Raw genomic sequence first — 115,343 nt, forward strand, 5'->3', positions numbered from 1 at the left:
TGATATTAATACCCGTAAACTTTTTGCGGTTATTACTATTCCTAGAAATTTTGAAAAAAAATTGTTAAATGGCGAAGAAATTACTATCCCTGCTTATGGGGATGCATCAAGTCGTTTGGCCAATGGTTTAATACAGCTTGATCTAAGAGGAATTTATCAGCAGATTTTAACTGATATCAATACTAAGATAATGAGTAATAGTGGTTTTTCTGACAAACAAATTAATATTATTTTATCGCCAATCAACGGTCAGACCGAGCCTCTTTATAATGCCGGAATAAGTTTTGCTGCGATTACTTTTCCTGGCTTATTAGTGATGCTATTGCAACACTCGTTTTTAATTGCTGCTACTCGAACTAATATTACCTTAAGCTCATTACCTCAGGGTAAACCTCCTAAAATTGTCGTCTTTGGTAGTTTATGTGGTTTAATTCCAATCTGGTTATTTTTATCAATTGTATTATTTGGTTTATGGCCTTGGGTGCTCGGTTATCGCCAATTAGCCAGTATTCCGGAAATATTAGTAATGACATTTCCATTATTAATAGGTGTTATGGGCTTGAGTAAATTAGTTACAGAGTGTTTGCGCCGTACAGAGATGATTTATTTGACGCTGGCATTTTTAACTACACCAGTTTTCTACCTTTCAGGTACTATTTGGCCTCTTGATGCGATGCCGCTTTGGGTACAATTTGTATCACATTTATTACCATCAACATGGGCAACCAATATGATTGCTGGGGTAAACCAAATGGGGTTAAGTTTATCAGATAATTTATTAAATATCTTTATGATCCTGTTGCTAGGATTGATTTATAGTTGCATGGGTATTTTTATTTGTGCTTTGAGGGAAGGTCGGGTAAGAAGATTTTTCCGAAAAATTAAGAAATTCAATCAAATGAAAATAAAACAGATCAATACTAAACATTAGTAATAATAAACACGGGTAACAACTTAACGGTTGAGTAAAAAAATGATTTTTATTACAGAACGTGAATCATTTTTTTATTCCTGTTATGATGATTAGTAATTTTTATCAACAGAAATAACATGTTAGATTTAGATGAAATTTTACCCATGGATGCTCAGTTTACGATTAAAAACCTTACCTCTGTCCTTATCTGCTATTTTTGTAGGTAACGCTCTCGCTTTTTGGGAACAACAATTCCATTGGTTAGTCATGGTTTTAGCGCTGATTACAGCATCTTTATTACAAATACTTTCTAATTTAGCCAATGACTATGGCGATGCCATCAAAGGAAGTGATAAAACAAATCTCACCGGACACACTCGAGGAATTCAATTAGGTTTAATAACTCTCAAACAATTAAAATTTGCATTATGGCTTAATACTATTTTATGCATTTTAGCCGGACTGGGGTTATTAATATTAGCGTGTCAAAATATCTATGAATTATTTAGTTTTTTATTATTAGGATTATTATCAATTATTGCCGCTATAACTTATACAGTGGGAAAAAAACCATATGGTTATATTGGATTAGGTGATTTATCAGTACTGATTTTTTTTGGCTTAGTTGGTGTAATGGGTAGTTATTATTTGCAAACCAAATCATTACCAACCTTTATTTTATTGCCTGCCATAGGTAGTGGATTATTATCGGTGGCGGTACTTAATATCAATAATTTACGTGATATCGATAGTGACCGTCGCAACCATAAACGCACATTAGTGGTATTAATGGGTAATACTGTTGGCCGTTATTATCAGCTATTTTTATTATTACTAGCATGGTTGTTACTTGGCTTATTTGCATACTTTTATTTACATACCCTTTGCAGTGGCTTGTTTATATTAACATTGCCACTATTGGTTAAACATATTTATGCTGTTTTCACATTTAATTCATTTAAAGACGCTCCACAGCTATTATTACAGATGGTCAAGCTTGCTTTATTGACTAATTTACTTTATTGTTTGGGTATTATTTTGAGCTAGCTCACGTTTATTTAAATTTTATATCGAGTTACTCATGGTTAGCGGTATACTAGATTAAATTAAATATGACGGCAAAAGGAGACTTGATGATGGAGTTTGATACTTCAATTCTTTGCGATTATTACCCAGAAGATGTTAACGTAGTTGAACCGATATTTAGTAATTTTGGTGGAGTAGCATCATTTTCAGGCCAAGTTGTAACTGTTAAGTGCTTTGAAGATAACGGTTTACTATACGAAGTATTACAATCGGACGGGTCTGGAAAAGTCTTAGTTATTGATGGTGGTGGTTCAGTCCGCCGCGCATTAATTGATGCTGAACTGATTGATATTGCTGTTCAAAACCAATGGGAAGGTATTATTGTTTATGGTGCCGTCCGTCAAGTTGATTACCTTGCTGAAGCTGAACTAGGTGTGCAAGCATTAGCCGCAATTCCGGTTGGCGCTGATGACCAAGGAGTAGGCGAAGTTGATATTCGAGTGAATTTTGGTGGTGTAACCTTCTTTTCTGGTGATTTTGTGTATGCGGACAATACTGGTATTATTTTGTCCGAAATAGCACTTGAAATTGAAGAAAAATAAAAATATTACTCACCGCCGATGGTAATTATCGGCGGGTTTTATACTAAAACATATGCTTCTCCTGAAACATCTTAACAAAAATATTTATAGAGTACGGTTACGAATATAACCTCCGGTTGAAGTTTTGATTAATCCTTCCAATTCCATATCTAATAATTTACTTGTTACCTCCGGAATCGTTAAATTTAGCTGTTCAGCAATAAGATCAATTGCAATTGGCTGATGATGAATAACTGCAAAGATTTCTGGATATAAAATGCTATTTGTCTGCTTGCTACTTTCATGTTGTTGCATATTTACGGTGGATAAATAACCGCAGTAGTGTTCTAAAATGTCGGTTGGTTTAGTTACTAAATAAGCGCCTTGTTTAATTAACGAGTGAGTCCCATTACAATTTTCATTATCAATATTACCAGGCAAGGCAAACACATCGCGGTTTTGTTCAAGTGCATAACGAGCGGTGATCAGTGAACCACTTTTTTCCGATGCCTCAACAACAAATGTACCTAAGCTCAAACCACTAATAATTCGATTACGCCGCGGAAAATATTCTGGTCTGGCCGCTTCAAATGGTGAAAACTCTGACACAATAACGCCATTTTGAGCAAGAATATCATTAGCTAATCTTAGATTTGCTTTTGGGGTAATATTAGCATTACCACTACCTAGAACTGCGATTGTGTTTCCTGAAACTTCAAGAGCTCCTCTATGGCAAATTGCATCGAGCCCTAGCGCTAGCCCACTAGTTATTGTTAAACCATTTATTGCCAATTCGCCAGCAAAATAGCGCCCCCATTGGGCGCCATATTCGCTAAATTCACGGCTCCCCACCATAGCAATTTGTGGTGAATGTAATAATTGTTGATTACCTGTAACAAATAACAATGAAGGTGGAGAACTAATTTGCTTTAGTAAAAGTGGATAATCCACATCACAATAAGCAATTATGCTATTTTGCTGGTCAGCAGCATTTAACCAATCAAGCATGGGTTCGAAGTGTAAATAAGAAACTTCAAAGAAGCGTGATTGTTGACTATTAGATAATCCTATACTGGTTAATATAAACGGCACATCAGATAATTGTTCTGGTAATCCTTTTTTAAAAAGTTGACTAATTCTTTTAAAGAACGTAATTTTTCCAATTCCTAGCATTGAAATTCGTAGAAAAAATTCATATTTACTCATCATAGTCTTTGTACATTTATTTTAAACAACTGCTAACCCTTAAATTGGTAAGATATATTTGACCAATAGCTAACAAAAGCTATTCATTAACAAGATAAATGTTTACAATGTTTACAGAATTTAATTAACCTTATTTTTGAGGAGTAGATCGAAGAATTTATGGCTATTTTACCGATATTACGTTTTCCTGATAAACGACTTCGCAAAATTGCAAAGCCAGTTACCCATTTTACCCCTGAACTACAAACAATCATTGATAATATGATTGAGACTATGTACGCTGAAAATGGTATTGGGCTGGCAGCTACGCAAGTGGATGTGCATGAGCAAATTATTGTGATTGATGTATCAGAAGATAAAAATCAACTCTATGTGATTATTAATCCCGAAGTCATTAGTCAAGAAGGTGAAACCGGTATTGAAGAAGGTTGTTTATCAATACCAGATTGCCGTGGATTTGTTCCGAGATCTGAAAAAATTAAAATCAAAGCCCTTGATCGCCATGGTGAAGCTTATGAAATAGATGCCGATGAGTTACTGGCTATTTGTATTCAACATGAAATGGATCATTTAAAAGGTAAGTTATTTGTTGACTACCTCTCACCGCTAAAACGTCAACGCATCGAACAAAAAATGAAAAAAATGACTCGGGAAGAGCAGAAAAATAAATAAAATTAACCGCCACAGTTGTGGCGGTAGACTTATAAAAGTAGTTATTTGGCAACAATTACCATTGCTGGGCGAATCAATCGACCATTTAAGGTATAACCTTTTTGAATGGTATTAACTATTTGCCCTGATTGATGATCAGGTGACTCAACCATACTAATTGCTTGGTGTACATCCGGATTTAATTGTGAGTCATCTGTACTAACCACTTCAATGCCAAACTTTTTCACTGTATCTAAAAATGATTTTAACGTAAGCTCTAAGCCTTCAACCGTAGCTTGATGCTCTGGATTATTTTTATCGGTTGATTCTAATGCACGTTCTAAATTATCAATCACTGGTAATAATTCATTGGAAAATTTTTCTAATGCATATTTACGTGCTTTATCAACATCTTGCTCCACACGTTTGCGGACATTATCAATTTCTGCGCGCGCACGGATCATGGCTTCACTTTCATTTTTCTTAGCTAGTTGTAATTCTTGTTCAAGCTCAGCAATGCGAGCGTCTTTAGCTTTTAATTGCTCATCAATACTAGGTTCTGCTGGTGCCTCTTTTTCGGTAGGCTCTTCCGTCACAGTTTGATTGTTATTTTCATTTTCTGACAAATTCTTATCTTGCTCTGTCATAAGGTACTCCAAATGTAGTCGAAAACTTAATGAATTAGAGTTATTATGGGGACAATTTTTATTATTACAAGTTTATCGGTATATTGATAAGTGTTTTTTTAATCTTTGGTGAAAAAATACATAAGTTAATCGGCAATATTACAGGGATATTTTATGGATAAACCATTTAAATGTATTGGCTTAATTGGAGTTCCACGTAAATTAGAAGCAATTGAAACCCATCAAGTGCTTTATGATTGGCTTGTTAAACAAAAAATTCGCGTGTTAGTCGAAGACAGATTGGCTGAATTTATTTCATTTCCGGTTAGTGAGTATGCTTCATTAGATACTATCGGCAAACAAGCTGATCTGGCCATCGTGGTTGGCGGTGATGGAAATATGTTGCGGTCAGCTCGTTATTTGTCACATTATAAGATCAAGATAATTGGCGTAAATCGCGGTAATTTAGGTTTTTTAACTGATATTTTACACGAACAGGCCATTGAACAGTTAAGCCCAGTTATTGCTGGTGATTATGATGATGATCCCCGGTTTTTACTTGAAGTATCCATTTATGATAATGGTGCATTAATCAACTCTGGTTTTGCCGTTAATGAGATTGTGGTCACACCAAATACTGTTGCTCATATGATTGATTATGATGTATATATTAATGAACGCAATGCTTTTTCACAGCGCGCTGACGGTTTAATTATTGCTACACCTACAGGTTCTACCGCCTATTCATTGTCAGCCGGAGGACCAATTTTGGCTCCACATTTAGATGCTTTAATTATTACACCAATGTTCCCGCATTCATTATCGGTTAGACCTCTGGTTATTAAGAGTGATAATCCAATCCATCTTAAATTCCCAACCACAGCATTAGATTTAAATATCGCTTGTGACAGCCAAATTATTTTGCCGGTTAAACCAAACCAAGATGTGATTATTCGCCGCTCAGCGTATGAATTTAACTTAATTCATTCCAAAGATTATGATTACTTTAATAATCTTTCAAGTAAATTAGGATGGTCACAAAAGATGTTTTAAGCATGCTACTGACTAAAACTAAATAGTAACAGTAGTCAATTAAAGCATTACAGCTAAAACTAGAAAGTAATTATTTTGGCTAAAATCCAAACCGTAGCCGATGAAAAAATGGCTGCGATAACATCATCGATCATAATGCCAAAACCGCCGGGTACTCTTTTATCTAACCAACGAATTGGCCACGGTTTGGTCATATCAAAAATTCTAAAAGCAATAAAAGCAATAGCAATCCAAATAGCAGAAATTTGTGGGATAAAAAATAATGTGATCCACATACCTACAAACTCGTCCCAAACAATATGTCCGGAATCATGAGTATGGGTATCATCAGAAGTTTTTTGGCATAAAAAGCAACCAAATACAAAAGCGACAGTAATAAGTACCCAATACAAAGCTAGTTGCAAACCATTAAATAGTAACCAAAGTGGAACGGCCATTAATGATCCCATCGTGCCAGGCATTATTGGTGACATACCGCTACCCAAACCAACTGCTAAAAAATGAATGGGATTGCTTAGTTTAAGGTATTGTTTAAAATCTTTATTGCGATCTTGTTTTGTCATTATGGCCTATTTTAGTCACTAAAATGATATTGTTATGCCGATATTAGATCGGCATAAGTATGAAGAAAATACTTATTAACTGTATTTCCTAATTGGCAGGTATATTATGCGTCTTTACTTAAGGTTGCAACCATTACTGCTTTGATAGTATGCAGTCTATTTTCCGCTTCATCAAATACAATACTGTGCTGAGATTCGAAAACGTCGTCGGTCACTTCCAGCCCATTAGCTAAACCATATTGTGTGGCCATTTGTTTACCAACGGTGGTATTCATATCATGAAAAGCCGGTAAACAATGCATAAATTTAACATTTGGATTATTAGTTAGTTTAATAACATTCTGATTAACTTGATAAGGCGTTAATAACTTAACACGTTCATCCCATACTTGTTTAGGTTCACCCATTGACACCCAAACATCGGTATATAAAAAATCCACATCTTTAACGCCAGTCGTTACATTCTCGGTTAGGGTAATTTTTGCTCCGGTGGTTTTGGCTATTGCTTGACACTTTTGTACAAGATCGGCTTCGGGTTGGCACGCTTTTGGAGCGACTAACCGAATATCCATGCCCATTAAGGCGGCACCTTCCATCAATGAATTGCCCATGTTATTACGTGCATCACCTAAATAAGCAAACTTAACAGATTTAAGTTCCCGATCGTCAATATGTTCTTTCATAGTCATAAAATCAGCTAAAATTTGTGTTGGGTGAGCTTCAGTAGTTAAGCCATTCCAAACTGGCACACCAGCATATTTTGCCAATGTTTCCACAATATTTTGCCCATAACCGCGGTACTCAATACCGTCATACATTCGTCCCAATACCCGTGCGGTATCGGCAATCGATTCTTTATGGCCAATTTGACTACCACTTGGTCCTAAATAAGTAACACAAGCACCTTGATCAAAAGCACCAACTTCAAAAGCACAACGCGTGCGCGTAGAATCCTTTTCAAAAATTAAGGCGATGTTTTTGCCCGTAAGATATTTCTGTTCCGTACCTTGTTGTTTGGCTTGTTTTAGTTTGATTGCCAGATCGATTAATTGATTAATTTCGGCAGGGGTAAAATCGAGTAAGCGTAAAAAGTGACGCTGATAAAAACCGTACATAACTTGCTCCTAGGAACTATAAATATTTTTATAATTTTATTTGAATAATTATGCAAATTCAAGTTAAACGTAATTAAATGGACAATCTTTAGTGTTCACCTTTAAAAAATCTCAAAATTTAGACTTATTTATTCAATTAATTTTTATAATAGTGCTTTTTTTGTTTAAAAAAGTGTAATAAAATGCCTAGATATTACATCTTCAACTACAAGTCTAAATGAATTTTTATTCATATTTAATGATTTGTTATTCAAAGGTATTGTAGATTATGCACACTTATGCCCTCCTTATGTTACAAGATGGTTCACAATTTATTGGCAAATCAATTGGTGCTGATGGTCAAACTGTTGGCGAAGTAGTATTTAATACCTCGATGACTGGCTATCAAGAAATTGTGACAGATCCGTCTTATGCCGAGCAAATGGTTACATTAACCTATCCGCATATTGGTAATGTAGGTACTAATGATGCTGATGCCGAATCGACTCAAGTTTATGTTAAGGGACTTATTATTCGAGATTTGCCACTATTAGCGAGTAATTACCGCAATGAGTTAGATCTATCTAGTTATTTAAAACAACATAAAGTGGTAGCTATTGCTGATATTGATACCCGCCGCTTAACGCGTATTTTGCGTGAAAAAGGGGCACAACATGGTGTCATTATTACCGCGAGCGATAAAGAAGCTTTATTGGCACAAGCCGAGTCTGGCAAACAGCAAGCTAACAATTTTAAAGGTCTAAAAGGGCTGGATTTAGCTAAACAAGTAACGTGTAAGCAAAGTTATAGTTGGACTCAAGGTTTATGGACAAGGCAACATGAACTACCAAAACCTAAAGCAGAGAGTGAATTACCTTACCATGTGGTGGCTTATGATTTTGGGGTAAAACGTAATATTTTGCGGATGTTAGTTGCCCGTGGTTGTAGATTAACCGTAGTGCCTGCAAAAACCAGTGCTGAAGAAGTACTAGCATTAAATCCAGATGGCATTTTTTTATCAAATGGTCCGGGCGATCCGGCACCTTGTACTTATGCCATTGATGCTATTAAACAGTTTTTAACCACAAATGTTCCGGTATTTGGAATCTGTTTGGGCCATCAGTTATTGGCGCTCGCGTGCGGTGCCAAAACGGTAAAAATGAAATTCGGTCATCATGGTGGTAATCATCCGGTTAAAGATCTTGAGAACAATCGCGTGATGATCACTGCCCAAAATCATGGTTTTGCCGTGGATGAAAGTAGTTTACCTACTCATTTGCGAGCCACACATAAATCCCTGTTTGACGGTTCACTACAAGGTATTCATCATAATGAAAAGCCTGCTTTTAGCTTTCAAGGTCACCCAGAAGCCAGTCCTGGTCCACACGATGCTGCCCCACTTTTTGATCACTTTATTGAATTAATTAAAATTTACAAGCAGGAGCAATAACCATGGCTAAGCGAACAGATATCAACAGCATTTTAATTATTGGTGCCGGCCCGATTGTTATTGGTCAAGCATGTGAATTTGATTATTCAGGTGCTCAGGCATGTAAAGCATTACGCGAAGAAGGCTATCGCGTGATTTTAGTTAATTCAAATCCGGCTACTATCATGACCGATCCGGAAATGGCTGATGCAACTTATATTGAACCCATTCATTGGTCAACAGTACGTAGAATTATTGAAAAAGAACGCCCTGATGCTATCTTACCCACTATGGGCGGGCAAACTGCATTAAATTGTGCCTTAGAACTAGAAAACAAAGGAATTTTAAAAGAGTTTAATGTTGAAATGATTGGCGCTACCGCAGATGCCATAGATAAAGCCGAAGATCGTAAACGTTTTGACCAGGCTATGAAAAAAATCGGTCTTGAAACCGCGCGTTCTGGTATTGCTCATTCACTAAAAGAAGCCTATTCCGTACTTGAATTAGTCGGCTTCCCTTGTATTATTCGACCATCATTCACAATGGGGGGAACTGGTGGCGGCATTGCTTATAATACCGAAGAATTTGATGAAATTTGTACCCGAGGACTCGATCTTTCACCAACTAATGAATTATTAATTGATGAATCATTGATTGGTTGGAAAGAGTACGAAATGGAAGTAGTGAGGGATAAAAACGATAACTGTATTATTGTGTGCTCAATTGAAAACTTCGATCCAATGGGAATTCATACTGGTGACTCAATTACTGTTGCTCCAGCCCAAACCCTAACCGATAAAGAATACCAAATCATGCGTAATGCATCTATTGCAGTATTACGTGAAATTGGCGTAGAAACCGGAGGATCCAACGTACAATTCTCGGTTGATCCTAAAACAGGACGATTAATTGTTATTGAGATGAATCCTCGGGTATCACGTTCGTCGGCTTTGGCCTCTAAAGCAACAGGATTCCCTATTGCCAAAATAGCGGCTAAGTTAGCAGTGGGGTATACGCTTGATGAGCTTAGCAATGATATTACTGGGGGCAAAACTCCGGCCTCATTTGAACCATCTATTGATTATGTAGTCACTAAAATTCCGCGCTTTAATTTTGAAAAATTTGCTGGTTGTAATGATCGCTTAACCACACAAATGAAATCAGTTGGTGAAGTCATGGCGATTGGTCGAACTTTTCAAGAATCGCTACAAAAAGCACTACGTGGACTTGAAGTCGGTGCCTGTGGATTGGATCCCAAAATTGATAATTATACTAATGAAAAGAATATCACCAAGATCCGTTATGAATTACAGGACGCCGGCGCAGAGCGTATTTGGTATATTGCCGATGCTTTTAGAGCAGGTTTAGCTTTAGATGAGATATTTTTATTAACCAATATTGATCGTTGGTTTTTAGTCCAAATTGAAGAGTTAGTTAATATCGAAAATGAACTCAAACAGCAATCAATTACTAGTTTGAATAAAGAAACATTATGGCAGATTAAACGCAAAGGTTTTTCCGATCAACGCATTGCTAAATTACTTAATACCGATGAACAATCAGTACGTAATTTACGCTCTCAATATAATATTCATCCGGTTTATAAACGGGTTGATACTTGTGCCGCAGAATTTGCAACCGATACAGCTTACTTATATTCGACTTACGAAGAAGAGTGCGAAGCACAGCCACAGTTTAAACAACCAAAAATCATGATTCTAGGTGGTGGGCCAAACCGAATAGGACAAGGCATTGAATTTGACTATTGTTGCGTACATGCTGCATTAGCACTCCGTGAAGATGGTTTTGAAACCATTATGGTTAACTGTAATCCAGAGACCGTTTCCACTGATTATGATACCTCTGACCGACTATATTTTGAACCGGTGACGCTTGAAGATGTACTAGAGATTGCCCATGTCGAAAAACCTGATGGTGTGATTGTGCAATATGGTGGACAAACTCCGCTTAAATTAGCTCGATCCTTAGAAAGTGCAGGTTTACCAATTATTGGCACATCTCCAGATGCCATTGATAAAGCCGAAGATCGTAAACGTTTTCAAGCGATTGTCGATAAACTACAATTAAAACAGCCAGTCAATGCTACAGTAACCGATATTGATGAAGCTGTTATTAAGGCCGAAAAAATAGGCTATCCATTAGTCGTTAGACCTTCTTATGTTTTAGGTGGACGAGCAATGGAAATTGTCTATAACGAGCAAGACTTAAAGCGCTATTTTAAAACGGCGGTGAGTGAATCGAATAATGCACCAGTATTACTCGATCACTTTTTAGATGATGCTATTGAAATCGATATTGACGTGATCGCTGATGGTGAACATATTGTGATTGGCGGAATTATGGAACATATAGAACAAGCGGGGATCCATTCTGGCGATTCAGCTTGCTCACTCCCCACACACACGTTAAGTCCTGATATTTTAACTAGGCTACGTGAACAAGCAAAACAATTGGCACTTGAACTAAATGTTAAAGGGTTAATGAATGGTCAATTTGCGGTTAAAGGCAATGATATTTACTTGATTGAAATTAATCCTCGTGCCGCTCGTACCGTTCCTTTTGTTTCCAAAGCTACCGGTTTACCATTAGCTAAGATTGCTGCACGGGTAATGACAGGGCAATCACTCGCTAAACAACAGGTAACTAAAGAGGTTATTCCACCTTATTATTCAGTAAAAGAAGTTGTACTGCCATTTAATAAATTTAGCGGTGTCGATCCAATTTTAGGGCCTGAAATGCGTTCAACTGGTGAAGTTATGGGAATTGGCAAGACTTTTGCTGAAGCTTTTGCTAAAGCGCAATTAGCTAGCTTATCCAACATGAAGAAATCAGGGAAAGCATTATTATCAGTTCGTGATCAGGACAAAACACGCTTATTAGAAGTAGCTAAAAGATTAGTTGCCCATGGTTTTACCCTTGACGCCACAGCTGGTACCGCGAAAGTCTTACAACAAACTGGAATAAATTGCCAAATTGTGAAAAAAGAAAACGAAGGTAGGCCGAATATTCATGATCATATTAAAAATGGTGAATATAGCTATATTCTTAATACTACGTCAGGTCGTACAGCCATTGAAGCGTCCAAAATTTTACGTCGAAGTGCCATTCAATACAAAGTGCACTATGATACAACCATGAATGCTGCTTATGCGACTACTGCGGCTTTAGATTATGATCCTGCACAAACCGTTATACCATTACAGGAACTTTATCACTAAATTATTGCTAACTTGATTAGATGATTTGATGGGGAGAATTATGCGATTACTGCGTTATGGTTTGAAAGGTGATGAAAAACCAGCCATTTTAGATGATAAAGATCAACTGCGCGATCTAAGCGCGGTAATTGTCGACATTGATGCGCAAACATTAGCCGATAATGTGTTAACAAAAATTAGCCAACTGGATATTGATACTCTGCCAATAATTAAACATCCTCAGCGTATTGCTCCTTGTGTGGGTAAAGTGGGTAAATTTATTTGTATTGGTTTGAACTATATCGATCATGCTAAAGAAACCGGTGCGTCAATTCCTAAAGAACCGGTTATTTTCAATAAATGGACCAGTGCTATTAGTGGCCCTAATGATAATATTGTATTACCTCGAGGTTCGACTCATACCGATTGGGAAGTAGAACTAGGTATCGTTATAGGAAAAGAAGGTAAATATATTCAAGAGCAAAATGTGTTATCTTATGTTGCAGGCTATTGCGTGGTTAATGATGTTTCTGAACGTGATTATCAAAAAAATCGTGGCGGAACTTGGGATAAAGGTAAAGGTTGTGATAGTTTTGGGCCCATTGGTCCTTGGCTAGTGACTACAGATGAAATTTGTGATCCACAACAGCTCGAATTATGGTTAGAAGTTGACGGTAAACGTTATCAACATAGTAATACCAATAATATGATTTTCAGTGTTAAACATATCATCAGCTACGTCAGTCAATTTATGAGCTTACAACCTGGTGACATTATTTCAACCGGGACACCATCTGGTGTTGGCCTTGGCATTAAGCCCGAACCGGTATTTTTAAAAGCAGGACAAAAGGTGCGTTTAGGCATTGAAAAGCTAGGGATTCAAGAGCAGTTAGTAGTTAGTGAATAACTCTATAATATGGTCATCAACTAATCGAATGACCATGTTATTTAAACTATCAGCATCAATACTAACTTTTAGGTGAATTGCCATTAGCCATTGCCAGAATATCGGCTTCTGTCAGTTTATGAGTATGATTAGCAAAATCATAACAGCTTGGCTTGTTATCAATAAACACTTCTGTCGTAAATTCTAAATCTTTAATATCATCAAAGATCCACGTAGCAAAATAATAATTATTAGTACCTTTTAAATGATAATAAAGATGAGAACCACACTCTTTACAAAAGGCTCTTTCTGCCCACTCAGAAGAATTATAATGGCTGATATATTCTTGTCCTTGAGTAACAATCTCACCACTATACGTCAAGGTCATTAATGGGCCAGCACTCCATTTACGACAGGTATGGCAATGGCAAGCACTTAAATTGGTATTTGCAAATGGCACAATGAACTTAACTTTGCCACACAAGCATGAACCATGATATTGAGTAGACATCATATTTTCCTCATTTTAGTAATAAAATAACTAAAACAGCTAGACTATATTTTATAAAGAATCCATATTGATGGAAATATTATTTTGAAATCTGTTGCTGATAAGTTAAAACTGAAAAAATGAACAAAGCCAACATAATTAATGACAGGCAACCTAGCATTAACTGATATCCGCCTAAATCAAGCATGATTCCAGCAATAATAATTGGGTTTTCCAAGCTTTACAATATCACGCAATCGTAAATGTTATTAGCTATTCGTATGCATAAGGCTTATCTATTATTAGAATCAGGTATGCAAGTCATTAAAACGGCATGGTTAGTTGGTTATCCTTATGCCAATAATTTTAGTGTGGCTTTTTCTCGTTATTTTGGTTATTCACCTAATTCAGTATTTAAGTAAAGATGATAATGGTAATTACTTTAAGATGTATTTTTTATATTTTTTAAAAAATATTTCAATTTTATTCAAAACAGGTATTGCTTTATTATTTAATTACTATATTATAGCGACCTCTCTGACGCGGGGTGGAGCAGCTTGGTAGCTCGTCGGGCTCATAACCCGAAGGTCGTTGGTTCAAATCCAGCCCCCGCAACCAATTCAAACCATCCTATCCTAAGTTATCAAACATCATTTATTATGCTTTGGGTATTTCCAATAATGTTGATACTGCCTCATTAATGCGTCTAGCAATATAGCTGTTATTCATTGTGTATAAATGAATACCATCCACATTTTGAGATATTAAATCAACAATCTGATCAATAGCATAGGCGATGCCAGCATCACGAAAAGCATCCGGATGATGTTCGTATTTTTCCATTATTTGTTTGAATTTTTTTGGTAAATTCACACCACACATTGAAACCATGCGTTCTATTTGATTTTTATTAGTAACCGGCATAATCCCCGCTTCAATCGGCACATTAATACCCATGTCATGGGCTTTGTCTAAAAAAGCAAAAAAGTAGTCATTATCGAAAAATAGTTGCGAAATTAATTGATCGGTTCCGGCATTGACTTTTTCTTTTAGATGGATCAGATCTTGTTTCAGTGTTAGCGCTTCAAGGTGACCTTCCGGATAACAGGCGCCGATAATGTTAAAACCACCATTTTCTTTAATAAAAGTGACCAGTTCACTAGCAAATCTAAAATCATTTTTAGGTTCAACATTAGGACTAATATCACCACGTAATGCCAAAACATTATCAATACCAGCACTTTTTAAATCGGCGAGGATTTTTTGCATTTCAACCTTACTAAAATTAATGCCAGGTAAATGAGCCACACTTTCAATACCGTAGGTATATTTAACTGCATGGGCAATATCAATTGTTGTTTGCCCATTTAAGCTTCCTCCAGCACCATAAGTTACGCTAATAAAATCGGGTTTAAAGTAACCAAGCTCACGTAAGGTGCTATAAATGGTTTCTAAAGGTGATGTCTTTTTTGGGGGAAAAACCTCAAAGGAAAACACCGTTTTTTTATTAAATAATTGATTAGTTTTCATCTGTATCATCCATTAGTTTTGTCATGATTTTCCTTATTGACGTTTCCGCCGCCTAAATAGGCGGCGGAAATAAGGTAAAACAAAATTAATTTACTTTATAAAAAACAGCATTAATTAAGTGTTTTTCTCACTTCTAAGGTTGCTTGTACCAGGTGTTGTAAACTTTCGACCACTTCTTTCTCACCACGGGTTTTTAAACCACAATCTGGATTGATCCATAATTTTTGTTTTTCAATTTTGGCAAGTAATTTCTCAATTGTTGCTTTAATTTCAGCAACTGGCGGTACGCGTGGTGAGTGAATATCATATACACCAGGACCAACTTCAGTTTTAAAATTATTAGCTTTAAGTACATCGATTAATTGCAAGTTAGAACGTGATGCTTCGAACGAAATAACATCAGCATCCATTGCATCAATATCCTTGATAATGTCAGCAAATTCGCTATAACACATATGGGTGTGGATTTGGGTATCAGCTTGCACTTTACTGTGCACTAATCTAAATGCCGGAATTGCCCAATCAAGGTATTCACTATTCCAATCTGCTTTACGTAGTGGTAGTTTTTCTTTGAGTGCCGCTTCATCAATTTGGATGATCTTGATACCTGCAGCTTCCAGATCTAATACTTCGTCACTAATAGCTAAAGCAATTTGGAATACTGATTCTTTTTGTGAAATATCTTCACGTGGGAACGACCAGTTAAGAATAGTTACCGGTCCGGTTAGCATGCCTTTAACTGGTTTATCAGTTAGGCTTTGCGCATATTGTGAATATGCAACAGTAATTGGTTTTGAGCGTGAAATATCACCCCAAACAACAGGTGGTTTAACGCAACGAGTACCATAAGATTGTACCCAAGCTTTTTCCGTAAACACAAAACCATTTAGGCTTTCACCAAAATATTCCACCATATCATTACGTTCAAATTCGCCATGAACTAATACATCAATACCGATTTGTTCTTGCAATTTAATACACTGGGCAATTTTCTGTTTGTTAAATTCAGTGTATTCATTCAGGCAAATTTCCCCTTTTTTGAATTTAGCTCGATTTAAACGAACGTCCGGTGTTTGTGGGAATGAACCGATAGTAGTGGTTGGCAATAATGGTAAATTAAATGCTTGTTTCTGTGCGGCTTCACGCACAGAAAACTCAGGTAAGCGAGTAAAATCAGACGTTTTTAAAGCTGCGACTTTTTGACGAACGCTTTGATTGGCGCCTTCACGCTCACGGGTAAATAGCGTTTGATTTGCTTTATAAGTAGCATTGTTATCAGGATTTGTTTCATTAAACAATTGACCAAGTTCAGCAAGTTCTTGCAGTTTTTCTTGCGCAAAGGCAAAGTATGCACGTTGCTGAATAGTTAGTTTGGTCTCATTTTGTAAAGTGTATGGTACATGTAATAATGAACAAGACGTATTAATAACAATTTTTTCAGCGTTTTGCTTAATTTGATTTAATAACGCTAAGGTTTTTTGGTAATTGTTTTTCCAAATATTTTTGCCATTTACTACGCCAGCAAATAATACTTTATTCGCAGGAAAACCATTATTTTTAAGTAAATTTAATGACTGTTTACCTTCAACAAAGTCAAGTCCAATAGCATCAAACGGCAATGCTACTAACTCTTTGTAGCAGTCGCGGACATCACCAAAATAGGTTTGTAACACTACTTTAGTATTACCTTTAACAGCTAAAATAGCTTGATACAGTTCAGTAAATAGCGCGAGATCATCTTTATTGAGATCAGTGACTAAAATTGGTTCATCAATCTGAATCCACTCTGCCCCAAGTGCAGTAAATTTTTGGATAATATCTTGATAAGCTTTAATAATATCTGCTTTAAAATCAGTAAACTGTTTATTACCTAAATACTGGGCTAATTTGAAAAAGGTTAAAGCACCGATAACTACCGGTTTGGTTTGTATACCCAGTGCTTTTGCTTCTTGATATTCATCAAAGGGTTTAGTGCCAGCAAGTTTAATTTGTACAGAATCTTCAATTTCAGGCACTAAATAGTGATAATTGGTATTGAACCATTTTTTCATCGCCAATGCACGCACATCTCCTTTATCACCTTGATAACCACGCGCCATAGCAAAATAACGATCAAGCTCTGGTAAACCTAAATCTTGATAACGTTTAGGAATAACATTAAGTAAACAAGCGGTATCTAATACTGCATCATAAAATGAAAAGTCATTAGATGAAATAAATGCGATTTTTTGTGCAGCTTGTTGTTGTAAATGTTCGGCACGTAAAGCCTTAGCTTCGGCTAATAATTCAGCTTGAGTTTTATTGCCTTTAAAATAAGCTTCGGTAGCAAATTTAAGCTCACGCAGTTTACCAACTCGCGGATATCCAATAACAGCAGTATTCATTTTTCATTTCCTTTTATCACTTTTCTTTAGTGATAAAGAAGATAACAAAAAAAAATGCTATTGAATAATTCTAGTTTTTTATGGATTGTTATAGTTTGTATCTATATCAAATAAATAATAAGTCTCTCTCTTGAAGAACTCATTATATAAAAATATATCTTAACCAATTAATTTTATTTATTTTTTATTTATTAATGCGTAAATAATAAAAATAGTTTAATTATCTTATTGATAATAATTCTCATTATCATTAAAATGACAATAATTACATTTTACAAAGAGATTTTAGTTATGTTAAAGACATCGACAATTAGCCTTGAAGAGATAAATAATACGGTACATATACCTGATCATCAGTCTGGTTTTTTTCGAAAACTTTGGGCTTATTCTGGTCCAGGGGCATTAGTTGCTGTAGGTTATATGGATCCAGGTAATTGGATCACTTCTATACAAGGCGGAGCACTTTATAGTTATTTACTGCTATCTGTTATATTAATATCGAGTTTAATCGCCATGCTGCTTCAAGCTATGTGTGTAAAAATAGGTGTCGTCACTGGTATGGATTTAGCCCAAGCAACTAAGTCTATGGTGGGGCGAAAGGTATCTTTTTGTTTGTGGATATCAACCGAACTTGCAATTATTGCTACCGAAATAGCGGAAGTTATTGGTAGTGCGGTAGCGCTAAACTTGTTATTTGATATTCCATTACTTATTGGTGTGCTATTAACGGTATTTGATGTAATTATTCTTTTATTACTCATGCAATTTGGATTTAGAAAAATAGAAGCGATCGTATTTTGTTTAATTGCAACTATATTTATTATATTCACCTATGAGGTTTTAAGAGCATCACCTGAAATGAGTGAAGTCATTAATGGCTTTATTCCAAGAATAGATATTTTCACTGCATCAATTAAAGGTCATGATTCGGCTCTGGTTATAGCACTTGGTATTGTTGGTGCAACAGTGATGCCACATAATTTATACCTGCACTCATCTATTGTGCAAACCAGGAAATATGACAGAAAGAAGACCGCAAGTCTAAAAGATGCAATTAAATATGCAACGATTGACTCTAATATACAATTATCATTTTCATTTATTATCAATTGTTTATTACTCATTCTTGGTGCAGCATTATTTTTTGGTAATGATCCTGATGATCTTGGTCGCTTTACACAGCTTTATGATGCATTAAAAGATCCACAAATGGTTGGTCCGGTAGCAAGCTCAATTATGGCTACCTTATTTGCAGTGGCTTTGTTAGCATCAGGCCAGAACGCCACTATCACAGGTACTTTGACCGGGCAAATAGTAATGGAAGGTTTTATAAACTTCTCCATTCCGCTTTGGGCAAGAAGGCTTGTCAGTCGAGGATTAGCAGTAACTCCCGTTATTTTATGTATCTGGATATGGGGAGATAGAGAAAGTATCGTAGAAAATTTATTGATATATACTCAAGTATTTTTAAGTGTAGCCTTACCTATATCAATGGTTCCTTTAATATTAGTAACTTCTAACAAGAAAGTGATGGGTGAATTTGTTAACTGCAAGCTAACTATTATTTTAGGCTGGTTAGCCACAGTTTCATTGGTAATTTTAAATCTGCAGTTAATTTATGAAGTGATTAGTTCATTATTTTAGCTGGGAGGTAAAATTTAAATCATAACTCAGTTTAAATAAGAAATGATAATTAGAAGTGACTATAGATTTTTTATCAAAAATAACGTGGGATTAAATGACTAATCCACGCTATTTTTTCAGCTAAGCTGATTAATAACGTGGATTATAGAGTTAAGTTTAATTGAATAATTTTTAATTTAATTAAACTAATTTTTTCATTTGATCAGCAATCTTTTCTGCTTGTTGACCAACCACAATTTGTACACCAGTCTTACCTAATTTAATCACTGCCATTGCCCCAAGCGCTTTAGCAGCTTGTTCATCAATAAGATCGGAATCATTAACATTTAGGCGTAAACGCGTGATACAAGAATCGATATTAGTTAAATTTTGCTTACCTCCAATAACAGCTATATATTGTTCAGCAAGTTTAGCTATATCAGTCACAGTTGATGTGGCTTTAGATTCTTGAGTTTCAGTCGCCGATGTATCATCATCTTCACGTCCAGGTGTTTTAAGATTGAATTTGACAATCACAAAGCGGAAGACTACATAGTAAACTACAAAGAACACTAACCCTTGCAGGATTAACATGTACCAATGTACCGCTAATGGATTGCGTGATTGTAGCAACATATCAATTAACCCAGCACTGAATGCAAAGCCTGATATCCATTGTAAAGTAGCGGCAATAAATAGCGAAATACCGGTTAAAACAGCATGAATAACGTAAAGTATTGGCGCTACAAACATAAAGGCAAATTCTAATGGCTCGGTTATACCAGTGAAGAAAGCCGCAAAAGAAGCTGCTAACATAATTGAAGCCGTTTTATCTTTATTGCCTTTTTTTGCAGTATGGTAAATAGCTAATGCCGCACCAGGTAAACCAAACATCATAATCGGAAAGAAACCTGCCTGATAACGGCCAGTGATACCTATTATTGCTTTACCTGTATCAATCGATTTTTGTCCATCTAAGAAGTTACCAATATCATTAATACCGGCAACATCAAACCAGAACACAGAGTTAAGTGCATGGTGTAAACCAACAGGAATTAATAAACGATTGAAGAAGCCATAAATACCTGCACCAACAGAACCTAAGTTTTTAATCCATTCACCAAATGATATTAATGAATTAAAGACAAATGGCCAGATAAAATAAAAAGCTACCGAAACAAATAGCATTACAATAGAAACAATAATAGGAACTAGACGTTTACCACTAAAAAAAGCTAACGCTTTATGTAATTCAATGGCACTAAAGCGATTGTATAATTCGGCCGCGATGATACCAACTAAAATACCAATAAATTGATTGTCGATTTTTGCATAGGCTGGCGATATTTGACTTTCCCAACCAGTAACCTTGGTATCTATGCCTTGAAAAAGTGCAACTGTAGTTGGTGATAACAGAGTGGTAATAATTAAAAAACCAACTAAACCTGCAAGTGCTGCTGCACCATCTTTATCTTTCGACATCCCATAAGCTACGCCAATTGCAAAAAGGATTGGCATATGCCCAATAATTGCACCACCTGATTGGAGTAAAAACGTAGCAACAACACTATTAGCTCCCCATCCAACGCTATTGATCCAATAACCAATACCCATCAGTATTGCTGCTGCAGGTAGTACAGCCACGGGCACCATTAATGAGCGTCCGATACGTTGTAAATAAGCCAAAACTCCCATAAGTGTTACCTCATATTTTTGTTTGAAATTTTCAAAAACAATTTTTGAAATTTATTATCTTTAAGTGTAAGTAAATTAGTTAATATATTTCATATTATATTATTTTACTTCGCAAATTAATTATTCGTTTTTTGTGATTTTAATCACGATTTTTTTTGAATTTCTACTTTAATATAGTAAAATATCTTCAACATATTTTACTTTAAAAAAAAAGAATTTATTTAATTATATCAGAAGAGGTGATATCTAATGAGACTTATTCCTTTACAAAATGCTCAAGAAGTAGGCGCTTGGGTAGCGAAACGTATTGTTAATAAAATCAACCAATTTAAACCAACAGCAGAGCGCCCATTTTTATTAGGTTTACCTACAGGTAGTTCGCCATTAGTAATGTATCAACAATTAATTAAACAGTACCAAGTAGGTAATGTCAGTTTTAAGCATGTGGTTACTTTTAATATGGATGAATATGTAGGGATTCCGGAAGATCATCCACAGAGTTATCACACTTTTATGTACGAAAATTTCTTCAATCACATTGATATTGATAAAAATAACATCCATATACTTAATGGTAACGCTGCTGATATTGATGAAGAATGTCGCCAATATGAAGCCAAAATCAAAGCTTATGGTAAAATCAATATTTTTGTTGGTGGTGTTGGTCAAGATGGTCATATTGCTTTTAATGAACCGGGCTCTTCACTTTGCTCAAGAACGCGAATTAAAACTTTAACTGAAGATACACGTATTGCAAATTCACGTTTTTTTAATAATGATAAAAATCAAGTGCCAAAACATGCACTTACCATTGGTGTAGCGACTTTAATGGATGCCGAAGAAGTCATTTTATTAGTTTGTGGCCATAATAAGAGCTTGGCATTACAAGCAGGTGTTGAAGGTTCTGTTAATCATCTTTGGACCGTAACTGCTTTACAAATGCATCCAGCTTCGATTATTGTTTGTGATGAACCAAGCACTGATGATCTTAAAGTGAAAACGCTAAAATATTTTACACAAATGGAAGCTGATAATCTCAAAGTGACCGTTTTATAAAGGATAAATCAATGTACGCATTAACAAATTGTCGTTTTTATACAGGCTTTGAAATTCTTGAAAATCATGCAGTTATTATTGATAAAGATAAAATTGTCACAGTCTGTAAACAAGACGAAATACCAACAGGTATTACCATTGAAAATTTACAAAGCGCTATGGTTGCGCCTGGCTTTATTGATATTCAAGTCAATGGTTGTGGTGGAGTGCAATTTAATGAAACACTTGATGCATTAAGTGTAGAAACGTTAGAAAAAATGCAAGCGACCAACCTTATTTCTGGTTGTACTAGCTATTTACCTACATTAATTACCTCAAGTGATGAGTTTATGATCAAGGGTGTGAATGTTATGCGTGAATATTTAGCTACGCATCCTAATCAAGCGCTTGGTTTACACCTTGAAGGTCCTTATATCAATCCAGAGAAAAAAGGTATTCATGATGTAAACTTCATTCGCCAGCCATCGCAAAAAATGATTGATTTTCTTTGTGATAATGCCGATGTCATAAAAATTATTACTTTAGCACCAGAAAAAGTAGAAAGTCATTTTATTAAACAACTGGTTAATGCTGGCATTCATGTCTCTGTTGGTCATTCTAATGGCCATTATGATGATTGTCGTCGTGGATTTAATGATGGTATTAGTTTAGGTACTCATCTTTTCAACGCCATGCCATATATATCGGGGCGTGAACCTGGTGTTGTTGGTGCAATTTATGATGAACCAGAAGTTTATGTTGGGATTATTGCTGATGGTCAACATGTGAATTGGGCTAATATCCGCAATAGTCATAAAATCAAACAAGATCATTTAGTGCTAATTACCGATGCGATGTTACTTGCTGGATCCAACTTATCCTCAGGTGTTTTTGCTGGTAAAACCATTTATTATAAAGATGGTCGCTGTGTAGATGAGAATGGTACTTTAGGTGGATCAGCATTAACCATGATCGAAGCTGTTAAAAATGCTGTCGAATATGTTGGTATTGCATTAGATGAGGCTTTACGCATGGCTACGCTTTATCCTGCAAAAGCAATCGGTGTAGACAAAACGCTTGGAACTATCAGTGAAGGTAAAATTGCTAACTTAGTGGTGTTTGATCGTGATTTTACTGTATCTAAAACTATTGTTAATGGAGTGATGACTCGTTAAAATGTTATTTAATCGGTGACAAGATTGAGTAACATATGACTTTTAATTATTTAAATTTAGTCGGCAATGCTGAACTAATCAAACAACTTAATTATGCAATGATTTACCGTTTGATTGTTCAGCAAGCGCCCATTTCGCGAATCCAATTGGCGGAAATTAGCCAATTAGCCCCGGCAAGTATTACTAAAATTACCCGCCAATTTCTTAAAAATAAATTAATTAAAGAGATTGATACGCAACAATCAACGGGGGGCCGTCCCGCTGTTTCGATTGAGGCTAAATTTACCCATTATCAAACCATTGCTGTGCAATTAAGCCGTTCACATGTGATTGTGGAACTTTATGATCTTGGTGCTAATTGCTTAGTTTCAAAAACATATCCGCTAACTGATTTTACCGAAAAACTGGCCCAAAAATATTTAATTACTTTAATAGAACAATTTATCCAAGAACACAGCAAAAAAATTAAAAATCTAATTGCTATTTCGGTGGTAATGCCCGGGTTGATTGATTCGGTACACGGGATTGTTCGGTATACGCCACATATTCAAGTTAAAGAATGGCCTTTGGCAGACGTATTACAAAAGCAATTTAATGTGTCTATTTTTGTCGGTAATGATATTCAAAGCCTGGCATTAGCAGAAAGTTACTTTGGTACCACGCAAAATGTTGACGATTCTATTCTCATCCGTGTACATCATGGTGTAGGGTCAGGGGTTATTGTTAATCAACAATTGCTTACTAATCATAATCAAAGTGCTTGTGAAGTTGGACATATTCAAGTCGATGCTTTAGGTGATCGTTGTCACTGTGGTAATTTTGGTTGTTTAGAAAATAGAGTGGTAAATCGAGCAATTGAAAATCGAGCCAAACAGATGATTGAACAAGGTTATCTAACTAAATTAACTATTGCTGAGTGCAATATCGCTAATATTTGTGCCTGTGCTAATCAAGGTGATGAGTTAGCGATTAAATTGGTCAAAGATGCCGGTGAAAATTTAGGTAGAGCGGTCGCCATTATGGTTAATATATTTAATCCGCAGCGCATTGTATTAGCTGGTGAATTAATAAAATCTCAAGAAATATTGTTAACGGCAGTCAATAGTGCGTTAAAAACTCAGAGTTTAGAAGGCTTAAGAAAGAACCTGACTATTACTTGTTCTGTTCTTGATGATCGCTCAGCAATTGGTGCTTTTGCCTTAGTGCAACAAGCGTTATTTAACGGATCACTACTAATAACTTTGTTTGATAGTAATGAAGTGTAGTGATTGAGGTAAAAATAAAGCCCGATAAAATCGGGCTTTTTATTAGGCTAAAATGCGTAACATTCTACGTAAAGGTTCCGCGGCTCCCCACAATAATTGGTCGCCGACAGTAAAGGCTGATAAGAAGTCTTTACCCATATTTAGTTTTCGTAAGCGCCCAACTGGCGTAGTTAATGTGCCGGTAACGGCAGCAGGAGTAAGTTCGCGCATGGATATTTCACGATCGTTTGGTACCACTTTTACCCAATCATTATGTGCAGCAAGTAGTTTTTCTATTTCTGGTATACTGACGTCTTTTTTCAACTTGATAGTAAAAGATTGGCTATGACAACGCAATGCACCAACGCGAATACAAAGACCATCCACAGGAATAATTTGGTTGGTACCTAAAATTTTATTGGTTTCTGCTTGCCCTTTCCATTCTTCTTTGCTTTGACCGTTATCAAGGGCTTTATCGATCCAAGGAATGAGGCTACCCGCTAATGGCACGCCAAAATTATCGGTTGGCAAACTACCATCACGCATTTTTTGTGTCACTTTACGTTCAATATCCAAAATAGATGAGTGTGGATTTTGTAATTCTTTAGCCACTTCTGCATGTAACATACCCATTTGGGTTAATAATTCACGCATATGACGAGCGCCACCACCAGAAGCTGCTTGATAAGTCGAAACCGCAATCCAGTCAACCAGATTTTCAGCAAACAAACCACCTAATGACATCAACATTAAACTAACGGTACAATTACCACCAACAAAGGTTTTAATACCTTGGTCTAATGCAGTATGAATGTTGGCTTTATTCACTGGATCTAACACGATAATAGCATCTTTCTCCATACGTAGTGTTGATGCGGCATCGATCCAATAACCTTGCCAGCCTGTGGCACGTAATTTTGAATAAATTTCAGAGGTATAATCACCACCTTGGCAAGTTACAATAATATCTAATGCTTTTAAGGCATCTAAATTATCAGCACTTTGCAAAGTACCGGTTTTACCACCAAATACTGGTGCTGCTTGCCCCGCTTGCGAAGTAGAAAAGAACACCGGATTAATATAATCAAAATCATGTTCTTCAACCATACGTTGCATAAGAACAGAACCTACCATCCCACGCCAACCGACAAAACCAACATTTTTCATAATTTTTCCCATTCCAAAAGTAATAGTTATATACAGAAACGCTCCACTATTAAAACAAAATATCACTATAAAACAAAGTAAGATAAGAATTATTTTTGTCAGCACAGATATAATAACGTGGTGTTATGGCTAACAGTATTTGTTAAAAAGGGGAAATTTAATTAATAGGTAAGGAAAATTTTGTTCTTTATCTTACTTGAAAACGCATTTTCCTTACTTTTCTTTGTATGGGTAGAACTTCTACAAAGTTAGGAAAAATAAGAGACTATATCTATATTAATATTTTTTATAAAATTAATATTACTACCACTAGTTACTCTTTAATTATTGTCAGTTTTTTCCTCAGATCCGAATAAATTTTTCATCATGGATAAGATAATACTAACCTCTTGATAATCAACGTTTGTTATAAATGTGCATATGGTTTATCCCATTGTTCATGAAGTATAGTATTTTCAGAAAGATAAAATCGTTAATTAGATAGAATTATTTGAATATTAGCTAAATTGTATAAAATCAAAAGGTTATTCTGAGCAAGGATAATTATATTTTAAAACTTTAAGATATAAAAGAGAGAAAGGTTGTTCATATAAATGATCTACCGCATTATGTTGTTTGAGCACATCATCAATCATTTTAATTGTTTCAGATAATATGGTTAGTTTCATTAAATAATCATAGTTAGAGGGGCAGGCAAATCTATTTTTGTGTTCTAATGTTAACATTGAATCATAAGCAATTATTCCATTTACCAGCAATTTAAAATAATTGTTTGCAAAATAAACATGTTCAGGTTTTGGTGAATTATATAACGTTTTTAAATCTTTATAAGTTAATGATGGCTTATACATTATTTCATCATAAGGGTCGGCAAATGTACAAAAAGAAGTAAGTAGAAAAATAAAAAAAATTAAAGTTTTTTTCATTGTTAATTTATTAATTGGAATTATGTTGATTTAAAGGTATTACCTTATCATAAGGTGGTCAAAAATCACACATGATTTTATTCTCAGCTTGAATTTGGCTAAAACAGAGATAATAAAAAAGCCCACTCAAATGAGCAGGCTTTTTTATTTGAAATTGGTCGGCGAGAGAGGATTCGAACCTCCGACCCACTGGTCCCAAACCAGTTGCGCTACCAAGCTGCGCTACTCGCCGTTTGTAGTCATTTTATGTTCTATATAAAATGGGGTGGCTAATGGGATTCGAACCCACGACAACTGGAATCACAATCCAGGGCTCTACCAACTGAGCTATAGCCACCATAGAAGTAGGACGAAATATTACGCATAAAAAATAACATTGTCCAGTATATTTTTTAAAATATTCGCTGACTGATTATATAAAAACCGTTAACAGCTTAATCTTATAGCATGGCTAGCCAAAATTAGGCTTTATGTGACATTAATACCGCTTTAAATCAGGAAGCAACCGAAGTTGAAACTTTCATAGCGCAACTAAGTGTTAAACGGTGAAATAAATAACAGATTTAAAATGATATCTTATTATAAATTAAAGATAAATTGAATTATTTGATAATCCAGTTGATTAGTTATAATATTTGCTTGGTGATATGGTTCTGTTTGTAAGCTGAAATGGCTTATTTAACTAATAACTTAGTTTTATATCTAAACGTATAGCAGACCTGAAACATCTTTGCAAAAATTGCTGTAAAAGTAATCAAAAACAATCTAAAAATTATGTAATATTTTAGTAAAACAGCCTGACTTTTTTTATATTATTGTAATAATGTAACTACCTAAAATTAAATAAAAATGACGACTATGATAAATATTTTATTAATTGATGATGATGTTGAATTATCGCAGATGCTTAGTGAATATTTGACCAACGAAGGTTTTAATATCAAAAGTGTTTATCTGGGTAAAAATGGTATCGAGGAAGCGCTATCAGGTAAATATCGTGTGGCAATTTTAGATGTAATGCTACCCGACATCAATGGCATTGACGTGCTAAAAAGTATTCGTCAGCAATGTAATATGCCAGTGATTATGTTAACCGCGAAAGGCGATAATATCGATCGAGTTTTAGGTTTGGAATTAGGTGCTGATGATTATATCCCTAAACCATGTTATCCACGTGAGCTATTAGCCAGATTACGTGCAGTATTACGCCGTTTTGATGAACGGTCAGTGGACACAGTGGATGACAAAAAATATCATTTTAATGGCTTAACCTTAGATCTGCCACAGCGTCTATGTACTTGGAACGACAAAGTGATTGACTTAACTTCGACTGAGTTCAATTTATTAGTTTTACTGGTCAAAAATAATGAAAGAGTGGTGACTAAAGAAGAACTATCTGAAATAGGTTTAGGCCGAGCACGCGAGCTTTATGATCGTAGTGTTGATGTGCATATTAGTAATATTCGCCAGAAGTTACACCAAGTTGCTCAAAATGTGGTTACCATCGAAACTATTAGAGCGGTCGGTTACCGTATTCGTTAATTGTAAATAATTGAAACATAGGTTTGGCATGAATCGTCGATTATTTTGGAAAATACTCATTATATTCTGGGTGATTTTTTACCTTACCTTTCAATTAACTTGGATCGCTTTTTCTGTTTATGTAGATAATAAAAATCAACGATTCCTTAATCATATGCCGACTAAAGTCGATATGATTGCTCAGTTATTACATGTAGCCGGTGAGGATGAAACCCTTAATTTTATTGCTCACCTGCCTGAGCGCGAACAAGTTTTACTCTCGATAAAACTGGTTTCCCCACAGAATGATCAAGTCAATATCATTACTGACGAATTAGAAACCCCAACCTATGCCTATCAACGTACCACGGTGGCTCCGGATGGTACTTTATATACAGTTTCCTTTAAAGATGATAAAGATGACAGGGACGATAGGAGCAAAAAAAACCTATTTAATATGCCGATGCCGATTATTTTAATGGGGATCTGTGTAGGACTTATATTCAGTCTATTTTTGGCTTGGAACTTAACCAGACCAATGAAATTACTTAGGAAAGGTTTCTACCAAGTATCGCAAGGCGATCTTTCAGTGCGTTTATTTAATAAGTTAAAACGCCGCCGTGATGAACTTAGTGAACTTGGCAAAGACTTCGATATGATGGTTGAACAGCTCAATATCTTAATCTCAGATCGGCAAGTGTTATTGCATGATGTCTCGCATGAACTGCGCACACCTTTAGCGCGGTTGCAATTAGCTATTGGCTTGGCGCAGCAAAATAAACAAAATATTGATACTTCATTAGCCAGAATCGAACTCGAATCAGAACGCTTAGATCAACTTATTGGTGAGATCCTTAATTATTCGCGTGCTGAAATGAATAATCGTACCGATGAATATTTTGATTTAAAAGATCTTGTTAGTGTCGTGATTAATGATGCTAATTATGAGGCTAATCATCAATTAATTGATGTAAACTTCATCTCGGCAACGATTAATCATTCCATAATTAAAGGTAATTCGGAGCAAATTCGCCGGGCAATCGAAAATATAATTCGTAATGCCATTCGCTTTTCTAAAGCTGGGCAAGCCGTTGATGTGTCGTTAAAAGAGATTGGTAAGTATTTACAAATTGAAGTCAAAGATCGTGGTCCGGGTGTTGATGCCAGTAAATTATCCAGCATTTTCGAGCCATTTGTACGTATACAATCACCGCAATTGGGTAAAGGCTATGGCTTAGGTTTAGCTATAGCCAGAAAGACAGTTATTATGCATAACGGTACTATTCAAGCCTCAAATCGTGACGGTGGCGGCTTGATTGTTACTATTCGCCTGCCGTATTGGCGCAATCTTTAATAACAATCAGTATTAACCATTAATACGTATTCTTTAATCAGTTTTTCTAACTTAATTTTATCATGACCAACAAAATTCAATGTTTGCATGATGGTGTTAGGATCGGTTTTTAATAGCGCTTTATATTGGGCAATATACTGGCTGGAGATAGGTTTATATGACCAGTGCCATTCTTCCGGTAGATAGCCACCTTTACGCCCTTCATTGAATGGTCGGCAAAATCCATATTTGGGTAGATTTTCCTGTAACCATTTATAGAGGATTATGCCTTTGCTATCATTATGAAAATACTCGGACGAAACACTAGTAATATCAATATCAGTACCCCAGTGATGACGTGATGTGCCAGGCATTGATGAAAATTTTAAAATTTCTTCGGCGATTTTTTGCGGATCATTAATTTTAGCGGTTAAAGCATCCCATTTACGTTGCCATATGCCATTTTGGTACTGGTAATTACGGGTTGCGCTTACCACAATAAACGGGATATTCGGGTGAGCTTTTTTAAAGTCCCGATAAGCCTTAATCAATTGTTGTGTTGGTTGTTTTTGCAGGTACATGCCTTTTTTATTTACCGGCAACTCAGTGGTATCCAAGGCAATAAAATTATCATCTTTCTTTTCGTCAAATTGACCGGTGAGTTTATTTAAAGGGATTGATTGTGCCATAGCAAATGTCGAACATAAAAGTAAAATTAAAGTTTGCGTAAGATTGAAAACCATTTTCAATCTTATTGATTTTTTTGTATTGTTAAACATCACTAATATTCTATTAGCCAGATAAGGTGAAAAACAGTATAATCCTTTTCCGAAAAATTAAAATAGCCATAATGTGTAAAAACGAGGCCTTATGTTAACACCATCAGTATCCAACTCGTCTATTAATTGTGTAGACGCGACCCAAAATGGGAATTGTAACCCGACTAATCCTAATAGCGAGAAATTAAATTTACTCAATTTTACCCGGCCACAACTAAGAGAATTTTTTGTTTCTCTGGGCGAAAAACCATTTAGAGCCGATCAAGTCATGAAATGGATCTACCATTTTGGCATTGATGACTTTGATCAAATGACCGATATCAATAAAAAACTCCGCGAACAGTTAAAAACTTTAGCCGAAATTAAAGCGCCAGCGATTGCTGTAGAACAACGCTCATCCGATGGCACCATTAAATGGGCATTAGATGTCGGCAATAACCAATTGATTGAGTCGGTGTATATTCCTGAGCGAGATCGGGCAACTTTGTGCGTGTCGTCGCAAGTGGGCTGTGCGCTAGAATGTAAATTCTGCTCGACTGCCCAACAAGGATTTAACCGTAATTTAACCGTTTCTGAAATTATTGGCCAAGTATGGCGAGCCTCAAATGCCATTGGTGTGACAGGTAAATTAGCCGATAGACCAATCACCAATGTGGTCATGATGGGCATGGGTGAACCTTTGCTTAATTTAGCCAATGTGGCGCCGGCTATGGAAATTATGTTAGATGATTTTGGTTATGGTTTGTCTAAAAGGCGAGTAACGCTCTCGACTTCAGGCGTTGTGCCAGCGTTAGATAAACTTGCCGGAATGATTGATGTGGCGCTAGCTATTTCGCTGCATGCCCCCAATGATGCTATTCGTAGTGAAATTATGCCAATCAATCAAAAATATAATATGGCTACCTTGCGTGACTCTATTTTACGTTATCTTTCTTATTCAAATGCGAATCATGGTAAAGTGACCATTGAATATGTGTTACTTAATCAAGTGAATGACGGTGTTGAGCATGCACATGAATTGGCTGCATTCCTAAAAAATGTACCAAGTAAAATTAACTTAATTCCTTGGAATCCATTTCCAGGCGCACCTTATTCAAGATGTTCAAATACCCGTATTGATCGCTTTATGAAAACCTTAATGGGCTATGGCTTTACCGTGATTGTGCGTAAAACTCGTGGAGATGATATTGATGCTGCTTGTGGTCAATTGGCTGGTGAGGTGGTGGACCGCACCAAACGCACATTATATAAAAAGCAAAATCTGGCTCGGCAAACAGCTTAAAGATAAACTTCAAAAAGGATAAATGGATGAAAAAATACTTAGTTGCTTTAAGCTGTTTAAGCATGATGGTTATCTCTGGTTGCCAGATGAAAAACCAAAATGAATTCGATCCGGAAACCGCGGCCTTGGCAAGAATGCGTTTAGGACTAGCTTATTTAGCCAAAGCTGACGAGTCGCAAGACAATGTCAAAGCTGCACATTATAATCTTAAATTAGCCGCGCAGTATTCACCTAATAACCCGCAAATTATGTTGGCTATGGCCATGTTTGATCAGCATGTGGGTGAATATAACGAAGCCGAAATGATCTATCAACGTATAACCTTAATGCAACCGGGCAATGGCTTATATCATGTTCATTATGGCTCGTTTTTATGTGGGCGTGATCGCTATGCCGAAGCCAAACAGCAATTTCAACAAAGCCTTGATCTAGATCGTCACCGTTGGAAGGCTGATACCTTTGAGCAATATGGTTATTGTGCGATTCAAAATGGTGACCAAAAAACTGCTAATTCAATGTTCAAACAGCTGTTCCAATATGACGCCAACCGCCGTGAAAATGTTGCCAAAACCGCAGCCATACATCAACAAAATGGTGATATGAAAGTGGCTAACTATTTGTTAGCAATAGTAAAACAGTAGTCTTTATCTAATCGAATATCAATAAACAATAACCGACTTATTATAATAAGTCGGTTAGCTGTTAGTTCTTCTCAAAAGTCATATCAAAGCTATGTGTTTGCTGATTATAAACTGCGGTGAAAGTACCTTGATCGTGTGGATTTTGTAAAATATGATTGACGATAAATGGCCTAATATTGGTTTTAATATAACCCGGTAATCCTCTGGCACCACGGATGATATCGTAATGTTCATGGCAAAATGCACTAATACAAGAATCTTCAATTTCGATGGTATAACCACGTGGTTGATAAGCTTGATTTAGTTTGACAATTTCACGCCGAATAATCTGCTCAATAACTTCCATCGGTAGTCGTTTGAAGTGAAGAATATTTTCCCGACCATTAAAACGATTGAGTAGTTCTGAACGATAGGTATTATTCAGTTCATTAGTGGCTAATTCACAGGCAGCTTCATCAGACAGTTCCAGATCTAAATAATATGCTTGCCCGATATTTGAGGTCATAATAATCATAATATCCGAAAAATCGACAGTACGACCAACGTTATCAGTTAAACGCCCATCGGATAGAATCTGCAAAAAGATATTAAACACATCCGGATGCGCTTTTTCGATCTCATCAAACAGGTAGATGCCAACCGGTTTGGTTCTTACTGAATTAGTTAAAATGCCGCCAGCTTCAAAGCCTTCATAACCAGGAGGGGCGCCAATTAATTTAGCTACCGCATGTTTTTCCATGTATTCTGACATATCAAAACGCACTAATGATTTTTCATCACCATAGACATATTGCGCTAACGCTTTTGCCATTTCAGTTTTACCAACACCCGATGGCCCTAAAAATAGATAAGACATTGCCGGACCGGATTCTTCAAGGGCATCAACCTTAGCAACTTTAACCGAATTAGCGACATGTTTAACAATACCGTCCTGACCAAAAATACGTGATAACAAGTTGGCTTCTAAGTTAATTAGATTTTCAACTTCATTTTCATCTAATTTAGATGCTGATATGCCGGAAATTTTACTAAATTCGGTGATCACTTCTTGTCGATTTAATTTCAGCCCTTTATTAGCTAACATAACCAATTTTTGGTGTTGTTCGTTATTTTGTGCTATCTCTGTGTCAATCTGACGGATCTTGTCTTTCAATTTGGTGACTGCAGGGGAATCAAATCCAGCCGCAGTTAACTGTGCAAAGGTTTTTATGGCAGCGGACTCTGAATTTTTATTGCTATCTTCATCTTCTTGTAGCTGGGCGATTTCATCTTGTAATTTAAAACGCAAAGTTTCAGCATCACGTTGGTATTGATAGGTTTTATTAATTTCGGACTTTAATTCTTGCCAATCCTGCTGCCATTGATCTAATTGTTGTTGTAGTTCTTGGCGTTCAGTTTCATTACTGCTTTTGGCGATTTTTTCCATTAACTCAGCAATTTTAGGGTGCTGTTTATGGGTAAGTTGACGATAACTGGCCAAAGCGCGATCAAGTAACGAAATCGCTCGTTGCGGTTGCGCACCACCTAAGCCTAAACTATCTCGATATTTACTGGTTAGGCGTATCGCTTCTTCAATGGCTTCGTCATCTACTGCAATTTTATGGTGTTCAGAAAGTTCTTGGGTTACCACAGTAACGATAGCTTGCAAATCACTGCCGGTAGGTTCTTTGACATCATAAAGGGTGTACAGTTCCGGCATATTGGTGCTGGCTTTTAATACACTACTCAGCTTGTCATCACGGACTTCTAAGATAACTTGGAAATTATTAGATTTATCCGCGTTATTTAGTGCATTAATAAAGTGCGCATTACCAGTGTTATGTGCCGCTTCTAAAAAATTGGCGGTATCAGTAATAATAAGAACTGATTCCGGGGTTTGCAGTAATTTTTTTAAAATACCTTGAAATTCATTATTAATTTTATTGCTGTCACCGCTCGAAAACAACGCATCACAATTTAACCAAAATAATTTTTTTACAATTAAATCGAATGGTGTATCCGGGCTGTTTTTCGATGCTTGTAAACCAAGAGCAAGCGCCGAAACGCCTACTCCTGCTGGTCCTGTTAATAACAGTGAATTTGATGATTTGCGAATCAGAATAGACGAGATTCTTTCTAAATCATGTTCTCTACCCACTAAATTAAAATTAGGGTATTGCGCTAAATATTCACGCCCTCTAATTAAGTACATTATGGCTTCCTTAATTATAGTTTAAAGGGTGACGTAGTATTAGAACTCTCTTTTTGCGGTTCATTTTTTTCCGCTAACACATCGCTGGTTACAGCAATAAAGTCACGGGTATCATCCTGAACATCTTTAGCCATTTTTTCAATTTCATCCAAATTAGCACGCATGGTTTCTAATGCAGAACGTGTGATCTCAGTAGCTTCACGTTGAGTATCACCAAATTCGGCTAAGTTTTGTAACATGGCTTCCAAATCATTATTAATATCATCGCGACCAGTGGCAATGCGGATAGCTTCATTTTTAGCGATGTCATTAGTCACACGCGCCATTTCAGCTAAAGTATTACCAGCCATTGATTGGGCTTCATTAATTGCCGCTGAGTTTACAGCAGTCACTACCACGCTAAGTTGGGAAGCAACCGAGGCAATCCCTCGTGAATGCATGGCTCTGGCACTTTCAACTTGTTTTTTGGTTGCCGCTTGCATATTGCGAATTTTAATGGCTTCGGTGGTTAATTCACCATAAGTTTGCATGGTATCAACTGTTGCTGTGGAAACAGTATCAATATGTTCATCCAAATTACGTCGAGCTTCATCAAGTTTCATTGATTCTAATAAATTATCACCAGCATCTTTATTTTCAAGCTCTTGTCTGCGTTCACGGTGAACGGTTTCAACTTTTTTAGTTGCTTCGTTCATGATGGCATAGATTTGTATCATATTGCCATTATTGTCACTTAAGCCTTCAATTTGCTTAACCATTTTTTCCAAATGACCACGAATAGCACCAAAGCGTTCTTTACCTTGATTAACAAATTTCAGTGCCGATTCCACCATATCTGCTTGACGCAAGGTATGTTGTTCCGAAGTTAAGTTAAGCAACTCTTTTAGCTTTTCAACATCCATGGATTCAGCACGTTGTTGTTGGTGTTGTTGCATTTCGATTTGAATATCGCCAATTTTATTATAATTGCTTTGAACATTTTGTTTTAACTGTACTATTTTTTCTTCATTAGCCGCAATTTTAGCTTTAGATGCCGCTTTTATTTGTCCAAGTCCAAAGAAGCTTTTATCTTTCTGTAATGCTTCATTCTCGGTTTGTAACTGTACGATTTGCTTTTCAATATCAGCGCTATCGTTTTGCATTTGTTGTATTTCAGCTTCTTTTTCAGCATCCCACTCTTGATCGGCTTTGATTTTGGCTAAGGCATTACGAGTTTCGCCATTCTGGCGCAAGTTATATAAAGCATCAGTAATTTCGGTAAGTGGTTTGATTTTTTCAATAAAGCTATTAAGGTCATTATTAAAATCAGCATAGACTCGTTGTAATTCAGCAAATACTTCGGTGTCTGTCATTTCAATACGTTGTTTCGACATTTCTTCAGAAATTGATTGTAGATATTCTTTAAAAGTATCAAATTCTTGTATTTTGGCTCGATCAACTTCTTTATTATCAGTGAATTCTAAAATGCGAGTGACTTCTTCTACTTTCTGTTCCAGTGATAGGCTATCTGAAAAAATAACTTTAAAAAAAGAATTGTCTTTGATATTTTCGAGAGGATTTTCGACTTTAGCGGTTTTTTGCCGTTGTCTGGTTGAATAATCGTTTTGTTCAGTGCTGGCGAGTTTTTTACTTGAAGATACACTCATTGTCTTTTTCCTTTTTATCCATATAGTTTTTATATTCACTTACTGTCTGCTTACTTTGAATTTGTTATCAAATCATAAAGCTCAAGCTGGAATAATTAATTTAGTATTAAAGATGTAGAAAGATAAACTTATCTTTATGCCTATTATTATCTATTTAACCTATTATTTTGACAAGTAAAAACCATTACAAATATTCTGAAGTAAACGCCAATGATTTTAATTTAAGAGAAACATAAAATTGATAGCTTTTTAGCAGTAAAGTAAAAAATAATTTTGTAAAAAGCATTGCGGAGTCTATGCCGTTTAAATCAAGTTTTAAACCAAAAGATAGTGAGATTAGCAAACAAGCTTGAATTTTAGATATAAAAAAACCACCCATAAATATGAGTGGTTTTTAGTATGATTATGGGTCTGTTAACAGGAGAATTACATCATTCCGCCCATACCACCCATGCCACCCATACCACCAGCAGCACCTAAATCAGCTTTTTCGTCTTTAGGTAAATCAGTAACCATACATTCAGTAGTGATCATTAGTCCAGCAACTGATGCTGCATATTGTAATGCGCTACGAGTTACTTTAGTTGGATCTAAGATACCCATTGCAATCATATCGCCATACTCTTCAGTTGAGGCATTGTAACCATAGTTACCTTTACCACCTTTTACCGCGTTAACTACAACTGATGCTTCTTCACCACAGTTAGTTACGATTTGACGTAATGGCGCTTCCATTGCACGTAGAGCAACTTTGATACCTACGTTTTGATCTTCGTTAGCACCTTTAAGGTCAGTAATTGCTGAAGCAGCACGAACAAGTGCAACACCACCACCAGCTACCACGCCTTCTTCAACTGCAGCACGAGTTGCATGTAGCGCATCTTCTACGCGAGCTTTTTTCTCTTTCATTTCAACTTCAGTAGCCGCACCCACTTTAATTACAGCAACGCCACCAGCTAGTTTAGCTACACGTTCTTGAAGTTTTTCTTTATCGTAGTCAGATGTTGATTCTTCGATTTGTTTGCGAATTTGTTCAACACGTGCAGCGATAAGTGATTCTTCACCAACACCATCAATGATAGTAGTATTGTCTTTGTTGATAACTACACGTTTTGCTTGACCTAAATCTTCAAGAGTGGTTTTTTCAAGTTCTAAACCAATTTCTTCTGAAATTACAGTGCCTGAAGTTAAAATAGCGATATCTTGTAACATTGCTTTACGGCGATCACCAAAGCCTGGTGCTTTAACCGCAGCAACTTTAACAATACCACGCATAGTGTTAACAACTAAAGTTGCTAGTGCTTCACCTTCAACATCTTCAGCGATGATTAATAGTGATTTACCTGCTTTAGCTACAGCTTCTAATACTGGTAATAATTCACGGATATTAGAGATTTTTTTATCGGCTAATAAAATATATGGGCTATCTAATTCAACAGTTGCAGTTTCTGGTTTGTTGATGAAATACGGAGATAAATAACCACGATCGAACTGCATACCTTCTACAACATCAAGTTCGTCTTCTAGACCAGTACCATCTTCAACAGTGATAACGCCTTCTTTACCTACTTTTTCCATTGCTTGGGCAATTAAAGAACCAACTGTTTCATCAGAGTTAGCTGAAATTGTACCTACTTGGGCAATGGCTTTAGAATCGGCACAAGGAGAAGATAATTTTTTAAGCTCTTCAACTGCAGCCACAACCGCTTTATCAATACCACGTTTTAAATCCATTGGATTCATACCCGCAGCAACAGCTTTCAAACCTTCATTCACAATTGACTGAGCAAGTACTGTTGCGGTAGTGGTACCATCACCAGCGGCATCATTAGCTTTTGAAGCAACTTCTTTCACCATTTGTGCACCCATGTTTTCGAATTTATCTTCTAATTCAATTTCACGAGCAACTGAAACACCATCTTTAGTAATAGTTGGTGCACCAAATGATTTATCTAATACTACGTTACGTCCTTTTGGACCTAAAGTCACTTTAACTGCATCAGCAAGTACATTAACGCCTTTGAGCATTTTAACTCGAGCGTCGTTACCAAATTTAACATCTTTAGCTGCCATTTTTGTTTCTCCTAAATTCTGTATATAAGTTTAAATCGTTACCGTTATGCTTGAACAATGGCTAAAATATCGCTTTCAGATAAGATAAGCACTTCTTCGTTATCAATTTTTTCTGTTTTAACGCCATACCCTTCATTGAAAATTACGATATCACCAACTTTAACGTCTAACGGTTGTACTTGACCATTTTCCAAAATACGACCATTACCAACAGCTAAAACTTCACCGCGTGTTGATTTACCTGCTGCTGAACCAGTTAATACAATGCCACCAGCTGATTTTGATTCCACTTCTTTACGTTTGATGATCACACGATCATGCAATGGACGAATTTTCATTAGTTATCTCCTAGCACTAATTTTAATTAGATAATTATTAACAATAAATCATAAAATTACGATTCTATGATTGTAGTTTCACTTAAATGGGGATTAATTTATAATCTTCAAGAGAATAAAATTAAAAAAAATTCTAATTGGTTAATTATTCATCATCTTTACGTTTAAATTCACCTTCAATAATATCTTCGGATTGATAGTAATTGGTTGATGATGTAAAACTCGATTTAATTGGCAACCTACTTACAATGGATTTAACCACATGTTGCTGCACCAATGGAATTAATAAAATGGCGCCTAAAATATCGGTCACAAAACCAGGAATAAGTAATAACAATCCAGCAAAAAGTAAAGCCACACTTTTGATAATTTCATTTTGGGGATTTTGCTCATTAGCTATCTTTTGTTGCATAATACTCAGGTTGCGTAACCCTTGAGTTTTGACCAGTGAAAAACCAATAACAGAGGTTGCAATAATGCAAATTAAAGCCAGTAACACACCGATTGAATTTGCTACCATAATAAAAACCGTAATTTCGCAATAGACATAAATAAAAAAGATAAAAAACACTATAAATCGCATATAACCATTCCCTTCATAAAACTAAAATAAATAGGGTATAATTCATGATATGAAGATGATTAGTTATTTTTCAAGCAAACGGAAGCTATTTTTTAAAATATCTTATAAAAAGGATTGACGGATAAGCACTAATCGTGTTTAATGTGCATCCATTGTTGCCCGGATAGCTCAGTCGGTAGAGCAGGGGATTGAAAATCCCCGTGTCCGTGGTTCGATTCCGCGTCCGGGCACCAATCACCAAATTCTAAGACCTGCTTCAAGCAGGTTTTTTTATGTCTAAATCCTTTGCAGATAAGCCTTGCAATGAGTTTTCTTTGTCAACTGACATCAACCAAAATCAACCCAAATCAAGTGCAAAATCGGATACATTTGGTTCGATAATGGCGTGTATCCGTAAATTGGATTTAAAGCCTTTATTGGCAATGTATGTGGCTAATCGCTTATGTGATAATTATATTAATTTATGTTATGGATTTTATTACTTCAAAATGGAAGTTTTATCTAACGGTTATATGTTTTTTGTATATATTAGATTAATACATATAAGACTAATTTTGTCTTCTGCACTAGGAAAAATTTAACCAAAAATCAGATGAAAAATATGAGTTACCATCACGAAAATAAATAGAATTTATCTGATATAGCAGTGGCTAAATGTAGTAAATTGCTGGAACTAAAAATAAAGCGTGAAATGTGCTTTATTTTTAGCATATTTTCAGTTAGATGTAAATATGCAGTGCATTACTATGTGGTTATTGCATAATACCATCTGCTTAATTGTATTTGAAATAGGTAAAAAATTACATGCATCGACATGTTATGAAAGCATAACTTTGACTATTTTTTGAGCTCAATGGGTGTCAATACTCATAGCTATATTGATAACTTGTTTATGCAACAATCGAAACTACTGCCAGTTCGAGTGGATTTAGGGTATAAATCTAATCAAGCGATTGCAATGCATTATGTGGAATGGTGTCATTTGTCCGACTAAGATTGGAGCTTACTCTATTTTCAGCATTAACTACTCGTCAGTTAATTGTTCCAATTAAAGCGGTGGAAGAAGATGGGCATAGTGAAGTTGCAAGCCGATTACAACAACGCACATCCGCTATTATGCGTTATGCAGTACAAAATGGTTATATCTCTTATAATCCAGCTCAGGACTTGAAAGGTGTAGTGAGTAAGGTTAAGGTGAATCATCGTCCCGCACTTGAATTAGAACAGTTACCTGAACTATTAGAGCGTATTGATAACTTTAAAGGACGAGAGTTAACCAAGTTAGCAATTAAACTTACCTTATTTATCTTTATTCGTTCTAGTGAATTGCGTTTTGCTCGTTGGTCTGAAATCGATTTCGATAAAAAGGTTTGGACTATTCCAGCAGAAAGAGAAGTGATTGATGGTGTACCGCATTCTCACCGTGGTTCAAAAATGAAAACCCCTCATTTGGTTCCATTAAGTGATCAAGCCATTGAGATTTTAAAACAAATTTATGAGATTAGTGGAATGTATGAACTGGTATTTATTGGCGATCATTCACCGAGAAAACCCATGAGTGAAAATACCATTAATAAAGCATTACGTTCAATTGGCTATGATACTAAAACAGAACTTTGTGGACATGGTTTTAGAACTATGGCTTGTAGTGCATTAGTTGAATCGAATCTATGGTCACGAGATGCTGTTGAGCGTCAAATGAGTCATCAAGAACGTAATGGGGTAAGAGCAGCTTATATTCATAAAGCACAACATATTGAAGAGCGTAAGAAAATGGTTCAGTGGTGGGCTAATTACATAGATTCAATCCGAACCGAATTTGTCATGCCTTATGAGTTTAAGACTGCTTAAAAAACACCTCACTATTTAATTTGCTTTTCAGCAACCAATCATTTTATATCTAAAATTTAAGGAGTGTTTATGCGAACATTACCTCATGCATCGTCATGTCTGGAATCTACTGTGGTGGGTTCGAGTACGATTTCAGTTTTTATCACCAATTTAGGTAAATATAATGAAGGAGAGCTAGTCGGTGAATGGCTTGCTTTGCCAACAACGTCTGAACATGTTACTCAATGTCTTGAGCGTATTGGTATTGATGGTATTCAATATGAAGAGTTCTTTTTAACTGATTATGAATCATTGGTTAATGGTGTATCGGATTATATTTCGGAATACAGTAATCTTAATGAGCTTAACTATTTAGCTTCCAAACTTGAAGAGCTAAGTAATAATGATATTGAAATCTATGAAGCGATTATTGATATTGGAGGGCATGTTCAATCGGTTGCCGATCTTATTAACTTAGTTGACAACTTAGATTGTTTTCAGTGCTTGTGGAATGTGAACGATGAATATGATTTAGGCTACTACTGGATTGAAGAAAGCGGTGGTTACAACTTGAAGGAGCTGGGCAATTTAGCTAACTACTTTGATTATGAAAAGTATGGACATGATATTGCGCTTGAACAGGGAGGTACATTCTATTCTAGTGGCTATGTTTATCATACTGGTGAGAGCTTTACTGAAGATTATGATGGGAAATATGTTCCTGAGAAGTATTGTGTTTTGTCAAACTTAAATTACTTAGAGAATTAATAAATTCCCTCTAATAAAAGTTTAGATTCGCTTTTTAGGGGGGTATTAATTATTAATTTTTTTAATTAGTTGTGTGTAATTTTTATTACATGTTTCACTTTCTGTATTTCGTAATGATGGATATTAAGCAATTAAAGCAGAAAATCAGCGATATCGCCATTTGGAAGAAGGGCGATCAGTGTGCTCCTCATAAACCGTTATTATTGTTTTATGTCTTATCACAATATAAGTAAGGTCATAAACGGTTATTTAATTATGGAGCTGAAATTGAAGCACCACTGCTTGATTTACTAACACGTTTTGGGTCGTGGGCCGCAACGTACTCATTATTATCCTAATATGCCTTTCTGGCGTTTAAAAAGCGATGGTTTTTGGCAATTAATCAATACTGAAAATTGTATTAATCTTGAAAAGCCAAGCAAAGAACCTACAAGTAAGCAGCTTGATTTTGATCTAACAGAATTTAATCGCCAGCGTGATCTTAAATTTAGACAATTGGTTTTGCGTGCTTATAACTACCAATGTGCCATTTGTGGTTTTGATTTAAGACATGACTCAATTGCAATCGGCCTTGAAGCCGCTCACGTTAAATGGAAACAACATGGTGGACCTTGCATTGTCAATAATGGTTTAGCACTTTGTTCACTACATCATTCGGCTTTTGATATGGGGTCGATTGAGCTTGATAGTAGTTTCAAAATCAAAATATCAAGTGGCGTTAATGGTCATCAAATGGTTGAAAAATTGTTCTGGGTTTTTGAAGGTAAAAACATACTACTACCCCGCGTAAAAGAAGATTATGTGCATGATCGGTTTATTGAATGGCATTTACAGGAAGTGTTTAGGCAATAAAAAATTTGTTAACTAAATAAAATATAGTAGTATTTTATTATTATAAAATTCAAATATTGTATACAAAAGTGAATTATTAAAGATGACATTAATTGATTTAAAAGATCTTGAAGCACATTTATGGCAGGCAGCACATATTATTACTGGACCAATAGATGCTTCTGATTATAAAACGTATATTTTTCCTATTCTTTTCTTTAAACGTATCTGTGATGTTTATGATGAAGAGTTTACCGATGCTTTAGAGCAAGTTGATGATATGGAATTAGCAAAGGCTGAAATGTTTCATCGAATTCAAATTCCTCAAGGATGCCATTGGAAGGATGTTTTTGCGAAAAATAAAAACATTGGTCAATCAATTAAAGAAGCTTTTTTAGGCATTGAGCGAGCAAATATTCAGTTACATAATATCTTTGGTGATGCGTCTTGGACAAATAAGGAACGTTTATCAGATGAACTCTTAAGTAAATTATTAAACCATTTTAATCAGGTGAACCTAGGTATCGAAAGTGTCCGTAATGATGATATGGGGCGTGCATATGAATATCTAATCAAACGTTTTGCTGATAAAGCAAATAAAAAAGCTGGAGAATTTTATACACCTCGCACTATTATTCGATTAATGGTTAATATTTTAGATCCTAAATCAGGGGAAAGTGTTTATGACCCTGCATGTGGTACAGGTGGCATGTTATTGGAAACTATTCATCATGTTAGAGAAAATGGTGGAGATCCTCGTTTATTAAAAATTAAAGGGCAAGAGAAAAATTTAACTACAGAAGCGATTGCTCGTATGAATTTATTTCTTCATGGGCAGGAAGATTTTGATATTGTGCGCGGGGATACATTACGTGATCCCAAATTTCTGAATAATGATACCTTAGAAAAATTTGATTGTGTTATTGCTAATCCGCCATTTAGCCTTAAAGAATGGGGATATGATAACTGGAAGAATGATATTTATAATAGAACTACTTATGGTCTTCCTCCTCCAACTAATGGGGATTTTGCTTGGATTCAGCATATGTTTTCTTCATTGAATGAAACAGGAAGAATGGCGGTTGTATTACCTCATGGGGTTTTATTTAGAGGGGGATCTGAAGCGCGTATTCGTAAACAATTACTTCAGGAAGGTCGTATTGAAGCAATTATAGGTGTTGCATCAAACTTGTTTTATGGTACAGGTATACCTGCATGTATTCTCATTTTATGTAAAAAACGTTTACCGACTCATCGAGACCATATTCTTTTCATTAATGCTGAAGATATTTATACTAAGGCACGAGCACAAAATATTTTGTCAGAAACACAAAGTGACGAAATTTATCAGATCTATTTTCAACAACAGCAACAAGGTCCTCAAGCTGATAATATTGAAGGGGTAACTAGGTGGGTTACCTTAGCAGAAATTGAGGAGAATGATTTTAATCTTAATATTGCACGTTATGTGCAAAAACCACTAGAAGAAAAGACTATCAGTATTGAATTGGCGCTAAAGGAATTTCAACAAAAATTAACTACTTTGGAACAAGCCGAACAAGAACTTGAAATTCTTCTCAATCAACATGGGTTTACATTATGAAATTAGAAAAAGCCTATTCTGAAGATTTAAAAAAAGCAATAACAGCCGAAGATGCTGATTATAATTTCTTATTAGGTAAAATTTCATCCAAATATGCATTTACTTGCCCCGATGAAAATTGTAATGCTGCAGTGACCTGTGCAAATTTAGATAAAAAGAAATCACAAAGAAAAATCCCACCTTACTATAAAGTAGTAGGCGAGCATGATATTAACTGTTTAATTAATCAAGCTATTATTGAAAAAAATAAACAGAAAATTGAACAAAATGATATTTACTCTGAAAATGATACTTATATTGACAATGCAGTTCGTTTGAATCTTCGTCCAGTAAATCATCAACGTACAACAACCGATAATTCAACTATATCTAAAGACGACACCATTAAAACAGGGCATAAAGCAAACTCGAATCAATCAAATAAACGTAAGGTTCTACCTTCAAAAACAGTATCTTCTTTGGTGAGTGCTTTTCTTAATAAAGAAAAATTGATTGTACAGATCCCAGAAGTAGGAATATTACCCATTGAAGATCTTTTTATCGAAATTAATGGTCAAGATATTAGTAATTTTAATGATGAATTTAGGGTTTATTATGGTTTAGCATGGATTAATAAAGTGGATAAAGGTTTTTCGGTAAAATTTGCCAATAAGCTTAAAAATGGTAATTTGCAAATTAGGCCTTCATTTTTCATTGCTTTATCTGTTATTGAAAATAGTGCTTATGCCAAATTCAATTTAGAAACATTAAATAAATTATGCAACAAATCGCTTAAACAAGTTTTTATTTTAAGTGAAACTGGTCCACGTCCAAAAGAAAACGAATACCTTAATTTTTGGTTAGAAGGGCTGGAATACATGGATTATCGTATCAAATGAAATTGAATAAGAAAAAGTTAGAAGATTTATTATGGGGCTCGGCTGAATTTTTGCGCGGGCAAATAGATGCATCTGATTATAAACAATATATTTTCCCTCTACTGTTTTATAAACGGCTATCAGATGTTTATCTTGAAGAATATGATGAAGCATTACAGCTTCATGATGGTGATACAGAATATGCAGTTATGCCGATGTTTCATCGATTTAACATTCCTCGTGAAGCTCGTTGGGAAGTGATAAGAAATACCAGTAAAAATATTGGTAGAGCAATTCAGGATGCTTTGCGTTTAATTGAATCGAATAATGAACGTTTACATGGAGTGTTTGGTGATGCACAATGGACGAATAAAGAACGTTTACCCGATCATTTACTTGCTGACTTGATAGGACACTTTAGTAAAATTCCATTAGGTATTAAAACAGTCAAACAAGATGATCTTGGTGAAGCATATGAATATTTGATCAAAAAATTTGCTGATGATTCAGGACATACGGCTGCGGAGTTTTATACTAATCGTACGGTGGTTCATCTAATGAATCGAATTATGCAACTCCAACCAGGAGAAACCGCTTATGATCCTACTTGTGGTACAGGTGGGATGTTACTTAATGCAGTAATGGACTTACGTTCAGCCGGTAAAGAGTGGCGGAGTGTACATCTCTATGGGCAAGAGGTTAATTTACTAACGTCTGCAATTGCACGTATGAATATGTTTTTGCATGATATTGAGGAGTTTGATGTATTACGTGGAGATACATTAGCAGAGCCTAAATTTATTGAAAACGACAAACTCAAACAGTTTGATGTCATTTTTGCTAATCCTCCTTATTCAATAAAAAAATGGAACAGGGATAAATTTGCGGCTGACCCTTATGGACGTAATATGTATGGAGTTCCCCCTCAAGGGTGTGCTGATTATGCATTTTATACTCATATTATTAAAAGCTTAAATCCTCAAACAGGGCGAGCAGCTATGTTATGGCCACATGGTGTCTTATTTAGGGATTCTGAGCAAGCAATTCGTAAACAGATTATTGAATCAGATATTATTGAAGCTATCATCGGTTTAGGACCAAATCTTTTTTATAACTCTCCTATGGAGTCTTGCGTCATCGTTTTACGTTGTAATAAGCCAAAAGAGCGACAAGGGAAAATTTTATTTATTAATGGTGTTGGCCATATAACTCGTGAGCGAGCACATAGTCGTTTATCTGAATCAGATTTAGAGATATTAACAGAATCTTATTTTGAGCCAAAAAAGCAACCTGATATTGCTAAATTGGTGGATATAAAAAATATTCAAGATAACCAATATAACTTATCTATTTCATTGTATGTACCAAAAAAGCAAAATAATGAAGGAATTGCTCTTAAGCAATCAATAGAAGATTGGCAGATGAGTCGTGTGCAATTAAAAAAACAAGTAAAAAAGTTATTTGAAAGTCTTTCGGTTTTGGACTCACAAGAATGTGAGGATAAATAAAAATGAATACAAAAAAAATAGTTAAATTTGGTGATATTTGTCAGGAAGTAAAACTTACGACCAAAGATCCTATCTCAGATGGATTTGAATATTATATTGGATTAGAGCATTTAGATTCTAATTCTCTTACAATAAAACGTTGGGGAATAATCCGAGATGATAACCCAAGTTTTACTAGAGTATTTAAAAAAGGACATATTCTTTTTGGTAAGCGACGATCTTATTTAAAAAAAGCGGCAATTGCAAAGTTTGATGGTATTTGCTCTAGTGATATTATCGTTATGGAACCAATTGGTGATATAGTTTTACATGAGTTAGTTCCATATATTATACAATCAGAACCATTTTGGGATTTTGCAATTAGAACTTCTTCAGGTTCTTTATCTCCTAGAACCAAGTGGAAAGATTTAGCTACATATACCTTCAATATTAGTGAACAACAAGGACACTTACTAAAATTATTTCAAACTATGGAAAAAACGCTAGTTGCATCTAATAATCTTTTGGATGCATGCCAACAGAAAAAGAAAGTTTTAATGCAAAACTTACTTACAGGTAAAGTTCGATTATTAAATCAAAATGGATGTCGATTTAATCACAAATGGAAAGTATTACCATTATCTTATTTTGTTAATTGTATTAGAGGTGTAAGTTATAAACCTAATGATATTTGTTTGGTTGAAAGAAAAGATACTGTTCGTATGTTTCGTTCAACAAATATTCAAAATGGCTTATTGAATGATCAAGAGTTAATTATTTTGCCTGGTAATTTAGTAAAAGAAAAACAATTATTGATTGATGATGATTTGGTAGTATGTATGGCTAATGGTAGTAAATCATTGGTTGGAAAAGCTGCACAGTATGTCAATAATGGCAATAAATATACAGTTGGGTCATTTTGTGCAATTTTTAGACCCAATAATCATAATAATAAAAAGTTTTTAAAGTTTTTATTTGAATCATCTGAATATTCTAAACAGCTTTTAGTGATTTTAGCTGGTTCAAGTATCAATAATTTAAAAGGATCTAACATTGAAAATATGGAATTTTATGTACCAATAAAATATGAAGAACAACATCAAATAGCAAATATATTAACTCAAGTTGATGAAGAAATTACTATTATAAAAAATAAAATTAAAAGTTTAGAAAATATCAAAAGAAATATATTGTTAACTTCATTTAATTAATAAAAGGATTTTTTTATGTTTAACGAACAATCCGTCACAGAAAAGGGTATTATTGATAAATTGACTCATTTAGATAGTATTAACTGGCATTACTGTTCAGGAGAAAACTTACCTAAGCAGTCACAAGATATATTTGTCGATACTTGGCTAAAAGATGCACTTTGTTCGTTGAACCCAGCAATTCAATCTAACTCCGATTATGCTGATGAAGTAATTCATAAATTACGAGGCTTAATTATGGAGTCTCACCATACAGGTTTAGTTAAAGCTAATGAAAACTTTCACGAATGGTTAATGGCCGAAAAAACATTACCTTTTGGTAAAAATGGTGAACATATTACGATTAATTTAATTGATTATGAGCATATCGAAAATAACCATTTTGTGATTACTAACCAAGTGCATTTTATTGCTGCAAAAGAGGCATATTTTGATCTTGTTCTATATGTTAATGGTATCCCATTAGTGGTTGGCGAAGTTAAAACAGCAACGCGTCCTGCCATTTCATGGCAAGATGGTGCAGCTGATTTTATGGGAGGGTTAAAACATTATTGGAAATATGTTGAACCTTTTTTTGTACCAAATTTGCTTTGTTTTGCTTCAGAAGGTAAAACGTTTGCTTATGGAGCTATTAATTCAAGAATTAAGGATTGGGGGCCTTGGCACAAAACAACCCAGCGAGATGAAATTCTACTTGGTTTATCTTCAGTATTAGATAGTGTTGAGGGTTTATTAAACCCAAGCACATTGTTGCAGTTATTAAAATCTTTTGCTTTATTTTCAACAATTAAAACAGGTAAAGATACGCCCCCTAAAAGAATTAAGATTCTGCCTCGTTATCCACAATTTGAAGCTGCAAAACAAATTGTTGAACGTGTAAAATCAGGTTACCCTCGTAAAGGATTGATATGGCATTTTCAAGGTTCAGGTAAATCATTATTAATGCTTTATGCTGCTAGAATGCTACGTGCTGATAATGCATTAAAAAATCCAACCGTTTTAATTGTGGTTGATCGACGTGATTTAGATGGTCAAATTAATGAGACTTTTGGTGGTGCAGATGTAAAAAATTTAATAAAAGTAAAAAGTTGTAAACGGTTAAGTGAACATATAGAAAAAGATAGCCGTGGAATTTTGATTACCACAATATTTAAGTTTCAAGATGTTGAAATTGATGATAATAATCCTAAGGGATTAAACGACCGAGATAATATCATTGTTTTAGTTGACGAAGCACATCGAACCCAAGAAGGTTCTCTTGGCGATAAAATGCGTTGGGCATTACCCAATGCACATTTTTATGGTTTAACCGGAACACCAATCTCAGGTCTAGAAAGAAATACCTTCAAACTTTTTGGTGCAGAAGTAGATGAAGGGCGCTATATGAATCGTTATAGCTATAAACAATCGATTCGTGATAAAGCGACAAATCCCGTCAAATTTGAACCACGTTTAGCTGAGTTACGAGTTAATCGTGAGGCAATAGATGAAGCATTTGCAGAACTAGTTGAACAAAATCAACTTGATGAAGATGAAAAAATGGTGCTTTCACGGCGGGCAGGAAAATTAGCGATTATGCTTAAAGCTCCTAAACGTATGAATGCCATAAGCGAAGATATTGTTACTCACTTCAATCACCATGTTCAAACCAAACATATGAAGGGTATGGTGGTAGTTTATGATCGTGATGCATGTGTTCAAATGTATTATTTATTAATTAAACATTTAGGTAAAGCAGCTGTTGAAGTTGTCATGAATGTTGATAGGGCCCCAAGAAAAGATAAAGATGGAAAACAAAACAAAGATTGGCTTCGTTGGAAAGAAGAACTCAATCTCTCTATTACCGAAGAGGATTTTGATCGTTGGCAACAACTCGATTCAGATGAACAAAGCTTAAAGTCATTAATCGAAAGTTATAAAGATCCTGTTCATCCTCTGCAATTGATTATTGTGACTTCAAAATTATTAACAGGTTTTGATGCGCCTATTTGTTATTGTATGTATCTGGATAAGCCTTTACGTGATCATACTTTACTGCAAGCAATGTGCCGAACCAATCGGCTCTATGAGGCTGATGGTGTACAAAAACAAATGGGGTTAATTGTAGATTATTTAGGCGTGTTTGAAAATTTACGAACAGCTTTAGCTTATAATCCTGAAGAAATTGAAGGTGTAGTTGAAGGCATTGAAGTTTTTAAAACATTATTACCAGATCAACTGAAGAAGTGTTTAGATTTTTTCCCAGATGTAGATAGAACACTAATCGGTTTTGAAGGAATTATGGCTGCTCAGGAGTGTTTACCAGATAATTCCAAACGAGATGCTTTTGCTGCTGCATTTGGGGTGTTAAATAAATTATGGACAGCTATAAACCCAGACCAATTTTTATCCCCTTATCAAAATGATTATAAATGGCTTGTTCAGATTTATGAATCAGTAAGGCCGATTGGGCAAACCGGTTCTTTAGTTTGGGCAGCATTGGGGCCTGAAACAATAAATATGATACATGAGCATACCGATATTAAACGTATTCGCGATGATATTGATTCGCTCATAATGGATGAACATGCGTTTTTTACTTTGACAGAAAAAGAACAAGAACAAAGGGCTCGTCAGTTAGAGATTGATTTAATGGGACGTTTACGTGGACATGGTAATCCAAAGTTTGTAGCGCTTGGAGAACGACTAGAAAAATTACGTCAAGATTATGAGGCAGGTGTAATTAAGGCAATTGAATGGCTTAAAGGTTTATTGGATACCGCTAAAGATACTGTTCAAGCTGAGCGTGAAACCGGCGATAGCCCAGTTACTCAGCAAGATAATAAACAAGCATTAACCAAACTATTTATGGAGACTCGTCCAAATAGTACGCCAAAATTAATTGGTGATGTAGTTGAGCAAATCGATAAAATAGTAAAAACAACACGTTTTAAAGGTTGGCAAAATTCTAATAGTGGACCAAGAGAAATACAAAAAGCACTGTTACTGACTTTAAATCAATTTGGATTAGGTAAAGATAAAGAGTTGTTTGAAAAAGCCTATGCTTATATTGAAGAACATTATTGATATTGAGGATTAATGATAAGTGAGATATATGAAATAGCTTATGCTTCTGCAAATAATAGATTGTGTCTTTTTGCGGGAACAGGATTTTCTAAAGCCTTAAATGACAATATATGAATATAAATATTTATAAAAACTTGAAAAAGTACAGTAAGTTGGTTCTCTGAAAATAGATTTCTAGTTTTTATTTAAAATGATATCTAATCTTTTTATTAATTCGATTCTTATAGGTTGAAATATTTGCTCCAATGTATCTGCTTCGTTATTTGTAGACTGTAAAATAGAATGATTAATAATAGGTAATTGATATGCGGAAATTTTTATTTTTTGCTGATAAGCTAATTCATCTGATATAACAAACTCAGTTCCTATTGGGTTTACTTCGGGATTAATAATGTTATTTGGATAAAATAAATAAACATCATTTACTTTGAATCTAATTGCATAAGCTAGCATTTGATATAAATCAGTTTGACTGACTCCTTTTTTAGAATCATGACTGTTAGAATAGATAATCTTATATTTACTATCAATTATAATATTACCATTTGATGAGAATAAAAAAAGATCAGGTTGTATCTGAAACGTTTTTTCTTCATCTAAAAACACATCTTTTCGTTGTGATTTTATGGAAATAGAAGGAATTTCTTTTTTAATGAAACCAAAAATAAAATCTTCAAATAAATATTCCATTGGTAAAAGGAAAGCAAATAATTTCAAATTATTTTTATAATCAAAAGTTATACTGTTAATTAAGAATAATAAGCAATAGTCTCTAACTATTTCAAATTGTTCAAACATGGGATTAAATTTAATTCTTGAACATTGTAGTGCAGATACTCTTATGTCGGATACCTCATCTAAAACAAATAGTATTTCTCGTAAGTTTTTTTTATTATCAACATTGTTTGTTATATTAAATAATAATGTTGCAACAAATTTTATCATTCGATTAAATTCATTATCTAATTCAAAAGAATCGTAATTACAATTTAATTTATGCCAATTACCTTTACTAAGATTTTCTTTAATGTACTCATTTGTATTTAGTCTTCCTTTCATAAAAGGAACCTCTCTATTTATCTCTTCATATTGTTGATAAATAGAGTTATTTAGTAATTCTCTAGTATATTTAGAAAAGAGATAAATTAAAACCTCAAAAAAATCTCCTTTTGTACCACCTAATTCTGTTTGATAGTTAGGAAATCTAATTTTTCTACAATAACTTAACCACCATAGAATATGGTTATTAATCTGATTAATCTGATTAACTGTATATTCGAGACGTGAATCAAAAAATATTTTTGGTAATAAGTTTATTTTTTGGTTATCACAATAGATTACGCCTACATATTTATTAGATTTTATTTCTTTTGTTTTATGCAAAAACTGTATAAATTTTTGAGACTCCATGTATTCATCTTCACTACTATTAAAATAAGTACATTTTTCTCTTTTTTGCCAAATTTCATCTAAAAAAGATTCCAATTCATCAAAAGATTCATCCAGGTGGACCTTATTTTGATATTCAAATAAATTTGTTATTTTTTTCATTTTATTCTAATTGGCCAGTTATCATCGATAGTTAGATTTGCTTGCTTAAGAATATTTATTACTTCTTTCTCATCATTCATGAAATATTCTAATAATAACGGTATTATTTTTTTATTCATCATATCAATAAAATCTAGGCTATTATCCATAAAATAGGAATGACCAATTTGAAAATCATATCCCTTTAATTTTATTATTTGTTTATTGATAATAGATAATATCTCAGAATTATTAACCAACTGTTCCTTCCCATTATGACTAATACTATAAATTGGATACATTGGTTCAAATTCAAATCGACGACGTAGCGCAATATCTAATAAAGCGATTGATTTATCTGCTGTATTCATAGTTCCAATAATATATAAATTAGAGGGAACTACAAATTTATCTCCAGAAGGTAAAGTTGCTTCTATAGTTAATCTGTCATTATCTTGTTTAGAATAAATATCAAATCGTTTATCTACTTCAATAAGTGTAATTAACTCTCCAAATACTCTAGAGATATTAGCTCTATTTATTTCATCAATTATTAATACATAATTTTTCCTTATTTTTACATCACTTGAAATATTTTTTTGTTTTCCTTTTTCTAATAGAATATTCAACAAAGGATTATAATATGGTGCTAAGCCACCTTTTATTACTGTATTTATGCCTTCTTCATACATTTTTTTGAGTGTATTTATAGAAATAGAATGTTGATTATTACCATTATTTTTTTTGAAATAAATCGTTTGGTCAGTAGCATCATAGATAAAATAAGAAGTCATTTTCATTTTTACTTCTATTTCATTTCCTATGGATAGTGGTTGTAAATAATCAATTAGGATCTCATCAAAAGGTAATAATACATTTTCATTTGTTAATGATTTGAGATTTTTATAAGCTCGATCTGCTATTTTTTTAAAAATCCCATCTTTTTTTGTGAAATATAGTGAGTTACTTGCATTATCAATATCAGGTCTTAATCCTTGAATAAAATCTTCATAGCTATAGTTTTGATGAAAGGTAATAAATTCTATTTGGTCATGTAAGTTTTTGTTAAAAATTTCTTTAGCTTCTTGATAATTTTTAATCGTTTTATTTTCTACGATTTCAGCTGCTCTTAATATACTGTGATAAGTTTTTCCTGTACCTGGAGGTCCATAGAATATCACATTCAAAGGATATGTATTCATTATGTGTTTCTCTGTGTTATAAATATGATTGTGGGAGGTAATGCCTAGTAATTCATTGAGTTTATTAATTAAATCGATATTATTAGTAATATCAGTCAGTGTTTTTATCCCTAAATTAACTTTTGTCTTCCATAAACCTTTTGTAATCCATTTTATATTTCGACATTTTTTATATTCATCCCTGCTATCATCATAAAAATAATCAGATTGAATAACTCCGCATCCTAAACATTCATTTTGTCCTTTTTTTACAAAAACCATATCTCCAATTGACATGTTAAATTTGAAATCAAAATTAGCATTAGTGCTGTGACGAGGTATTTTATCTGGGAGTTTTTTTTGTATTGCTTCTTTTATTTCATTTTTATTATGATAGCGGTTTAAATCACCAATATAATCCCAACCTAATACTATTATATTCTTTTTAGAAACATCATCCCAAAGATATGCTTGTTCGCCTGGGGAATATACCCAGTATTTTTTATTTTCAGAACTACCTACTTTTCTTTTCAAGGATTGATTCCATGTCCAAGCATCGTATGAAATTTGATAAAAAGGATCTATAGTTTTATTTTTAATCTCGTCTAAAAGTACTATATATGTATCGTAATCATTAAAATTACTATTGATATTTAAATTATTTTCTAAATAAGGAATTGATATTTTATTAACAGGGAAAAATTGTTCAGGATTAACCATAAATAAAGCTTGAGTCAACTTTGCTTTTCCAATATTTTTTATGGTTAAGATATCATTAAACATTGTATTAGAAACTTGATTATTTAAAACAGCTAAATAAAATTCCCATAATCTATTTATTTCATTATTATTTCTGTCATATTTATAAGGAAATAGCCAAACTTTTTGAGGATTAACAGATGGAACACCAAGGATATCTTCTGGAATTGTTACCGAAAATATTTCAGCAATTTGTCTTAAAATTTCTAGATTTCGTTCTTCCCCATGTTTGTATATATAACAAAAAAAAGTAAATGGATCTATTTCACATAAATTAGTGCTTTCATTTTTTGATGGTTTATCTGCTAATGCATCAATATCGATATCTTGCAGAATGTTTATTAATTTTTGTTGATCATTGCGATATTCTAATAGTTTCGTGGCTAACTGCTTATGCGTTTCTATCCATGTAAATCTGTGTTCCATATATTTCAATTCCCGCCATAATATATCAATAAATTAAATTACATAGACTATCTTTTATTTAGCCTAGGCAATGACATTATTTTTAATGATTATAATGTAGTCTAATTGCCCTAGATATTAAAATCAATAAGAGGATACAAATCCGGATACATTCTCCTACCTCAAATCTCCCAATTCAATAATACCAATGCTTTAAGCTGTATCTTCGATTCCACGTCCAGTCGCCAATCACCAAATTCTAAGACCTGCTTCCAGCAGGTTTTTTTATGCCTAAAGCCTTTTCAAATAAGCCTTTACGTGATCATACTTTACTGCTAGCAATGTGCCGAACCAATCGGCTCTATGATGCTGATGATGTACAAAAACAAATGGGGTTAATTGTAGATTATTTAGGCGTGTTTGAAAATTTACGAACAGCTTTAGCTTATAATCCCGAAGAAATTGAAGGTGTAGTTGAAGGCATTGAAGTTTTTAAAACATTATTACCAGATCAAATGAAGAAAAATCTTTATAGCAATCAAAGTCCAACTCAGCCTTCTCCATCGTGCGTATCACTTCACGGTGTAGTTTATCCCGGCTAAATTCACTGACTAACTGACCTGCAATGCTCATTGCACTGACATGACCTGAGCCATAACGCAGCCAGTTAATGGTTTGTTGGTTTGGTAAGGTGAGTTAGACTAAATTATCCAGCGCATCCCAACGGTAGTCTACTTCACCGTTTCCCTACATTAGGGATACCAGTTTTTCAGCATAAGTCATAAATAGTTTTCCAAAAAATCTCGAAGGCGATGAAAAGTAAGCTCGGAGTAACTTACTGTTAGATACTCAAAATTTATAGTATTCCTTTATCCAGTATTTTCCTGCAACTGAATAGCTCGCGTTTATTAATTCTAATTTATTAGGAAAGGGACATAATTATGCTATGTCATTAAAACACAGTTCGATATCTGCAAAGCAATTTATACAACCATTCAATCGAATCCACTGAACAACATTATCTAGCAAGCAGTAAAGAAGAGCAAATATGTTGAGCAACTCAGTATGTAATGTAATTTATTTGGCGATACCGTCAACCTTGAAAAGAATGAACAATATATCTCCAAATCTAGAAACTAGCGATGATTCACTTTATCATCGAACTAGATACGTATTTAAGCGCTCACCTTTAACTGGATGTCCATTACATAGAATGGCTTACAGGACTAAACCAGCCTCTATTCAATTAGGCATTCTGATTTATAGTATTTTATATATTATGTCAGTGGCTTTAATTTTTATTACTGCATCCGTGAATATAATTTCATGCATTAATAAATTATCATTTAACAGAATTATTTCATCAATTAACCAATCTCCATGTGAATAATCCTCCTTAGGCCACTCGCACTTATTTTTTTTTATAGAATAATTATGAACATTAGAATAAGACAAAGAAAATCTATTATCATATCCACCTAAAAGTAACATCTCTATATTTGTAACTCTGAAATCCCCAATGAGATTTTCTCTAATAATTAAACTATCAATTTTTGAATCATGAGGGCATCTTGGGTCATTATGATCATAATGCCAACTAGCTGACATAAATTGTAATGCTTCTTCAGGAATTTTGTCCTTAACCTTATTAAGATAATTTGGATAAGCTGAACTATCCATAAAAAAACCATCATGTGTCTGTATAAACTTTATTATTTTCATATCGTTAACATCCTGATTGTCCACTTTTTTTAACCTTTTTTGTATATTCCTTGACTGCTTGTCTACTTCCTGGTGTTCCCTTTGGAGGCAATTTCCTCATCTTTCTTAATTCATCAACTGCAATACCATTCAGCGTATCTGAAACAGATTTTGGTACTTTAACATCACTACCAATTGTCCCATGTTTATTAAAAAATCCATCTGCTCCATAGATTCCTACCTCTTTTCCATTTGGCGCATAAACATGAACTTCAAATGAACTTCCCAACCCTATATTGAAGCAATCAATCCGTGCTTTATAACCTTCAGACAAAGATAAAGGTGCTTTTGGCGCTATCCAAGCGGATCAACCCACCCCAACGGACTAGGCGCATAAGCGTAAAGGTTTATCCCACCCATTAATCCTATCGGGTCTTGCTGAGTAAACCGTCCAATCTCAGGGTCGTAATACCTGAAGGTATTATAGTGTAATCCCGTCTCGTTGTCTGCATATTGACCAGCATAGCGTAGGGGGTGGTCAGTGCCAAATACTCGACCCTCTCGGTCATTTATCTGGTTAAGGCGCAGTAATTTGCTCCAGCTGTTGTAGGTGGCTGACCACAGGATGGTACCATCACTGTCGGTGAGCTCTAATGGCTGGCCGTTTACTTCACTATGATAATATTCAATACTGTTAGAGTTACTATTATGATTAATTCTGGTTAATGGGCTATAGTCATCATTAGGTTCATGCGGTTAACTGTAAAAACATGCCGGCGAGTGTTCCTGCAATAGTCCTAAGCCCTGCCACAGGAATGTAGTGGTCTCTGTTCGGCTGCTAAAACTATCCTGTCGGGTCACTTGTTTACTTGTGCGACGTCCTAAACCATCATAATAATAATGGGTGACATGTTGCCCTTGTGGACCTTTACCATAAGCCTTAATCAGCCGGTTTTCGGCGTCATAGTCAAAATGCTGGTGTGAGTCGAACGTTTTACGCTCTATTAGATTTACCCACTTATCATAACGGTTATTTAGCTGCTGTCAGAGGGTTAAACGGTTGTCCGTTATTGGGGTTGTGCTGTGTTCATCCAGTAAGTTGTCAGCCTTATCATAATCAAATCGTTGCAGTGTCATCCCACCGTATAAGCGGGTACGACTGCCTGTTAGACGACTTTCCGTATCATAATAAAAATCCTGATTACCACGACTGTTATCCTCAATATGAAATATATCACAACACTTATAGGAATAACTGATAAATGGTTTTATGCCTTGATAAAACGAGAAAAATTTCCAAGACCAATAAAATTTGGGCGAGCTTCTCGTTGGCGTCTTAAGGACATTGAATCTTGGATAGAGACCAAAACTAATTAATAACTATATTATTAACCAAAGCCACAAAGTCAACGATGTGGCTTTTTTTATGTCTAGAATTTAACAAATAAGGAGTATCGTCATGTCTTTAACAGATTTAAAAATCAAATCCGCTAAACCTAATGAAAAGCAATATAAATTAACAGATGGAGATGGTTTGTTTTTACTTGTTTACACTAATGGTTCTAAATATTGGCGGTATCGATATAAATTTCAAAGGAAAGAATGCTTATTAGCAATCGGTACTTATCCTACTGTTTCGTTAAGTGAAACTAGAAGTTTGCGAGATGAGACTAAATCATTACTTGCTGAAAATATTGATCCTTTGATAGAAAAGAAAGCAAAACAGCTTGAAGATGAAATACAAGTAACAATGCTTACAAAGGATTTTTCGATTCTGCGTCTGGGCACCAATCACCAAATTCTAAGACCTACTTCAAGCAGTTTTTTTATGCCTAAATCCTTTGCAGATAAGCCTTGCAACGTATTTTCCTTGTTAACTAACATCAACCCAAATCAAGTTAAAAAGTGGATACATTTAGTTCGATAATGGTGTGTATTCTTTAATTGGCTTTAAAACCTTTATTGGTTAGGGTTAAGAGAAATTGTTTATTTTTTTTATAAGATATATTCTGAGTAAAATCACCTACTATTTATACTGGTATTTACACTTATTTTACAAATATTTTAGATTGAGAAGTAGTTAATTTTTTATCAAAGAATTATACTTTTTATAGCTAAAATGAGTTTAGCTTAATTTACAAATGATGGAGAAAAATATGAAATAAAACAAAAAATTAAAGAACAGGTGGAACGCTATGTACTATTCGGTTAGATGCCAGCTTTATACCCTAAATCTTTTTAAAATTGCATTAATTAAATTATTGCACCTAAAACTTACGTTAACTGTTAATCATCAAAATTTATCGCGGTTATCACAGCTATATTATTTAACCTTAAAACGCTTATCTAAAGCTGTACTAGTATTAATACCCTTATCATTATTGCCATATTCAGTAAATACTCAGGCGTTGTCGGCGACTACGATACAGAAAATTAATGGTAGTGCGCCTTATTTAACTTTTGATAATGGGGTAACCAAGGTTACTACTGCAGATGGGTTATTAGGTATTACTTTATCCGACGATACTAAAATCACACCGGCAACGAATACCTCAACCAAAAATAGTCCAATTGTGCTTCCTGAAGCCAACCAGCAGTTTACTGATATTAATATGGTGGTGCCAGCGACTACTAACTCCATCGCTTTAAATACTCTAATTGGTCAACCCTATAATTATTGGGCTGATGATGATGGTGATGGTCAGGGTACTAATGGTATTACCGCTACCGGTACTTTAAGCGTTAGCATTACCGATAAAGATAATCAAGAAGTGAGTCGTAGTACCACCTTGGATGTCTGTCAAGCGCCTTATAAAATAGTATTAACCAGTACTGATGTTAGTTTAACTACCCAGTATGGGTTGCCCAATATAAGTTACTTCACAGGTAATAGAGCTACTTATTATGTCAGTCCTAAAGCCGAGCCGAAAATCTGTTATGCCAGGCCGAATCTGAACTATGGTACCAATAGTGTAGAAGTAGTAAACTGGAACTTTGCCGGCCCTGCCAATATCTGGAATACGAAAAAAGGCTTCCTAGTGCAATCTACTGAGTCATCAAGTTACGACCGTAACTTCCCGACTGCTGCGGCTAATAAGCTACATTTTGATTTACTTGCAGGTGGTATTGATGCGGCAACTTTAACTTGGCCAGATGTCACTCTAGGTGGTATTACTGCAACTATGACCGTTAATCCACCCAAAAGCACTCCTAACCAAAGAAATTTTCCCACTTTTAATCCTGATGGTGCTTCCTCGGTGCGCATAACCCTCACTGGTCCAGCGGCAACTAGCATGCAAATCAACACAGATTATCCGACTAAACTTAGTCCACCCAGCTTACCACAGACTTTCGAGATAGTCGGTTATGATAGTAATCATACAGCAGTATTAAAATATGGCTTTGTCTTAAAGCATTGGTTCATCAACCGCGGAAAACAAACAAATTCTGTTCTTAAAATAAGGGATTGGTGTTCAAAATTAGGTGAAGCATATCGTGTACCCAAGGTAAATGAGTTAACTAATTCGGTGTGCGCTGGGTATAATTCAGGGCGTGAATGCCAAGGTGTAGTAGGTGCCACACCACCATCAACTCAAAATAATTACCAGCGTAATATTGGTGGTGGTTTTTTTGCTGAATGGGGCAACTTGTCCGAAATTACCGAGTCCGGTTTCGAATCGATATACTACTGGTCGAATGACACCAGTACATTAAACTCAAATAGCCATTACCTGATTCACTTGAGCCATGGCTACACTACTAGTACATTCCTCTACGACGGCTACAACGGGGTTTGCGTCTATCCTTAGTTCTAGGCCTTAAGTTGTAATAAGTTAATAAGGAACAATTAAGATTAAACAGCCAAGAGGACAGTGGCAGCGGCGGGGGTAACCCAAGCCGTTTTTTAAAAATGCCAGCCATCGTGCTGGCATTGTTATGTTTGTCAAGATGTTTACAAAGAGCTATACGTTTGCGTATGAAAATATGTTCCTCTATTACAAATAAAACTATATATTATATAACTCAATCTTTTTATAGAGTGTGGATAATCCAATACCAAGTTTTTTGGCAACATTTTTTTTGTCTTCTGTTGTAACGGCATTTTTAAGCAGTTGCTTTATTACATGCTTTTCATACTCTTCAAGGAGATTTTTTAAGTAATAAAATTCTTTTTCACTGGATACTTCTGAAGTATTCGGAAACATAATATGGCTTGGAAGATCCGCTAGCATAATCTGACCGTATTCTTTAATATTGAGCAGATATTCAATAATATTTTTTAATTCTCTTACATTACCTGGCCAATTATAGGCAATAAGTGAGTCCATTGCTTGTGGTGAAATAGTAATATTTTTGCGGAATTTTTTGTTGTAATCAACAATTAAAAACTCTGCCAATAATGGAATATCATCTCTCCTTTGCCTTAATGGTGGGATTAGCATAGGTATCACATTAATACGATAGTAAAGATCCCTTCTAAATTTACCATCTTGAATAAGCTGGTCTAGATCCTGATTAGTTGCACAAATCACTCTAACATCAATTGGAATACGCTGATTGCTACCTAGCCTAGTAACAGTTTTTTCCTGCAATACTCGTAATAGCTTGGTTTGTGTGACTAAAGGCATATCGCCGATTTCATCTAAAAACAGGGTACTTTTATTGGCTAATTCAAATTTTCCTACATAGCCTTTGGGGTTTGCGCCTGTAAATGCGCCCGGTTCATAACCAAATAGTTCACTTTCCACTAGGTTTTCAGGAATAGCACTACAATTAACCGAAATCATTAATTTATTTTTTCTAGTGCTTTGATTATGGATCACATTTGCCAGAACCTCTTTACCAGTACCACTTTCCCCCATAATCAATACCGTTGAGTCCGAATCATTAATCTTATTGGCTAACGCTAAAAGGTGTTTAACTTTTTTATTTTCACCAATAAAATTGACATCATTAAATGATTTAATCACTTCATCTAATTGATTTTCAAGCTTTTGAGAGTGTTGTAAAGTATCAATTTTACTTTCAATTAACATACTCATATACTTCAAAAACTGTTCAAACTTGGTTTTATTTTGTAAGAAATGTAATCTCTCTTCTTCCGAAAAAGCAGCAATACTAATAATGCCACACACTTCATTTTGGTAAAAAATAGGATAAGCAATATCAGCAACTTCTGAACAATTAAAGCGATCACCGCATTGACTACATATTTCACTTATATGTGAGTTTTCGATAATAGAAGGTTGTTTGGTGACTAACATTTCTTGATAAAGTGAAGCATGTCGAATTTTTTGATTAATTTGATGGTGTTTGGATGTTGCCGCTATACGAAATATATTTCGATCCACAACGGTTACATCAACATTAAGAATAGCTGCAATCGCATTTACGAAGGCTTTAACAAAATCTTGAATATGCAAAAGCTCCGTATTCATACTATCTATCCTTCCTTTCTAAAAGTTATACTGAATCCATACCACATTGCCAAATTAAGTCATCTCTAAACAGAGTGTTACTCTTCGTATTTGAATTCACCAAGAATTTTTTTACCTAGACTAATCGTGGTTTTAAAAAATTCTAACAAAAAACATAACTATTTACATGTTAATAAGTGTTTTTATTTGTTTTTGGTGTTACCTGATGGAGGGGGAATAATATTTAAGAATTCTCTAAATAGAGAAATGAATTCTCACAATCAAGAATCACTATTTTCCGTAAAAATTAATACAAACATCATAAAATCAATATGATAAAATTTTACATTTTTTTGTATTTGTAAAGGCGATTGGCTGTTTCTCTAGTAAGAGAAATAAAATACCCTTATTTTTCAAATAAATAACAATAAAGAGTGTGACGCACCTCAAAAAAATTGCAATTCAAAATTTACACAATTTTGAACAATTTAAAAAAGCAAAATAAAACAATGAATTATTGACTGGCATGCTTTTTGCTTTGTATTAATCGATGATGATTTAAATGCAAACGTTATCTGAATGTTAACAATAATATCGCAATAAAAATTTACGTCATAAACAGTGATTAGTATAAATTAAAATGGGGGTATTTTATGGAAAAAATCGAACAGGTAAGACCAAGATCTGAGATGTCAAAAGCAGAATGGAAAGAAGTCACCAAATTTGATAGTGTTGACATTGGTTGGATTATTATGAGTATCGGGATGGCCATCGGTGCCGGTATTGTATTCTTACCGGTACAAGTTGGTTTAATGGGATTATGGGTATTTTTATTATCATCCATTGTTGGTTACCCTGCAATGTACCTTTTCCAACGACTTTTCATTAATACATTAGCCGAATCAAAGGAGTGTGTTGACTACCCAACTGTTATTGGTGGATATTTAGGCAAAAACTGGGGGATGTTTTTAGGATTTCTTTATTTCGTAATGTTAATTATTTGGATGTTTGCTTATTCAACAGCAATAACCAATGATAGTGCCTCCTATTTACAAACATTCAAAGTAACCGATACTTTACTTTCTAAAAATCCTTTATATCCTCTTTGTCTAATTGTTTTCCTCGTTGCCGTCGCGTCTCGGGGTGAAAAATTACTATTTAAAGTTTCAAGTGTTATGGTTATAAGTAAACTAGCCATCATTGCTATATTAGGTTTATTAATGATTGGTATGTGGGATATTGGTAATAATATTGGTAGTCTACCACCTTTAGGTTTACTGATTAAAAATGCGATTATTACACTGCCTTTTACTTTAACATCTATTTTATTTATTCAAACACTAAGCCCAATGGTTATTTCTTATCGATCACATAATAAATCAATTGAGGTTGCTCGTTATAAGGCACTAAGAGCAATGAATATTGCATTTGGTATTCTATTTGTAACAGTATTCTTTTATGCCGTATCATTCACATTTGCAATGGGACATGATCAAGCGGTAAAAGCTTACGAACAAAATATTTCTTCACTCGCAATTGCGGCACAATTTATTAGTGGCGATGCCGCTAAATATGTAACACCTATTGGCATCATTCTAAATATTTTTGCCGTTGTAACAGCGTTCTTTGGTGTCTACCTTGGTTTTAGAGAAGCGGTTCAAGGCATTATTATGAATATTTTAAGGCGATTCTTACCTGAAGAAAAAATCAATCAAAACTATGTACAAAAAAGCATTATCCTTTTAGCTGTTTTATTAGCGTGGTTCGCGGTAATTCTTAATGCACCAGTTTTACTATTTACATCACTTTGTAGTCCAATATTTGGCCTTGTAGGTTGTTTAATTCCAGCGCTACTTGTTTATCGAGTTCCGATGTTACATAAATATAAAGGTTTTGCACTCTATATTATTATCGTCACAGGTATTCTTTTGTGTATTTCACCTTTATTAACGCTATTTTAAGTAAATGGAGGTAATAAATGGACAAGCAAACAATGTGGCAAGAATTAATTAAAGTGGTGAAACATGAAGTTTTGCCGGCAATAGGTTGTACCGAACCAATATCGCTCGCGTTAGCGGCCGCCGTTGCCGCCGAACATCTTGATAAAAATGCTATTAAAAAAATAGATGCTCGCGTTTCACCTAATTTAATGAAAAATGGTATGGGGGTGATGGTTCCTGGTACTGGCATGGTTGGGTTACCGATTGCAGCTGTAATTGGTGCACTCGGTGGTGATGCTCATGCCGGACTAGAAGTGCTCAAAAATATTACTCCACAACAACTCGCTCAAGCAAAACAGATGTTAAGGGATAATAAAATTAGTGTAGGCATTGCAGCTGAAAGCAATAAAGCAATCTATTCAGAAGCTAACCTTTATACAGATAAAGATTATGTGAAGGTTTGCATTGAAGATTCACATACCAATATCATCCTTATCGAAAAAAATGGTGAAATACTATTTCAAAAAGATAAAAATGTTGGGGAATCTTCACAAGATAACAAAGTCATGCAACATGCATCAGTAAAATCAATTTATGAATTTGCGACTCACGTCGATTTTGAAGAGATCAAATTTATTTTACATTCAGCTGAATTAAATGATGCATTATCTCAAGAAGGATTAAAGCATACTTATGGCCTTTGTATTGCAGCAACCTTACAAGAACAGATCAAAACAGGTTTACTTGCTGACGATTTACTCTCAAAAGTCATAATAAGAACCACCGCTGCATCTGATGCCAGAATGGGGGGCGCAACACTCCCGGCAATGAGTAACTCGGGTTCAGGTAATCAAGGTATTGCGGCAACAATGCCTGTTGTGGTTGTTGCCGATTATATTGGTGCCACACAAGAACAACTTGCAAGAGCATTGATACTATCGCACGCTATTGCGATCTATATTCACAGTAAATTCCCACCGCTATCAGCACTTTGTGCGGCTTCAACTGCGGCAATGGGCTCTGCTGCAGGCATGGCATGGTTGCTTAGCCAAGGTCAATATGAACCGATTGATATGGCGATTTGCAGCATGATTGGAGACTTATCTGGTATTATTTGTGATGGCGCATCAAATAGCTGCGCAATGAAGGTTTCAACATCGGTATCTTCTGCATTTAAAGCTGTGCTTATGGCATTAAGTCATATCCGAGTTACAGGTAATGAAGGAATTGTTTGTGATAGTGTTGAAACATCAATCGATAATCTTGGCGCTATCGCAAGCAACAGCATGAAAGTCACAGATACACAAATTATTGATATAATGTCACATAAAGCTTAACTTATAGTTATAAAAAAGCGCCTAATGCATAGTATTAGGCGCTTTTTATTATAGATAATTTTGTACTATTTTAAAGGATAGTTACACAACCAATTTTATAATAAAAAGATTACATTACTAATTATAATTAGAGGATACAAACACGGATACATTCTTTTACCTAAAACCCCCCCAACCCAACAATACCAATGCATACAAAGGCCTCATTGATTCCGCGTCCTGAACCAATCACCAAATCCTAAGACCTGCTTTCAGCAGGTTTTTTATGGTTAAAGCCTTTATTTGTAGTGCTTTTAGAGAATTGCTTGTTTATGTTTATTCACTTTGTTTTATTGTCTTACTCTTCAATTAATCTTGGGGTAAACAATCTTTTTCGCCGGTATTATTGTAATTAATATTTATGTTAGGATTTTTTTGCGAGATTAATAACGTTTACAGATTTAACTTTCAAAGACTGATGAATGCCTTATTACTTGTTCAATTTATGCTTTTATCATTATTTATTGATGTACTCTAATTAAGATATTGTTATCAACTTGAACGAAATATATTATTTATAATTTAGAATGTCTAAAAATTGGTATCTTTTACTGGTTAATAGTATCTTTACCAAAAAATTTACAATATTTACTAAAAATAAAATATTAGGTCTGAACTAGCATTCTAAATTTAACTTTTAGTAATATTTTTAATTGGTCAATTTCTTTTTGAATTTTTTTAAATTATAAATTATTGGTATTTTAATTGATTTTATAGTCAGTAATTAAATTCTAATTGAAGATTAGTTTTATTTTTATTAACAAGTTTTTTATTAATACTTATTGGATAGATGTAGTTATATTAGTCTAAATTTCTACATCATTATCTTTACAGCACCGAATAATAATGTGGTTTATTTATATGGCTAAGAATCTTAAAGGTAATGATATTATTTCTTTCGCTAAAATATTGATTCCTACTTTAGGAAAAAAAGAGCGATTAGTAGCAAATTTTATTGTTAATAATTATGAGAACCTCAATGTTATTGGCATAATTGGATTATCAAAACAATTAAAAGTCAGTACAGCTTGCATAACTAAAGTTGCCAAAAAATTGAAATGTAGTGGTTTTTATGATCTTAAAAAAGCTATTTCGGTAAATGAGGAAGAACATCAAAAAACTGAATTAATAACTCGCTATGAAGATGTTTTAGAACAAACTTTTTTAAGTTCTATTATAGCATTACAAGAATCATTAACCTTGATTGATATGAAACAGTTTAAACAGGTGGTTTCATTATTGGTTAATATTAAAGATAATAACAAAATAGTCATGGCAGGGTGTGGTGGTTCAGGTGCTATTTGCGAAGATTTTTGCCATAAATTGTTAAAAATAGGTATTTTTTCTAGTGTATATCGTGATTCACACTTACAACAAATGAGCGCCTCTTTGTTAGGAAAAGGTGATATTGTTATTGGTGTTTCTCACTCAGGCAAAACTGCTGATATTGTTAATATGCTGGAAATAGCCAAAAATAATGGTGCAACAACGATATGTATGACAAATTATGTTAATAGTCCAATTACCTTCGTTTCCCATCATCCTTTAATCTGTTCTGTTAAAAACCATCCAATTACTGGTGAGAATGCCACCACCAGAATTGTATTACTCAACATTTTAGATGCCATCTTTACCATACTGGCGATGCAAAAAAAATCTAGCAGTCAATATAACTTATTAAAAACTCAAAATTCAGTAAAAAATAAACGGTTGTAATCATTACCCAGTAGTAACTGATTGAATTAAATATGCTGGTTATTTTGATTATTTTGAATGAGGTGATGATAATATGATAATAAAATTATTTATTACCATATTATCAAGAATTATCAGCATAACACTGGAAAATTATTTTGTTGTTAGTTTTTTATTTACTAATTCATCCGGAGTTTTTAGTAATGGTGTCAATACAGCACTAAGAACATAAAGCCCAGAATAAATACCTATTACTCCTCCCGCCCCAAGCGAAGTATAAAAAATGGCTGTAATTGCGGGAGCTATAAATGCGCCTAAACCAGCACCTAAATTAAGTATAGACATTGCCGCACCTTTATTGTCTGGAGCTAACATAGGGAATAAAGCGGATAAAGGTACATAACCGGCCATAGTTACACCACATAAGCATAATACTACTGCCATAACGTAAAAGTTATGCCCAAATAACTGTGGAACCAACCAAACTAATATTAACACAATAGCATAGCTTATTCCCCCGACCCACATGATGGTATTTCTCCAACCAAAGCGATCACCAAAGAAGCCAAAGAATAGATTTGCAAAAATTGCCACTAAAAAGACAGCTGACCACATATGGAGCCATTCGGTTTTTGAATAACCAAAGCTAATTAAATAAAGTGGCAGGAAGGTTGCAAGTCCATATTGAGCCACACCATTAATTGATTTCACGATTAAACCTATGGACATGACTGGGCGTTTTAAAATGGTTATTGCTTTGACTAACTCGGCTATACTAAATGGGTGGATCTCTTCATCTGGGACTTTATCTTTATTCACTAAAATTGCAAATGAAGCGCCAACAATAACGAAAATCATTCCAGTCCACAGTAAATGTATTTCCCCCATTACTGGCAACGCCATTGCTGAAAACCAAGGACCAATAACACTTAAACCAAGAGAGAAAGTAAACCAAAACCAGCCTACAGCAGTTGATCTACGTTCAACAGGGGAACTATAGTTAATCCACACTAGGAATGAATAAGCAAATAGTGGGTAACCAATCCCCCTAATTGCATAAAAAGGTAACATCCATATCATTTCCATATTGCGTAGACCGATACCGATAAAACCAACACTACCGATTACAAACGCGATAACTCCAAAAAACATTATTTTTCTTGGACCAAGTGTTTGTACTAATACACCTGTAATCCATGCAGCAAGAGTAACTGTGACACCATAAGCAGTGATGAGGTATGACGCTTGGGCTACAGAAAGTCCTCGTTCGACCATCCATATTGAAATCCAAGCCTGTTCTAGCCCATCTCCTATCATAAATATTGTTAACCCAATATAACCCCAAAGTAAATTTTTGGGTAAACCTAACTTATCAAACATAGTAATCTCCAAGCAACAAGGTTGCATAAAATAAAAAAAACGAGATAAAATGTTCATACTCAAGTTATATTAAGATGCTGTTCCATCAACAGTTTTCGACAATTTAAAAAAATTATTATTCATAGTTTTTCTAAAATGCTTAATATTTATGTAAATTAAATACGAATCTTTTTAAGATAGACTATTTAATCAAAGGCGTTTAGCAACAACCTCATATTTTTTGGGCATCTTCATAATACTTTGGTATAGAGTTATTTATCATTGTTATCATTAATTAACGACATTAATAATTTTTGTATTTTTGTTGCATCTTGATTACGGATGATATCTGTCATATTATCCATACCGACTTTATCAATAAAACATGCTAACTTTTTATACATTCTTATGTTTTGTGTACATTCAGCTACTGGATCTTCACGCGTTGGGAATGTATCGAAATAAATGAGGCCTGAAAAATTAACTCGCTTAGCGTAGTAGATGTACTCTAAAGTTTGCATTAAATGTACGGAACCAAGCATTAGACCATCATCGGTATGGCCGTAACCATCATTCAAATGAAAACCGACCAAACGTTTTTGCATTGAGGTTAAGAATAGAGAAAAGGCAGGGTTTTCTTTTTTCATTATCATATGGCAAAAATCTAAAGTGACACCTAAGTTAGGGGCTCCCACTTTTTCGATTAATAAAAGCGTTGAGGCACAATCACCGATAAATGAGAAAGTTCGAGGCTCATATGGTTTATATTCAAAGCTAAACTGAATATCTGGGTTAGGTAAAATTACACGACGTAATGCATCTACTAGTAACTCGTAAGCACGAAAGTAATCCTGTTGGAAACAATAATCATAACCATCATAACCAAACCACAATGTCACAGTATTTCCACCAAGAAAGCGGCACATTTCGACTGCTTCTAATGTAGTCTTAATTGCTCTTTCGCGGATACTTTCATTAGGATTGGTAAATTCACCATCAATAAACTCTTTATTATAACGAAGAGCAATGCCGCCCATATTTAGATTATTATTTTTAATGGCTTGTTTAATCTCGTGTTTGTCTTGGTTTATAAAATGTTCCGGATAGTTAAGTTCAATATGAGTTAGTCCTTGTACTTGACCCATGCGTGCGATGAGATCACAAGTTGTCATATTTATTCCAGCTTTATAAAGTTCAGGACGAGATCGAAAAGAATTTATACGTGAAGAAAATTTCATAATTATTTTATCCTTGTTTGTTTTTTTCTTGTTATAACGAATATTTTTATGGAGGTAAATGTAAGCAATTAGGTGTTACTAAAAATAAAATTAATTAAGCTAATATGATGTAAATATTTTATTTTTAGTAAAATAATTAATTAAAATCTTTTACATTTTGTGATTGGTTTACACTTTATTTATTATGATGCTAATTCAATTTTTCTGGACGAGCGGTAAAAATTAAGTCGCTTTAAAAATACCGTTTAAATAACAACGGTTTAAATAAGGAGTTACCATGAAATATGATGTAGTTGTCATCGGAAGTTTAAATTATGATATTTTAATTCAACAAGATAGGTTACCTTATATTGGTGAAACTTTTATTGGTAACGAATTATTAATGATGTCTGGTGGCAAGGGAGCTAATCAAGCAGTCCAATGTGCAAAGTTAGGTCTTAAAGTAAAATTTATTGGTTGTATTGGTAATGATATATATGGTGATGAACTATTAAAATCACTTAGAAATAACAATATAACCACCGATAACATATATCGTAGAGGTTCTAATTCTGGAATTGGTATTGTGCAAATTTTAGAAACCGGGGATTATTGTAGTACTATCATTAAAGGTGCTAATTATTTATTAACCAAAGAAGATATTAAAGATGCTTTTTTTGAAAATTCACCATTAGTGATTTTTCAATCTGAAATTCCCCCAGAAGTCGTTGAATATGCAATTAGTAGAGCTAAATTTTATGGTTGTAAAATTATTGTCAATAATGCCCCAGCTAGATCAATACCAGCAACCATATTAAAGCAAATTGATTATCTAGTTATTAATGAAACAGAAGCTACGTTTATGGCTAATAAACATGTTGAAGACATCAATGATGCTCAAACTTGTGCTGAAGAGTTGTGTAAAAATAATCCATCAGGAACTGTTATTATTACTTTAGGTGAAAACGGTTCGGTATTTGCTGATGCAAATAATGTTACTCATCACCCAGCAGTATTTTGCCCACAAGTGGTTGATACTACAGGCGCAGGTGACTCCTTTATTGGAGGGATTGCTTGGAGCATAATCCAAAATATACCAATGAATGAAGCTATTCCGTTTGCTGCTGCAATTAGTACTTATTCTATTCAAAAATATGGTGGTCAAAGTTCGTTCCCAATGTTGTCAGATGTTCAACATGTATTGGAAATAAAAAAATAAATAGTTATGTAAAAACATAATTTTTAGACAATTGTGTATTATTGGCACAGTAAAGATGGATGCTTTTGTGTGTGAACTTGTAGATGAACAACCACAATGTTTAGAACATAATGGAATTCGTTGGTTAGAAAGTGAAGAGTTTAATGATCAGATTAGCGTAACAGGAAATTAAGCCAATTGATAATAAAGCTTGTATCTTTTTTTAAAATGGCGAAGTTAATATCATACAGGTAAAGGCACAAAACAATAATCAACAATCAGCAGAAGAATAGTGCTTAATTTTACAAACAATATTTACGATTCTATTGGATGGTCTTTCGACGAAATCTACAAATTAATCCTTTTAACAATACTACTGATGCCTAATCTGGTATTCTGGTCAACACAGACTTGGGCTATCAGTTAGATAAAAAATAGATAGTCATTCTAAATGGCTATGGCAGCTACTAAATCAGCATGTTGGTAACCCATCAAACCATAGAACATTACCAAGCAATAAACAATTCCCTTACAAATGTTAAATATTTTTAAAATTCAAGTTACTGCGTTTACTATCACTTAACATATCGTTAACTTGACAAATATTGACGGGTTAATTAAATTGTCGCCTCCATAATTTTTTTGAATTGAAGATTATGTATGACACCTCAGAAATTATTGCCAAAGGGGGCATTTGAGGTCAATTGCTGCATTTTGCCAATAACTGTAAAGATAAAATCATTGATCAAAATGCCATGCCTTATGGACTGACATCCGCGTAGTATAAAACATTACTTCATATTGTTTTTAGAAATTTGATAACACCGATGGCACTTAGTCATGCATTACCTATTGATAATGCAGCAATAAGGCGTTGGCTCGATCGTAGAACAACCAGGGTTTTTAATTCACATCCGAGGTAAATAAGATAGACGGCAAATTAACATCATATTAACTCAACAAGGTGAACAAATAAGTAAAAAATCCTCCCAATTTTGGTCAATGCTTTAATCAATTAACCAGCCAATTAAGTCATGCAGAAATAATGTAATTAGAAGCATTGCTTAAAAAAATGTTACTCACTAACGGCTATTTAGCCAACAACTTTGAACATAACAATATAGACGAATTCAATGACAGCAGAACAAATAAAAGATAAACAAAAAATGACACAACAACGCAAAAAAACGCTCACTATTTTACTGGTGATTATTTTATTAAGTGGTTTAATCATCCTCGCGTGGTATTGGTTTTATGGACGATGGTATGAAACTACTGACGATGCTTATGTAAATGGTAATATTGTGCAAATCACGCCGTTGATTGACGGTTCAGTAGTGAGTATAACTGCCGATGATGGGGATTTGGTAAAGCAAGGGCAACTCCTTGTGGCACTCGATCCTAATGATACCGAGATAGCCCTGCAACAAGCTAAAGCTAATTTAGCTAATAGTGTGCGCAAAGTACGTAGTTTATATCGCACAGTCGATAGCTATCAAGCGCAGCTTAATAGTAGTCAAGCAACTTTAGAGAAAGCGGAACAAGATTATGAACGCCGTAAAAAACTGATTGCAAAAGGTGCCATATCTCATGAAGAGCTAACACATTCACGGGCGACACTCCAAGAAGCGCAGGCTAATTTTAATAGCATCTTACAACAACTGCAAAGTAATAAGGTGTTAATTGATAATACCAAGATTGACACCCATCCTGATATTGTTACCGCATCGGCGCAACTAGAACAGGCTTACTTAAACTGGTTAAGAAGTGATTTAATTGCGCCAGTTTCAGGTTATATCGCTAAACGTTCCGTTCAAGTTGGGCAACATGTCGAAAAAAGTAAACCGTTAATGGCGGTTATCCCACTTGATCAAGTATGGGTTGAAGCCAATTTTAAAGAAACCCAATTGCAATACATGCGTATTGGCCAACCGGTTACTTTAAAAGCAGATATCTATAGTGATGTGGTATATCACGGCAAAATTGCAAGTTTAGGTGCGGGTACAGGCAGTGCTTTTGCTTTACTTCCGGCTCAAAATGCTACGGGTAATTGGATTAAAATAGTACAACGCGTACCAGTTAAAATCCAATTAGATCCTAAAGAACTGCAACAACATCCGCTACGAATTGGCTTATCAATGGATGTAAAAGTCGATTTACGCAACCAAGATGGGGCGGTTCTGGCACAGCAATCACCTGCAACACCGGTATTTTCAACCGATATTTATCATCAACAATTGGTTGCAGCCAAAAATATGATTAAGCAGATTATTGCCCAAAACGCAAATACAGATAAATAAACAATGATGAATTCACAACAAGCTTTATTTAGACCCGCGAATCTTGTTTTAGCCACAATCGCTATTTCGCTTGCCAGCTTTATGCAGGTGCTTGATACCACAATTGCGAATGTGGCATTACCCACTATTGCAGGAAATCTGGGCGTTAGTTCTGAACAAGGAACCTGGGTTATTACCTCGTTTGCGGTATGTAATGCCATCACTCTCCCACTTACTGGCTGGTTATCAAGACGAGTCGGCGAAGTTAAATTATTTATTGGTGTGGTACTGTTATTTGTTATTACTTCTTTCTTATGTGGTATCGCCACCAGTATGACCGAGCTGATTGTTTTTCGTTGCCTACAAGGTGCTGTGGCGGGGCCGCTCTATCCAATTGCACAATCGCTGTTACTAGCAATTTATCCCCCTGCTAAGCGGGGTATGGCACTGGCTATTTTAAGTATTGTCACCGTTGTTGCTCCAGTTGCCGGGCCAATATTGGGCGGTTGGATTTCGTATAATTATACCTGGCCATGGATATTTTTTATCAATATCCCTTTTGGCCTTTTTGCGGCTGTTTTTGCTTATCAACAGATGAAAACTAAACCACAAACAACTTCACGTCTACCTATTGATTATATTGGATTAATCAGTTTGGTGATTGGTGTTGGTGCGCTACAAATTGTGTTAGATAAGGGTAATGATCTGGATTGGTTTGAATCGAACTTTATTATATTTGGTTCTGTAATTGCTGTTATTGGTATTGCATTTTTTATCATTTGGGAATTAACCGATGTAAACCCTATTGTTAACTTAAAACTGTTTATTAATAGAAACTTTAGCATTGGTTGTTTTTTATTGATATGTGGTTATTCGGGCTTTTTTGGTATTAACTTGCTGTTACCGCAATGGTTACAAACACAAATGGGTTATACCGCTACTTGGGCAGGCTTGGCTGCCGCTCCGATTGGTTTTATTCCTATTTTATTAACGCCTTTTTTAGGGCGCTACGCACATTATTTTGATATGCGTTTATTGGCTAGTTTAGCGTTTACCGCCATTAGTATTAGTTGCTTTATGCGAGCGGGATTTAACACGCAAGTCAATTATCAGCATATCGCTTTCGTTCAGCTCTTTATGGGGCTTGGCGTGGCACTATTTTTTATGCCGGTAATGTCTATTATTTTATCCAATATTCAGCAGCATCAAATTGCTGAAGCCTCAGGCTTAGCGGCTTTTTTACGTACCTTAGGCGGTAGCTTTTCAGCGTCATTAACCTCATGGATTTGGACGAGGAATGCTAGTTTACATCATGCTTACCTTAGCGAAAGCATAACGCCTTATGATCCAACCACACAATATGCCCTAAATCAATTAGGTGGGCATTCAGTTGAAAGCTACACAAAATTAGAAAATATAGTGAATACTCAAGCCTATATGTTATCAACCATTGATTATTTTAGCATGCTAGGTACTGCTTTTATTCTACTCATTATCGTTGCTTGGTTAGCATCGCCAAGACAAAAACAATAGTGAACTTTGCTCGTTTTTTAATATTTATATAAAGACTATTACCATGCACTCTGCTAAATGGTAGAGTGCATGATGATTTCTATGTATGGTGAACTGAAAATAATCAGTAATTTTTATGGTAACTTATTAAGTTAAAATTATGGTAGTAATGTTATCTCAAAATCATAAATCTTAACTCAAAAATGTAATAAGCACTTTTAACTCTGCTTTCTCATTTTTATTCAAATGAAATAGTGATTCTATTGCCGAATGGTAAAATTGAATTAGGAATGATTAAACATTATTCATATCATTGTTATTAGTATTATTAAATAGGCCAATCAATTTAATTGGGATTGCTGTGCTTATTTTGGGGTTATAATTATTTTTTCCAAAAAGATGTTACTTACCTGCTATCAATGAACTAATTTATAAAGATTAAATACTAATAATATTAAAAGAACAAGATTTTAATGGGATATGTAATTATTATAGGTACTCGGTAGTTTAAAATAGTGTCAGTTTTAAACTGTATCTTAAATCCTTTTTTCAATTTTGGCGTCTGTATTCCAATAATAGATATCAAAATGGATTAATTATTATAATAATCTAATTAATATTTTTTATATAAAATCTCACAATTATTTGTGTTTTTTAAAAATTATTTAGCTATAACTTGTTATCTATTTTCATAATTATATTTTATTAAATTATTACAAAATAATTTGTTAAGATTTTTAAAAAATGATAGGATTAAAAACAATCATGATATTTTTTTAAAAAAAATTGAAGCATATTTCTCTTAATTTAATCCATTTTCTCAAATATTCGTTCATCGGTATTTTTAATACAGCGATTCATTGGGGATGTTTTTTTTGTTTTTTTTATTTTACTGGTAATCAAAGTACTTCAAATCTAATTGCATTCTTGGTAGCTGTTACTTTTTCTTATTTTGCAAATGCAAAATTAAATTTCAAGGTTGAATTAAATATATTTAGATATTTAATTTTTATTTGCTTTTTAGCTTTGATTTCTTTTTTGATAGGACTTGGGTCAGATCATTTTAGCATTAATCCTTTTTTAATGTTAATTTCTTTTTCTTTAATAAGTTTGATCTTTGGTTTTTTGTTTTCTAAATGGTATGTGTTCAAATGAAGATTTCTTTAGTAGTTCCTGTTTATAATGAGGAACAAGCAATAGGATTGTTTTATCAAGAAGTACGAAAAATATTAAAAGATTACTGTGTTGAGATTATTTTTATTAATGATGGCAGCCAAGATCAAACGGAATTGATTATTGATAATTTAGCTGCAAAAGATGATCTTGTGAAAAGTTATTCTTTTACTCGAAATTTTGGTAAAGAATCAGCCTTATTTGCAGGACTTACTTATGCAACAGGGGATGCTGTTATCCCTATCGATGTAGATTTACAAGATCCTATTAACATTATTCCTAAAATGATTATGTTTTGGAAAGAAGGATGTGATGTAGTACTCGCTAAACGCATAGATAGAAATTCAGATAGCTTTCTCAAGAAATTTACTGCATCTTTATTTTATAAACTTCATAATAAAATTAGCCAGCCAAAAATAGAAGAAAATGTAGGTGATTTCAGATTACTATCGAGAAGTGTTGTAGATAAACTTCGAGTTCTTCCTGAACGAAATTTATTTATGAAAGGGCTTTTATCTTTTGTTGGGGGAAATGTCAAAATTGTTGAATATAAAAGAGAAGAACGTAAAGCAGGGAAAACAAAATTCAATGCATGGAAACTATGGAACTTAGCATTAGAAGGTATTACTAGTTTTTCAACCGTACCTCTTCGTATCTGGACATACCTTGGCTTTGTTATCGCAAGTTTATCTTTCTTTTATGGTGTTTGGATTATTTTACAAAAACTAATTTGGGGTAATCCTGTTGAAGGCTATCCATCGCTAATAGTATCTATCCTATTTTTAGGTGGGATCCAACTTATAGGAATTGGTGTATTAGGGGAATATATTGGTCGTATTTATATAGAAATCAAGCAAAGACCGAGATTTATTGTTAAAGATAAAATGGATAAGAACTAAATGAAAAATTTTTTAATTTATTGCAAACTGAGTAAAATTTATATTTGCATTGGATTAATGTTACTTTATATTTTCCCTACAATTTCAAATAATATACCTTTTAATGATGATTTTTTAAGAATAAATTATGCGTTTGGTTGGGATCATGACGGAAGGGTACTGTCATCAATATTGATGAAAATGATATCTATTGGCAATAAAGTATTATATCTAAGCCCATTAACAGCGTTTATATCCATTATATTAATTTCTATAAGCTGTTTTTATTTTTCTTACAAACTTAATGTTCGTAATATTATTGCTATTAATCTAATTCCTCTTGGGGCATTGATAACCCCTTTTTTTCTAAATAGGATTAATTATCAATTTGATTTCCTTCCCATGACTTGTGCTTTTTCACTTGCTATTACTTCAGCTACTTATTTTGTTTATAACAAAATAAATATTAAAAATTGTTTTTTATTATTTGTTATGTTACTAGCTCTAATGCTGTTTTATCAAGCGGATATAAATTGCTTTTATATTATATTTTTATTTTGTTTGTATATTAGATTAAAAAAAGAAACTTTTAATAATATTTTTAAAATTGCGCTAATTGGTTTTTTAATTTCTTTTTTATCTATCTTTTTAGGGAAACTTTTTTCATCTTTCTATATCAAGCCAGGAAATAATTCTTATTTAACAATGCTTTCTATTAAACAAATAAATATTATTGTAGAAAATTATACGATCTATTTTAGATATTGGTTTAATATGTATAACAAATCTGTTTATGGCTTCATTTGTGCAATCGCTGCGTTTTCCTCTTTGATTATTTTATTCATTAAATCAACAAAAAAACAAAAAATTGTATTTCCTATTTTAATTTTTTCTCTTTTATTTTTTATTAGTGGACCTTTAATCTTTTTTAATCCTCCGGCCGTTGGTGGGCGTATACTAATATCATTTAGTGCCATTTATTTATGTTTATTTTATTGTTTGTTTTTATTGAAAAATAAATATGCTTTTGGATTAATTTTTATTACTTTGTTTTGTCATTATGTACAAGCATATTGTGCTTTTAATATTCAGAGAGAGCAATATGAACTAGATATGAATATTTATACTTCTTATGTTAGAAGTATAAATAATGTTAATACAAAAATAACCAATGTGAATATAATTGGGGAGCCTCCTTTTGCTGAAATTACTAAAAATACAAGCCAATCGTTTCCTGTAACTATGGCATATCATGATATATTTTTCCATAGATATACTCGATTATGGAACATGAATGGTATATTTACTAAATATGGATTAGTTATTAATCCGCCAATTTTTGATAGGCAAATCGTATCGAATGAAGAATTAGCTGATTGTAAAAACATTGTTGAATTTAACCAACTTTATAATGTGTTGGTTAAATTTGAAACAATTATTTTTGATTTTAATAAGACATGCCCAACTGAGGCAAAGTATATATTGAATCAACTTGATTCAAAAAATAAAATTATGTTTGATAAAAAACTAAAAGGGAATTTAGAACTTATCTCTTTGATTCCATATCGCGTCTCGTTACTTGATAATGTTATTTTTGAATTCAATGAATCATTATTGAATGTAGCACAAAGTGATGCTAATTACTTTTTTATTCACTTTTTTGAAAAGGGTAAAGAAGAGTATATTAACAATGGTAAGTTACTTAACGAACAAATTAAAATTGGAGACAAATATTATTTTTTAAGTCCAATCAATGGGGCAACTTGGGATAAAATTGAGAAAATTAATTTTGGTTTTTACAATACAGAGACAAAAAATACTTCAGCAGAATTTAGTATTTATTTAAAATGAGGATTTTTCTCAAAATAATTTGTATTATTATATAATATATAAAAAATCATATTGTTATGAAGATAAATGGCATTTCATGATTTTATTCTTAGGTCTAGATATGTACAATGCAAAAGAAATTGAAAAATATGATTTTTTATTTCAAAATTAGCTATTAGTTTCATCTTTAAAATGTCACTTTTATTATCATGAAATTAGTTTGCTCGAAATGTTTAAACAACAATAGCCCATTTTTAATAAAATGGGTTAAAAAACTTGATTGATAACTAATTGTTTATGTTTTATTGCTATCTTAATATTTAAGATAGATTCGTGCTATCACGACTAAAGTCGCAGAAACATACCCAACCCTTTTTATATAATTTTTACTCTCTTTGCAGTTAACAAATTGTGATATTGGTAGTTTTATGTTAGTTTCATACCCATCACTTACATATAAATAGGTATTGGTTTAACCAAGGTTTGTTTATGTCTAATTCATCGGCTAAAAAAGTGGCTTTTGCTGCTTTTATTGGTACCACCATCGAGTGGTATGATTTTTATATCTATGCGTTGGCATCGGTATTGATTTTTGGGCAACTATTTTTCCCTGCGGATAATGAATTTGTGCAAATTTTAGGGGCTTTTGCTACCTTTGCGGTTGGTTTTTTATCGCGTCCTTTTGGCGCCTTGTTATTTGGGCATATTGGTGACCGTTTGGGGCGTAAAAAGTCGCTGATTATTACCTTACTGCTAATGGGGATTGCCACAACCTGTGTGGGTTTATTACCGTCTTACCAAGAAGCGGGTATACTCGCGCCCATATTATTGGTAGCCTTGCGTATTTTGCAAGGTGTTGCCGTTGGTGGTGAGTGGGGCGGTGCTGTCTTGATGGCTAATGAACATGCACCAAAAGGCTTGAAAAATTTCTTTTCATCGTTTGCCCAATGGGGCAGCCCAGCTGGGAATATTTTAGCTTTACTGGTTTTTTCTTATATCATTCGCTTACCTATTGCGGAGCTAATTAATAGTGGCTATTGGCGTATTCCTTTTTTAGCCAGTTTTATTCTGTTAATTATTGGTATTATTGCCAGAGTGACCTTAACTGAATCACCGGTGTTTGTTGAATCATGCAAACAACAAGCAAACTTGAAGCAAGAATCCGCCCCAATTATTGAAGTCTTTAAGCGAGCCACACCGCTATTAATTTTATCGATTGGTGCCAATGTGCTGTCATTTAGTGGAATTTTTTCCAATACCTTAATGATAGGTTATACCACGCTGGCATTGGGTGTTGAGAAAGGCATGATTGTTGATGCGCTATTTTGGATTGCTATTGTTCACTTTGTTGCACAACCTTTTATCTCCTATTTTGCTGAAAAATACTCGGCAACACGGTTTTTAATTTGTTCAGCCATTTTGGCAATGGCATCGGTATTTTTGTTATTTCCGATTATTCAGCAAGGCACAAAAGCCAGTTTTATTATTGGTATTTCATTAAATGTGATCTGTTACAGCGGCTTTTATGGTGTGATAGCGGGATATTTAAGCCGAATTTTCCCTACCCGAATGCGTTATACTGGGCTGTCAATGAGTTATCAAGGCTGTGCGGCGATTTTTGGTAGTCTAATCCCAATGATCGGTGGCTATATTATTTTTGCATACCAAACTTTTTGGTTGCCGTTGGCCTTGTTTTATTGCGGTTTAGCACTGATATCAATTATCTGCATCTATCTTTTAAGTCACTATCACTATTATGATGAGTAATAAGGCAACTATATGAAAACCGTTTTATCCATTCAATCGAATGTTGTTTATGGTTATGCTGGTAACAAAGTCTCGACACTGGCGATGCAATTACAAGGTGTCGAAGTGATGCCGATTCATACCGTGCAGTTATCAAGTAATACCGTGTATCCGGATTATGATGGCATTGTGCTGGGCGCCAAGCAAATCACCCGAATCGTCAATAGTTTAGAAAAAATTGGCGTATTGGCATCCATTGACGCCATTATTTCGGGGTATATTGGCCTTGCCGAACAAGGTGAAGAGATCCTTGAAGCGGTAAAAAAGATTAAATTTTATAATCCTAATGCTATTTATGTTTGCGATCCGGTTATGGGCGGTGACATCAATAAAGGCAGTTCACTACCGCAAAATATTATTGATTTCTTCACTCAGCAAGCAATCAAACATGCTGACTACATCACGCCCAATTTATTAGAATTACAAATATTATCGAATCTTGAAATCAAGACTTTTAGTGATGTGCTTAAAGCCATAAAGATACTGCAAAACCAGCCGATTCAAGCCATATTAGTTAAAAATCTACTGCATGCCGGTAAAACAACTGAGTTATTTGAAATGATATTAGCCACGCCATCGCAAAGCTATCATCTGGCTCGACCATTGTATGACTTTCCACACCGTCCATTGGGGGTGGGGGATTTAATTTGTAGCCTGTTTACCGCGCATTTAGTTAATGGACAATCCCAATTAACTGCCTTTGAACTAGCCGCCAACGCCGCCAATCACGTCCTCGACATCACCAAACAACAAAATGCCCGAGAGTTAGCGATTATTGACGCGCAAAAGTGGATCAAACAACCTGATTTGCAGTATCGGGGAACGGAGTTGGTGGTGTAGAGTGAAGTTAAAGGGTATTAGCTATGCCCATAACCAACAAAAAACGAGGAGCAATCCTCGTTTTTTTATATTTACTGCTATCGATTTTAAATTGCCAAACTTACTAAGCGCCGTAATTGCATTAGTATTCTCTTCAATAAGATCTTTGTAGATTTCCCTTTAGGTTAGTGCAATGGATTTCGCCTTGAAAGCAGTCGTGCAATATTGATGTTCAGGTGCTCAGGCGACCGAGGGGTTCAAACCAACCCCTCCGGCTCCCCGTTCCACTACGCGTGGTGCGTAAGGACGAATATTTGATAGGTTTAGAGGGGTTATATGCTAATGGGATTTTTGAGGTGAAAGTTAATGGATATAAGGTGAATCTAAAAATTGGGTTTATGATCTTTTTGAAATGTTATTGATATAAAAATATTTTAATTAATATATAATAAGATTCCAGAAACGCTCATCGAATAATTATTGCAATTTTATGAAAAAATATTATGTATTAGATTTATTTTCTGGTGCGGGAGGAATGGCTGAAGGCTTTTTACAAGCAGGATTCCATATTCCTTATGCAAGTGATAAAAGCCAGCAAGCAGCTGATACTTATATTAATCGACATAATCAACTTGGTTTTCCTGTTAAATATTATTGTGGTGATATTGCAAAATTAGCAGAACCCAAAGAGTTAAAAAATTTTTTAAACAAAGATTTAAATAATATTGATGTTGTTTGCGGAGGGCCGCCTTGTCAGGGATTTAGCCTTGCAGGTCAAAGGAAAACAGACGATATTCGAAATCTTTTAGTTAAAAGCTACATTAAAATTCTCTCTCAAGTAAAACCAAAGTATTTTGTAATGGAAAATGTTCTAGGTATTTTATCAGCTCAATTTTCTGAATATACGGGTGTTATAACAAAGAAAAAGTATAAAGATACCAATGTTATTAATGTGTTAAAGAATGAATTCAAAGCTATAGGATATAGTAGAGTAAATATAAAAACACTTGATGCAAGTGAGTTTGGTGTTCCGCAAAAAAGAAATCGAGTAATATTTTTAGGAACTAGAGATGATATTGAAATAGAGCTAACTCATCCTATTCCTACTCAATTGCATCCTGTTTCCACAAAAGAGGCAATTGATGATTTGGCAACAATTAATAATGGCTCAATTGTTGAAAAATATACTAGAAAAGCAGCATCAGAATATCAAAAAAACTCAAGAAAAGGCCGGACATTAAATATTAATGGTAAGACTATTTCAAATGAAAAATTAACCAATCACCAAACAAGTGTGCATACATCGCATGTAATAGAACGTTTTTCACTATTAAAACAGGGTGAAACAGTCAGAGCAATGTTACATCGTTTAAATGATGAAGAAAAAGAGCGTTTTAAAACTAAAAAATTGAATTGTAAACGCTTAATCGCTAAACATCCTTCCGCAACGGTATTAACACTGCCGGATGATTTAGTCCACTACTCTAAAAATCGAATCTTAACCGTACGAGAAATGGCAAGATTACAATCATTTGATGATAGTTTTGAATTTGTTGGTAAAAGAACAACAGGTGGCAATCTGCGAAAAAGTGAAACCCCCCAATATACCTTAGTAGGAAATGCCGTTCCTCCATTACTTGCTTATGCGATTGCAAAAAAAATCATGGATACATTGAACGAATTGGAGAAATAATTTTGGAAAAATTACATTTTAAAACAAGTTCGGGTATTAAAAGTATTGTAGGTAGAGATCTCATTACTGATAAGTTTGTTGCAATCTTTGAATTAGTGAAAAACGGTTATGATGCTGGTGCTAAAAAAGTGGTTGTTTCGTTTAATAATCTTCATGTGAGTAATAATAACACGATAACCAATACAGCAGCAAATTCATTACTTGTTGATACTAACCTACCTCATATAGTAATTGCTGATAATGGTCATGGCATGGATAAAGATGCCTTAATCAACAAATGGTTATATTTAGCTTACTCTGAAAAACAAGAAGGCCATCAAAACAATGAACGTGTATTTGTCGGCTCCAAAGGTGTTGGGCGATTTTCTTGTGATACATTAGGTGAAATATTAAATATTCGTACCAAAAAGGCTGATGAAAAAATCGAACATCGATTGATGATTGATTGGGCGAATTTTGATCAAGATTTGCAAAAGGAGTTTGGTAAAATTGATGTAACCTATGATTTAAAAATAGCTGATAATGATGAACAATATACGATATTGACTATTGGCAAATTGAGGCACACTACTTGGCAAAATGATGACGAGCAAAAACGGGCTAAGCAGAATTTAAGCCGACTAAAAAACCCGTTTGTTGAAGATAACTCTTTTAATATTTATTTAGGTGAAAATCTTTCTATTGAACAGCCAAATATTAAAAATAAAATTACCAATAATATCGCTGAAATTTTAAAGGGTAGAACAACCACAATAGAAGCAACTATTGATAAAGACATAAAAATAGACTTATATGACCGAGGTGAATTAATTTATAGTGCGTCAAAACTTAATGATACAATTTTAAAAAGCACTCCAATTTTTATTTCAATCAATTATTTAAATTCATCAGCCAAAAATATGTTTTCACGACGAATGGGAATACAGCCAGTTCGTTATGGTAATATTTTTATCTATAAAAATGATTTTAGAGTAATGCCCTATGGTGAAGAAGATTATGATTTATTTAGTTTGAATCTTAGAAAGACTCAGGGCTATAGTCGCTACTTAGGGACTCGTGAAGTTATCGGTTTTATCTCTATTCATGATATGTATCATTCATTTAAAGAAACAACATCTCGTAATAATGGTTTTATTGAAAATGCTTATTTTAAGGCATTAGAAGAAATATATTTATCCAATATACATATGCTGTTAGAGCGCTATGTTAATCTTATTAAATGGGGAGAAAACGCTGAAACAAAAGAAGAAATATATTTTGATAATCATATTGGCAAAAATGAAGTTAATAAATTCAAACAATATATAACGAAAAATAAGAAATATAATATTACTTATTTCAAGGATAATTTAGATATAGAAAAAAATAATCCTGAAAAGCGCTTAGATTCGATAATTGAAAAAATTACCGATGCAGATACTAAAGAAACAATTAAAAAAGTTAAAGACCAAGTTTCCCAATTAAAGCTAGAAAATCAAGAAAAAGAGCAAAAAATAGAAATAAGAAACAAAGAAATTAACTATTTAAACAAGCAACGTGAGAATTTGGAAAAAAGAAGAGAGCCATCCTCTTATTCTGAACAAATTACCCATCATTTTGCAATAATGGCTGAGGATCTGTTTTATGCTACTGAGAATCTTCTTAGTATAGTAAATAATATTAAGGAAATAGATTTAAGAGAAATCGCTCTTAATCAAATTTACAATATTAGGGGCACACAGAAAGAATTAAGTACTTTTAGGGATCTCCTTATTAATACAAACCTTGACTTACGTTCAAAGCAATCAATTAATTGGTATCACCAAACTCAGTTATATGTAGCAAATCGTAAAAAACAAACTTATGGTTTGAAAGTTACTTGCAATATTAAAGATGATTTATTCATCAATAATTGGCAAAAAAAATGCGATATTTTGCAATTTCATATTGCTCTTGATAATTTTTATCAAAATGCTAGAGAACATGAAGCTCAATTTTTAGATATTTTATTTGAAGAAAATAAAATAATATTCTCAAGCGATTCAAATCATATTGAAGATATACACTTAAAACATATTTTTAACTTAGGTTATTCTACTAAACCAAATGGTACGGGTATTGGCCTAGATCAAATTAAAAATTTTTTCGATAAAAATGAATGTGATATTTCAATTGAGCAACCAAATCAAGTTGTCAACTTTATAATAAGAAAAAGGAATTAAAAATAATGAGATTAAATTTCAATATTGTAATTGTTGATGATGATTTTGAACAATCAAACAAGAAAAAGTGTTACTCAATAAACCGTTTGAAAGACGATATCGAACAATATATCAAAAATAAAGGGTTCTCACCTGAATTTTTTAGATATACTAATTTGGATTCCTGTTTAAATGATGAAAGTCTTGATGGTAATAAACATAGAAATAGAATAGATTTTTATTTAAGCGATAACAATTTAGAAGGGAAGGAAGAAGGGGAAGAAGGAGAAAAACCAAAAAATAAAAATGGTATCGACTTATATTTAAATTTAAAAAATCAAATTGGTAGTAAAATATTATGTGATTTTTTGCTTTATACTCGTTCAGAAATTGGTGAAGTAGTAGCAAAATTATCTAATACACTTAAAGAAAAAAATGATCCTAATTTATTTACTCGTTTTACATTTGTATCCCGTCCTAATGAACCTTCTGATACAGATTGGCACAAACCAGTTAAAGCTGTTATTGATCTTATCATAACTCGTCGTGAAGAAATTAATAACTTTAGAGGTTTATATGCTCAATATACTTCTAAAATACATAAAGAATTACAAAGAACCCATAACTTAGATCCTAATTTGAGTTTTTGTAAGATAATTAACAGTGTCTGTCAAACTGGAGATATGAATGAAGATATATTTCAATCTTTACATAGAATAAGAATGATTAGAAACAGCCTAATGCATGAAGATGAAAAACTTTGCAATAAAACAAATAAGTATAAGATTGATTGCGTTATTAAAAAGCATAAAATAACAAATACGTTATCAACTAGCGAAGATGATGAAGATCCTCGTAAGTTTAAAAAAGAACTTGAAACTATCTATGAAGATGATCTGAAAAAATATAGAGATGAACTTAAATTAACTTATGATAATGTAACTCATGCATGCAATTCATACAGAGAACGGCAACAGAGAAAAAAAAGGAAATCTTAAAATATATAACCGAATTTGAGTTTTTAACAACTTGGTAATGGGATTTACATATAATATGTAAAAATTAATAGTCAAATATGCTATAGCACTGACTATAGAGTTACGAATAATCTTTACTAATAAAGATACAAAATAGATGGCTATGTTATATTACTTTATTAACAATCCCTTTAACCTTTTTACTGAGATATCCATTATCTTTGCAATATCTTCGATTGATACACCTTTGCTTAATAACGCCGTTGCTGTTGCGTGTTCTAGTTTTTCCCGACGTGCTTTTTCGGCTTTTGTTTTGTCTTTCTCCGCCTTAATCTTATCATTCGCTACCGCCAATTTTTCTTTAGCAATCAGTTTTTCTTCCCTGCGAATGCGTTCGATAACTTGGTACGTCGGGACGTATTTTAGGCTTTGTTCTAACTCGTCCATAAGCTTAGTACCACGAAAGCTGATATAGGTTTTTGGGGTGATAATAAGGTGGTCGACAAGGTCGATATTTAAAATGCGTCCAACTTGAATGAGGCGATCGGTAATATCTTTATCGGCATCTGACGGAGTCAGCGATCCGGATGGATGATTATGGACTAAAATTACGCGTGAGGCGTTTTTTATCACCGCAACACGAAACACATTCATTGGCTCAACATCGACCGATTTATAGGTGCCAAGTGCAATCAGTTCAATATACAGGATATAACCCGCTTGATTCATACCAATCATCCAAAGGTGTTCCTTTTCTTGGTCGATCTTGTTTTCACGCAATAATACGCGTTGCATAATGCTGTACACGTCGTCCGTACCTTCGATATAGCGTTTGTCGTGCTTGGTCAGTTTAATATCCATCTCATTACCTTATAAAATCGCCCGAAAAATAATATAGCATATTCTGTTTAGGCTTGGCAGTTGTTAATCAAACAATTCCAACGGTTCACTTTTTAGGTTATAGTGTTTGTTAAAATTATTCAGGAGTCTACACCGTTATAAGGAGTGTAACGATGTACCATGCTATTTTACCCAGTGAGCAACATCCTGCTGCCGAGCGATTTTTAAAGCAGTTGCCAGAATTAGTTGCAGCCAGTCCGTTATGCCGCCGTCTTAAGCCGTTTTCATTATTAATTGATATTGCCCCGTTCACCTTAAGCGCTCAGCCCCATAGCTTTATTGCTGCTCAGTTTAACCTGTCGCCGCGAGCCGCTCGTAGGCGGGATAACGTTATTTGGCAATTGCTGGCACAGCATGAACCCGACCTTTATCAAGCGGTGCTCAACCTTGTGCAAACCATGCCTAACGAGGTTAGTCAGCAAGCACAAGCATTTAAGTCATGGCTCACGGAGCTACTTAGTACATCGGTCATGGCTTGCGATTATTGTGGATCGCTTAGCACTGTGCGTATTGGTCATCGCCTTAACTTTCGTTGCTGTAGTTGCCGACGGACGTTTAATCCGCTAAAAAAATATCAACTACATCAGTTATCACATTGTGAGCTGTGGTTGCCTTTTGTTGACTTATTGCTACAAGGCGAGACCTGTAAAACCGTTAATCGGCAATTGGGGATTAATACCAATACCGCCGCTAAATGGCAGTCTTATTTTTTGTGGATAATGGAGCAACAAGGGTTTTCCATGTTGGCGAATTATTGCCGAGTAAAGCGGCGCCAACGTTGCCGGCAAATCTGGTTAGATGTTAAAGCCGGAGTAACATTTTTGCCCGCCATAGCCTCACGTTTTAGGCATAAGTCACATTTCTGATTCATAGCGCTGTAAAAACTGTTGCGGAGTCTATACCGTTTCAATAAGAATGCTGAATGATTTATCTTTGAAATAGCTATCATAGAATTTTGACAGCAGTAATTACTTTTCATATCCAATAGTCGTTATAACTATGACTTATTAGGTATTAATTACCCAAGATTTATTTAAATAAAAGTAGCAGTGTTAATCTAAAATCAAGTTAGCTACTTTATTCAAGATAAAGTCAGTATAGTTAAATTAAACTGTAAGTAAAAATAGGTAAACTATCATGCTGCTTAATTTGGTCAGTTTCTATTAATATTATTTTTATTCATATGGTTATCATCTGTATTATATTTTATTATCATTAAGATAATTCACTTCTTTAATATATGGTAAAAAATATCGTATTGCGCTAAATTAATGTGTCTTTATAAATATGGATGAAATTATGGAAAATAAAACAACAAATAAAGTAACGTTTTGGGAATTTTTTCAGAGTCTAGGTAAGACATTTATGCTACCTGTAGCTTTGCTCTCATTTTGTGGGATTATGCTTGGAATTGGGAGTTCATTAGCTAGCCAAGATGTGCGGGATTTGCTTCCTTTCTTAGATAATGCTTTTTGTATTACCATTTTTACTTGGATGAGTAAAATTGGTTCATTTGCATTTAGCTTCCTTCCAGCAATGTTTGCAATTGCTATTCCTTTAGGCCTTGCTAGAGAAGATAAAGGAGTTGCTGCTTTTTCTGGTTTTGTTGGTTATACCGTACTTAATCTGAGTATTAACTTTTATTTGACAATTTCTGGTATTTTACCGACCACTGATCCAGCTGTCTTAAGAGCTAATGATATTCAATCGGTATTTGGTATTCAATCAATTAATACTGGTATTTTAGGTGCTATTTTTGTTGGTATTTTGGTTTATATATTACATGAACGATTCCGCTCTATTCGTTTGCCAAATGCATTAGCTTTTTTTGGTGGTAATCGTTTTGTACCAATTATTACAACTTTTGCACTAGGTATTTTAGGATTATTAGTCCCTTTAATTTGGCCATTTTTTGCCAAAGGTATTAGTGGATTAGGTTATATTGTAAATAGTACCGGTGATTTTGGCCCACTTATTTTTGGTACTGGCGAACGACTCTTATTACCTTTTGGATTACACCATATTTTAGTCGCTTTGGTGCGTTTTACTGATGCTGGCGGAACAATGGAAGTTTGTAATGAAACGGTTAGTGGTGCATTAACCATATTCCAAGCGCAATTATCTTGCCCAACAACTACTGAATTTTCAGCAAGCGCGACGCGATTTTTGTCTCAAGGTAAAATGCCATCATTCTTAGGGGGATTACCTGGAGCGGCATTAGCTATGTATGTCTGCGCTAAGCCAGAAAATAGACATAAAATAAAAGGATTGCTAATTTCAGGTATTGTAGCTTGTACTATTGGTGGAATCACAGAACCATTAGAATTTTTGTTCTTATTTGTATCTCCAGTTTTATATGTTATTCATGCAGTTTTAACTGGACTTGGTTTTATGGTGATGTCTTTGCTCGGCGTAACAATTGGTAATACTGATGGTAATATTATTGATCTTGTGGTCTTTGGTATTTTACATGGTACGGCCACTAAATGGTATTTAGTACCTGTTATTGCTGCCATTTGGTTTGTTATTTATTTCTTTATTTTTAGATTTTTTATACTGAAATTTAATATAAAAACTCCAGGTAGAGAAAGTGATAACGAATCCAATACTAATAGCTCTCAAGTAAACAATAACACAACGAATAATTCTGGTTATAACACTCTTGAAATACTTGCAGCATTAGGTGGAGCGGACAATATCATTTCTTTGGATAATTGTATTACTAGATTAAGATTATCCGTAAAAGATATTAATCTTGTCGATGACGCTAAATTAAAAGCTAACAAAGCTATCGGAGTGGTAAGACTTAATGATCATAATTTACAAGTAGTGATTGGTCCGCAGGTTCAAGTTGTAAAAGATGATTTGCAAAAATATCTAAATAATTAATTATATATCCTAAAGGGAGTATTGTTTGTTCTCCCTTTAGTTTGTAAGGAATAATGATATGACATTATCAAACGACATTTTTGATTTTGATAAACCTGTTAATCGTTTAGGAACTTGGTGTACGCAGTGGGATTATGTTCAAGACCGTTTCGGGGTTGCTAATCTAACACCTTTTACTATTTCTGATATGGATTTTAAAATAGCGCCTTGTATCGAAAAAGCACTGGAAAAAAGAATTGAACATGGTGTTTTGGGTTATAGTCGTTGGAAAAATGAAGAATATCTTGGTGCTATTAGATATTGGTTTTCATCTCAATTTGATACCTCAATTAATTCTGAAATGATTGTCTATGGCCCATCAGTTATTTATATAATATCAAAATTAATTTCTTTATGGAGTGATGAAGGGGATAGTGTAGCATTACATACTCCAGCATACGATGCTTTTTATAAAACAATTTTAGGTAATAAAAGAAAAGTACAATCATGCCCTTTAGTTAAACAAAATAATAATTGGGAATGTGACCTAAATTATCTTGAATCAATCTTATCTAAAAAAGATGTCAAAATACTATTGTTATGTAATCCTCATAATCCTACCGGTAAGGTCTGGAATCAGAAAGAGTTAAAGGCTATATCGAATTTATGTGATAAATATAATGTGAAAGTCATTAGTGATGAAATTCATATGGATATGGTATGGGTTGGCAAGCATATTCCATGGAGCCAATATGGTAAAAATAACTGGGCTATAGTTTCTTCTGCTTCTAAAAGCTTCAACATTCCTGCTTTAACTGGTGCTTACGGCATCATCCAATGCGATGATACTAGAGATGATTATTTACAACAACTTAAATCTTGTGATGGACTCTCATCACCCGCGGTATTGTCATTAGTTGCAACAATAGCTGCCTATCAGGAGGGTTTACCGTGGCTTTCTCAGTTAAAAACTTATTTACAAGCTAATTTAAATTTTGTTGCTGATGAATTAAATAAAGCATTTCCCCATTTAAATTGCACCCCTCCAGATTCAACTTATTTAGCTTGGATTGATTTAAGATCCTTTCATTTAAATGATGAAAAACTACAACATCAACTTATCTTTAAAGAAAAAGTTGCCATTATGCCTGGATATACCTATGGAGATGAAGGGCTTGGTTTTTTAAGGCTAAATGTAGGTTGTGCCCGCAGTAAAGTAGAAATTGGAGTTAATGCCATAATAAAATCCATTAAAGATATAATTGATTGATTTTTCATTTAAAATATTAATGGAAAATGTTATGACTATTTAAGGTTGTAAATTTACTTATTATATAATTATCTTTATTAAATTCATTACTTGCTGGGCTATCTAAAGAAAAAACGTATAAACAATCAATATAATAAGAACGGCAACAATACATTTTTTTGTAGCTTAATTTATTTTTGTTTAACTACTCTTTTATTTGATATAGAAATAAAACAAAATGCTATTCAACTTAGTTATATTTATAACAGTGCTGCTGACTCTTAAGAGCAATTCGTCACAGGAATTGCTCAGCGTTATAAAAATAACTTCTAGAAAAATTAATAAAAGTAGGAAAATTATCAAATATTAAAACTGTAATCCCACACTCACTTTATAAACATTAAAAACAAATAAATCAATGTTTAAATATTTCAGCGATACAACGTTATAGAATAACTCCTCAAGATTTTACAATTATTGCTAATTAAGTAGTTAAAAAAACCTAGCTTGCTGACCAAGCATATAAGTATAACTTTATATGGTATAAAGATGATCTTGTTTTTTGTGTTATTTTTATAAAGTTAACCATATTTAATCATAAAAATATCAAATTATTCTTAATATTATCAAAATGTTTTGATTGTCTAACTTGTTTCATTACTCGATATATTAGTTAAATAAAAAGCACAAAATAGAAATTATGTTTTATTTATGACAATAAAAGTTAGTCAAACAGGTGTAATAAAAAGCTCAAAAAATGTGATTAAGATCTCAAAAATAGCTAATTTATTTTATTGTTGTTTGATCTATCCCACAAAAACTTTATTTCATATTTTACAAAAATGAAAATAAAAAGCATATTCTGATTCATCATGAATACATCATGAGCATGTTTTGATGCTACAGTAGTGTTTTTTTGATTTATTTATGGTTTACTAACTAAATAATACGATAAATTTAAGATATTTATCGAACATAACAAGAGGAACTAAATCATGTCGTCGATAATAATGAAACTTAATCCACAGCAAAGAAAGCGTCTTCACCAAATTACTTTTGTTGCAACATTTGGAGGTTTACTTTTCGGTTATGATACTGGTGTTATTAATGGAGCTTTCACCTCGCTTAAGAGTAATATGGGATTGACTTCTACTACCGAAGGTTTGGTAATGAGTGTACTGCTTATCGGTGCGGCATTAGGTAGTATTTTTGGGGGTCGATTTGCTGATGTATTTGGTCGAAGAAAATACCTATTATCGTTATCTATTGTTTTCTTTCTTGGTGCTTTTTTATCTGCAGTAGCACCTAACATTGAAATTTTACTTTCCGCCCGATTTATTCTTGGTTTCGCGGTTGGGGGTGCTTCTGTTACGGCTCCTACATTTATTTCTGAAGTAGCACCTACAGAGATGCGAGGGAAACTGACAGGACTGAATGAAGTAGCAATTGTAATTGGTCAATTATTAGCTTTTGCTATTAATGCGGTCATTGGTATTACACTAGGGCATTTACCTGATGTGTGGCGATACATGTTGATTGTGCAAGCTGTTCCTGCACTTGGTTTATTAATTGGTATGTGGAATGCGCCAGAAAGTCCTCGTTGGCTTTTAACTAGAGGTCGCCGTGAAGAAGCATTGAATATTTTGAAACAAATTAGACCAGAAGAACGAGCTATAAAAGAATATCAAGATATTGTTACGTTACTTGAGGAAGAGAAAAAGAATGCTGAAGGTCAGGAAAGTGTATTAAGCATGCTTAAAACTCCATGGGTATTTAAAATTGTTATTATTGGTATGATTTGGGCAGCTATTCAACAAACAACCGGTGTTAACGTCATTATGTATTATGGCACTGAAATCTTAAATGGGGCTGGTTTTTCCGAAACTTTAGCTCTTGTTTGTAACGTTCTTAACGGGGTTTGTTCTGTTGGTGGTATGGTTATCGGCGTTACTTTAATGGTTGATAGGTTCAAACGTAAAACAATAATTATTGGTGGTTTTTTTGTTATGGCTTCATTGCATCTATTGATTGCCGGCGTAGATAACTTTATGGTCGGAGATGCTAAACCAATCTTAATTTGGTTACTAGGTGCATTATTTGTTATGTCAATGCAAGGTACTATGGGCTTTATAACATGGGTTGTACTTGCTGAATTGTTCCCTTTAAAAATTCGTGCGTTTGCTATGGGTATTTCAGTATTTGCGATGTGGGTTATGAATGCATTTGTGAGTTATATGTTCCCGTTGTTAAAAGACTTATGGGGATTAGGGCCTGTATTCTTACTCTTAGCCGTGATTAACTATTCAATGATCATATTTGTAAAATTATGTTTACCTGAAACAAGTAAAAAATCACTTGAAGAATTAGAAAAAGAATTATCAACAGGCAAATGATAATTAAATTTGTAAAAGCTATTGACCTTTAAGAAACTTTTCGTCAATGCTATTAATACAAAAATAATTAATTAGGTCATAAATTTACTTAGGAGAACACCATGCTAAATATATCCAGTGATTGTATTCATTTGGGCTGTAAAGCAAAAAATAAAAATGAAGTTTTATCTCTGATTGCTAAAGAATTTAAAGCAGAAGGTTGTGTTTCTGTTGATTGCTTACCTTATTTAAAAGAGAGAGAAAAACAGGTTTCTACATTTTTAGGAAATGGAATAGTAATGCCTCATTTGCCTGTTTCTGCAAAAGATATCATTGTTAAAAAGAGCGTTCAAATATTTCAATTTCCAGATGGCGTTATGTGGGATCGTGGTAATGTTATGTTTATTGCAATTGGGGTATTAGCTAAAGAAAAGGAACACATTCAAGTACTCAAAGATGTTGCTTCAATTTTTGGTAATGAAATTATTGCTGATGCATTATCACTAATTACTAATAAAGAGGATTTCATCAAAATTATGAATAGAGAATCATAAAGAGTAACTATTTAAGACTAGTTATAATTCATTATGGTTATTCTAAATACTAATAAAAACCTATCACAATAAAGTGGTAGGTTTAAAGCATTATAATTTTTAAAAATTGATGAATATTTAAACTAAATCTAGTGAGCTTAATTAGTTGGATTTATTTAATTTTGATCTACCGCACAAAATTTATTTTTTATATTTTACAAAAGTAAAAAAAATAATCATTATTGATTATGACTATATGATGATTAACTTTTGATTTTATTATTGGTTAAATTAGGTATAAATATAATTTTTAATGTTTGAGTTTGCTTTTTTAGGAGACATTTATGAAAGAAGTAAAAATAGGTTTAATTGGTACTGGTTACATAGGTCGTTGCCATGCCATAGCTTATGCTCAAGCTCCTACAGTTTTTCCATTAAAAGGTAAGCTTGTGAGAGAAATGGTTGCTGAAGTGAATGAAGAAATTGCAAAAGAAAAGGCACAAGCTTTTGGTTTTAATCGTTCAACAGGTGATTGGAAAAAACTAGTAAAAGATAACAATATTGATGTAGTTGATATCTGTACTCCTAATTTTTTACATAAAGAAATGGCGCTTGAAGCCATTAAACACGGAAAGCATGTGTATAGTGAAAAACCACTAGGATTAACCGTCGCTGATGCTCAAGAGATGGCTAACGCAGCTAAAAAAGCCGGTGTTAAAACTTTAGTTGGCTTCAATTACATGAAAAATCCAGCCGCGCAGTTAGCTAAACAAATTATAGAAAATGGGGAAATAGGTGAAATAGTACATTTTTATGGAACACATAATGAAGATTATTTGGCTGATCCAAAAGCACCAATTGATTGGCATTGTTATAAGAAATTAGCTGGTTTAGGCGCGTTAGGTGATTTAGCCGCTCATATTGTAAATATGGCTCATTATTTAGTTGGGCCAATTGCTGAAGTTTGTGGTGATATGCAAACAGTTATTAAAGAAAGACCAGATCCAAAAGATCCATCTAAACTCTGTAAAGTTGAAAATGAAGATCAAGCAAGTGCCTTAATTCGATTTAAATCAGATGTTCGAGGTGTGATTGAAACATCACGCGTTGCAACTGGCGCTAAAATGGGACTAACTTTTGTTGTGATTGGTACTAAAGGTACTATTTCTTATACCCAAGAACGAATGGCAGAACTTAAATTATATAAACATGATGATCCTGAAGGGCGTCAAGGTTTTAAAACTTTACTAGTTGGTCCTGCACATCCTGATTATGCACCGTTTTGTGTTTCAGCTGGACATGGGTTCGGTTTTAATGATCAAAAAACGGTTGAGGTGCGTGATTTAATTAATGGTATTGCTGCGAATGATAAGATGTGGCCAGATTTTGAAGAAGGATTGCAAGTATCAAAAGTCCTTGAAGCTATTGCTCAATCAGCAATAGAGCGTCGTTGGATTTTGTTATAGTCGATTAAATAAAAAATATATATAAATTTAGTAAAATTTAACAAGAGAGAATTATTATGAAACTAAATATCGGTGTTGTTGGAGTGGGTGCTATTGGTCAAGATCATATTCGTCGTTTTGTCCAAGTGTTACAAAATTGCCAAGTTGTAGCTATGAGTGATATCAGTACAGAAAATCTTGATAAAGTTAATAAATCATTAAATTTGAATGCAAAAACTTATAGTGATGGGCATGAACTAATTCGCTCAAAGGATGTTAATGCCGTTGTTATTACTTCTTGGGATCCCACTCATGAAGAATATGCTCTCGCTGCTATTAATGAAGGTAAATATGTTTTTTGTGAAAAACCTCTAGCTGTGACAGCCGAAGGTTGTAAAAAAATTATAGATGCTGAAATGAAGCAAGGAAAACGCTTACTGCAAGTTGGCTTTATGCGTCCTTTTGATACAGGATATCGAGCTCTTAAACAAGTTATTACCGAAGGTCAAATTGGTCGCCCTCTCATATTACATGCTGCTCATCGTAATGTAACAAATACCTATACTGATGAGTCTATAGCTATTACAAATACATTAATTCATGAACTTGATGTACATCGCTGGTTATTAGATGATGATTATGTTAGTGCTCAAGTAGTATTCCCTAATAAAAGTAGTTTAGCACCGGGTGAATTAAAGGATCCTCAACTTGTGATCTTCAAAACCGCAAAAGGTACTATTATTAATGTAGAAGTATTTGCTAATTGCCAATATGGTTATGATATTCAATGTGAAGTTGTTGGCGAAAAAGGTATTGCTAAATTACCTGACCCATCACAGATTGTGATGCGAAAAGAAGCTAAATTCTATATTGATATTTTAGTAGATTGGAAAGATCGCTTTATTGCTGCTTACGATGTCGAATTACAGGCCTTTATTGATAATGTGATCTCCGGAAAATTTACACAAGGTGCTTCTGCTTGGGATGCCTATGCAGCAGCAGTTGCGGCAGATACATGTATTAAAGCTCAAAAAAGTGGGGTGGTTGAGTCTATTGTAATGCCAAAAATGCCTGATTTTTATAAAAAATAAGGTTAATGGAGTTTATTAATTGGAAGTTATAGATTAGAAAAGTAATTTTTTATGATCAAGATGATAACTTCCATTTTACCAAGATAATAAATTTGAGATTGTGTAGAAATATCTACTAATTTTTCTGAATTTTCAAATCCGATATGGGAGATATAAGATGAATAGTAATAAAGTAAAATTAGGAATTGCACCGATTGGTTGGACCAATGATGATTTACCTGATTTAGGAAAAGAGAATACTTTTGAGCAGTGTATTAGCGAAATGGCTTTGTCTGGTTTTACTGGTTGTGAAGTAGGGAGTAAATATCCTCGTGATACTAACATCTTAAAACATAAACTTAAAGCTCGTGGTTTACAGATTTGTAATGCATGGTTCAGTACATTTTTTGGTGATGGTAAGAAAGACGAAACAATTAAAAGTTTTATTGAACATATGAATTTTTTACATACTATGGGCGCCAAGGTAATTGGTTGTTCAGAACAAAGTGGTAGTATTCAAGGTCTGAATAAGCCTATTTTGGGTAAAGATAAACGTATTTTTAATGATAAAGAATGGAATTTATTAGCGGAAGGCTATAATGAATTAGCCGGTATTGCAGCTGAAAAAGGAATGAAAGTTAGTCTACATCATCATATGGGGACAGCAATTCAAACTACAGCAGAAGTTGATAGATATATGGCTGAAGTAAATGATGATGTTTATTTATTGTTTGATACAGGTCATGCATATTATTCTGAAGGTTCACAAGAAGCAATGCTTAATATTTTAAGAAAATATGTTGATAGAACAGTTCATGTACATTTAAAAGATGTTCGCGATACGATTGTTGCAGAAGTGAGAAAAAATAATTTAAGTTTCTTGGATGGAGTTAAGAAAGGTACTTTTACCGTTCCGGGAGATGGTGTTATTGATTTTAAACCAGTATTTGAAATTCTTGAAAAAGCAGGATATGAAGGTTGGATGGTTGTTGAAGCTGAACAAGATCCAGCCCTTGCCGATCCTTTTGATTATGCAGTTAAAGGTCGTCGTTATATTAAAGAAAATACGGGTATTTAATACTTTTGTGATTCTAAACTTACTTAAAAAGCAGGACATCGTCCTGCTTTTTTTGAGGGTAATTATAATATTTATCACTAAATTATTATTAATTACTTTATTTCATTAAACTTAAGTAGTTTTATTAAGTAGATGCAACTTACTATAAACTAGTATTTGTTTGTTACTTGTTAAAATGGTAGCCACTTGATTGAATAACCTATAACATCGATATTAGTTATAAATAGTTTAGTATGGCATCCATAAATTTCTATAATTAGAAAAAGAGAAGTTATACAGTTAATTATCTATATGATTTTTATAAACAAATAAAATAGAATACTTTATTGTGATATATAATTGTTATTTATTAGCTTAAGATACCTCAATGGTTACTACTTGTTTTGACCATTCCTTGATTTATATGCTGTTCCCCATACTAACATTGCATCATGAACTTGCTTTAAGCTTTGGCCTAACTCTGTTAGAGAATATTCGACTTTTGGTGGCACTTCAGCGTAGACTTTGCGACTGATTAAGCCATTGTTTTCCATGGCTCTTAGATGTTGAGTTAATACTTTTTGCGAGATACCAGTGAGCGATTTTTTTAATTCACCAAAACGTTTAGTTCCTATCAATAGATCCCGTACTATTAATACTTTCCATTTATCTCCCATCAGCATTAATGTGGTTTCAACAGGGCAATTAGGTAAATTTTTATTCATTTTCATTTTAAACTATCCCTTTAAATTCAATAATAGTTTCTTTATGGTACCTATATTGCTATTTAGTACCTACTTTACAATAGAAACTTAGGGTATTAAGCTGAAAAAATCGATTACTTAATTAAAATTTAAACAATGTTGAAGGAGTCAAAAATGAAAATTGCAGTTATTGGAGCTAATGGGAAATCAGGTAGTTTGATCGTTAAAGAAGCACTTGCGCGAGGACATGATGTTACTGCGATTGTTCGTAAAACTGATGCTCAAGTTGATCCCAAAGCAAAAAAGTTAGTCAAAGATTTATTTCAACTCACCTATGATGACTTAAAACCTTTTGACGTGATAGTTGATGCATTTGCAACATGGACATTGGAATCTCTTCCATTACATCAAACTAGTTTAAAACATGTTACTGATATTTTAAGTGGTAAACCAAATCGTTTATTGGTTGTTGGTGGTGCGGGGAGTTTATATGTGAATTCTGAACACACTATCCATTTAGTTGATACGCCAGAATTTCCGGATGAATTTAAACCATTAGCTAATAATATGGCTAAAGCGTTAGATGAACTTAAAAGATGTAACGATGTTAATTGGACATACTTAAGCCCTGCTATTGAATTTATTGCTGATGGCAAAAGAACTGGTCATTATCTTGTTGGTGGTGAACAAGTATTATTCAATAGTAACGGTAAAAGCCAAATTAGTTATGCTGATTATGCCATTGCTATGCTTGATGAAGCAGAAAATGCTAAACATATTAAACAACGGTTTACTGTTGCTAGTGAATAATATGTATAAAATCACTTTAGATAACCAACAATAATAATTTGCTATTAAGTAAGTTGCTTATCTGTCATCTTTTCGCTGGTATTGTAAATGTCCAGTATGGTGGTCATAAATAGAGTTTATGCGATATATGGTAAATTTATAGAAATTTAGATGTTGTAAGTTTGAACTTTATATTATGATTGCTCCTTGGCTTGAGGGCTTCTAAGAGATCGCAAGTTAAAATATCATTGTTGCGACGAGTAAATATATTTTTAGCCGTAGCTGGCTATGAAAATTGTGCTCACAATTTATTACAATTTCGATTAGAATTAGCCGTCGAATTTAGTAGCGAATTTAACTAATTAAGTGCTGAAATTTTCATTATTATTTAAATATGCACGCGATTATTACAGAAAGGGGAGAATCAAATATATGAAAAAAACGCTTATTGCTATAAGTGCATTAGTCTTTTCGGTAAGCTGTTTGGCAGCGGAAACACCAGCAGCTAAAACTGCGGCTACAGCTTCGGCCTCAACACCGGCAACACCACAAGTTGATAAGCAATATACCGTATTACCAACGCTCCCAAGTCCGGAAAAGGAAGTAATTGAGTTTTTTTCTTTTAATTGCCCTAGTTGTTACATGTTTGAAACCCAATATCATGGTTCTCAGGTTATTAGCCAAGCGCTGCCGAAAGGCGTTAACGTTAAGCGCTATCATCTGTTAGATTTTGGACCATTGTCTAAGGAGCTTTCTGAAGCCTGGGCAGTAGCAAATGTGCTTGATTTGCAAGATAAAGCATCGTTGGCACTTTACCAAGCGGTACAAAGAGATCGTACAATACAGTCCATTGATGACATCAAAGCAGTCTTTGCAACTTTAGGTATCGATGCGGCAACTTATGATAAAACTAAAGATAGTTTTTTAGCCAAAGCGTTTATGGCGCATCAAGTTGATGCCATCAAAGAGTTAAAGCCTAATTCAATCCCTGCGGTTTATGTAAATAATAAATTTTACATTGATTCACAAGGACTTGACACAACCTCTAATGAGGCATTTGTACAAGATTATGCTCGAGTTGCCGCATATCTTGTCAATTTAAACCCTAATGTTAAGGCAAAAATAAAAAGCGAATATTAATTAATTGGCACCAATTTGCACAGTCATTTTAATTTCGCGGTTATCTGTAATTTCTAAGTTGGAAAGCACCACTAATTGCGGAAAGTGGTGGCGTAAAAATTGCGACAACATTGGCCGTAGTGCATGATTAACTAATAATACCTGTGGCGCACCAATGGCATCTTGCTGATTGAGTGCCGGCTGGACTTGTTGAATAATGTGTTCAGCCAGCCCCGGCTCTAAATTATTGGTATTTTGTAGCGCTTGTAGTAACAAGCGTTCTAAATTAACATTTAAGCCGATTACATTTATGGCGTCAGTCCCCGGGAACCATTGTTGGGTAATCACTCTCCCTAAGGCGATCCTTACCATACTCAGTAATTGATAAGGATCATTTTGGGTTGGCGCATGTTCACAGATAGTTTCAATGATAGTGCGCATATCGCGGATGGACACTTTTTCGGCGATCAGATTTTGTAAGATTTTGTGGAAAGTCGTCAGCGTAACCACTCCGGGAACAAAATCCTCCACTAATTTGGGTATTTCTTGTTTTAACCGATCTAATAATTCTTGGGTTTCTAAGCGACCAAATAGATCGCTAGCATGTTGTTGTAGTAAATGATTGAAATGGGTGGCAATCATAGTACTAGCATCCACCACGGTATAACCGAGTATTTGCGCTGGTTCTTTATTGGTTTCATCAATCCATATCGCAGCTAACCCAAAAGCAGGTTCGGTGGTGGGTATGCCGTCAATGGTTTCAGTCACATTACCTGGGTTAATCGCCAGCCATTTGTTATTGATAATTTCTCCTTTGCCAATTTCGCCGCCTTTGATAAACAATTTATATTGATAAGGCGCTAATGACAGGTTATCGCGAATATGTACTTGTGGCGGTAAAAAGCCAAGGGTTTGGGCAAATTTTTTGCGCAAACTGCGTATTCTACCCAGTAATTCACCATTTTGCGCTTGATCAACCATTGGGATTAGACCATAGCCGACTTCCATTGCTAAGGTGTCTTCAATATTAACGTCCGACCAAGTGGCCTCAATGTTGGCAGGCGTGGTGGCTTGAACATTAGTCGGTTTAGCTGTAGTTTTTGGTTGGGTTTGCTGTTGTTTAGTTAACCACCAAGCAAGGATAGCCAAAATTGCGGTGAAGGTTAAAAAGACTAAATTAGGCATACCCGGAATTAAGCCCAGTAAGCCAATGACAACTGCAGTCAAAATCAGTACTTGTGGATTATGAAATAATTGGTTGAGCATTTGCTCACTGATATTATCTTGTGAGTTGACTCGAGTAACAATAACCCCAGCAGCTGTGGAAATAATTAATGAGGGAATTTGCGCCACTAAACCGTCACCAATGGTTAACAGCACATACGTTTGGCCGGCATCCGCAAGTGCCATGCCGTGTTGCACCACGCCTACCAATAATCCACCAATAATGGTAATCGCCATTATGAGTAATCCCGCAATCGCATCCCCACGGACAAATTTACTAGCACCATCCATGGAACCATAAAAATCAGCTTCTTGGGTGACTTCGGCGCGACGGGCTTTGGCTTCATCTTCGCCGATTAAACCGGCATTAAGATCGGCGTCGATAGCCATTTGTTTGCCTGGCATACCATCTAAAGCAAAACGGGCTCCCACTTCCGCTATGCGTCCGGCGCCTTTGGTGATCACCATAAAATTGATAATAACTAAAATGATGAACACCACAATACCTATGGCGAAGTTGCCACCGACCAGAAAGTGACCAAAGGCTTCAATCACGCGACCGGCAGCAGCACTACCGGTATGACCTTTAAGTAGCACTACTCGCGTGGAGGCTACATTCAAAGATAAACGTAATAAAGTTGCGAATAATAAAATGGTAGGGAAGGCAGCAAAATCAAGCACCCGTTTGGTAAAAAGTGCCACAATTAATATGATAATAGATAAAGCTATATTGAACGTAAACAAGAGATCCAAAATAAATGCCGGTAATGGCAACACCATCATTGATAGAATTAACAGAATAAGCAATGGCCCGGCTAAGATCTGGTAATGACCATTTTTTAAGGTGTTTATTGATAATAATGTAAGTAGTTTGGATTTAATCATGAGACTGGTTATTGCCTTTATTTGTTGTCAGATAATGAATCAGGAATTGGTAAATTATTTGGTGTAGCTGGTTTGTCACCGCCGTATTTATGCCAATGTTTTAATTGATATACCCAAGCTAAAATTTGCGCCACCGCAGTATATAATTCGGTGGGTATGGTTTCTCCTATTTCGCCATGACGGTACAACGCTCGCGCTAGCGGTGGTACTTCAAGTTGCGGAATACTATGTTCGTTAGCTATTTCTTTAATGCGCTGTGCTATTTTATTGGTGCCTTTAGCCAAGAGTTTAGGCGCTAACATAGTTCTTTCATCATACTGTAACGCCACCGCATAATGGGTGGGATTGGTGATAATTACATTGGCTTTGCTTACATCTTTCATCATGCGGCGCCGGGCTATGGCTTGTTGCATTTGCCGAATACGGCCTTTGATTTGCGGGTTACCTTCTTGCTCTTTAAATTCATCCTTAACTTCTTGTTTAGTCATTTTTAGTTTTTTCAAATTGCTCCAAATCTGATAGAAAATATCAAATCCCACCATCGGGATTAAGGCGGTAACGCTTAATATTCCACATACAATGAGCAATTGCATGGCTTTGGTTAACGCCTTAGCAAAATACATATTAGGTAAGCTAAGTAAGTCAGAAAAATTAGTGATGAGAAAAACCAACACTACCGAGGAGATCAAAATAACTTTTAATATACTTTTTAATAAATCAGCCACAATTCGAGTACTAAATATGCGAGCAAAACCACTGATAGGATTTAATTTCTTAAAATTAGGTTTAATTGAATGGAAACTAAATAGCAAGCCGCCGATGCATAGGGGCGCAATAATGGCAATGATCACTAAAGCCAAAAATATCGGTACCATTGCCCAAAATCCAGCCGCGGTGCTATTAACTAAATTGAAGATCATCAGCTTATCATCATTAATACTTGGGGCAACCCGCATAGCGGTTTGAATGATGGTGATTAAATGGGTAACTAGGTTGGCCCCCATTAACCAAAATATAGTAAAAGCGACCACTAAAATTAGTACTGAAGTTAATTCACGGGAACGGGGGATTTGCCCTTGCTCTTTGGCTTTTTTTATTTTGCTGTCTGTGGGTTGTTCGCTTTTATCTGCATCACTATCGTTAGCCATGATGGAAGTTAATAAAATTATCCCGTCTAATTAGAATCACCTTTACAGTATGAACGCAATTAAGCCAAGTTATTGCCGCGAACAGACGCTATTTTACTGGCTATTTGTGCCGTTTGCTGTCGATTTGAGCTTAATAATACTCAAACTTTAACCCGGTTAGCGGCAACAATTTCAGTTTGTTGATAGCCATTGTTGGTATAAGTTACCGGATTATTGATGTTTCTTAGGTAATTAATGGCTTGTTGGGTTTTATCTATGCGCTTTTGAATGAGTAAGCCATTATCGCGATTTATTTTAGCTAATAGTTTAGTGGTGGCAGTTATTGATTGCCATTGGCTGGCGAGTTTGGGATTGTCGCTATAAGGTGATTTTAGGTTGTATTGTTTACTGATCGCTACTCGTTGGTCATCGAGTAATTTTAATTGAATGAGTAATTGGTTTTTGTTATTTATGATGTCATTCAATTGGTTAGTTAAACTATGGTTAATTAATAGTTGTTGTTCATTTTGTAATACTTCGGCAATAGTGGGTAACATTGCACTAATTTTATTTAAGATTTCATCCAACTCTAACATCAATTATTTCCTTTCAACGCTAATTTATTGCCCCAAGTCTTGCTGTATTTGTTTAATTAATTCATCGGCGATTTTATGTGAATTAACCACTAATTTACCCTCGGCGATGGCTTGTTTTATTTGGGTGACTTTGTCTAAATTAACATCATGTTCCGTTGTTTGTAATAATGTCAGTGTTTGTTGACTTAGACTCACATTGGTACCGCTAGTAGCGCTATTTTTCGTCGTTACAGTTGCCGGTTGCCGTTTATGTTGCTCACTTATGGTTTTAGGATTAAGTAACTTAGATATTGTAGTAACAGATTTGCTAGCATCGATACTCATAAAATTCCTTGGATTAACATATTAAGATTTTAACTACTGGGTTTAGTTTAATTATCGGCAAAAATTGCAAAAGCATTAATTTTATTTATGGATTAATCATTACCCCATCACTGGTCACTATGCCTTCAATAATATTGCCAGAATTAAGTCTGACATTGATGTGATCGTCTAACACGGCATTATTAAGTGTTTTACCATTGGTGACGATTTGATAACCATCACCATTAATAATGACTTTAACTATTTGCCCGGCTTTTACTAACCAATTTTTTTGTAGCATAGCCGTTTTTATGGGTTCATCAGGCTTAATATTGCGTAAAGCAATATGATTAAGGGCTTGAGCTTTATCCAAAATAACGGCTGTCGGCAACGTATCAAGGCGACCTGATTGTAAGCGAATATGTTGCTCAGTAATTACTGTGCCAGCACTAATAGCTTGCTTGGCAACCACATAATTGCCACTAATCGCCACATTTAGCTGTATAAATTTGGTTTTATGGTCACATTGGGCACTAATGGTTACCTTCCCAGCAAATTTTTGCTTATTTAATAGCGTTAATTGTGGTTGCTCACAGCTTAATTGCGGCTTGGGAGTTAGGTAAGTAATCGTAATATTAGCGATTGTTTGATTGAACTGTTGCGCAATTAATTGATTAATTTGCTGATCCAGTGAGCTTGCCATAGCGGTATTCCAACTAATTAAAATACCAACTAAGGTGATTAATCTTACAATAATGGTCATGAGTGCCAGGGGTTAAACGAATTTGTCAGCAGATTTTACTGTATACCGAAATTGATTGAATGTAGAAATAGGGGCTATTTTTAGCGTTATTTATGGGATGATTTTTTTTTGATTAACATAAAATCTTAATTAAGCAACAAAATGAGATGATTTTATGTTCAATAAATTAGATAACTTTGTTAACTTCCACCAACAGGCATTGAATGTGCGTGAACAGCGGCAAAATATATTATCTGCCAATATTGCCAATAGTGACACGCCAAATTATCAGGCTCGCGATATTGATTTTAATGCCGAGTTAAATAAAGCGCTTAAACAACAAACTAGCATTAATAATCTGCAACTTAATATCACCTCCAATCGACATATGCAAACTTCTATCCCCGTCGCGATTAATCAAAACTTACTTTACCGCATTCCTTATCAAGTAGCCGCGGATGGTAATACGGTAGAAATGGATCAAGAACGTACTGCATTTATCGATAACAGTATTCATTATCAAAGTAATTTAACCTTTTTAGGTGAGCAATTTAAAAACGTGATGTCAGTATTACAACAAGGATAATAATAATGAGTTTTTCTATTTTGGCAATTTCTGGTTCGGCTTTGATGGCGCAATCACAACGCATGAATGTTAGTGCCAGTAATTTAGCCAATGCTGATAGTGTAACTAGTACCTCGGGAACGGCTTACCGTGCGAAACAAGTCGTCTTTCAAGTAGATGATAACGGTTACCAAAATGTGGTGGCAGGAGTTAAGGTGATCCAAGTTATTGAAGATCCGGCACCAATGAATTTAGTGTATGAACCTAATCACCCATTAGCTGACGCTAAAGGTTATATTCAAAAGCCCAATGTTGATGTCGTTGCCGAAATGGTTAATACCATTTCAGCCTCACGTAGTTATCAGGCGAATATTGAAGTGATCAACACCGCCAAAAGCCTAATGCTAAAAACGCTAACTTTAGGGCAATAATAGGAGAAACTTATGGGGATTGCTAATGTGCCAGTGGCAGAGTCTTCAGCAGTCAAAAGTACTAATACTACTCAAAAAACGTCAGCAGATGGCAATTCCAGTAAGGAGTTGCAAGATAACTTTTTGGCGCTATTGATTGCACAAATGAAAAACCAAGATCCAACTAATCCAATGGATAATAGTCAATTAACGTCGCAACTGGCACAAATTAATACCTTGGCCGGAATCGAAAGACTCAATACCACGTTAGGTATGGTTTCCGGGCAGATTGACGATAGCTTATCGGTTAATGCTAGCAATATGATTGGTAAAGGCGTTATGGTCCCAGGCAATAAAATTTTGGTGGCAACATCTGCAGCAGAAGGTTCAAGTACAGAAAATGAAACTATTACTACGCCATTTGGATTTGAACTGGTGCGTGATGCTGATTCGGTAATCATCACCATTCAGGATGAAAATGGCAATGTAGTGCGTGAAGTGGATTTAGGCGCTATTCCTGCTGGGGTTAGTTCATTTACTTGGGATGGAGTACTCAATGACGGTACCGTAGCCCCTGATGGTAGCTATACATTTACGGTTAATGCTAGTAATGATGAGCAAAAAGTGTCATCTACTCCATTAGCTTATTCTGTCGTATATGGTGTAATTAATAGCAAAGTTAACAATAAAGTATTACTGGATTTAGGAATACTGGGTTCAATAAGTATTGACGAAGTTCGTCAGATTCTTTAAGGAGATAAAGTTGATATGGGATTTTCTCAAGCAATTAGTGGTATGAATGCTGCATCTAAGCAATTGGATGTAATTGGTAATAATATTGCCAATTCCGCAACAGTAGGATTTAAGAGTGCTAGCATCTCTTTTGCCGATATGTATGCCGGCTCAAAAGTAGGCATGGGGGTGAAAGTGGCTGCGGTGATGCAAAATTTTAACGATGGCACCACTACCACCACCAATAATAGTTTAGATGTGGCGATTTCCGGCAATGGCTTCTTTCGGTTAGTGGATAGTAGTGGCCAAGTTTATTATACTCGCAATGGTCAATTTCAATTGGATTCTGAGCGTAATATTATTTCGGCGGATGGTTTACATTTAACGGGATACCTTGCTAGCGGAACACCACCAACAATCCAACAAGGGTCAGCGCCAGGGCCGTTAAAAATTTCGCAAGAAATGCTCAATGCGTCGGCAACTACTAAAGCATCATTACAAACCAATTTAAATTCCAATAGTAAAGCCCCCGAAAAACAACCCGTCAATCCATTGGATGCTGATACCTTTAATTACTCAACTACCATCAGTACTTACGATTCGCTAGGTAATCAACGTAATGTTCAGTTTTTTTATGTAAAAACCGCAGATAATCAGTGGGATGTGCATTATCTGGATAGTAGCGATCCTAATGCAACCTTGGTAAAAGGTGGGCAAATGGAGTTTGATTCATCCGGTAAATTAATTAGTGATCCGCAAATGACTATTAGCCTTAATGGCATCAATGGCTCGGCAGCTAATACCTTTAGTTTATCGTTAGCTAATAGTTCACAACAAAATATGGGTAAAGAAGTGGGTAGTATCAAAACCCCAATTGTCGATGGCTATGCACCGGGTGATTTAGTCGGTTACAGCATTAATGATGATGGTTCTATTTATGGCATCTACTCTAATCAACAAACCATGTTATTAGGGCAAATTGCCATGGCCGATTTTGCGAATGTTAATGGCTTGGAATCTGCCGGTAATAATAATTGGCGAGCAACCATTAATTCCGGGGCTGAAGTATTAGGTTCGGCTAATTCTGGTACCTTGGGATCATTAACCAACGGTGCCGTAGAATCATCAAACGTAGATATGAGCCAAGAGTTAGTTAATATGATTGTGGCACAGCGTAATTATCAATCTAATTCGCAAACCATTAAAACTCAGGATCAAATTCTAAATACATTAGTAAATTTACGTTAATTTAAGGGTGCTCAATGGATCGTGTTATTTATACCGCTATGTCCGCAGCCAGTCAGGTGCTTAATCGCCAGTCGGTGACTACGCATAATCTGGCCAACGTGACTACCACGGGATTTCGAGCGCAATTAACTACTATGAAAGCCGTTGCCGTAGTAGGTAATGACCAGCCGACACGGACTATGGTAACAGCTACTACGCCGACTTTTGACTCCACTTTAGGTGCATTTAATTATACCGGACGCGAGTTAGATGTTGCTTTACCCGAAGATCATTGGCTGGCGGTACAGTTAGCTGATGGTAGTGAAGCGTATACGCGCAATGGTGCGATTGACATTGATGAAGATGGTACCCTCAAAATTCAGGGTCATCCTTTAATTGGCGATAATGGCATTTTGACAGTACCACAACGTTCACATGTGAGTGTCAGTGGTGATGGTACATTAACGGCTTTAGGGGCGGGTGATAAACCGACAACAATTGCTCAAGTGGGTAAAATTAAACGCGTCCATATTGAGCGTAACCAGCTTATGCGTGGTGATAATGGCTTTTTTCAATTAACGCCAGCAACTAAAAATGAGCGTGGAGCAGTGCTGCCGGACAACCCTAAAGCTGTGCTTATGTCAGGTGTGTTAGAAGCGAGTAATGTAAATCCAGTTTCAGCAATGGTTGATTTAATCAGTCATTCACGCCAATTTGAAATGCAGATGAAAGGAATTATTACCGCGGATGAAAATGCCCAAAAAGCCAATCAAATTTTATCATTAACTTAACAAGGAAGAACCATGATTAAATCATTATGGATTGCCAAAACTGGATTGTCAGCGCAACAAATGAATATGGATGTTATTTCCAATAATTTAGCTAATGTCAGTACCAGTGGTTTTAAACGGCAAAGAGCAGTTTTTGAAGATTTATTATATCAAACGGTGCGTCAACCGGGTGCTCAGTCCTCAGAGCAAACCACATTACCATCAGGGTTACAAATTGGTACCGGTGTGCGGCCAGTGGCTACCGAACGTATTCATAGCCAAGGTAATTTGGAATTAACCGATAATAGTAGTGATGTTGCCATTAATGGCCAAGGTTTTTTTCAAGTGTTATTACCGGATGGTACTCAGGCTTATACGCGTAGTGGCGCATTTCAAGTCAACCAAAATGGTCAATTGGTTACTGCTGCCGGTTATGAAATTCAGCCAACGATTAATATTCCGTCTAATGCAATCAAAATGACAGTTGCTCGTGATGGCATTGTTAATGTGACGTTAGCCAATCAATCATCCCAAGTGCAAGTAGGCCAATTAACCTTACATACTTTTATCAATGATGCTGGTTTAGAAAGTATGGGTGAAAATCTGTATTTAGAAACCGAAAGCTCAGGAGCACCAACTGAAAATACACCAGGCTTAAATGGTGCCGGGTTGTTATACCAAGGTTATACCGAAACCTCTAATGTTAATGTTGCTGAAGAATTAGTCAATATGATTCAAGTTCAACGGGCTTATGAAATCAATAGTAAGGCTATTTCTGCTTCAGACCAAATGTTACAACGATTAAACCAGTTATAAATTTGAGCATGTGACAGCTGTTATGATAGCCGTAATGAGATTTTTGTATATTCCGCTGCTAGTGATTTTATGTGGTTGTGCGCAATTACCTAAAAAAGCTTTAGTTGAAGGGGAAACCAGTATTGTCCCGAAAATGCCTGAAATTGTGAATGCTAATGGTTCAATTTTTCAGTCGGTACAACCGAGTAGTTTTGGTTATCAGCCGATGTTTGAAGATCGCCGTCCGCGTAATATTGGTGATGTGTTAACTATTGTATTGCAGGAAAATGTCAGTGCCAGTAAAAGTTCCTCAGTTAATGCCGGTCGTAATGGTTCAGCTAATCTTGGGGTTAAAGCCGTACCCACTTTCCTCGATGGTTTAGTCGGTCGTGGCAAAGTTGATACCGATATTTCTGGTGATAATGACTTTAAAGGCTCGGGCGGGGCTAATGCTAAAAATACCTTTAGTGGCACTATAACCGTTACCGTGCAGGATGTGATGATTAATGGTAATTTGAAAGTCATCGGTGAAAAGCAAATTGCGATTAATCAAGGCACTGAATTTATTCGTTTTTCAGGCGTGGTCAATCCCAGAACTATCAGTGGTAATAATACCGTCGTTTCGACACAAGTTGCGGATGCACGGATTGAATATGTGGGCAATGGTTATATCGACGAAGCGCAAACCATGGGATGGTTGCAGCGCCTGTTCTTAAACTTTTCACCATTTTAAAGAGTGTTTTTATGATAACAACATGGCGTAAATTAATTGTCTTCATTTTGATGTTATTGGTTGTACCTATGAGTCATGCGGAACGTATTCGTGATTTAGTTACTATTCAAGGTGTCAGGGAAAATGCCTTAGTTGGCTATGGTATTGTGGTTGGTCTTGATGGCACCGGAGATCAAACATCACAGACTCCGTTTACGATTCAAAGTATTACCAATATGTTATCGCAATTAGGTATCACGGTGCCGACAGGTAGTAACATGCAATTAAAAAATGTTGCGGCGGTGATGGTTACCGCGAAGTTACCCTCGTTTGCTCGTGTTGGTCAACAAATGGATGTGGTTGTATCGTCTCTAGGTAATGCAAAAAGTTTACGTGGCGGTACCTTAATTATGACACCATTAAAAGGTACCGATAATCAGGTATATGCTATTGCCCAAGGTAATCTTTTTGTTGGTGGCATGGGGGCTAGTGCTAGCGGTGGCAGCAGTGTCAGCATTAATCAAATGGCGGGGGCGACTATTCCTAATGGTGCTACTATTGAACGGGAATTAGCTACCAGCTTAGATAAACAAAATATTATCCACCTGCATATGCATCAGTTTGATTTTACCCGGGCGTTAAAAATATCAGAAGCCATTAACAAATTACAAAAAAATTCGGCCACAGCATTAGATGGTATGACCATTGCTTTAAAAATGCCCAAAGAGAGTAATAATCGGGTACAGTTCTTATCACGAATACAAAATTTGGATATTGCTAGTACGCCAGTATCAGCCAAAGTAGTAATCAATACTCGCACTGGCGTAGTGGTGATGAATCAAAAAGTTAAATTGGATAATTGTGCGGTTGCTCATGGTAATTTATCGGTAGTGGTTAGTAATAAATTAAATGTGAGCCAACCCACTACACCATTAGCTGGTGGCAATACAGTAGTCGTGCCGGACAGTCAAGTTAGTATTGAACAGCAAGGTGGCGCGTTACATAACGTATCATCTAGTGCCGATTTAAATAAGGTTATCAACTCATTGAATTTACTTGGGGCAAATCCAACCGAATTAATGTCTATACTAGAAGCACTGAAAACCGCAGGTTGTTTACATGCTACCTTAGAAACAATCTAATCGAAAAGAAGATATTATATGCGTAATCTAATGGGTCAATCGTTAAACCGTTTTGCTTATGATTTAACTGGTCTTAATCAGTTAAAACAACATGCAGCTAAAGGTTCTACCGAGAGCGTTAAACAAGTAGCGCAACAATTTGAATCATTATTTATTAATATGATGATGCAAAGTATGCGTAAAGCAGTACCGCAAAGCGGTTTATTTAATCAATCATCCTCACAATTATTTACGGCAATGTTTGATCAGCAAATTGCGCAACAAGCAGCGGGTAAGGGATTGGGATTAGCAGATATGCTGACTAAACAATTAACCGGCGGCGCATCTCCTTCAGTTAATGTTAACGCACAAACTCAAGCTCAAAAACAAGCCAATAATAGTCAACCGCAGCTTTATTTAGCGCAATCGTTGTTTAGTGATAAATCGGCCAATCTTACGCCACAAGCCTTAGGACAATTACTTTATCGCAATAATCAAACGCCACCGTCACCACCATCGAGGGAAAATTCAGCCATCACGGCTAACACGGCTACGCTTGCAGATGATTATGTGACTCAATTTGTAAAAGATTGGCTTGAGCCGGCCAAACAAGCGGCGAAAACATCGGGCATTGCATATGAAGTGATTATTGCCCAAGCAGCTTTAGAAACCGGATGGGGGCAAAAGCAGATCACAACTGCAGATAATCAATCCAGTCATAACTATTTTGGTATAAAAGCCACGTCATCTTGGCAAGGTAGGTCTACGCGGTTAACCACCCAAGAATATATTAATAATACCATGATTAAAGTTAAGGATGATTTTAAAGTCTATAATAGTAAGCAACACGCCTTAACTGACTATCTGAATTTATTAACTAAAAATCCACGTTATCGTGGAGTGGTCAACGCACCGGATGCACGCACTGCTGCCAAAGAATTACAGGCAGCACATTATGCTACTGATCCGCAATATAGTGATAAACTTATCCAAATTATTGCTCGCATTGAGCAAATCGCCGCCAATCATTCGCTAACCAAGGTATCTGGTTTTAAACAAATTGTGTCCAGATAATGACATAGAAATTACATAAATTAAAAACGACATAAAATAAAAAAGGAGGGCTAACCCTCCTTGCTAGTTGTATGACTATTGCTGGCATTGCTTATAAATTATTTCATTTGAAACAGCGACATGTTTTGCATGTTCATAAAGGTATATTGTGCCGCCTGCAAATTAGCTTGTAGCATAACGTATTCCGAAATCGCGTCATACCAATCAACATCTTCAAGTTGGCTGATTTGAGTTTCAAAATCAATGTCTAAGGTTTTGCCGTGATTAGTTAATCTTTCAATTTCGTTTAATACCGATCCACCTTCAGATCTTAGCATTGAAATATTATTAAACGAATTTTCTATGCCATAACTGGCTTTCGAGAGTCCTTCTCTAAATTGTTGGCTAGCGGTTGGGCTGTTACCATCAATACCGATTTTTAAGGCAGCAATTGCATAATCAATGCTGGCAAAAATATTACTCTCGGCGGGTGAACCATCCGGTAATTTAATATTTGAGTCGCTCATAAATACTTGTAGCCCGGTAAAACTAAGGGCAACCTCTCTGCTATTGTCAATAAGCACGGTAATTGATGTGGTACCACCAACATAGCTCACATTGCCAGATTCATCAGTGACAAACGGTGGAGTATCGTTTTTATTGCCAGCAAACAGATAATTACCATTAGTGTCTTTGGAATTAGCTAAGGCTAATAATTGATCTTTTAAACCTTGTAATTGATTGGCTAGTTCAAGGCGATTGTCATCATTTAAAGTTTCATTAGCGGCATAAACTAAAGTTTCTTGGATTTTTTGAATGACAGTATTTACTTCCTTTAGTATGGTGTCTTGGCGACTCAATGATTTATCCGCACGGTCACGAGCAATTTGTAGCTGTTCATTTTGAGCTTGGGCTTGTTTTAGCGTTAGTGCTTGCGCGGCTGCCATCGGATCGTCTGATGGTGACAAAATTTTCTTACCAGTGGCTAAATGTAGCCCCGATGTTTGCCATTTACTGTTAGTATTTAAAATACTGTTTAAATTCTTTTGATACATTAAATTAGTACTAAGGCGCATGGGTTATCCTGTTATTACTTGGTTAAACCTAAAATGGTATCGAAGATGGTAGTTGCCGCATCAATTATTTTGGCATTAGCTTGATAATACTGCATATACACTTGCATCGAGATATACTCTTCTTCAACATTAACGCCTGAGATTGATTGATTTTGTTCGTTAATCTCTTGAGTAATATTTTGACTTGATTGTGCAGAGATTTTTGCGGTTTGAGTTTCGCTACCAATATAGCTGACTAAAGTCGAATAAGCTTTACTTAATGTGGCTGTGCCATTAACCAGTTTTTCATTTTGGATGGCTAGTAAGCGTGCTACATTACGATTGTCTCCGGCACCGTTTTCAGCATCATTAATGCCAGTGGCAAGTTTATTAACATCTTTAATTAATAGTTGTAATGATGAGGCAATGTCGGCAACAGGTTTAAGCATAAAAGAGTCACCACTAACTGGGGTACCACTAATTTCAATGCTTAGACCGTCAAATATTAATTTGCCATTTTCAATTTCAGGGGTGATTTGTTGGTGATCGGAAAGTCGTGTAATGACCCAATCATTGCTATTAAACTCTATTTTATAATCAGAGGCTTTAACGTCAGTAACTGAATTAAAATTGGCATTAATTGTGGCACTACCTTGATTGTTACTATTAGTAATGCAACTAGGTTGATTATACTCGAATAATTTTTCACCTTGATTACCATTTATATCAACACCTGAGGTATGTACTTCATTAAAACGTTGCGCTAAGTTTAAAGCGATTAAGCCTAATTGATTCTTTGCTTCAGTTAAAGGGCCATCACGAAATGTTAATAATCCATTCAAAGTGCCTGTGGTGATATTTTGGCTAGTTAGTTCCTGTGTCGCTCCTGAACTATGAGTGTAAATAATGGTGCTTAATTTTGGGTCATCTTTAGATGGCTGTACCGATAATTGGTTCACAGTTGAACCTTGAACCAAATTTAAGCCATTAGCTAATGACAGGTTATATTGCCCATTTTGTTCGGTTACGGTTATACCAATGATTTCACTTAATTCGTTGACTAACTGATCTCGTTGATCCAATAAAGCATTGGGTTCATTACCACCACTTACCGCTTGTAAATGTGAGATTTTTTGGTTTAAATCGGCAATCTGTTGGGTATAGGAATTGACTTTATCAACATTATTAGCTAACTCGGTATTGAGGTTAGCTATTTGATTGTTTAAGTTATTTTCAATTTTATTAAATTGATTAGTTAACGAAGTTAAATTACTGATAACTGTTTGTTTAATTGATGGATCACTGGCATTGGCTGACAGTTTGTTTAAGCTATCAAAAAGATTATTAATTTGTGATGAAATACTATTGTCATTTTCGGCAAGTAAGTTATCAACTTTTGATAATTCATTATAATAAGCTTTGATGGCGCCATTTTGTGATTGTGATTGACGCAATTGACCGACTACAAACTGATTATAGGCACGGTTTACGGCACTTACCGTAACCCCATTACCAATAAACCCAAAACCATGTTTGGTGCTGTTAGCTTGACTCAAAATTTGTTGTTGACGATTGTAACCAGGGGTATGCGCATTACTGATATTATTGCTTATGACGTTAAGCATATTTTGCGCGGCATTTAAGCCACTAATTCCTGTATTCATCAATGAATCGGCCATAAAAACTCCTAATATAATTCCGGTCAATAATTTGATTATCAAACTAATGGGGTATTAGTTATATCGGCTAAACTTTAAAAAACTTTAATTGTTTTTAGCTAATTTTGTCATTGATGAAAAACGCTGGTTAGCAGTCAGTAGTTATTCCGGTTTACTTGGTTGTAATTGTTTTAAAAAATCGATACCGGTCATATTATTTTCTTCTTCGATATATTGTTGTGCGGCTTTATTCAAGATTAACAGACTAATACGTCGATTGGCATCGGCACTATAATTAGGATTGTTTAAACCAACAGTGTCGGCTAATGCGATAATGCGGATGATCTTGCTGGAATCTAAACCACCGGCAATAAGTTCCCGCCTTGAGGCATTGGCACGGTCTGCGGACAATTCCCAATTGCTATAACCACGATCACCAGTTACATATTGGCGTTCATCGGTATGCCCTGATAAGGTAATTTTATTGGGTAAGGAATTTAAAATTGGTGCAAGGGCAAATAATATTTCTTGCATATTGGGGTGAATTACGGCGCTACCAATATCAAACATGGGTTGATCATCGGTGGCGAGAATTTGGATCCGTAATCCCAATTCAGTTAATTCAATGATTAAATTTGGCGCTAATTTTTGTAAGCGGGGATCAATTTCGAAAACCTCATTAATCTTGCGGGCGGTTTCAATAAACTGTATTTTTTCCAGCTGCTTTGATTCTAAATTTTCGGATTTAGAATTTATTGGCGTGTTTTTTTCTTCACCAAGTT

93 protein-coding genes, 4 tRNA genes and 5 pseudogenes (2 of these 102 cut by a window edge) are annotated in these 115,343 nt (G+C 34.7%); 65 read left to right on the plus strand and 37 right to left on the minus strand.

Annotated elements, in window-relative coordinates:
* The 3 genes from A9G12_RS00415 to rraA form a co-directional block, all read left to right on the plus strand.
* On the plus strand, positions 1-931 hold the 3' portion of the coding sequence (locus tag A9G12_RS00415; RefSeq protein ID WP_065563920.1) for an ABC transporter permease. Its footprint begins 248 nt before the window's first position; only the last 931 of its 1,179 coding nucleotides appear in the window; the start codon falls outside the window, past its left edge; the stop codon is at positions 929-931.
* Positions 932-1,063: 132 nt separating this feature from the next.
* Entirely contained in the window at positions 1,064-1,960 is an 897-nt protein-coding gene (locus A9G12_RS00420; protein ID WP_065563921.1) for a 1,4-dihydroxy-2-naphthoate polyprenyltransferase, read from the plus strand.
* 89 nt (positions 1,961-2,049) lie between these two features.
* Complete coding sequence (gene rraA, locus A9G12_RS00425) at positions 2,050-2,541, plus strand: ribonuclease E activity regulator RraA (RefSeq protein WP_065564032.1); 492 nt, start codon at positions 2,050-2,052, stop codon at positions 2,539-2,541.
* An 84-nt stretch (positions 2,542-2,625) separates the two neighbouring features.
* Here rraA and dprA read toward each other — a convergent pair whose 3' ends face one another.
* Positions 2,626-3,693: a DNA-processing protein DprA gene (dprA, locus tag A9G12_RS00430; RefSeq protein ID WP_176701730.1), complete on the minus strand. Its 1,068-nt coding sequence runs from the start codon at positions 3,691-3,693 to the stop codon at positions 2,626-2,628.
* Positions 3,694-3,885: 192 nt separating this feature from the next.
* On the opposite strand from dprA, the gene def reads away from it, so the two are divergent.
* The gene (def, locus tag A9G12_RS00435) at positions 3,886-4,398 is read left to right on the plus strand and encodes a peptide deformylase (protein WP_065563922.1); all 513 of its coding nucleotides are present in this window, start codon (positions 3,886-3,888) and stop codon (positions 4,396-4,398) included.
* A gap of 41 nt (positions 4,399-4,439) precedes the next feature.
* On the opposite strand, the gene grpE is transcribed toward def, so the two are convergent.
* Positions 4,440-5,024, minus strand: coding sequence for a nucleotide exchange factor GrpE (gene grpE, locus A9G12_RS00440; protein ID WP_065563923.1), 585 nt, complete (start codon positions 5,022-5,024; stop codon positions 4,440-4,442).
* 153 nt (positions 5,025-5,177) lie between these two features.
* On the opposite strand from grpE, the gene nadK reads away from it, so the two are divergent.
* Entirely contained in the window at positions 5,178-6,056 is an 879-nt protein-coding gene (nadK, locus tag A9G12_RS00445) for an NAD(+) kinase (RefSeq protein WP_065563924.1), read from the plus strand.
* A gap of 59 nt (positions 6,057-6,115) precedes the next feature.
* Here nadK and A9G12_RS00450 read toward each other — a convergent pair whose 3' ends face one another.
* Positions 6,116-6,619: a phosphatidylglycerophosphatase A gene (locus A9G12_RS00450; protein ID WP_065563925.1), complete on the minus strand. Its 504-nt coding sequence runs from the start codon at positions 6,617-6,619 to the stop codon at positions 6,116-6,118.
* Between the two features lie 104 nt (positions 6,620-6,723).
* A complete protein-coding gene (gene argF / locus A9G12_RS00455; protein WP_065563926.1) occupies positions 6,724-7,734 on the minus strand; it encodes an ornithine carbamoyltransferase in 1,011 nt (336 codons plus the stop codon).
* Positions 7,735-8,002: 268 nt separating this feature from the next.
* Here argF and carA point away from each other — a divergent pair, with 268 nt between their 5' ends.
* From carA to A9G12_RS00470, 3 genes are read left to right on the plus strand one after another with little or no spacing between them, the layout of a single operon-like run.
* Positions 8,003-9,163 carry a glutamine-hydrolyzing carbamoyl-phosphate synthase small subunit gene (carA, locus tag A9G12_RS00460; RefSeq protein ID WP_065563927.1) on the plus strand — a complete coding sequence of 387 codons (1,161 nt, stop codon included), beginning with the start codon at positions 8,003-8,005 and terminating at the stop codon, positions 9,161-9,163.
* A gap of 2 nt (positions 9,164-9,165) precedes the next feature.
* Positions 9,166-12,381 (plus strand): carbamoyl-phosphate synthase large subunit, encoded by a 3,216-nt coding sequence (carB, locus tag A9G12_RS00465; RefSeq protein ID WP_065563928.1) that lies wholly within the window; start codon positions 9,166-9,168, stop codon positions 12,379-12,381.
* 40 nt (positions 12,382-12,421) lie between these two features.
* The gene (locus A9G12_RS00470; RefSeq protein ID WP_065563929.1) at positions 12,422-13,267 is read left to right on the plus strand and encodes a fumarylacetoacetate hydrolase family protein; all 846 of its coding nucleotides are present in this window, start codon (positions 12,422-12,424) and stop codon (positions 13,265-13,267) included.
* 61 nt (positions 13,268-13,328) lie between these two features.
* On the opposite strand, the gene A9G12_RS00475 is transcribed toward A9G12_RS00470, so the two are convergent.
* A complete protein-coding gene (locus A9G12_RS00475; protein ID WP_065563930.1) occupies positions 13,329-13,757 on the minus strand; it encodes a GFA family protein in 429 nt (142 codons plus the stop codon).
* Positions 13,758-13,999: 242 nt separating this feature from the next.
* Between A9G12_RS00475 and A9G12_RS11985 the strand changes: the two genes are divergently transcribed.
* Positions 14,000-14,158 (plus strand): helix-turn-helix domain-containing protein, encoded by a 159-nt coding sequence (locus A9G12_RS11985; protein WP_081299593.1) that lies wholly within the window; start codon positions 14,000-14,002, stop codon positions 14,156-14,158.
* Positions 14,159-14,277: 119 nt separating this feature from the next.
* Positions 14,278-14,354: transfer RNA gene (locus A9G12_RS00480), tRNA-Met, on the plus strand.
* A 39-nt stretch (positions 14,355-14,393) separates the two neighbouring features.
* On the opposite strand, the gene metF is transcribed toward A9G12_RS00480, so the two are convergent.
* Positions 14,394-15,266 (minus strand): methylenetetrahydrofolate reductase [NAD(P)H], encoded by an 873-nt coding sequence (gene metF, locus A9G12_RS00485; protein WP_065563931.1) that lies wholly within the window; start codon positions 15,264-15,266, stop codon positions 14,394-14,396.
* A 110-nt stretch (positions 15,267-15,376) separates the two neighbouring features.
* Positions 15,377-17,650, minus strand: coding sequence for a 5-methyltetrahydropteroyltriglutamate--homocysteine S-methyltransferase (gene metE, locus A9G12_RS00490; protein ID WP_065563932.1), 2,274 nt, complete (start codon positions 17,648-17,650; stop codon positions 15,377-15,379).
* Positions 17,651-17,941: 291 nt separating this feature from the next.
* Here metE and A9G12_RS00495 point away from each other — a divergent pair, with 291 nt between their 5' ends.
* Positions 17,942-19,294, plus strand: coding sequence for an Nramp family divalent metal transporter (locus A9G12_RS00495; protein ID WP_081299594.1), 1,353 nt, complete (start codon positions 17,942-17,944; stop codon positions 19,292-19,294).
* Positions 19,295-19,474: 180 nt separating this feature from the next.
* Here A9G12_RS00495 and nagE read toward each other — a convergent pair whose 3' ends face one another.
* Positions 19,475-20,968 (minus strand): N-acetylglucosamine-specific PTS transporter subunit IIBC, encoded by a 1,494-nt coding sequence (gene nagE, locus A9G12_RS00500; RefSeq protein ID WP_065563934.1) that lies wholly within the window; start codon positions 20,966-20,968, stop codon positions 19,475-19,477.
* Between the two features lie 249 nt (positions 20,969-21,217).
* On the opposite strand from nagE, the gene nagB reads away from it, so the two are divergent.
* The 3 genes from nagB to A9G12_RS00515 are packed head-to-tail and all read left to right on the plus strand — an operon-like array spanning position 21,218 to position 24,443.
* Entirely contained in the window at positions 21,218-22,024 is an 807-nt protein-coding gene (gene nagB, locus A9G12_RS00505) for a glucosamine-6-phosphate deaminase (RefSeq protein ID WP_065563935.1), read from the plus strand.
* 11 nt (positions 22,025-22,035) lie between these two features.
* A complete protein-coding gene (gene nagA / locus A9G12_RS00510) occupies positions 22,036-23,178 on the plus strand; it encodes an N-acetylglucosamine-6-phosphate deacetylase (RefSeq protein ID WP_065563936.1) in 1,143 nt (380 codons plus the stop codon).
* Between the two features lie 35 nt (positions 23,179-23,213).
* Positions 23,214-24,443, plus strand: coding sequence for an ROK family protein (locus A9G12_RS00515; RefSeq protein WP_065563937.1), 1,230 nt, complete (start codon positions 23,214-23,216; stop codon positions 24,441-24,443).
* Between the two features lie 42 nt (positions 24,444-24,485).
* Here the strand turns inward: A9G12_RS00515 and asd are convergent, their stop codons facing one another.
* The 4 genes from asd to A9G12_RS00535 all read right to left on the minus strand — a co-directional run bounded on the left by asd (position 24,486) and on the right by A9G12_RS00535 (position 26,852).
* Entirely contained in the window at positions 24,486-25,589 is a 1,104-nt protein-coding gene (asd, locus tag A9G12_RS00520; protein WP_065563938.1) for an aspartate-semialdehyde dehydrogenase, read from the minus strand.
* 524 nt (positions 25,590-26,113) lie between these two features.
* Positions 26,114-26,515, minus strand: coding sequence for a hypothetical protein (locus tag A9G12_RS00525; RefSeq protein ID WP_141674080.1), 402 nt, complete (start codon positions 26,513-26,515; stop codon positions 26,114-26,116).
* A gap of 155 nt (positions 26,516-26,670) precedes the next feature.
* A tRNA-Pro gene (locus tag A9G12_RS00530) sits at positions 26,671-26,747 on the minus strand.
* A 29-nt stretch (positions 26,748-26,776) separates the two neighbouring features.
* Positions 26,777-26,852 (minus strand) — tRNA-His (locus A9G12_RS00535).
* A 524-nt stretch (positions 26,853-27,376) separates the two neighbouring features.
* Between A9G12_RS00535 and A9G12_RS00540 the strand changes: the two genes are divergently transcribed.
* A complete protein-coding gene (locus A9G12_RS00540; RefSeq protein WP_065564034.1) occupies positions 27,377-28,057 on the plus strand; it encodes a response regulator transcription factor in 681 nt (226 codons plus the stop codon).
* Positions 28,058-28,085: 28 nt separating this feature from the next.
* Positions 28,086-29,390, plus strand: coding sequence for an ATP-binding protein (locus tag A9G12_RS00545; protein WP_065563940.1), 1,305 nt, complete (start codon positions 28,086-28,088; stop codon positions 29,388-29,390).
* On the opposite strand, the gene A9G12_RS00550 is transcribed toward A9G12_RS00545, so the two are convergent.
* Positions 29,387-30,112 (minus strand): M15 family metallopeptidase, encoded by a 726-nt coding sequence (locus A9G12_RS00550; protein ID WP_065563941.1) that lies wholly within the window; start codon positions 30,110-30,112, stop codon positions 29,387-29,389. The two genes, A9G12_RS00545 and A9G12_RS00550, sit on opposite strands and share 4 nt — an antisense overlap.
* A 157-nt stretch (positions 30,113-30,269) precedes the next feature.
* Here A9G12_RS00550 and A9G12_RS00555 point away from each other — a divergent pair, with 157 nt between their 5' ends.
* Entirely contained in the window at positions 30,270-31,430 is a 1,161-nt protein-coding gene (locus tag A9G12_RS00555) for a bifunctional tRNA (adenosine(37)-C2)-methyltransferase TrmG/ribosomal RNA large subunit methyltransferase RlmN (protein WP_065564035.1), read from the plus strand.
* A gap of 26 nt (positions 31,431-31,456) precedes the next feature.
* Positions 31,457-32,071, plus strand: a complete 615-nt coding sequence (locus tag A9G12_RS00560; protein WP_065563942.1) for a tetratricopeptide repeat protein — start codon at positions 31,457-31,459, stop codon at positions 32,069-32,071.
* Positions 32,072-32,132: 61 nt separating this feature from the next.
* On the opposite strand, the gene A9G12_RS00565 is transcribed toward A9G12_RS00560, so the two are convergent.
* The 5 genes from A9G12_RS00565 to A9G12_RS00585 all read right to left on the minus strand — a co-directional run bounded on the left by A9G12_RS00565 (position 32,133) and on the right by A9G12_RS00585 (position 38,902).
* Positions 32,133-34,262 carry an AAA family ATPase gene (locus tag A9G12_RS00565; protein ID WP_065563943.1) on the minus strand — a complete coding sequence of 710 codons (2,130 nt, stop codon included), beginning with the start codon at positions 34,260-34,262 and terminating at the stop codon, positions 32,133-32,135.
* Between the two features lie 14 nt (positions 34,263-34,276).
* Positions 34,277-35,908 (minus strand): hypothetical protein, encoded by a 1,632-nt coding sequence (locus A9G12_RS00570; protein WP_065563944.1) that lies wholly within the window; start codon positions 35,906-35,908, stop codon positions 34,277-34,279.
* Between the two features lie 426 nt (positions 35,909-36,334).
* Positions 36,335-37,981 (minus strand): chaperonin GroEL, encoded by a 1,647-nt coding sequence (groL, locus tag A9G12_RS00575; RefSeq protein WP_065563945.1) that lies wholly within the window; start codon positions 37,979-37,981, stop codon positions 36,335-36,337.
* 44 nt (positions 37,982-38,025) lie between these two features.
* Positions 38,026-38,319 carry a co-chaperone GroES gene (locus tag A9G12_RS00580; RefSeq protein WP_034915350.1) on the minus strand — a complete coding sequence of 98 codons (294 nt, stop codon included), beginning with the start codon at positions 38,317-38,319 and terminating at the stop codon, positions 38,026-38,028.
* A 145-nt stretch (positions 38,320-38,464) separates the two neighbouring features.
* On the minus strand, positions 38,465-38,902 hold the full coding sequence (locus A9G12_RS00585; protein WP_065563946.1) for an FxsA family protein: 438 nt from the start codon (positions 38,900-38,902) through the stop codon (positions 38,465-38,467).
* A gap of 157 nt (positions 38,903-39,059) precedes the next feature.
* Here A9G12_RS00585 and A9G12_RS00590 point away from each other — a divergent pair.
* The 10 genes and pseudogenes from A9G12_RS00590 to A9G12_RS00635 all read left to right on the plus strand — a co-directional run bounded on the left by A9G12_RS00590 (position 39,060) and on the right by A9G12_RS00635 (position 50,555).
* Positions 39,060-39,135: transfer RNA gene (locus A9G12_RS00590), tRNA-Phe, on the plus strand.
* 39 nt (positions 39,136-39,174) lie between these two features.
* Positions 39,175-39,483: a hypothetical protein gene (locus A9G12_RS00595; protein WP_065563947.1), complete on the plus strand. Its 309-nt coding sequence runs from the start codon at positions 39,175-39,177 to the stop codon at positions 39,481-39,483.
* Between the two features lie 433 nt (positions 39,484-39,916).
* Positions 39,917-40,753: pseudogene (locus tag A9G12_RS00600) on the plus strand (tyrosine-type recombinase/integrase); the annotation flags it as partial.
* 69 nt (positions 40,754-40,822) lie between these two features.
* Positions 40,823-41,500, plus strand: coding sequence for an antirestriction protein ArdA (locus A9G12_RS00605; RefSeq protein ID WP_065563948.1), 678 nt, complete (start codon positions 40,823-40,825; stop codon positions 41,498-41,500).
* Positions 41,501-41,613: 113 nt separating this feature from the next.
* A pseudogene (locus tag A9G12_RS00610) lies at positions 41,614-42,352 on the plus strand (phosphorothioated DNA-binding restriction endonuclease).
* A gap of 82 nt (positions 42,353-42,434) precedes the next feature.
* On the plus strand, positions 42,435-43,934 hold the full coding sequence (locus tag A9G12_RS00615; RefSeq protein ID WP_065563949.1) for a type I restriction-modification system subunit M: 1,500 nt from the start codon (positions 42,435-42,437) through the stop codon (positions 43,932-43,934).
* Positions 43,931-44,812, plus strand: a complete 882-nt coding sequence (locus A9G12_RS00620) for a hypothetical protein (RefSeq protein ID WP_065563950.1) — start codon at positions 43,931-43,933, stop codon at positions 44,810-44,812. The genes A9G12_RS00615 and A9G12_RS00620 overlap by 4 nt, the downstream gene beginning before the upstream one ends.
* Entirely contained in the window at positions 44,809-46,299 is a 1,491-nt protein-coding gene (locus tag A9G12_RS00625) for a type I restriction-modification system subunit M (RefSeq protein ID WP_065563951.1), read from the plus strand. Before A9G12_RS00620 ends, A9G12_RS00625 begins: the two co-directional genes overlap by 4 nt.
* 2 nt (positions 46,300-46,301) lie before the next feature.
* Entirely contained in the window at positions 46,302-47,489 is a 1,188-nt protein-coding gene (locus A9G12_RS00630) for a restriction endonuclease subunit S (protein WP_065563952.1), read from the plus strand.
* A gap of 15 nt (positions 47,490-47,504) precedes the next feature.
* Positions 47,505-50,555, plus strand: coding sequence for a type I restriction endonuclease subunit R (locus tag A9G12_RS00635; RefSeq protein WP_065563953.1), 3,051 nt, complete (start codon positions 47,505-47,507; stop codon positions 50,553-50,555).
* Between the two features lie 174 nt (positions 50,556-50,729).
* Here A9G12_RS00635 and A9G12_RS00640 read toward each other — a convergent pair whose 3' ends face one another.
* Both A9G12_RS00640 and A9G12_RS00645 read right to left on the minus strand, forming a co-directional pair.
* Positions 50,730-52,106 carry an McrC family protein gene (locus tag A9G12_RS00640; RefSeq protein WP_065563954.1) on the minus strand — a complete coding sequence of 459 codons (1,377 nt, stop codon included), beginning with the start codon at positions 52,104-52,106 and terminating at the stop codon, positions 50,730-50,732.
* On the minus strand, positions 52,103-54,451 hold the full coding sequence (locus A9G12_RS00645) for an AAA family ATPase (RefSeq protein WP_065563955.1): 2,349 nt from the start codon (positions 54,449-54,451) through the stop codon (positions 52,103-52,105). The genes A9G12_RS00640 and A9G12_RS00645 overlap by 4 nt, the downstream gene beginning before the upstream one ends.
* A 278-nt stretch (positions 54,452-54,729) precedes the next feature.
* Between A9G12_RS00645 and A9G12_RS00650 the strand changes: the two are divergent.
* A pseudogene (locus A9G12_RS00650) lies at positions 54,730-54,960 on the plus strand (hypothetical protein); the annotation flags it as partial.
* On the opposite strand, the pseudogene A9G12_RS12575 reads toward A9G12_RS00650, so the two are convergent.
* The 4 genes and pseudogenes from A9G12_RS12575 to A9G12_RS12580 form a co-directional block, all read right to left on the minus strand.
* Positions 54,923-55,171, minus strand: a pseudogene (locus tag A9G12_RS12575) (hypothetical protein); the annotation flags it as partial. The pseudogenes A9G12_RS00650 and A9G12_RS12575 overlap by 38 nt on opposite strands.
* Positions 55,172-55,690: 519 nt before the next feature.
* The gene (locus A9G12_RS00655; RefSeq protein WP_218056533.1) at positions 55,691-56,176 is read right to left on the minus strand and encodes a hypothetical protein; all 486 of its coding nucleotides are present in this window, start codon (positions 56,174-56,176) and stop codon (positions 55,691-55,693) included.
* A complete protein-coding gene (locus A9G12_RS00660; protein ID WP_065563957.1) occupies positions 56,157-56,465 on the minus strand; it encodes a hypothetical protein in 309 nt (102 codons plus the stop codon). Before A9G12_RS00660 ends, A9G12_RS00655 begins: the two co-directional genes overlap by 20 nt.
* A 23-nt stretch (positions 56,466-56,488) precedes the next feature.
* Positions 56,489-56,848: pseudogene (locus A9G12_RS12580) on the minus strand (RHS repeat-associated core domain-containing protein); the annotation flags it as partial.
* 507 nt (positions 56,849-57,355) lie between these two features.
* On the opposite strand from A9G12_RS12580, the gene A9G12_RS12585 reads away from it, so the two are divergent.
* The 3 genes from A9G12_RS12585 to A9G12_RS00670 all read left to right on the plus strand — a co-directional run bounded on the left by A9G12_RS12585 (position 57,356) and on the right by A9G12_RS00670 (position 59,940).
* Complete coding sequence (locus A9G12_RS12585) at positions 57,356-57,508, plus strand: AlpA family phage regulatory protein (RefSeq protein ID WP_081299598.1); 153 nt, start codon at positions 57,356-57,358, stop codon at positions 57,506-57,508.
* A gap of 82 nt (positions 57,509-57,590) precedes the next feature.
* Positions 57,591-58,058 carry an Arm DNA-binding domain-containing protein gene (locus A9G12_RS00665; RefSeq protein ID WP_065563958.1) on the plus strand — a complete coding sequence of 156 codons (468 nt, stop codon included), beginning with the start codon at positions 57,591-57,593 and terminating at the stop codon, positions 58,056-58,058.
* A gap of 268 nt (positions 58,059-58,326) precedes the next feature.
* On the plus strand, positions 58,327-59,940 hold the full coding sequence (locus A9G12_RS00670; RefSeq protein ID WP_065563959.1) for a hypothetical protein: 1,614 nt from the start codon (positions 58,327-58,329) through the stop codon (positions 59,938-59,940).
* Between the two features lie 198 nt (positions 59,941-60,138).
* On the opposite strand, the gene A9G12_RS00675 is transcribed toward A9G12_RS00670, so the two are convergent.
* A complete protein-coding gene (locus A9G12_RS00675) occupies positions 60,139-61,569 on the minus strand; it encodes a sigma-54 interaction domain-containing protein (protein WP_065563960.1) in 1,431 nt (476 codons plus the stop codon).
* 632 nt (positions 61,570-62,201) lie between these two features.
* On the opposite strand from A9G12_RS00675, the gene A9G12_RS00680 reads away from it, so the two are divergent.
* From A9G12_RS00680 to A9G12_RS00690, 3 genes are all read left to right on the plus strand, one after another.
* Entirely contained in the window at positions 62,202-63,509 is a 1,308-nt protein-coding gene (locus tag A9G12_RS00680) for an amino acid permease (RefSeq protein ID WP_065563961.1), read from the plus strand.
* A gap of 17 nt (positions 63,510-63,526) precedes the next feature.
* Positions 63,527-64,825, plus strand: coding sequence for an L-cysteine desulfidase family protein (locus A9G12_RS00685; RefSeq protein WP_065563962.1), 1,299 nt, complete (start codon positions 63,527-63,529; stop codon positions 64,823-64,825).
* Between the two features lie 900 nt (positions 64,826-65,725).
* Positions 65,726-66,580, plus strand: coding sequence for an SIS domain-containing protein (locus tag A9G12_RS00690; protein ID WP_065563963.1), 855 nt, complete (start codon positions 65,726-65,728; stop codon positions 66,578-66,580).
* Between the two features lie 132 nt (positions 66,581-66,712).
* On the opposite strand, the gene A9G12_RS00695 is transcribed toward A9G12_RS00690, so the two are convergent.
* Positions 66,713-67,939, minus strand: a complete 1,227-nt coding sequence (locus A9G12_RS00695) for an MFS transporter (RefSeq protein ID WP_065563964.1) — start codon at positions 67,937-67,939, stop codon at positions 66,713-66,715.
* A 251-nt stretch (positions 67,940-68,190) separates the two neighbouring features.
* Positions 68,191-69,156, minus strand: a complete 966-nt coding sequence (locus tag A9G12_RS00700) for a sugar phosphate isomerase/epimerase family protein (protein ID WP_065563965.1) — start codon at positions 69,154-69,156, stop codon at positions 68,191-68,193.
* A 277-nt stretch (positions 69,157-69,433) separates the two neighbouring features.
* Here A9G12_RS00700 and A9G12_RS00705 point away from each other — a divergent pair, with 277 nt between their 5' ends.
* The 11 genes from A9G12_RS00705 (at position 69,434) to A9G12_RS00755 (ending at position 85,501) form a co-directional block, all read left to right on the plus strand.
* Complete coding sequence (locus tag A9G12_RS00705) at positions 69,434-70,354, plus strand: ribokinase (RefSeq protein ID WP_065563966.1); 921 nt, start codon at positions 69,434-69,436, stop codon at positions 70,352-70,354.
* Positions 70,355-71,466: 1,112 nt separating this feature from the next.
* A complete protein-coding gene (locus tag A9G12_RS00710) occupies positions 71,467-72,633 on the plus strand; it encodes an EmrA/EmrK family multidrug efflux transporter periplasmic adaptor subunit (protein ID WP_065563967.1) in 1,167 nt (388 codons plus the stop codon).
* 3 nt (positions 72,634-72,636) lie between these two features.
* Positions 72,637-74,145: a DHA2 family efflux MFS transporter permease subunit gene (locus A9G12_RS00715; RefSeq protein WP_065563968.1), complete on the plus strand. Its 1,509-nt coding sequence runs from the start codon at positions 72,637-72,639 to the stop codon at positions 74,143-74,145.
* 765 nt (positions 74,146-74,910) lie between these two features.
* Positions 74,911-75,279 carry a GtrA family protein gene (locus A9G12_RS12590; RefSeq protein WP_218056534.1) on the plus strand — a complete coding sequence of 123 codons (369 nt, stop codon included), beginning with the start codon at positions 74,911-74,913 and terminating at the stop codon, positions 75,277-75,279.
* Positions 75,276-76,196 (plus strand): glycosyltransferase family 2 protein, encoded by a 921-nt coding sequence (locus A9G12_RS00725; RefSeq protein WP_065563969.1) that lies wholly within the window; start codon positions 75,276-75,278, stop codon positions 76,194-76,196. The genes A9G12_RS12590 and A9G12_RS00725 overlap by 4 nt, the downstream gene beginning before the upstream one ends.
* Positions 76,197-78,026, plus strand: a complete 1,830-nt coding sequence (locus A9G12_RS00730) for a glucosyltransferase domain-containing protein (RefSeq protein WP_065563970.1) — start codon at positions 76,197-76,199, stop codon at positions 78,024-78,026.
* A 468-nt stretch (positions 78,027-78,494) separates the two neighbouring features.
* Positions 78,495-79,772: an MFS transporter gene (locus tag A9G12_RS00735; protein WP_065563971.1), complete on the plus strand. Its 1,278-nt coding sequence runs from the start codon at positions 78,495-78,497 to the stop codon at positions 79,770-79,772.
* Positions 79,773-79,784: 12 nt separating this feature from the next.
* Positions 79,785-80,651, plus strand: coding sequence for a pyridoxal kinase PdxY (gene pdxY / locus A9G12_RS00740; RefSeq protein WP_065563972.1), 867 nt, complete (start codon positions 79,785-79,787; stop codon positions 80,649-80,651).
* A gap of 469 nt (positions 80,652-81,120) precedes the next feature.
* The gene (locus A9G12_RS00745; RefSeq protein ID WP_065563973.1) at positions 81,121-82,323 is read left to right on the plus strand and encodes a DNA cytosine methyltransferase; all 1,203 of its coding nucleotides are present in this window, start codon (positions 81,121-81,123) and stop codon (positions 82,321-82,323) included.
* Between the two features lie 2 nt (positions 82,324-82,325).
* A complete protein-coding gene (locus A9G12_RS00750) occupies positions 82,326-84,524 on the plus strand; it encodes an ATP-binding protein (RefSeq protein WP_176701731.1) in 2,199 nt (732 codons plus the stop codon).
* Positions 84,525-84,529: 5 nt separating this feature from the next.
* On the plus strand, positions 84,530-85,501 hold the full coding sequence (locus tag A9G12_RS00755) for a hypothetical protein (protein WP_065563975.1): 972 nt from the start codon (positions 84,530-84,532) through the stop codon (positions 85,499-85,501).
* A 150-nt stretch (positions 85,502-85,651) separates the two neighbouring features.
* Here A9G12_RS00755 and A9G12_RS00760 read toward each other — a convergent pair whose 3' ends face one another.
* Positions 85,652-86,341 (minus strand): JAB domain-containing protein, encoded by a 690-nt coding sequence (locus A9G12_RS00760; RefSeq protein ID WP_081299600.1) that lies wholly within the window; start codon positions 86,339-86,341, stop codon positions 85,652-85,654.
* A 152-nt stretch (positions 86,342-86,493) separates the two neighbouring features.
* Here A9G12_RS00760 and A9G12_RS00765 point away from each other — a divergent pair, with 152 nt between their 5' ends.
* The 8 genes from A9G12_RS00765 to iolE all read left to right on the plus strand — a co-directional run bounded on the left by A9G12_RS00765 (position 86,494) and on the right by iolE (position 96,995).
* Entirely contained in the window at positions 86,494-87,246 is a 753-nt protein-coding gene (locus A9G12_RS00765; RefSeq protein WP_065563976.1) for a hypothetical protein, read from the plus strand.
* A 433-nt stretch (positions 87,247-87,679) separates the two neighbouring features.
* A complete protein-coding gene (malX, locus tag A9G12_RS00770; protein WP_065563977.1) occupies positions 87,680-89,269 on the plus strand; it encodes a maltose/glucose-specific PTS transporter subunit IIBC in 1,590 nt (529 codons plus the stop codon).
* 76 nt (positions 89,270-89,345) lie between these two features.
* Positions 89,346-90,518 (plus strand): MalY/PatB family protein, encoded by a 1,173-nt coding sequence (locus tag A9G12_RS00775; RefSeq protein WP_065564039.1) that lies wholly within the window; start codon positions 89,346-89,348, stop codon positions 90,516-90,518.
* A 974-nt stretch (positions 90,519-91,492) separates the two neighbouring features.
* A complete protein-coding gene (locus A9G12_RS00780; RefSeq protein ID WP_065563978.1) occupies positions 91,493-92,890 on the plus strand; it encodes a sugar porter family MFS transporter in 1,398 nt (465 codons plus the stop codon).
* A gap of 101 nt (positions 92,891-92,991) precedes the next feature.
* The gene (locus A9G12_RS00785; RefSeq protein ID WP_065563979.1) at positions 92,992-93,423 is read left to right on the plus strand and encodes a PTS sugar transporter subunit IIA; all 432 of its coding nucleotides are present in this window, start codon (positions 92,992-92,994) and stop codon (positions 93,421-93,423) included.
* A gap of 323 nt (positions 93,424-93,746) precedes the next feature.
* Positions 93,747-94,868 (plus strand): Gfo/Idh/MocA family protein, encoded by a 1,122-nt coding sequence (locus tag A9G12_RS00790; protein ID WP_065563980.1) that lies wholly within the window; start codon positions 93,747-93,749, stop codon positions 94,866-94,868.
* Positions 94,869-94,924: 56 nt separating this feature from the next.
* On the plus strand, positions 94,925-95,938 hold the full coding sequence (locus tag A9G12_RS00795) for a Gfo/Idh/MocA family protein (RefSeq protein WP_065563981.1): 1,014 nt from the start codon (positions 94,925-94,927) through the stop codon (positions 95,936-95,938).
* Positions 95,939-96,095: 157 nt separating this feature from the next.
* A complete protein-coding gene (iolE, locus tag A9G12_RS00800; protein ID WP_065563982.1) occupies positions 96,096-96,995 on the plus strand; it encodes a myo-inosose-2 dehydratase in 900 nt (299 codons plus the stop codon).
* A gap of 374 nt (positions 96,996-97,369) precedes the next feature.
* Here iolE and A9G12_RS00805 read toward each other — a convergent pair whose 3' ends face one another.
* Entirely contained in the window at positions 97,370-97,705 is a 336-nt protein-coding gene (locus tag A9G12_RS00805) for a winged helix-turn-helix transcriptional regulator (protein WP_065563983.1), read from the minus strand.
* Between the two features lie 147 nt (positions 97,706-97,852).
* On the opposite strand from A9G12_RS00805, the gene A9G12_RS00810 reads away from it, so the two are divergent.
* Positions 97,853-98,488, plus strand: a complete 636-nt coding sequence (locus A9G12_RS00810; protein ID WP_065563984.1) for an NAD(P)-dependent oxidoreductase — start codon at positions 97,853-97,855, stop codon at positions 98,486-98,488.
* Between the two features lie 411 nt (positions 98,489-98,899).
* On the plus strand, positions 98,900-99,607 hold the full coding sequence (locus A9G12_RS00815; RefSeq protein WP_081299602.1) for a DsbA family protein: 708 nt from the start codon (positions 98,900-98,902) through the stop codon (positions 99,605-99,607).
* Here A9G12_RS00815 and flhA read toward each other — a convergent pair whose 3' ends face one another.
* The 5 genes from flhA to flgA form a co-directional block, all read right to left on the minus strand.
* A complete protein-coding gene (gene flhA / locus A9G12_RS00820; protein ID WP_065563985.1) occupies positions 99,608-101,695 on the minus strand; it encodes a flagellar biosynthesis protein FlhA in 2,088 nt (695 codons plus the stop codon). It lies immediately after the preceding gene.
* A 17-nt stretch (positions 101,696-101,712) separates the two neighbouring features.
* Positions 101,713-102,843 carry a flagellar biosynthesis protein FlhB gene (gene flhB / locus A9G12_RS00825; protein ID WP_065563986.1) on the minus strand — a complete coding sequence of 377 codons (1,131 nt, stop codon included), beginning with the start codon at positions 102,841-102,843 and terminating at the stop codon, positions 101,713-101,715.
* A 140-nt stretch (positions 102,844-102,983) separates the two neighbouring features.
* On the minus strand, positions 102,984-103,418 hold the full coding sequence (locus A9G12_RS00830; protein WP_065563987.1) for a flagella synthesis protein FlgN: 435 nt from the start codon (positions 103,416-103,418) through the stop codon (positions 102,984-102,986).
* A 24-nt stretch (positions 103,419-103,442) separates the two neighbouring features.
* On the minus strand, positions 103,443-103,742 hold the full coding sequence (gene flgM, locus A9G12_RS00835; protein ID WP_065563988.1) for a flagellar biosynthesis anti-sigma factor FlgM: 300 nt from the start codon (positions 103,740-103,742) through the stop codon (positions 103,443-103,445).
* Positions 103,743-103,827: 85 nt separating this feature from the next.
* The gene (flgA, locus tag A9G12_RS00840; RefSeq protein ID WP_065563989.1) at positions 103,828-104,484 is read right to left on the minus strand and encodes a flagellar basal body P-ring formation chaperone FlgA; all 657 of its coding nucleotides are present in this window, start codon (positions 104,482-104,484) and stop codon (positions 103,828-103,830) included.
* Positions 104,485-104,638: 154 nt separating this feature from the next.
* Here flgA and flgB point away from each other — a divergent pair, with 154 nt between their 5' ends.
* Genes flgB through flgJ form a run of 9 tightly spaced genes read left to right on the plus strand, consistent with a single transcriptional unit; the run spans position 104,639 to position 111,869 of the window.
* Positions 104,639-105,049, plus strand: coding sequence for a flagellar basal body rod protein FlgB (gene flgB / locus A9G12_RS00845; RefSeq protein ID WP_065563990.1), 411 nt, complete (start codon positions 104,639-104,641; stop codon positions 105,047-105,049).
* 2 nt (positions 105,050-105,051) lie between these two features.
* The gene (gene flgC, locus A9G12_RS00850; protein WP_141674082.1) at positions 105,052-105,459 is read left to right on the plus strand and encodes a flagellar basal body rod protein FlgC; all 408 of its coding nucleotides are present in this window, start codon (positions 105,052-105,054) and stop codon (positions 105,457-105,459) included.
* Positions 105,460-105,471: 12 nt separating this feature from the next.
* Complete coding sequence (locus A9G12_RS00855) at positions 105,472-106,191, plus strand: flagellar hook assembly protein FlgD (RefSeq protein ID WP_065563992.1); 720 nt, start codon at positions 105,472-105,474, stop codon at positions 106,189-106,191.
* Positions 106,192-106,206: 15 nt separating this feature from the next.
* Positions 106,207-107,418: a flagellar hook protein FlgE gene (gene flgE / locus A9G12_RS00860; RefSeq protein ID WP_065563993.1), complete on the plus strand. Its 1,212-nt coding sequence runs from the start codon at positions 106,207-106,209 to the stop codon at positions 107,416-107,418.
* A gap of 14 nt (positions 107,419-107,432) precedes the next feature.
* Positions 107,433-108,188 carry a flagellar basal body rod protein FlgF gene (locus tag A9G12_RS00865; protein WP_065555719.1) on the plus strand — a complete coding sequence of 252 codons (756 nt, stop codon included), beginning with the start codon at positions 107,433-107,435 and terminating at the stop codon, positions 108,186-108,188.
* 12 nt (positions 108,189-108,200) lie between these two features.
* On the plus strand, positions 108,201-108,983 hold the full coding sequence (gene flgG, locus A9G12_RS00870; protein ID WP_065563994.1) for a flagellar basal-body rod protein FlgG: 783 nt from the start codon (positions 108,201-108,203) through the stop codon (positions 108,981-108,983).
* Between the two features lie 22 nt (positions 108,984-109,005).
* Positions 109,006-109,695 carry a flagellar basal body L-ring protein FlgH gene (locus A9G12_RS00875; RefSeq protein WP_065563995.1) on the plus strand — a complete coding sequence of 230 codons (690 nt, stop codon included), beginning with the start codon at positions 109,006-109,008 and terminating at the stop codon, positions 109,693-109,695.
* An 11-nt stretch (positions 109,696-109,706) separates the two neighbouring features.
* Entirely contained in the window at positions 109,707-110,816 is a 1,110-nt protein-coding gene (locus tag A9G12_RS00880) for a flagellar basal body P-ring protein FlgI (RefSeq protein ID WP_065563996.1), read from the plus strand.
* Between the two features lie 18 nt (positions 110,817-110,834).
* Complete coding sequence (gene flgJ, locus A9G12_RS00885) at positions 110,835-111,869, plus strand: flagellar assembly peptidoglycan hydrolase FlgJ (RefSeq protein ID WP_065563997.1); 1,035 nt, start codon at positions 110,835-110,837, stop codon at positions 111,867-111,869.
* A gap of 98 nt (positions 111,870-111,967) precedes the next feature.
* On the opposite strand, the gene flgL is transcribed toward flgJ, so the two are convergent.
* The 3 genes from flgL to motB form a co-directional block, all read right to left on the minus strand.
* Positions 111,968-112,924, minus strand: coding sequence for a flagellar hook-associated protein FlgL (gene flgL / locus A9G12_RS00890; RefSeq protein WP_065563998.1), 957 nt, complete (start codon positions 112,922-112,924; stop codon positions 111,968-111,970).
* Between the two features lie 14 nt (positions 112,925-112,938).
* Entirely contained in the window at positions 112,939-114,582 is a 1,644-nt protein-coding gene (gene flgK, locus A9G12_RS00895) for a flagellar hook-associated protein FlgK (RefSeq protein WP_065563999.1), read from the minus strand.
* A 141-nt stretch (positions 114,583-114,723) separates the two neighbouring features.
* Positions 114,724-115,343, minus strand: the 3' portion of a protein-coding gene (gene motB, locus A9G12_RS00900) for a flagellar motor protein MotB (RefSeq protein WP_065564000.1). 274 nt of this gene lie beyond the right edge of the window; 620 of the gene's 894 nt are visible here — the last part of the coding sequence; its start codon lies beyond the right edge, outside the window; the stop codon is at positions 114,724-114,726.

It is taken from the genome of Gilliamella sp. wkB112, assembly GCF_001690685.1.
Lineage (GTDB): Bacteria > Pseudomonadota > Gammaproteobacteria > Enterobacterales > Orbaceae > Gilliamella > Gilliamella apicola_J.

What these genes read in the sequence shown, in the direction of transcription:
- flgJ (WP_065563997.1), top strand. Translation starts at nt 110,835, where the DNA reads ATGCGTAATCTAATGGGTCAATCGTTAAACCGTTTTGCTTATGATTTA.
- A9G12_RS00700 (WP_065563965.1), bottom strand. Translation starts at nt 69,156, where the DNA reads ATGAAATTTTCTTCACGTATAAATTCTTTTCGATCTCGTCCTGAACTT.
- A9G12_RS00680 (WP_065563961.1), top strand. Translation starts at nt 62,202, where the DNA reads ATGGAAAAAATCGAACAGGTAAGACCAAGATCTGAGATGTCAAAAGCA.
- carA (WP_065563927.1), top strand. Translation starts at nt 8,003, where the DNA reads ATGCACACTTATGCCCTCCTTATGTTACAAGATGGTTCACAATTTATT.
- flgG (WP_065563994.1), top strand. Translation starts at nt 108,201, where the DNA reads ATGATTAAATCATTATGGATTGCCAAAACTGGATTGTCAGCGCAACAA.
- A9G12_RS00815 (WP_081299602.1), top strand. Translation starts at nt 98,900, where the DNA reads ATGAAAAAAACGCTTATTGCTATAAGTGCATTAGTCTTTTCGGTAAGC.
- A9G12_RS00645 (WP_065563955.1), bottom strand. Translation starts at nt 54,451, where the DNA reads ATGGAACACAGATTTACATGGATAGAAACGCATAAGCAGTTAGCCACG.
- flgL (WP_065563998.1), bottom strand. Translation starts at nt 112,924, where the DNA reads ATGCGCCTTAGTACTAATTTAATGTATCAAAAGAATTTAAACAGTATT.
- A9G12_RS00755 (WP_065563975.1), top strand. Translation starts at nt 84,530, where the DNA reads ATGAGATTAAATTTCAATATTGTAATTGTTGATGATGATTTTGAACAA.
- A9G12_RS00545 (WP_065563940.1), top strand. Translation starts at nt 28,086, where the DNA reads ATGAATCGTCGATTATTTTGGAAAATACTCATTATATTCTGGGTGATT.
- A9G12_RS00635 (WP_065563953.1), top strand. Translation starts at nt 47,505, where the DNA reads ATGTTTAACGAACAATCCGTCACAGAAAAGGGTATTATTGATAAATTG.
- nagB (WP_065563935.1), top strand. Translation starts at nt 21,218, where the DNA reads ATGAGACTTATTCCTTTACAAAATGCTCAAGAAGTAGGCGCTTGGGTA.
- A9G12_RS00675 (WP_065563960.1), bottom strand. Translation starts at nt 61,569, where the DNA reads ATGAATACGGAGCTTTTGCATATTCAAGATTTTGTTAAAGCCTTCGTA.
- A9G12_RS00565 (WP_065563943.1), bottom strand. Translation starts at nt 34,262, where the DNA reads ATGTACTTAATTAGAGGGCGTGAATATTTAGCGCAATACCCTAATTTT.
- A9G12_RS00735 (WP_065563971.1), top strand. Translation starts at nt 78,495, where the DNA reads ATGTCTAATTCATCGGCTAAAAAAGTGGCTTTTGCTGCTTTTATTGGT.
- rraA (WP_065564032.1), top strand. Translation starts at nt 2,050, where the DNA reads ATGGAGTTTGATACTTCAATTCTTTGCGATTATTACCCAGAAGATGTT.
- A9G12_RS00875 (WP_065563995.1), top strand. Translation starts at nt 109,006, where the DNA reads ATGATAGCCGTAATGAGATTTTTGTATATTCCGCTGCTAGTGATTTTA.
- asd (WP_065563938.1), bottom strand. Translation starts at nt 25,589, where the DNA reads ATGAAAAATGTTGGTTTTGTCGGTTGGCGTGGGATGGTAGGTTCTGTT.
- iolE (WP_065563982.1), top strand. Translation starts at nt 96,096, where the DNA reads ATGAATAGTAATAAAGTAAAATTAGGAATTGCACCGATTGGTTGGACC.
- A9G12_RS00640 (WP_065563954.1), bottom strand. Translation starts at nt 52,106, where the DNA reads ATGAAAAAAATAACAAATTTATTTGAATATCAAAATAAGGTCCACCTG.
- A9G12_RS00810 (WP_065563984.1), top strand. Translation starts at nt 97,853, where the DNA reads ATGAAAATTGCAGTTATTGGAGCTAATGGGAAATCAGGTAGTTTGATC.
- A9G12_RS00620 (WP_065563950.1), top strand. Translation starts at nt 43,931, where the DNA reads ATGAAATTAGAAAAAGCCTATTCTGAAGATTTAAAAAAAGCAATAACA.
- nagE (WP_065563934.1), bottom strand. Translation starts at nt 20,968, where the DNA reads ATGGGAGTTTTGGCTTATTTACAACGTATCGGACGCTCATTAATGGTG.
- A9G12_RS12585 (WP_081299598.1), top strand. Translation starts at nt 57,356, where the DNA reads ATGAAATATATCACAACACTTATAGGAATAACTGATAAATGGTTTTAT.
- A9G12_RS00695 (WP_065563964.1), bottom strand. Translation starts at nt 67,939, where the DNA reads ATGTTTGATAAGTTAGGTTTACCCAAAAATTTACTTTGGGGTTATATT.
- carB (WP_065563928.1), top strand. Translation starts at nt 9,166, where the DNA reads ATGGCTAAGCGAACAGATATCAACAGCATTTTAATTATTGGTGCCGGC.
- A9G12_RS00580 (WP_034915350.1), bottom strand. Translation starts at nt 38,319, where the DNA reads ATGAAAATTCGTCCATTGCATGATCGTGTGATCATCAAACGTAAAGAA.
- A9G12_RS00495 (WP_081299594.1), top strand. Translation starts at nt 17,942, where the DNA reads ATGTTAAAGACATCGACAATTAGCCTTGAAGAGATAAATAATACGGTA.
- A9G12_RS00805 (WP_065563983.1), bottom strand. Translation starts at nt 97,705, where the DNA reads ATGAAAATGAATAAAAATTTACCTAATTGCCCTGTTGAAACCACATTA.
- nadK (WP_065563924.1), top strand. Translation starts at nt 5,178, where the DNA reads ATGGATAAACCATTTAAATGTATTGGCTTAATTGGAGTTCCACGTAAA.
- A9G12_RS00690 (WP_065563963.1), top strand. Translation starts at nt 65,726, where the DNA reads ATGGCTAAGAATCTTAAAGGTAATGATATTATTTCTTTCGCTAAAATA.
- A9G12_RS00550 (WP_065563941.1), bottom strand. Translation starts at nt 30,112, where the DNA reads ATGGTTTTCAATCTTACGCAAACTTTAATTTTACTTTTATGTTCGACA.
- flgK (WP_065563999.1), bottom strand. Translation starts at nt 114,582, where the DNA reads ATGGCCGATTCATTGATGAATACAGGAATTAGTGGCTTAAATGCCGCG.
- A9G12_RS00710 (WP_065563967.1), top strand. Translation starts at nt 71,467, where the DNA reads ATGACAGCAGAACAAATAAAAGATAAACAAAAAATGACACAACAACGC.
- A9G12_RS00830 (WP_065563987.1), bottom strand. Translation starts at nt 103,418, where the DNA reads ATGTTAGAGTTGGATGAAATCTTAAATAAAATTAGTGCAATGTTACCC.
- flgE (WP_065563993.1), top strand. Translation starts at nt 106,207, where the DNA reads ATGGGATTTTCTCAAGCAATTAGTGGTATGAATGCTGCATCTAAGCAA.
- A9G12_RS00670 (WP_065563959.1), top strand. Translation starts at nt 58,327, where the DNA reads ATGTACTATTCGGTTAGATGCCAGCTTTATACCCTAAATCTTTTTAAA.
- argF (WP_065563926.1), bottom strand. Translation starts at nt 7,734, where the DNA reads ATGTACGGTTTTTATCAGCGTCACTTTTTACGCTTACTCGATTTTACC.
- flhB (WP_065563986.1), bottom strand. Translation starts at nt 102,843, where the DNA reads ATGGCTAACGATAGTGATGCAGATAAAAGCGAACAACCCACAGACAGC.
- dprA (WP_176701730.1), bottom strand. Translation starts at nt 3,693, where the DNA reads ATGCTAGGAATTGGAAAAATTACGTTCTTTAAAAGAATTAGTCAACTT.
- A9G12_RS00725 (WP_065563969.1), top strand. Translation starts at nt 75,276, where the DNA reads ATGAAGATTTCTTTAGTAGTTCCTGTTTATAATGAGGAACAAGCAATA.
- grpE (WP_065563923.1), bottom strand. Translation starts at nt 5,024, where the DNA reads ATGACAGAGCAAGATAAGAATTTGTCAGAAAATGAAAATAACAATCAA.
- A9G12_RS11985 (WP_081299593.1), top strand. Translation starts at nt 14,000, where the DNA reads ATGTTATTAGCTATTCGTATGCATAAGGCTTATCTATTATTAGAATCA.
- A9G12_RS00765 (WP_065563976.1), top strand. Translation starts at nt 86,494, where the DNA reads ATGTACCATGCTATTTTACCCAGTGAGCAACATCCTGCTGCCGAGCGA.
- metE (WP_065563932.1), bottom strand. Translation starts at nt 17,650, where the DNA reads ATGAATACTGCTGTTATTGGATATCCGCGAGTTGGTAAACTGCGTGAG.
- A9G12_RS00470 (WP_065563929.1), top strand. Translation starts at nt 12,422, where the DNA reads ATGCGATTACTGCGTTATGGTTTGAAAGGTGATGAAAAACCAGCCATT.
- pdxY (WP_065563972.1), top strand. Translation starts at nt 79,785, where the DNA reads ATGAAAACCGTTTTATCCATTCAATCGAATGTTGTTTATGGTTATGCT.
- nagA (WP_065563936.1), top strand. Translation starts at nt 22,036, where the DNA reads ATGTACGCATTAACAAATTGTCGTTTTTATACAGGCTTTGAAATTCTT.
- A9G12_RS00745 (WP_065563973.1), top strand. Translation starts at nt 81,121, where the DNA reads ATGAAAAAATATTATGTATTAGATTTATTTTCTGGTGCGGGAGGAATG.
- A9G12_RS00865 (WP_065555719.1), top strand. Translation starts at nt 107,433, where the DNA reads ATGGATCGTGTTATTTATACCGCTATGTCCGCAGCCAGTCAGGTGCTT.
- A9G12_RS00630 (WP_065563952.1), top strand. Translation starts at nt 46,302, where the DNA reads ATGAATACAAAAAAAATAGTTAAATTTGGTGATATTTGTCAGGAAGTA.
- def (WP_065563922.1), top strand. Translation starts at nt 3,886, where the DNA reads ATGGCTATTTTACCGATATTACGTTTTCCTGATAAACGACTTCGCAAA.
- A9G12_RS00705 (WP_065563966.1), top strand. Translation starts at nt 69,434, where the DNA reads ATGAAATATGATGTAGTTGTCATCGGAAGTTTAAATTATGATATTTTA.
- A9G12_RS00450 (WP_065563925.1), bottom strand. Translation starts at nt 6,619, where the DNA reads ATGACAAAACAAGATCGCAATAAAGATTTTAAACAATACCTTAAACTA.
- A9G12_RS00570 (WP_065563944.1), bottom strand. Translation starts at nt 35,908, where the DNA reads ATGAGTGTATCTTCAAGTAAAAAACTCGCCAGCACTGAACAAAACGAT.
- A9G12_RS00785 (WP_065563979.1), top strand. Translation starts at nt 92,992, where the DNA reads ATGCTAAATATATCCAGTGATTGTATTCATTTGGGCTGTAAAGCAAAA.
- A9G12_RS00595 (WP_065563947.1), top strand. Translation starts at nt 39,175, where the DNA reads ATGTCTAAATCCTTTGCAGATAAGCCTTGCAATGAGTTTTCTTTGTCA.
- malX (WP_065563977.1), top strand. Translation starts at nt 87,680, where the DNA reads ATGGAAAATAAAACAACAAATAAAGTAACGTTTTGGGAATTTTTTCAG.
- A9G12_RS00560 (WP_065563942.1), top strand. Translation starts at nt 31,457, where the DNA reads ATGAAAAAATACTTAGTTGCTTTAAGCTGTTTAAGCATGATGGTTATC.
- A9G12_RS00515 (WP_065563937.1), top strand. Translation starts at nt 23,214, where the DNA reads ATGACTTTTAATTATTTAAATTTAGTCGGCAATGCTGAACTAATCAAA.
- metF (WP_065563931.1), bottom strand. Translation starts at nt 15,266, where the DNA reads ATGAAAACTAATCAATTATTTAATAAAAAAACGGTGTTTTCCTTTGAG.
- A9G12_RS00790 (WP_065563980.1), top strand. Translation starts at nt 93,747, where the DNA reads ATGAAAGAAGTAAAAATAGGTTTAATTGGTACTGGTTACATAGGTCGT.
- A9G12_RS00605 (WP_065563948.1), top strand. Translation starts at nt 40,823, where the DNA reads ATGCGAACATTACCTCATGCATCGTCATGTCTGGAATCTACTGTGGTG.
- A9G12_RS00730 (WP_065563970.1), top strand. Translation starts at nt 76,197, where the DNA reads ATGAAAAATTTTTTAATTTATTGCAAACTGAGTAAAATTTATATTTGC.
- A9G12_RS00615 (WP_065563949.1), top strand. Translation starts at nt 42,435, where the DNA reads ATGACATTAATTGATTTAAAAGATCTTGAAGCACATTTATGGCAGGCA.
- A9G12_RS00475 (WP_065563930.1), bottom strand. Translation starts at nt 13,757, where the DNA reads ATGTCTACTCAATATCATGGTTCATGCTTGTGTGGCAAAGTTAAGTTC.
- A9G12_RS00525 (WP_141674080.1), bottom strand. Translation starts at nt 26,515, where the DNA reads ATGAAAAAAACTTTAATTTTTTTTATTTTTCTACTTACTTCTTTTTGT.
- A9G12_RS00420 (WP_065563921.1), top strand. Translation starts at nt 1,064, where the DNA reads ATGAAATTTTACCCATGGATGCTCAGTTTACGATTAAAAACCTTACCT.
- A9G12_RS00780 (WP_065563978.1), top strand. Translation starts at nt 91,493, where the DNA reads ATGTCGTCGATAATAATGAAACTTAATCCACAGCAAAGAAAGCGTCTT.
- groL (WP_065563945.1), bottom strand. Translation starts at nt 37,981, where the DNA reads ATGGCAGCTAAAGATGTTAAATTTGGTAACGACGCTCGAGTTAAAATG.
- A9G12_RS00625 (WP_065563951.1), top strand. Translation starts at nt 44,809, where the DNA reads ATGAAATTGAATAAGAAAAAGTTAGAAGATTTATTATGGGGCTCGGCT.
- A9G12_RS00760 (WP_081299600.1), bottom strand. Translation starts at nt 86,341, where the DNA reads ATGGATATTAAACTGACCAAGCACGACAAACGCTATATCGAAGGTACG.
- flgM (WP_065563988.1), bottom strand. Translation starts at nt 103,742, where the DNA reads ATGAGTATCGATGCTAGCAAATCTGTTACTACAATATCTAAGTTACTT.
- flgB (WP_065563990.1), top strand. Translation starts at nt 104,639, where the DNA reads ATGTTCAATAAATTAGATAACTTTGTTAACTTCCACCAACAGGCATTG.
- A9G12_RS00715 (WP_065563968.1), top strand. Translation starts at nt 72,637, where the DNA reads ATGATGAATTCACAACAAGCTTTATTTAGACCCGCGAATCTTGTTTTA.
- flgA (WP_065563989.1), bottom strand. Translation starts at nt 104,484, where the DNA reads ATGACCATTATTGTAAGATTAATCACCTTAGTTGGTATTTTAATTAGT.
- A9G12_RS00795 (WP_065563981.1), top strand. Translation starts at nt 94,925, where the DNA reads ATGAAACTAAATATCGGTGTTGTTGGAGTGGGTGCTATTGGTCAAGAT.
- A9G12_RS00665 (WP_065563958.1), top strand. Translation starts at nt 57,591, where the DNA reads ATGTCTTTAACAGATTTAAAAATCAAATCCGCTAAACCTAATGAAAAG.
- A9G12_RS00685 (WP_065563962.1), top strand. Translation starts at nt 63,527, where the DNA reads ATGGACAAGCAAACAATGTGGCAAGAATTAATTAAAGTGGTGAAACAT.
- flhA (WP_065563985.1), bottom strand. Translation starts at nt 101,695, where the DNA reads ATGATTAAATCCAAACTACTTACATTATTATCAATAAACACCTTAAAA.
- A9G12_RS00880 (WP_065563996.1), top strand. Translation starts at nt 109,707, where the DNA reads ATGATAACAACATGGCGTAAATTAATTGTCTTCATTTTGATGTTATTG.
- A9G12_RS00855 (WP_065563992.1), top strand. Translation starts at nt 105,472, where the DNA reads ATGGGGATTGCTAATGTGCCAGTGGCAGAGTCTTCAGCAGTCAAAAGT.
- A9G12_RS00585 (WP_065563946.1), bottom strand. Translation starts at nt 38,902, where the DNA reads ATGCGATTTATAGTGTTTTTTATCTTTTTTATTTATGTCTATTGCGAA.